Here is a 115,343-nt window from a genome sequence, read left to right on the forward strand (position 1 = left end):
CGGGCGCGCAAATCTTCGGTTACCTGATCGGTAATGGTGCGGCGGGTAAAACGCGGTGATGCGGTCATTTTGGCTCTTTTTATCTGTCCTGTGCGGTATCGGGCCCGGCTTCATATCCCCAAACGTCACCGCCCCCTTTTTCTAGTCATACCGATGCGTTGGTTTAGGCGCAATACAATTGCAATCATGCCGCTACGGTATCAGGGGTTTGCCAATAGAAACCGGCCCCGACCAAACGCCTATTTCACTATAAATCCATGTGCGTAAGGATCACGATCATCGATGAAAATCGTATTGTAGCCATGCTTGCGTGCCCAGCCTTCGATCCCGGGTACCACCGCGTCATAGTCGTCGACTTTTGTCTGTTCGACGACGGTGACACGGAACTGCGACCCGATAATGCTTTCATGGACCAGCTCATGCGCCGGATCCCACTGCCCCTTGCCGACCAATTGTGCCAGACGCGCAGAAGAGCCGGTTCCACAGGGTGAACGGTCAATCCCCTTGTCGCCATAAAACACCGCATTGCGATGGGTGCTGTCAGGCTGGGTCGGCTTGCCGGTCCACTGTATATGTGACAGGCCCTTGATATCGGGGTGAAGAGGATGAACGAACTCGGCAATCTCGTTCAGACGGCGACGAAGTTCCGGGCTGACACGCTGAAAATCACCCACCGTGTAATCGGCCATATCGCGAAAGTTTTCCTGCGGTTCGACAATCGCATAGAAATTCCCGCCATAGGCGACATCCACCCTGATCGGGCCGAAATCGGGACAGTCGACCTCGATATCGGTTTTGTAAAGGAAGGATGGCACATTGGTCAGTTTGACCAATTCCACGTAATCGCCAACCTGTTTATATTCGGCAATCACAAGACCGGCCGGTGTTTCAAGGCGCAGCACGCCCGGGGTCTTGGGCTTTACCAGACCTTCCTCGATCGCCATGGTGACAGTTCCGATCGTGCCATGACCACACATCGGCAGGCAGCCGGATGTTTCGATAAACAGGATGGCAACGTCACAATCGTCGCGCGTCGGTTCATAAAGGATCGAGCCCGACATGATGTCATGGCCGCGCGGCTCGAACATCAACCCGGTCCTGATCCAGTCATATTCCGCCAGAAAATGCGCCCGTTTTTCGAGCATGTTTGCACCTTCAAGCTTTGGTCCGCCGCCTGCAACCACACGCACCGGATTGCCGCAGGTATGTCCATCAATACAGAAGAAGCTGTGTTTTGCCATTTGGTGCGGCCTTATCCTTGGAAACGATCAATACGATACGGGGTCATGTTAATGGGGGCAGTCGCATCACTCACCAAATCGGCAATAAGCAGTCCGGTGGTGGCCGCCATGGTCAGGCCAAGATGACCGTGACCGAATGCGAAGAAGACATTTTCATGTTTGGGGCTTGCCGAAATCACCGGTTTGGAATCCGGCATCGAGGGACGGAAGCCCATCCATTCGGTGCCGCCTTCGGCGCTGAGCTTCGGAAGAACTTCTTTGCCTTTGGCAAAAAGAGCCTTGGCGCGATTATAATTGGGGGCGGCAACCAGCCCGCCAAGTTCAACGGCACCACCCACACGAATGCCCGTTTCCATCGGGGTCAGAACAAAGCTGTCATCAGCACAAATGACCATGCGCGACAGCCTGACACCATTATAGGGCACTGTTGTATTATAGCCGCGCTCGGTATCAAGAGGCACAGAGGAGCCAAGTCGTTTGGCCAGCGTTTTTGACCATGCGCCACAAGCAATGACAATCTTGTCGAAGGTAATCTGATCGCCTTGTACCGTTATCACGGCACTCGGTTTGCCGTCGCGGTAAACGAAATCGGTAACCTCGGCATTCTGGAACTTCCCTCCACGTTCCAGAAAATGCTTGTAAAAGCCGGTAACAATTCGGAACGGGTCAAGAACCCGACCCCAGTCCTCCTCCATCACGCCGCAGGCGAAGATTGGGGCAAGATCAGGCTCAATATCCATGACCTCGTCCTTGGTTAGGTCACGAATTTTGACACCATTACGACGGCGAAGATCAATTCCATATTCGGCATCGCGGCGTGTTTTCTCGCTGCGATAAACACCCATGGCACCTTCTTTTTTAAATACCGCATCGGAAAGACCTGTTTCTGCGATCACCGGATCGTAATCTTGCCAGGCCCGGTTAAGAATAGCGGCAAGTTCGCTCGCAATCTGCTCCACCCGGCTTTTCGAACTGGCAGCCAGAAAACGGATCAGCCAGGGCATCATTTTAGGCAAATAGGACCAGCGCACCGAAAGTGGCCCCAATGGGTCCATAAGCCAGCCGGGCACATTTGCCCAAACACCCGGCATGGCGATCGGCGCACATTCCGTAACCGCAATTCCGCCAGCGTTGCCAAAAGATGCTCCCATCCCCGGCTCCGCGCGATCGACAATCGTGACGTCATAGCCCTGCTTCAAAAGAGCCAAACCAACATTGACGCCAATGATCCCTGCACCAACGACAACAACATGCTGGCTTGCCTGCGCGGAAGATTGTGAAGCAGAAGAAGGTTTTGGCATATTCTGGAGCCCTGCCTTTTGGTGTGCGCTTTTATCTTTGTTTTTCGTCTGGTATCAGATGGCAGCAAACTCCCCTGCGAAAATCGGAGGAGAGTTCGCTGTTGCCATCAAATCAGACACAGATGCAATCACGCCTTGCGGCGTCGGATGCAATGAATGCGTTGATTGCAAACCGAATTAAAGTTTCGGGCGTGTATCGATGGCTTTCTGGATCGTTGCGCGGATACGCTCCATTTCCTCGCCAACCAGCGGCAGACGCGGAGCACGGACATGGGCCTTGCCCACGCCGGTCATTTCCTGTGCCAGTTTAATATACTGAACAAGCTTGGCATGAACATCCATGTGCAGGACCGGGGTAAACCAGCGATAGATTTCAAGAGCTTCCTTGTATTTTCCTTCGGAAAGCAGTTTCCAGAGTGCTACCGATTCCTGCGGGAAGGCGTCGGTAAAACCGGAAATCCAGCCAACAGCCCCCAGAACCTGGGTTTCCATGACAAGGTCATCCATGCCGCAGAACAGAACGAAACGATCACCACAGGCATTATAGATGTCGGTAATACGACGCGGATCGCCTGAGCTTTCCTTGATCGCGACCAGGTTTTTCACATCGGCAAGCTGGTTGAATTCTTCCGGCTTGATATCGATGCGATAGGCACCCGGGTTGTTATAGATCATGATCGGAAGCTTGGTCTTGGCTGCGACCGAACGGAAATGCTCGATATTTTCGCGCGGATCGGCGGTATAGATCATGCCCGGCAGAAGCATCAGGCCGTCAGCACCAAGTTCCTCGCATTTCTGAACATAGCGAATTGCAGCCTGGGTCGAGTTTTCAGCAACACCCGACAAAACCGGAATACGGCCATTGGTAACTTCAACAGCAAGCTTCAGCACCGCGATTTTTTCTTCCGGCTCAAGGGCTGCGTTCTCGCCAACCGATCCCAGCATGACGAGGCCGTCAACACCGGCCTTGATCAATGCTTCAATCTGGTGAGCGGTCATATCGTAATCGATTGAACCATCTTTATTCATCTGGGTGGCAACGGCAGGGAATACGCCAGTCCAGTTTACCTGCATGGAAAGTAACCTCCTGATTTGGTCGCATGCCCCATTATCGGGTCAGACCGTTTGATCACCAAAACCCGTATATTTACAGGCCCTGGCTGCATTAATGCATATTGTATACAAAAAATGAAATCTGATAGCAATGGAGAATTTCAGAAAATAAAAAGGTCCCGATATACGGGACCCTTCCTATAATTCGAAGCGGTTGTTCTTTTAGGGGCTTGGCATTAAACGAATACGCGTTCCGCGAATAATGCCGTTAGCCTAAGCAGATATAATATCAAGCGTTTTTCGAATGACCACGGCGTCACAAAGCTCCTGTTCGACCAAGATGCGTGCATTCCGCCCCAACGCCTCGCGCTTTGTATCATCTTCCATCAGGTCTTCAATCGCCTGCGCCAAAGCCCCAGCATCGCGCAGCGGAACCAGAAATCCTGTCTGGTTATGCTTGACGATTTCGCGGCAGCCGGGAACATCTGATGCCACCATCGCCAAACCACTGGCAGCCGCTTCCAGCAGAGATTTAGGCAAGCCTTCACGCCATGAAGGCAAAACAGCAAGATCAGACTGTCTAAGTAAATCGGCGATGTCGCTTCGTTTACCAAGCCATTCCAACAATCCATCCTGTTGCCATTTCACAAGACTTTCCATATCAGCGGAATCTGGATTTGCCGGGTCAATATCCCCGACCAAAAGCACACGGTAACTGAATCCCCTGTCTTTCAGTATACCTGCAGCTTCAACCAGTTCAGCCAGCCCCTTGGACCATAACATCCGGGCGACAAAGATTGCTGTTTTACGCTCATCATGTCTTCTCTCTGGCTTTCCCGGACAGAATTGTCTGATATCTACACCTGAGCCGCGCACAAGCGAGAGACGCTTCTGACTAAACCCAAGCCCGCGCATCAACTCAAAGTCATCGGAATTCTGGACAATGACATGGATCGACGGCCACCGGGCATATGCGCGCATCAACATCGAAACCACCGAGCGAACGAGGCGCGCCTTTGCTCCATTTGACACAAACATGAAACCAAGTCCGGTTACCATGTTTACCGAACGACGTACGCCGACCAATAGCCCTGCCAATGCAGACAAAACAACACATTGAATTGCGACATTTATGACAATATCCGGTCGTTCGCGCCGGATCAGACATGCGAGTGCTTTAATCGTCTTCAATGATTTTATTGGACTGAGTCCACCACGAGCAATCGGCACATCAACAACACGGAAGCCCTCGGCCCGGAGTTTCACCGCAGCTTCATTAGCATTACATGCGACGATCACCTCGTCACCCCTCACAAGTGCAGCACGCCCCAAACCGAGACGATGAGAAACAAAGGACCAATCCTCTCCACAAACGAACATCAATTTACGTCTGCGCTGCATTGTCACCGCTTTTTTCATGCTGCCGTTTCCGTGATTATGACATCGGCTTTGCTAAACGCCTGCCCAAGTTCCGTCAATGACGGATCGACCTGCACAAACCGATATGATTTAATTCCTGTATTATATTTCATCCATAACGTGCATCGGGACGGTATTATGACGGATATGCGGGCATTGTTGCGATTTCCCGGTGAAAGACGGATTGCTGTTACCGATTGTCCCGTTCCCGCCCTGTTGCCCGGCACCATCATGGTCCGTACCGAAATATCCGTCATCAGCACAGGCACCGAAAGACAGCAGGCAGACGAAACCAAAGCATCCCTTATACGCAAGGCATGGCAACGGCCGGATTTGGTAGCATTGACCATTGAAAAGTTTCGCCGTGACGGGGCATTGGCAACGATCAATGCTGTAAAGGGGCGGCTCGGCAGGCCGATGGCAACCGGATATGCCAGTTGCGGGATCGTTGTGGCGATGGCCAAGGATGTCACTGAATTTGATATCGGGCAGCGTGTTGCCTGTGCTGGTTTGGGCCATGCAAACCATGCCGAATACAATATTGTTCCGCGCAACCTGGCCTGCCCTGTCCCGGATGCAGTTAGCAGCGAAAAAGGCGCCTTTGCCACCCTTTACGCCATTGCCCTGCATGCCGTTCGGCAAGGCGAGCTTGTTATTGGGCATAGGGTTGCGGTGATCGGATGCGGTCTGATTGGCCAGTTGGTGACCCAAACGGCAATTGCGGCTGGTGCAATTGTAACCGCGATAGAACCTGCGCCGGAACGCCGGGAGATGGCGATGGCAGGCGGAGCCAGCAACTCGTATGCGGAAATCCGGAACGCGCCAGCAGATCAATTTGATGCTGTTTTGATTTGCACCAGCGGCAATGAAACCAGCACCATAATTGAAGCTGCGGCGCGACTTTGCCGGGATCGCGGCATCATTGTCTGTGTCGGAGACATCACCCCGAAGGCATCCCGGAACATTCTATATCGCAAGGAAATCACGATACGGCAGGTGCGATCCTATGGCCCGGGCCGATATGACCCGAACTACGAGCAATTAGGACAGGATTACCCTGTAGGCCACGTGCGCTGGACCGTGAAACGTAACATGCAAGCGGCCCTTGCCCTTCTTGAAAGCGGCAAACTGAACCCGACCCCGCTTGTTTCGCAACAGATTGATCTGGAAGATGCCGCCGACTTTCTTGGCTCCCCGCCAATGATGGCAACCGTCATCCGGTATCAGAATGTCGATAACCGCCCCAAAGCATATAAACCGGCAGCGCAGATCAATGCCGCCAGCAACAGCACAATCGGGATCGGATTGATCGGTGCCGGGAATTATATGGTCAGTACCTTGCTGCCGCGACTAAGACGACAAGAGAACATCACAATCAAGGCCGTCGTTTCGCAGTCCGGCCTCTCGGCCCTTGCGATTAGGCGTCAATTTCCCGATGCGACCGCACTCTCCGCTGCCGAAGACATTCTTGCGAGTCCGGATATCGACACGGTTTTCATTGCCACCCGCCATGACAGTCATGCCGACCTTGCCTGCAAGGCATTGAATGCAGGGAAACATGTCTGGCTGGAAAAACCGCTTTGCGTCAGCCGGGAACAGCTTGAAGCCCTGAGGAAAGTTGCGAAACAAAATAGCCCGCAAATCTTCATGGTCGGGCATAACAGGCGCTTCACCCCCATGGCGGCAATGCTGAAAAAGCATCTGCCAAAAGGTAAAATACAATTTCGCTATCAGGTTCGTTCTGCTCCTATCCCCACCGACCACTGGCTTAACCGACAGGGACAGGGCGGTCGAACAATCGGCGAAATCAGCCATTTCATCGATCTGATTTCAACACTTGCCGAAACTGAACTGCTCAGATTGCAATGCGACTGGATTGACCGCGAAGCCGGAGACAGCATTTGGCATCTGACCTTCGCCGACGGATCGCGCGGCGAAGTTTCCTATCTGCTTGCCGCCCGAAGGAATACGCCAAAGGAAGTTCTGGAAGTATCTGCACCGGGCTTTGCCGCAATCATGAACGATTGGCGAAAACTGGTGATAAATGGCACGACAATCCTGCGAAAACCACTATTCGCCAGCCCGGACAAGGGCCATGACGATGCCATTGCCGCCTTCCTCGATACAATTAAGTCAGGAATCCACGATCCTCGCATCCCCGGTATCGACGCAGAAATACATCTGATGGATCAGATCCTTGGTGCCGCGAGTGGTGATAATCAATACGGACCGGCGTAAAGCACAATAAGCGGCAGTGTGATCACACTAATCAGCGTTGTAATCAGGATCGTGGTCGAAGAACGGTCGATACAGACATTATAGCTGCCGGCAATGATTGCCACATTGGCTCCGGCGGGAAGGGCCGCAATCAGCACCACAATTGTCAGCCACAGCAGCTGCAGATCGAAAACAAAATGCGCAACCAGGAACACCAGAACAGGCTGCACGAACATTTTTGCAACCGTGCACAACATGCTTGCAGACATATTGCCGCGAACCGACTGACCATAAAGCCCGGCCCCGACCAGCAACAATGCAATCGTCGGGCCCGCGGTCCGGAAACGTTCCAACGTTCCATCAATCATTTCGGGCAATCGAAGATCAATCAGGGACGCCAGCACACCCAGAATAATCGCAACAATAATCGGATTACGCAGCACCCTAGCCACACTGCCAGCGACGTTTGGTAACCAATGCCCACCGCTGGAACGCGAACCTTCAACGATCATCACAGTCAATCCCAGCAAAGTCAGCGGATGGATCGACAGGATAATCAGAAGCGGCACAAGCCCTTCTTCACCGTATACAGCCTGAACCAGTGGGATGCCGAGCAACACAATATTGGAAAAAACCCCACCCATTGCGGTGATTGCCGCCTCGTCCGTTCTGGCCTTCAGCCATGCACGCGCAACCATAAACACCAGAACAAAGTTAAGCAGGGCTCCGGCATAATAACTGCCCCATAAACGTAAGTCGAAATGTGCGCTGATGTCGGATTGCGACAGGGTTTGAAACAGCATTGCCGGGATAAAGGCGCTCATCGCAAGGCGGGCAAGGAACGGGATACCCTCGCGGCTGATGACGCGAAACCGGGTCAAAAGATAACCGCACAGGATCGTCAAAAAAACAGGTCCGACTTTTCCAACGATCAGATCAAGCATCTTTTCCCCCAGCCGCCTGATGACGGCCCCAAAAGGTCGCGCCAGCAATCAATAGCAGCAGTTCCATGAAAGTACGGGGAACATCCCGCAAAAAGAAAGGATGGTACCGCACGGTACCGTCCCGATCTTACAAAGCAATTACGGCAATGACCAGCCTGTAAAACCGGCTGATGCAGCCCTGCCGGATCAACCCTGATCCGTCATCACCCGTTTGACCGCGTTTTTCCATCCCGCCAAAAGATGATTGCGACGCCCCCCTTCAAGTTCCGGTTTGAATTCCGCGTCCATGTGCCAGTTTTCGGCAATATGGCCGAGATCGCGATAGATACCCGCCTGCAACCCCGCAAGATAGGCCGCACCAAGCGCCGTCGTTTCCGTCACCACCGGGCGCTGAACCGGAATATCAAGAATGTCGGACAGATACTGGCACAGCCAGTCATTGGCGACCATACCACCGTCAACCCGAACGGCTTTGGGTGAAACACCGTCTGCGGCCATGGCTTCGAACAGATCAAAGGTCTGATAACAAACGCTTTCAAGTGCAGCACGGACGAATTCGCGCGGACCGGTATCGCGGGTCAGCCCGAAAATGGCACCGCGCGCATCCGGATCCCAATAAGGTGCGCCAAGTCCGGTAAAGGCCGGGACAAGATAAACCCCGTGATTGTCATCAAGCGATTTGGCCAACCCTTCGCTTTCGGCGGCCGACTTGATGATGCCAAGTCCGTCGCGTAACCACTGCACCGCCGCCCCGGCAACAAAGATCGCCCCTTCGATGGCATAACTGGTTTTGCCGTTCAAACGATAACCGACCGTGGTCAGCAAACGGTGCTGCGAGGTCACGGCCTCGTCCCCGGTATTGAGAATCACAAAGCAACCTGTGCCATAGGTACTTTTGATGTCGCCGGGTTCAAAGCAGCACTGACCAAATGCGGCAGCTTGCTGGTCGCCTGCCATACCAAGCACCGGGATTTCACGCCCAAACAGTTCCGCATCGACCATACCGAAATCGGCGGCACAATCCTTGACTTCCGGCAACATGGATTTGGGGACGCGGAATATCTCGCAAAGCCGTTCATCCCACGCATTGTCACGAATATTAAAAAGATTGGTCCGCGCCGCATTGGTCGCGTCGGTCGCATGCGACCTGCCCCCGGTCAAACGCCACAGCAGGAATGAATCGACTGTACCAAAGGCCAGATCGCCCTGTTCGGCGCGGGCCCGTGCACCGGTTACATGATCAAGTATCCACGCAACCTTCGTCGCCGAAAAATAAGGGTCGATCAAAAGCCCGCTTCGATTATTCACATCCGTTTCGAGTTCCAGATCGCGCCGTTTCAGATCATGGCAAAGTGCGGCGGTACGTCGATCCTGCCAGACGATGGCATTATAAACCGCCTTCCCGGTTTTACGATCCCAGACCACCGTGGTTTCACGCTGGTTGGTGATGCCAATCGCCGCGACATTGGCAGTATCGACCCGTGATAGGGCTTCGCGACAAACGGCGACAACTGTATCCCAAAGGTCTTCTGGATCATGTTCGACCCAGCCGCTGTTGGGGAAATGCTGTGGGAACTCCTGCTGCGCGACGGCCACAGATCTGCCATTGGCATCGAAAACGATGGCGCGTGAACTGGTGGTTCCCTGATCAATCGCCAGAATGTAGCGTGTATCGGTCATTTCTGTTTCCTCCCAAGCCGACAGTTGGTCTGCCGTACCCTCACAGCCCTTTGCGGCACCTGATTGTCACCGCGCATTCGGCTGGTTCAACTGATTTTGCGTTTCTATTTAGAAAAAAATCGCACCAAAAAACAATTCGTTTTCGAAAATTTTATCAGATTTTTTGCCAGCCCCCTATCCTGTTTGGCAACAGGTTCGCCAAAATGATATAGAAGACAATACCTTACCACACGCCAACCCGGTTTGAGCATTCATCAGGAAAAACGCAGCAATGATCATCGATCTGGTCTATGGCACCCGCCCCAACCTGATCAAGGCTGCGGCCCTTTATCTGGCATGGCAGGAAAAACGTGACGATCTGCCCTTTATCCTGCGCCTGATAGATACCGGCCAACATTGGGATCCGGCCCTTTCCGAAGGCTTGCGTCTTTCGCTTGGTTTGCCTGTCCCTGAAATCCGACTTGGAATCGGGCAACCGGGAAATAGCCGGCACACGCTTGTTCAGAATGCCGATGATGCTTATTGCCGGATGCTCGGCCAATCACCGGCACAAGGGACAATTGTCATTGGCGATGTTAACGGCTCTTTGGGTGTCGCCCGCGCGGCAAAAAGGAACTCCACTTACCTGATCCATCTGGAAGCCGGGTTGCGTGGCGGGTTTGATGCCGTTGCCGAAGAAGCCAACCGGACAGAAATTGACGGCCTTTCCGATATGCACTGGGCTCCGGATAAGGCCGCAGCCGACAACCTGCACAAAGAAGGCATTAAGGCAAAAGGCATCCACAATGTCGGTAATATCGTAATTGATGCGATGATTCGCTTCGGCGGATCAACAACGGCAATCTGGTCTTCATCGGCGCAAACGGGTCCGGTTCTGCTAACGCTGCATCGGGCGGAAAATATCGATAATCTTGTTCGGCTGTCTTCGATAATCGATGCCATTATCGACCTTGCCCACGAAACCCCGATCATCTGGCCACTTCACCCGCGTGCGCAAGGCGCCTTTGCACAAAGCGGCTTTGGGCGTCGCATCCGTGATGCCGGAAACATCAAGATCGTAGCGCCGATGCTCTATCCCGATTTTCTGGCGGCTCTTGTTGCCGCACGCTATGTGATAACAGATTCCGGCGGAATAATTGATGAATGCGCCTGGCTCGGCAAGGTGGGATGCATTTTGCGACCGACCACGGAACGCGCGACTGCACTTGAAGCGTCCGCGCTGGAACTTTGCGAACCGGCAGATCTGGTCCAAACCGCCACCAACCTTACGAACAGAACAGCTCCACTAGTTCCTTTCCGGCCTGCCGGTTGGGACGGCAAGACGGCTAACCGAATGCTTGATACGCTGGCTGCTCTTAACCGGTAAAGTTTTCCGAGAAATCGCGGCACGGGATTTGCAGCCTGCGATCCCATGATTTCGTTTTACCGGCATTATTTTCCCATGGAGGATCGGGATGGCGATATATGACACCCTGATGAGCATCAGCAACATCGCATCCAGTGCGAAAAGCACCTATGCGGCGGCAAAAACCATTGCCTCGAACAGTCAGCCCCTGCCCGAAGAGGACAAGGAAAAAAATGCCGACATCGCCTACATCAAGGAACACGGTTTCACGACCTATGTGAAGGAACTTGAAGAGCGCAAGATCGAAGAGATGCGCCGCAAGATCCTGCAATCGATGGGCCTTGATGAGGAAAGCCTAGCAAAGATGGGCGCAACCGAACGTCAGGCCATCGAAAAAACGATTGCTGATGCGATCGAGGAAAAGCTGAATGGTGCGACACTTGCCAACAAGCAGAACAATGGTGAAGAAACACCGTCAGAACGACGTGATCGCATGCAGGCCGAAATTGCCTTCAACCCAAATATGTTCGATGTTTTCACAGCCCTTCAGTCTGAACTTTCGGATGGCTCGGTCCAGTCGATCACAGCCGATGACGAGAAAAAGCAGGATAACGCAGCATAACGTTGCGATTTCATGCAGAAACAAAAGGCGCTGTCGAAGTGACAGCGCCTTTTTCGTTTCGGAAATCCGAAAATGCCTTAATCATCGATGCCTGCCATGCAGACATATTTGACTTCAAGGTAATCCTCGACCCCGTATTTCGAACCTTCGCGGCCGATGCCTGACTGCTTGTAGCCGCCAAACGGGGCAACTTCGGTCGCAATCACACCTGCATTGACGCCGACCAGACCGGTTTCAAGGCCTTCGGCAAGTTTCCAGATACGGCTGATGTCACGCGAATAGAAGTACGATGCCAGGCCGAACTCGGAATCGTTGGCCATTTCAAGCACTTCATCATCACTGTGGAAGCGAATCAGCGGTGCCATCGGACCGAAAGTTTCCTCGCGGAAGACCAGCATGTCGCGGTTGGCATCGGCAATCACGGTCGGTTCGAAGAAACTGCCGCCCTTTGCGTGGCGCTTGCCACCGGTCAAAACCCGACCGCCCTTGGAAAGCGCATCGGCAATCTGGTTTTCGACTTTCTCGACAGCCTTTTCCGTAATCAGCGGACCAAGAACAACGCCTTCTTCGGTGCCATCGCCCACTTTCATTGCCGATGCCTTCGCAGCGTATTTTTCGGCAAATTCGTCATAGACGGCGTCATGAACAAAGATACGGTTGGCACAAACACAGGTCTGGCCGCTATTGCGGTATTTCGAAGCAATCGCCCCTTCGACCGCAGCATCGACATCTGCGTCCTCGCAAACGATGAACGGCGCATTACCGCCAAGCTCAAGACTGATTTTCTTGACAGTGTCGGCGCACTGACGCATCAGCAAACGGCCAACTGCGGTCGAACCGGTAAAGGTCAGTTTGCGTACAATCGGGTTTTCGGTCATTTCGGCACCGATGGTTTTGGCGTTCCCGGTCACAATTGACAAAAGCCCCTTGGGCAAACCGGCGCGTTCGGCAAGGATCGCCATCGCAAGGGCAGAATACGGGGTTTCCATCGCTGGTTTGACAACCATCGCACAGCCAACGGCCAATGCCGGTGCGGCCTTGCGGGTGATCATCGCGGTCGGGAAGTTCCAGGGTGTGATCGCGGCACAAACCCCAACCGGTTCTTTCAAAACGACAACACGGCGCCCCGGTGCGAAGGTCGGAATGACGTCACCATAGATGCGCTTGCCTTCTTCGGCGAACCATTGCAGGAAGGACGAGGCATAAGCAATTTCACCGCGCGATTCTGCAAGCGGCTTACCCTGTTCGGCCGTCATCAGGCGCGCCAGATCTTCCTGATTTTCCATCATCAGGTCGTACCATTTCATCAGAATGGCCGACCGTTCCTTGGCCGTGCGTTTCTTCCACTGCTTTTGCGCCTTTTCGGCAACTTCAATCGCGTGGGCAACTGCATCACGACCCAGAACCGGCACCGTGCCAAGCACTTCGCCCGTCGCAGGATTGGTAACCTGTTCAGTTTTGCCGTCTGGGGCGTCAACCCATTCACCGCCGATATAAGCCTGCTGAGTGAACAAGGACGGGTCTTTTAGAGAAACCATGGGAATGCCTCCGGAATTTTGCTTTGGGATCGAAGCATGAAAGTCATGACCATCATCTAGTTCGATCCGTGGTGGTTGCCACATCTTCGCAAGGAAAAAGCCCATTTGGCAATCGCAAACACCTTGCGTGCAATGCTTTGCAACAAGATTGCGTCTGGTTTCTGATATGGCGCGTTTTTTCGCAGAACCAGCCGATAAACGGTTGTTTTCCCCATCCACCCCACTCGGCTAAGGCAAGTTTCGCATGATTTAAGGCCGCAATCTTATGCCTTGGGGGAACAGATGGCTGCATTCATTTTTTTCGGTTTCAAACGATTCTGGTCAATTTCCCGGAGCAAATCGGTTCGAGCTGATCATTCAGCCGGAAACAAAATAAATCTGTCAGCCACAAAGAACCCATATATTACAACCCATTATAACCCTGCATCCTTATTTCGTTATCGAAAATTAAAATTCTTCATAATTTTCGCTTGCAATTATTTTGGGTGGTTCGTAACGTTTTTGAAAGAACAGAATGACAGTTGAGAACATCTGTCACAAATCAGAGCAATCAGGGAGGAAGCGGTTGCTCAATTCAGAAACATACGACATTGCCATCATTGGCGGTGGCATCAATGGCGCAGGCATTGCGCGTGATGCATCCGGCCGTGGCCTCAAGGTCTTTCTTTGCGAAAAGAACGACCTTGCAAGTGCGACTTCATCGGCCAGCACAAAGCTGATCCATGGCGGGTTGCGTTATCTTGAGCATTACGAATTCCGCCTTGTGCGTGAGGCCCTGATCGAGCGCGAAGTGCTTTTGAACGCCGCCCCGCACATTATCTGGCCTCTTCGTTTCGTTCTGCCCCATGTCAAAGGATTGCGTCCGGCCTGGATGATCCGGCTGGGCCTGTTCCTGTATGATCACCTTGGCGGCCGTGAAAAACTTCCCGGTTCGGAAGGTATCCGCCTGAAGCAGCATGTCGCCGGTGCGCCGCTGATTGCCGGCATGGAAAAGGCTTTCGTCTATTCCGATTGTTGGGTGCAGGATGCCCGTCTTGTCGTCCTTAACGCGATGGATGCACGTAATCGCGGTGCAGACATCCGGGTCGGAACCGAATGTGTTGCCGCCAGACGCGAGGGCGATCTGTGGTCTGTCACCGTTCGGGACAATGCCGGCGAACACACAGTCAAAGCTAGGTCACTGGTCAATGCCGCCGGTCCTTGGTGTGCGGAAATCCTTGAAAAACGTGTCGAAGCCAAAAAGAAACAGGGCATTCGCATGGTTCAGGGCAGCCACATCGTGGTGCCAAAGCTGTTTGACCATGATTACTGCTATATTTTCCAGAATCCGGATGGCCGTATCGTTTTTGCCATCCCCTACGAACAGGATTTCACCCTGATCGGCACCACGGACCGCGATTATAAAGGCGATCCGTCAAAGGTTGCGATCAGCGCAGATGAAATCAGCTATCTGTGCGAACTCGCCAATACCTATTTCGCGCATAAAATCTCGCCAACCGATGTCGTCTGGTCCTATTCCGGCGTTCGTCCGCTTTACGGCGACGGCTCCGAAGATGCATCCCAGGTCACGCGCGACTATGTTCTTGAAATTGATAATGGCGACAAGGGTGCACCGCTTCTGAACATTTATGGCGGCAAAATCACCACCTATCGCAAGCTAGCTGAATCAGCGATGAGCAAACTTTCCCCCTATCTCGGGATTGCAGATGATCGCTGGACCGATAGCGTCGCCCTTCCGGGCGGCGACATGCCAAATGGCGATTTCGAAAGCTATCTTGCTGCAATGCAAAAGAAATTTCCGTGGATTCCGGCGGCTCAACTCTACCGCTACGTGCGAAACTACGGCACACTGACCCTCACCATCATTGGCGATGCATCAGACCTTTCCGGGCTGGGTACGCATCTTGGCGATGATATTTACGAATGCGAACTGCGCTATCTGGCGGATCAGGAATGGGCACGTACTGCCGATGACGTATTGTGGCGCCGATCCAAACTCGGCCTGCATCTGTCAAAGGATGCCCAGACCGCCATTGCGCAATGGTTTGCGACTGAAACCAAATCGAATAACGCCGTGAAAACGGGCGAAGGAACAAATGTGAAATGACCCTTACGCTTGAAAACATAACCAAGACCGTGGGAGGAGAAACCCACATCGACGACGTGTCGATGTCGCTGGAGCCGGGATCATTTAACGTCCTTCTCGGGCGGACCCTGGCGGGCAAAACGACGCTGATGCGCATTATGGCAGGTCTTGAACCACCAACCAGCGGGCGCATCCTCGTCAATGGCAACGATGTCACCGGCATGCCCGTTCAGAAACGCAACGTCGCGATGGTCTATCAGCAGTTCATCAATTATCCGTCGATGAGCGTCTATGACAATATCGCGTCCCCCTTGAAATTGCAGGGTGTCGACGCGGCTGAAGTCGAACGTCGCGTAAAATCCACCGCCGAACTGATGCATATCGAACATCTGCTTGATCGTCTGCCGCAGGAACTTTCGGGCGGTCAGCAACAGCGCACTGCGATGGCGCGCGCCATGGTCAAGGATTGCACCCTGCTTCTGCTTGACGAGCCGCTGGTCAACCTTGACTACAAACTGCGCGAAGAACTGCGTGAGGAAATCCCGAACCTTCTGGCGGAACGTGACACCATTGTCGTTTACGCCACCACCGAGCCGATGGAAGCCCTTTTGCTGGGTGGTAAATGTGCGGTGATGCATGAAGGCCGCGTCACCCAGTTTGGCCCGACCACGCAGGTTTATCACAATCCGGCCTTTGTCGAGACCGGCCTGATCTTTTCCGATCCGCCGATTAATCTCGTCAAGGCCGAGGTCCGTGATAGTGCTCTCTATCTGGCAAGCGGCCATCAGGTCCCGCTGAGCGGCCATCTTTCAGCCCTTACCGATGGACAATACACCATCGGGGTTCGCGCCAATCACCTGTCGGTCGATCAGACCAGTGCCGAATGCGTTGCGATGCAGGGCCAGGTTGAACTGGCTGAAATCACCGGCTCGGAAACCTTTGTCCATGTTCATTTCAACGACGTTTCCTGGGTGATTCAGGAAGAAGGTGTGCACAACCCGCGGCTTGGCGAGGCGGCCACCTTCTATGTCGACCCCAAACGTCTGTTTGCCTATGACGCCAATGATCGCCTTGTGGCGGCACCGCCTGTTGAAATTCAAAACGGCAAGGCCGCCTGAGGTTGGAGAACTAAAATGGCACGTATCGATCTTAAAAGCCTTGCGCATTCATACTTCCCCGAACCGAAAGGGGACGAGGATTACGCCCTTCGCCGCATGGAACATGTCTGGGAAGATGGCGGGGCTTATGCCCTTCTTGGCCCGTCGGGCTGCGGCAAGACGACTTTGCTTAACATCATTTCCGGCCTTCTGACCCCGTCCGAGGGACAGGTCCTGTTTGATGGCAAGGACGTCACCAAACTGGCCCCCGAAGAACGCAATATCGCGCAGGTTTTCCAATTCCCGGTCATTTACGACACCATGACCGTTTACGAAAACCTTGCCTTTCCGCTGCGTAACCGCGGTGTTGATCCCAAACGGGTTGATGAACGGGTGCGAGAAATTGCCGGAATGCTCGACCTGACCGGCAAGCTGAAACAAAAAGCGCGTGGTCTGGGTGCGGATGAAAAGCAGACGATCTCGCTTGGCCGCGGATTGGTCCGCGACGATGTTTCGGCAATCCTGTTTGACGAACCGCTAACCGTGATCGACCCGCATCTGAAATGGGTCCTGCGCCGCAAGCTCAAGGAAATTCACAACAAACTGCGCCCGACCATGGTCTATGTGACCCATGACCAGGTCGAAGCCCTGACATTTGCCGATAAGGTCGTTGTCATGTATGGCGGCAAGGTCGTGCAGCTTGGTACCCCGCAGGAACTGTTTGAAAATCCGGCCCATACCTTTGTCGGCTACTTCATCGGAAGCCCGGGCATGAATATCATGCCGTGTAATATCGATGCCGGTGCGGCCTGGATTGATGGCAAACGCATCGCACTTTCGGATCGCCACATGGAAGCCGTTTCCAAGGCATCCGGGCAGATTGAACTTGGCATCCGTCCCGAATTCCTGCGCATCGAAACCGACAGCGGTTCCGAAGGCGATAACGGGATCGAGGTCAATATCGTCAAGGTCGAAGACCTCGGCCAATACAAGATCGCAACCACCCGGTTCGGCTCGTCCGAAATGAAGGTCAAGGTCAGCGAAGATCAGCAGATCACCGGCCAAAGCGGCATCCTCCGGTTCGCACCGGAATGGACCAAGCTTTACGCCGACAGCCAGCTGGTCGCATGAGGGGGATGGGGAAATGAACAAGATTACCAACAATAAGGCATGGTTCCTCGTCCTGCCGGTCTTCTTTATCGTCGCAATCAGCGCAATCATTCCGCTGATGACGGTTGTGAACTATTCGGTGCAGGATATTTTCGATCCGCAAACCCGTTTCTTTGTCGGGGCGGACTGGTTCCGTCAGGTCCTTGAAGACAGCCGCCTGCATGATGCCCTGATCCGTCAGATCATCTATACCGGCAGCGTGCTGTTCATTGAAATTCCTCTGGGAATCGGCATAGCTTTAACGCTGCCACGCAAAGGTTGGGGCGTTTCGGCCTGCATGGTTCTTCTGGCTTTGCCGTTGCTTATTCCATGGAACGTGGTCGGCACCATCTGGCAGATTTTTGGTCGTGCCGATATCGGTCTTGGCGGTTATGCACTCAACATGATCGGCATGGACTATAATTACAGCCAGAACCCGATGGATGCCTGGGTGACCGTTCTTGTCATGGATGTGTGGCACTGGACTAGCCTGATTGTCCTTCTGTGCTATGCCGGTCTTCGTTCGATCCCGGATGCCTATTATCAGGCTGCCAAGATCGATGGTGCGTCGAACTGGGCCGTGTTCCGGTTTATCCAGCTTCCGAAAATGCAGTCGGTCCTCGTGATCGGTGTTCTGCTGCGCTTTATGGACAGCTTCATGATCTATACCGAGCCTTTCGTGCTTACGGGCGGCGGGCCAGGTACGGCTACCACATTCCTCAGCCAGTTTTTGGTCACGATTGCTGTGGGTCAGTTCGACCTTGGTCCGGCTGCGGCATTCTCGCTGATTTACTTCCTGATCATTCTATTGGTTTGCTGGGTTTTCTATACCGTCGTGATGAACGCCGGAAAGCGGGAGGAACAATAAAATGCGGTTCCAGAAACGTCATATCGCACTTCTTCTTTATATCGTGTTCCTGTTGCTGCCGATCTATTGGTTGTTCAACATGTCGATCAAGACCAATTCGGAAATCCTGGGCGCAATGACCCTGTTCCCGGATAATCCGACACTGGCGAACTATGCGACCATCCTGACCGATCCGGCATGGTATTCAGGCTATATCAACTCGATGATCTATGTCGGGATCAACGTTGTGATCTCGCTTCTGGTTGCCCTGCCCGCGGCATATGCTTTTTCCCGCTATAACTTCACGGGTGACAAGCATCTGTTCTTCTGGCTTCTGACCAACCGCATGGCACCGCCTGCCGTGTTCCTGCTGCCGTTTTTCCAGCTTTATTCAAGTGTCGGCCTGTTCGACACCCATATCGCTGTGGCGCTTGCACATTGCCTGTTCAACGTGCCGCTGGCGGTCTGGATCCTCGAAGGTTTCATGTCGGGTATTCCAAAGGAAATCGACGAAACCGCCTATATCGACGGTTATTCCTTCCCGCGCTTCTTCACCACGATATTCATTCCGCTGATCCGTTCGGGCATCGGTGTGACGGCCTTCTTCTGCTTCATGTTCAGCTGGGTTGAACTGTTGCTGGCACGCACCCTGACGTCGGTCGATGCCAAACCGATCGTGGCCACCATGACCCGTACCGTATCGGCGTCGGGGCTTGATTGGGGTGTTCTGGCGGCTGCGGGAGTTCTGACAATCGTGCCTGGCGCGTTGGTGATCTGGTTCGTTCGCAACTACATCGCCAAGGGCTTCGCGATGGGTCGTGTGTAATCGGAAAACAGGAAGGAATAAAACAATGACTTGGATGGCCTGGACCCCGATTACCGCCGTGTTCTTTTCCTGCATCATCCTGATGCTGATCGGAATGGGAATATGGCAGGCAGTCTCGCCGACTGTTCCACGCCGGGGCTTTTTACCCCTGACGACAACCCGCGGGGATCGCCTTTTCATCGGTTTGCTTGGTGCAGCCTATATCCATCTTGGCTTTATGGCATTTAGCGATGCCGCCATCTGGATCGCATCAATCGTTGCCCTTTTCTGGCTCATCATCGTGATGCGCTGGGGCTGAATAATCCGGAGCGGTGCCGTGTCCTGCAACGGTGCCGTTCCTGTCGTCATTCACCACGACGGGTACTGTCTTCCCCCATCGCTGGTGAACCGGATTTTTCCGGAAGTGCAATGGAAGACAACCAGGGAGGAACGACATGATCGTCAAAGCCAAAGGCTCCTCTGCCATTATTAAAGGCAGTGCAGTTGCGGTCGCACTCGGTCTTGCAGTCTTTGCCAATCCGGCAGCAGCAGACCAGTACACCGACGCGGCAAAAAAATGGATCGATAGCGAATTCCAGCCGTCGAGCCTTGATAAAGATGCCCAGATGGCCGAACTCGAATGGTTCATCAAGGCAGCCGAGCCGTTCCGCGGCATGGAAATCAACGTGGTGTCCGAAACCATCACCACGCACGAATATGAATCAAAGGTTCTGGCCAAAGCCTTCTCGGAAATCACCGGGATCAAGCTGACCCATGACCTGATCGGTGAAGGCGACGTGATCGAAAAACTGCAGACCCAAATGCAGTCCGGTCGTAATATTTATGACGCCTACATCAATGACTCCGACCTGATCGGCACGCATTCGCGTTACGATGCGGTCGTTCCGCTGACCGACTTCATGGCCGGCGAAGGCAAGGACGTTACCTCGCCGACACTCGACCTTGAAGACTTCATCGGCCTGTCCTTCACCACCGGTCCGGATGGCAAACTTTATCAGCTTCCCGACCAGCAGTTCGCGAACCTTTACTGGTTCCGTTATGACTGGTTCCAGCGTGAAGACCTGCAGAAGCAGTTCAAGGACAAATACGGCTATGACCTGGGTGTTCCGGTCAACTGGTCGGCCTACGAAGACATCGCCGAATTCTTCACCAATGACGTGAAAGAAATCGACGGTAAAAAAGTCTATGGTCACATGGACTACGGCAAAAAAGACCCGTCCCTGGGTTGGCGCTTCACTGACGCGTGGCTTTCGATGGCTGGCGCTGGTGACAAGGGCATCCCGAACGGTCTTCCGGTTGATGAATGGGGTATTCGCGTTGAAGGCTGCGCACCTGCAGGTTCCAGCGTCACCCGTGGTGGTGCGGCAAACGGCCCGGCGGCTGTTTACGCTCTGACCAAATACATCGACTGGCTCAAAGCCTATGCCCCGCCAGAAGCAGCCGGCATGACCTTTGGCGAAGCCGGCCCGGTTCCGGCACAGGGTCAGATCGCCCAGCAGATCTTCTGGTACACCGCCTTCACCGCCGACATGGCGAAAAAAGGCACCCCGGTTGTGAATGAAGATGGCACGCCGAAATGGCGTATGGCACCTTCGCCGCACGGCCCGTACTGGGAAGAAGGCATGAAGCTCGGCTATCAGGACGTGGGTTCCTGGACTCTCATGAAGTCCACCCCGCCGGAACGCCGTCAGGCAGCATGGCTGTACGCACAGTTCGTGACCTCGAAAACAACCTCGCTGAAAAAGACCCTGACCGGTCTGACCCCGATCCGTCAGTCTGACCTGGATACCCAGGCCATGAGTGACATCGCGCCGAACTGGGGCGGTCTGGTTGAATTCTATCGTTCCCCGGCCCGCGTCCAGTGGTCGCCGACCGGTACCAACGTTCCGGATTACCCGAAACTGGCTCAGCTCTGGTGGCAGAACGTTGCCGAAGCTGTAACCGGCGAACGGACCCCGCAGGAAGCCATGGATAACCTTGCAACGGCGATGGACCGCGTTCTGGAACGTCTTGAACGTGCAGGCATCGGTGGCGAATGCGCACCGAAACTGAACGAGGAACAGGATGCACAGTACTGGTTCGACCAGCCCGGTGCTCCGAAGCCGAAACTTGATAACGAAAAACCGCAGGGTGAGACCGTCAAATACGACGATCTGATCGCGGAATGGAGTGCGGCCCAGAAATAATCCTGGCCACACAACTGGGGGTGCCGGGGATGATCTATCATCCCCGGCCGTCCCGCCGATTTTTCCGACAGCTTATTTGTTCATACCGATTTCAAAGCACGATCCAGCTTTATGGATCGATAAAAAACCGGGACATCTGGCAAACCGGATGCAAGACCCCGTAAGGGGAATGTCTGGCTCATGGCGGGCAAGACAGGGAGGAAACAGTGAATACCGCGATTAAAAAACGTCGCGCTGGCCTTGGCATTCAAGGCCGGCTCATGGCTTCTTTTGCCCTGATTCTGGTACTGGCCGGTATTTCATCGGTGGTTTCCTGGATCTCGTTTGGCAACAGTCGGGCACTTGTCGCCGACATCACCACCGACAGCCTGCCTTCAATCATCCGGCAGATGGAACTTGCCATGGATGGTGTCGGACTGGCGGCTCAGGCACCGGTTCTGGCCACATCCCGCAATGCCGATGAACTGGCTGAAGCTGAGGCACGCCTTGATGCCCTGATCAGTGATGCCCGCACCCGCCTTGGCGAAATTGCCGTAACCAATCCGGAACCCCTGATGCTGCCCGTCGCCGCGGCGGATGCCGAAGCTGACGCAACTGCAGGTAACACCGAAATACCGGATCAGAATCCTGATCAAGCGGAGGAGCAGACCGGGGAGCCGACACAAACCGTTGCCGTCGATGCGATTGAAACCCTGACTGCACAGCTTGACGATATTGTTGCCCGCCGCAATACGCTTCATGAATTGACCATGCAGCGGCTTGAACTTGAAAGGCAGCGTGGTGAACTGACTCTTGATATGGTCTTTGCCTATAGCGACCTTTCGGAATTCATCAATCCGCTGGTCGAGGTTGTCGATATCGATGTATCGCGCGGCATATCGCGTATTGCCGGGGGCAATAGCGATGCAGCGGGCGAACTTGAAGAAACCATCAAATTTTCCCAGCTAATTTCGGAAATCCGCTCCAATGTGAACCTTGCATTCGGCATGCTGACCGCGGCCATCGCCGTGCCAGAAGGCGATGCCATGGACGAAGTCCGCAATCAGTGGAGCTGGGCGGAACTTCGCATTTCGGACGCACTGGAAAAACTACCTGATAACAATGATGGCACCCAGATCAAAAAACTGGCCGAGGCATTGATGGTTTATGGTGCTGGCAAAGACAGCGTTTTTGATCTGCGTGAAACCGAATGGGATAATCAGTACAAAACCGAGCAAACCCTTGAAGCGACCCTGACCAGCGCCGAAGCGCTGAGCGCATCCATCGAACAACTGGTCGATGCCAAACGTCTTGAGGTCGATAACAGTGCAGCGAATGCCCTGTCGCAGGTGGTTCGCGATCAGCAGGTGATTGCCCTGATCGGTATTGCGGTTCTGGTGATCTCGCTTCTGATCCTGATTTTCTATGTCCGGGGTAACCTGATCAAACGCCTGCTCCGCGTAATTGACGGCATGCGCCGTGTGGCGAATGGCGATCTTTCGACCGAGGTTCGCGATACCGGTCGCGATGAAATCGGTCGCATGGCCGAAATTCTCGGCCAGTTCCGCGAAACCAGCCTTGCCGCCCAGCGGGCCGAGGAAAATGTCGCCCGCGAACGCGAAATCGCCGAAACCGAACGTCGCCGCGCCATGCTGGAACTGGCCGACGCGTTCGAGGCATCGGTGATGCAGGTCGCAAAGGATGTGTCACGCGAAGCCGAAAACATCCAGACAACATCCAATCAGGTGCGTGAACAGGCAGAAATCGCATCTAGCAATGCCACCGGCGTTGCCGGTGCGTCCGAGGAAATATCGATCAATATGGCGTCCGTTTCCGAGGCGGCGCAATCGCTGTCCGAACGCGTGCGTGATACCGGCCTTCGTGCCCAGCAGTCGGTGAATGCCGCGACCAACGCAGTCGATGCTGCCCGTCAAACCAGCGACACCATGCACGAACTTGAAACCGGTGCCCAGGAAATCGGTGAAATCCTTAACCTTATTCAGGATATCGCCGCCCAAACGAACCTTTTGGCCCTGAATGCAACGATCGAGGCCGCCCGTGCAGGCGACGCGGGCAAAGGCTTTGCCGTCGTGGCACAAGAGGTCAAAAACCTTGCCAATCAGACCGGCACGGCAACCGACCGGATTGCCCAGCGCATCACCGGTATCCAGACAACAACCGGTGTCGCGGTACAGGCCATCGCCACCATCCGCGACAGCATCACCGGCATTCACGAAACGGTCGGCGAAATGTCGGCGGCCGTCGACGAACAGCAGGAATTTGTCGCCGAAATCGCCAGCAACGTCGAACAATCCGCCATCGCCGCCAGCGAAATGAATGCAACGATTGCACAGGTCAGCACCGCCGCAGGCGACAATCTGCAGGCCGTCGATGGCCTGCGTCAAGCAACAGATCGCCTGCGTCATCAATCGGACGACCTCGGGAAACGCGTGCGCGACTTCCTTGACTCCATCCGATCCGAGCAAACGGCAGCAACACGATAGCAAGGCAATGAAACCATCAATGAAGCCTCCCTCCCGTGAGCGCACCTATCCGGGGCCCGATAAGGATGCCCTTCCCCCGAACGTCACGGTCGGGTCCCGGAATTTTTTCGTCCAGTTTCATTAGCCAACAAAAAACGATACACAGGAAACAGCATGAAAAATTCGATCGCGCATATCCTGAAATTCTCGGCCATCACGGCAGGCGTCACACTGTGCCTGATGGCGACGGCAACTGCCGCTTCCCCGCTTGATGAAGGGGTGAATTCCTATCGTCACGGCAATTTCGAATCCTCGGCCAAAACCTTTGCGCCGCTTGCCGAACAAGGCAATGCCACCGCGCAATATCTGCTGTCCTGCCAGATGATCAACGGCATCGGTGTTCCAACCGATCAGTCAGCGGGCTGGGCCATGATGGAAGCAGCCGCCAGCAGTGCCCAACCGGATGCCAGCATGGTTCTTGCCCGCCGGTTGGAAGCAACGAATGGTGATAAGGGAAACATCAAGTCGCTTTACATGACCGCCGCCGAACAAAAACAGACACAGGCCATGCTGTGGCTTGCCCTTGATGCGATTGACCAAGGTGACAAGGCGTATGCAAAAGAACTCCTGACGGATGCCTGGAACGAAGGCGACCCGCGGGCGGCAACCCTGCTTGCCACCCGCTTTGCCGAAAACGACGAAGACCGCATCAGCTATCTTTCCGCCGCGGCTGAAAAAGGCGAGCTTCGCGCTGCCGCCTATCTTGCCGAAATATCGCGCGAAAAGGATGACCGCGTCGGGGCTGTCGGCTGGTGTGCAATCGCATCCGGCCTGCCCGGCCATGCCGCCAATGTCGATTGGAAAGAAATCGGCATGGCGGTCGAGCGGACCTGCACGAAATATGACGAGGACCTTAAACCTGCTGCACGCGCGCAAAACCGGGCCAATGTCGACCAGTTCCTGTCCGACTTCTTTGCCGATTACAAAGCATGGAAGCCTTGGCGTCCCTGTGCCGTTCGCTGATTATCGATCAGACAGATTGATCAGGCTTGCCAGAACAGCATCCATCGCATTCAGGTCGGTTGGTGTATTGATATTGATAAAGGGCGTACTCTGACCCGGTTCAACCGGGAAATCGACGACAACAGCACTGGCAACGTGCAAGGCCCCGCCAACACGGCGGTCATCTGCCGCCAATTGACGCATAATGATCTCGCCCGTATCACGATGCCAAACGGCTGAAAGATAATGATCACGCCCGGCATGACTGGTGAAAGCTGCTTTTTTTCCCGCATCTGTCGCAGCCTTGATCAATTGCAGGGCCATATCATCGGGCACAATCGGGCAGTCGACCGGGAACGAGACCAGCCAGTCGATATCATCGGGCAATGCCGACAATCCCCCCAGAATACCGCCCAACGGCCCATGCCCCGGTTCGGGTTTGTCCGGAATGACCGGCAAATTGAATGCTGCAAACAACGATGCGTCTTGGTTACTTGAAATTATCAGATGGTTGCATTGCCGGGCGGCTGCGCTGATCGCATGCGCAATCAATGGCTTACCTGCCAGTTCACGAAACGGTTTGTTCCCGCCCATACGTCGCCCGTCGCCCCCGGCCAAGATCAATCCGGCGACTTTCGGGTGATTGGATATGCTGTTTGCTTTGGCTGACATCGGCGGGATTACGTCCGTTTATTCTGATCAGGATGGCATGGCAGCATTGCCGACGGGGCATTTGCCGTGGGGGTATTTTGCCCCTATATCGGGGGCAAAGACAATGACAGCTTGGCTGTCACGCGATCGGACGACCGAATACGCCTGATGATGACGACCGGGGACGGCCCCTTTGAACCAAGAGGCCGTTATGGCTTGGATTGCATTGCTTTTGGCCGGAATTCTCGAAGTTTGCTGGGCTGCTGGCCTTAAATACTCCGATGGTTTTACCAGACCCGTTCCGACAATTTTCACCCTGATTACCATGGCCGGAAGCTTCTGGCTTCTGACCTTTGCCATGCGTAGCATTCCGCTTGGCACCGCTTACGCGATATGGACCGGGATCGGTGCGGTTGGCGCGGTGATATTTGGCATAATCGTCCTCGGCGAAGCCCTTAGCTTTGCAAGGATCATGTCCATCGGCCTGATCCTTGCAGGAATTATCGGGCTAAAGCTTTTCCAACCTGCCTGAATAAAAACGGGCGGCCCTCAAGCCGCCCGTTTTCCAAATCCCCTTGGGTACGGACTAAATCACACGCCCGCTGGAATTCCGCTGCGTTCCACCTTGCGCGGAGACGTGAGTTCCTTCCATTTCGACAGCGCCTTGTTAACCGCCGGATACGGTTCACGCGGGACGAACTCCCCATCACCGCATTTGCCAACGACAACGCCCTCCTCGGCGGCAATCCGGCCACGGCTGATGGTGTAGCGCGGTAGACCGGTGACTTCATGTCCTTCAAACACGTTGTAATCGATGGCAGACTGCTGATGTTTGGCAGTGATGGTTTTCGATGCCTTCGGATCCCAGACGACAAGGTCCGCATCAGCACCCACAAGGATTGCGCCCTTGCGCGGATAGACATTCAGGATTTTGGCAATATTGGTTGAAGTCACTGCCACGAATTCATTCATCGTCAGACGTCCGGTATTCACGCCATAGGTCCACAGCAACGGCATGCGGTCTTCAAGACCACCAGTCCCGTTTGGGATTTTGGTGAAATCACCAACGCCCATGCGTTTCTGCTTTGTTGTGAAGGCACAATGGTCGGTTGCGACGACCTGCAGGCTACCGGATGCCAGACCGTTCCACAGACCATCCTGATGCAGTTTGCTGCGGAAAGGCGGGGACATGACGCGGCGGGCCGCGTGATCCCAGTCCGCGTTCGCATATTCACTTTCATCCAGAATCAGATGCTGGATCAGCGGTTCGCCAAACACGCGTTTACCATTGGCTCGCGCGCGGCGAATGGCTTCGTGTGCCGGTTCACAGGACACATGCACGATATAAAGCGGCACATTCGCCATATCGGCAATCATGATCGCACGGTTGCACGCCTCGCCCTCGACATCGACAGGCCGGGAATAGGCGTGTGCCTCGGGCCCGTTATTGCCCGCATCAAGCAAACGTTGCTGAAGGGTCGCAACCACATCGCCGTTTTCGGCATGCACCAATGGCATCGCGCCAAGTTCCGAACAGCGCGAGAAAGATGCGAACATTTCGTCATCATCAACCATCAACGCGCCCTTATAGGCCATGAAATGCTTGAAAGTGTTGATACCCTTTTCCTCGACAACGATTTTCATCTCGTCAAAGACCTGCTCGCCCCACCAGGTGATTGCCATGTGGAACGAATAATCGCAAACCGCCTTGGTCGATTTGTTATCCCACGCCTGAAGCGCTTCAAGCAGCGACTGGTTGGGTGCCGGCAGGCAGAAATCGACAACCATCGTCGTACCACCGGCAACCGCCGCCTTGGTACCGCTTTCAAAATCGTCTTCGGAATAAGTACCCATAAAGGGCATTTCAAGATGGGTATGCGGGTCAATCCCGCCGGGCATGACATAGCAGCCGTCGGCATCAACAACCTTGTCCCCGGTCAGGTTCTGACCGATCGCGGCAATCTTGCCATCTTCAATCAGGATATCGGATTTGTATGTCAGATCGGCGGTAACGATTGTTCCGCCACGAATAACCATGGACATGGGTGGCTCCTTGTCTGTCAGTCTGTCGTAGGGTCCAGAAAGTTGCGGGAAAGACCCCGGCATCCCTGCCCGTTTTCAGTTTCGTCAGATGGTTTGTCCCCCGGCAGGTTTACGACACCTGCCGGGGGACGGATCGGATCATTACATTGATGCCTTGTCCGTAACCGCGTGGGTCCATGCGCCTTCCGGCTCTTTGGTAATCACCGGATCAGAACCGCCCGACAGAAGGCTATCAACCGTGCGCTGATAGGCCGCCTCGTCAAGCTTGCCATCGTCATCAAGCAGCTTGGCGATTTCCTGCATCATACGGATCTGGTGTTTTTCGGTCTGGGCACCGGTTGCATCGTTATCCAGAACGATCATCGCTGCGTCTTCCGGATTTTCCTTCGCCCACTGCCAGCCCTTCATGCTCGCAGCAACGAAGCGACCCATCTTGTCGACGAAAGCCTCGTCCTTCAGATTGTCTTCAAGAACATAAAGGCCGTCCTCAAGGGTCGCCACACCCTGATCTTCGTATTTGAAGACCTTAAGCTGATCTTCAGTGATACCGGCATCGATAACCTGCCAGTATTCGTTATAGGTCATGGTCGAAATGCAATCGGCCTGCTTTTGCAGCAGCGGATCAACGTTGAAGCCCTGCTTAAGAACCGTAACGCCTTTTTCGCCGCCATCGGTCGGAATGCCAAGCTTCGACATCCAGCTTAAGAAAGGATATTCGTTGCCAAAGAACCAGACGCCAAGCGTACGACCCGGGAAATCATCCGGGCTTTCAACACCGGTCTCCTTAAGGCAGGTGAGCATCATACCCGACTTGGCAAAGGGCTGCGCAATGTTGACCAATGCAACACCCTTTTCACGCGACGCCAGTGCGGATGGCATCCAGTCGACGATCACGTCCGCACCACCACCGGCAATAACCTGCGGCGGGGCAATATCCGGACCGCCCGGATTGATCGTGACGTCAAGATCGGCTTCTTCGTAAAAGCCCTTGTCAAGCGCCACATAGTAACCGGCGAACTGTGCCTGGGTTACCCATTTAAGCTGCAGGGTGACTTCGTCCGCCGCCATCGCCGAGAGCGATGTCAAACCGACACTTAACCCTAACGCAGTCGCAAATACTTTCTTCATTCGTCGATGTCTCCTCAGGTTATTGTCAAGTCCTCCCGACGGGCCGTCTTTTGATGCCTTTAATGGCGACGTACCCGAAATGACGGATGCCATGACGTCGCCTTTCTTTCGACGTAGGCCACGGCTCCGTAAAAGGCGGTCCCCGCCAGGGCCGCCAATGCAATTTCCGCCCAGACCATATCGACATTCATCCGCCCGACTTCGGTCGAGATACGGAAACCCATGCCAACGATCGGGGTACCGAAAAATTCGGCAACGATGGCGCCAATCAGTGCCAGCGTGGAATTGATTTTAAGTGCGTTAAAGACAAACGGCATCGCTGCTGGCAACCGCAACCGGAACAGGGTTGACCAGTAACCCGACGCATACGTTGCCATCAGGTCCTTCTCAAGCGCACCTGCCGCATTCAATCCAGTCACGGTATTCACCAGCATCGGGAAGAAGGTCATGATCACAATCACCGCCGCCTTCGATTGCCAGTCAAACCCGAACCACATCACCATGATCGGGGCCACACCGATGATCGGTAACGCCGACACCATATTGCCCAACGGCAAAAGACCCCGTTTAAGAAACGGCACCCGGTCGACCGCAATCGCAACGATAAAGGCACTGCCGCAGCCAATCACATAGCCGCTGATCACGGCCTTGATGAAAGTCTGATGGAAATCGGCAGCCAGAATGTCGGTCGAACTGATGAAACGAAGCCCGATGGCACTTGGCGCAGGCAATAAAACCTGCGGCACGCCAAAGCCAGCCACGATCACTTCCCAAAGGAACAGCAACCAGACGCCAAACGCGATCGGCACCAGAATATTGGCTGATTGCTGTTTCGCCATTTCAAGGCTGCGATAACGCGCAACCACATCAATCCCCCGCCAGACAAACGCCCAAAGCGACAGGATGAACAGCCAGAACCCGGTTCCTGCATGTCCGGCAACCGCTTGACCATAAAGCGCCCCAATCGCCTGCCAGCAGCCAAATACCGCAACCGCCAGGATGATTGCCGCATACTGAATGCGACCAACACCAAGCCAGGTAAAGGCAGCACCAGTGATCACACACAGCGCCATTGCAACGGCAATTCCGGGAATGTCGCTGACAAAGGCGATCTGTTTGCCGCTGTCGGGATCAATTCCGGTTAACGGAAAGATCAAAGCCAAAAGGGCGGCAATCGCAGCAACCAGACAGAATTTATCAAGTTTGATATTGGTCATCCGCGTACTCCCATTCTGGCAAGTACACGGCGTTCACACCATCCAACCATCACCACCATGATCGCGGCAACAAAGGCCGCGGTCAGCAATGCCGACCAAATCTGGATAGTTTGCCCGTAATACGACCCGGCCAGAAGACGCGCGCCCAACCCGGCCTGTGCCCCCGTCGGCAATTCACCGACAATTGCCCCCACCAGACTGATCGCAATCGCAACCTTCAGACTGGCAAACAGATAAGGCATCGCCGATGGCAGGCGAAGCGACCAGAAAGTCTGCCATTTCGATGCGTTATAGGTCCGCATCAGATCAAGCTGGATCACCTGCGGCGAACGCAGGCCCTTGACCATGCTGATCGTCACCGGGAAGAAACACAGATAAGTCGAAATGATCGCCTTTGGTACCAGTCCCTTAAGTCCAATCGCCCCGAGCACAACGACGATCATCGGGGCAATGGCAAGAATCGGAATGGTCTGGGATGAAATCACCCACGGCATCAGGCTTTTTTCAAGTGTCACCACATGAACGATCCCGACCGCCAGAAAAATGCCAAGTGCTGTACCGATCACAAACCCCAGCAGGGTCGATGAAAGCGTCACCCATGTGTGGTAAACCAGCGACCGTTTGGACGTGATCGAAGTCGCAAAAATGGTTTTATGCATTTCCTGCGCGACCTGATGGGGGGCAGGAAGGATCGGCCGTTCCTGTGCCAGCGTATCTTCGATCAAGCGCGTCGTTGTCCAGGTTTCGCCGGCGCGGTTGTAGCGATCAATCTGGGTCGGCGCGTTCATGAACACCGCCCCGACATACCAGATGACAAACAGCGCAATCAGAACCACCGTCACCGGGCCAGCCTGCCCGGACATCAAACGCGACCAAAGCGACGCACCACCCATCGCACCATTCATCGTTGCGGCATTACTCGTCATAGCTATGCCCTGCCCGCAGCCCTTCACGCACACGATGGGCTACTTCCAAGAATTCTGGTGTTTCGCGGATATCAAGACCGCGATCCTTCGGAAAATCGGTTTTGATCACATCAATGATCCGGCCCGGCCTTGGCGACATCACAACGATCTTGGTCGACAGGTAAACTGCCTCGGGGATCGAATGGGTGACAAAGGCAACCGTCTTGTTGGTCCGGGCCCATAGTTTCAGAAGCTGTTCATTCAAATGATCGCGGACAATTTCATCTAACGCCCCGAACGGCTCATCCATCAGAAGCAGATCGGCATCAAAGCTCAGCGCACGTGCTATCGATGCACGTTGCTGCATCCCGCCCGAAAGCTGCCACGGGAATTTCTTTTCAAACCCGTTCAGTTCGACAAGTTTTAGTGCCTCATGCCCCCGTTTGATCCGTTCTTCGCGGGGGATTTCCATAATTTCCAGCGGCAGGGTCACATTGCGTTCAATCGAACGCCATGGCAGCAATGCCGGGGCCTGAAACACATAGCCATAGGCACGGTTTTCACGCGCTTCCTGCGGCGAAACACCGTTGATCGAAATATCACCACCCGTGGCTTTCTCCAGATCGGCAATCACGCGTAAGAGCGTGGTTTTGCCACAGCCCGACGGGCCGATAAAGGAAACGAAATCACCACGTTCAATCGTCAGATCAACGTCGGACAGGGCATAGACCGGCCCGTCAGCGGTTTGAAAGGTCAACGACAGTTTTTGAATATCAACAACTGCGTCGGCGGATGCGGGCATTTGCGCCACATTATTGACGACTGCTTTTAACGTCATGGGGTATCCCCTGATCGAATGTCTCTCTAAAGCCTCCCTCAGGGTCGTTGCCCTGAACCTTGCCGACTTGTCTTTTGCCCGGTCATTTGGCGCCGGATTATAAAATGTCGGTCAAAGCAAAACGGCGAGCGGGGCACATGCTCCGTTCGCCGTTAAAATCTCAGTTGCCGTCGGTCAGGCGGGTATAAGTCGAAGGCCGACGGTCCCGGAAAAACTGCCATGTGTTCCGGACTTCACGCACCATGGACATATCCATGTCATGCACGATCAGTTCGTCCTGATCGCGCGATGCTTCCTTCTCGATCACGCCGCGCGGATTGACGAAATAGCTTTGGCCGTAAAACTCACCGATATCCCAAGGCATTTCGCGGCCAACACGATTGATTGCCCCGATATAACATCCGTTGGCAACCGCCGATGCAGGTTGTTCCAGCTTCCACAGATGTTCCGAAAGCCCGGCCACCGTTGCCGACGGATTGACGATATATTCAGCGCCATTAAGTGCCAGTGCACGCCAGCCTTCGGGGAAATGCCGGTCATAGCAGATATAGACGCCAAGCTTGCAATATTGGGTATCAAACACCGGCCAGTCCGAAACACCCGGTTTAAAGAAGAACTTTTCCCAGAAACCGGCAACCTGCGGGATATGGGTTTTGCGATACTTGCCAAGATAGGTCCCGTCGGCATCAATCACGGCGGCGGCGTTGTAATATACACCGGTAATTTCCTGCTCGTAGATCGGAACGACGATGACCATCTTGTGTTTCTTGGCCAGTTCACACATCAGTTGTGTGGTCGGACCGTTCGGGATTTCTTCGGCCGCGTCATACCATTTCCTATCTTGGCTGGGGCAGAAATAGGGCTGCGTAAACACTTCCTGAAAACACAAAACCTGCACGCCCTGCCGCCCTGCCTCTTCGATATAGGGCAGATGCGCGTCGATCATGGCCTGACGAATTTCGTCCGGCGACTGTTCGGTCGAACCTTTAAGGCTCATCTGAATCAGTCCGCCTCTCAGCATAGACATCCGACATACCTCCTTGATCTGATATGTGCCATGTGCCGGCTTTTGCCGATCTTGTGGCTTGGTCCGGTCTGCGCCCCCAATTCCCATGATGGGACGCAAACCGGAAAATCGTGAAACGTAACGTTTCCCAACAGCTTTCGCCTACCCTGCCCGCAATGGGACAGGGCTGAAATCAGTTCTTAGTCAATTTCCTTCAACACTTCGCGCAGCGTGCCAAACAGCTTATCGATATGAGATTTTTCAATAATCAGCGGCGGTGAAAGCGCAATGATATCGCCCGTGGTGCGGATCAGGATGCCCTTCTCGAACGCCTTGAGGAATGCACTAAAGGCCCGCTTGGTCGGGAAGCCTTCGATGCTTTCAAGTTCGATCGCACCGATCAGACCAAGATTACGGATATCCTTGACCTTCGGCAGATCAATCAGGCTGTGAACCGCATCTTCCCAATATTGGCCAAGTTCCTGCCCCTTGGTGTAAAGGCCTTCTTCCTCATAGGTTTCAAGCGTCGCGAGGCCCGCCGCACAGGCAACCGGGTTGCCCGAATAGGTGTAGCCATGGAACAGCTCGATCATGTTTTCCGGACCGGTCATGAACGTGTCATGGATGTCGTCAGTGGCGAAAACCGCTCCCATGGGGATCGTGCCGTTGGTAAGCCCCTTTGCCGTCGTTACCATGTCCGGCTGAACACCAAAATAATCCACCGCAAACGGAGCGCCAAGGCGACCGAAGCCGGTAATGACTTCATCAAAGATCAGAAGAATGCCATGCTTGGTGCATATCTCGCGCAGGCGTTCCAGATAGCCCTTTGGCGGGATCAGAACACCGGTCGACCCTGCGACCGGCTCAACAATAACGGCCGCGATGGTTGACGGATCATGCAGCGCGCAAATGCGTTCCAGATCATCGGCCAGAAACGCACCGTGTTCCGGCATGCCACGGGTAACACCGTTTTCATCAGGCAGATAGGTATGACGGATATGGTCAACCCCGCCCAGCATCTGCCCAAAGGTCTTTCGGTTGCCCGAAATACCACCGACCGAAATACCGCCGAAATTGACACCGTGATAGCCGCGCTCACGACCGATCAATCGGGTCCGCTGCCCGTCCCCTCGTGCCCGGTGATAGGCAATCGCGATCTTAAGTGCGGTTTCAACCGATTCAGATCCGGAATTGGTATAAAAAACATGGTTCAGATCGCCCGGCATAAGCTGCGCCAGACGGCTGGCAAGCTCGAACGCCTTGGGATGCCCCATCTGGAATGCCGGGGCATAATCCAGTTCGTCCATCTGTGCCTTGACCGCCTCGACGATCTTGGGGCGCTTGTGACCAGCGTTGCAGCACCAAAGCCCTGCAGTACCGTCCAGAATCTGGCGGTTGTCATCGGTCTGGTAATACATGCCTTCCGCGCTGACAAGCATGCGTGGGGCCTGCTTGAACTGGCGGTTCGCCGTAAACGGCATCCAGAATGCCGAAAGATCGTTCGGTCGGCTGATTTTCGTGGTGGCTGTCATAAAAAGGTCTCCCGTACCTTTCTTGTGCTTCCCTGACATCGTTTTGGCGGGCCAAATCAATGTCCGACTTTATTAAATAGCCAGACCGCCCCGACTGAGCGATATGTCGCACATAGGGCAGTTTGGACTACACCTGATAAGGGTGCAGAAAAAATCGTTAGCACGGGAATCTCCCATGCACTAGCGCTTTAAAGTCACCGGGAACTGGTTTCGAATTTTCGACTACCAAATGCCATTTCAGCGACCCTGATTTTTGTTTACGGCACCGAATTTCTGTTTATCTTTCACCGGTGTTGTTCAAAATTTTGGACATACCCGGTTGGTTCGGCGCGTATTTTAAGCTTGCTTTTTAGTATCTAAAGTAGAGATTATTTTAACCTGACCAAACGGTCAAGATAAATGACGCAATTTCGGGGAACGTCGATGACTGCAATCAAATCCGGACTGAACGGTGCACACAAGGCCGCCATTCGTCAGGAAAACGAAGAGCAAATTCTCGCCGCTGCCGAACTGGTTTTTGCCGATTACGGCTTCAAGGGAGCAACCACTGCGCGGATCGCCGAAATTGCCAATGTACCCAAGGCCAATGTGCATTACTATTTCAGCACCAAAGAAGCCCTTTATCGCCGTATCATGGAAGACATTTGCGATCATTGGCTTGAAGCAGCAATGACATTTGAAAATAGTTCCGACCCGGCCGAAATCCTGCGCGGCTATATTGAAGCCAAAATGGATTTGTCGCGTGCCCGCCCGCATGGTTCACGCGTCTGGGCGCATGAAATCATCCGTGGGGCAAAATTTTCATCCGATTACATTTCAACCACTGTCAAAAACTGGCTTGATAGCCGTGTAGTGGTGATCAATCGCTGGATCACCGAGGGGAAAATGGACAAGGTTGAGCCCTACTCGCTGATGTATATGATCTTTGCCACTACCCAGCATTACGCCGACTTTGCTCGCCAGATTGAAATCTTCAACAACGATCAACCGCTGTCGGATACCCAATTCGCAGAGGCCAAGGAAAATGTCGTGCGCATCATTCTAAAGGGTGTTGGCCTGTCTTAAAGGCAACCGGCGCAACAAAGCTGCCTGCCCGTCCCCACACTAACGAATAGTTGTAAAAGATACTCTGCTTCCAAATCTGAAATCGACAAACACTGATCGGTTTTCAGGGGGGCAAGCATGTATTTTCAACGCGTATTCTTATACGCGATCCGATTGGGCGTCATGCCTATGCTTGTCCTGCCTTGCATTGTCCTGTCCGCAATCATCAATCATGCCCATGCCGCATCTGATGCCTGCGAACAGATTGTTGTTGGCGGTGCCGCAGGATGGGAACCGATCTCTTACTTAGGCAGTAACGGCCACGCGCAAGGTATTTCGATTGATATCCTGCGTCGATACACACAGGAAAATAATATCAGCCTGAAAGTGCATCTTGAAGTCCCATGGAACCGGTCGATCCAGATGCTCGAAGCCGGTGAAATCGATGTGATGGCGGGAGCCTATTACACAGCCGAACGCGCGATGACTTTCATTTATTCACTTCCTTATGCATCCGATGATGTGATGGTCTTTCAGCATGTTGACCGACAATTTTCAGTTCACAGCATAGACAGCCTCATCGGTCACAGCGGTGCGCGCCCCCAAGGCGGAAGCTACGGCGATTTCATTGACCGGTTTGCCACTGATAGGCTCGACATGATTTATTCACCAACCGGCAACCGCATATTCGATATCCTGATGAACGGTCGGGTCGATTATGTATTGCTCGGGCGATATGACGGCATGGCCAATGTCGCGATTGACGGCATCGACCAACAGGTTATTGCCATTGAACCACCACTGGCCGTGAACGAAGTTCAATTCATGTTTTCGCGCAGCAGCCCGTGCGTGCGGCATGTCGCCCGGATCAACAGCTTGATCACTGAACTGAACGACAGCGGGCAGCTTTCCGAATGGGTTGCCTTTCACCTGCCCAAATCTAACAGCAACTGACAAAAAAAGACCGGCACAGAGGCCGGTCCAGTCTGGAGTATTCATGGGAGGTAGTTGATATCGGTCTAAACCGATTGTGTCATGACCGTCTCGTCGGCCTTGGCCAGAACGGCATGTAGCAAAACCTGCCCTCCCGCATCTGACCAGTGCTTGTGAACTTCCTCAATCTCGTTATGGGAAATACCATCGACACACGGGATAAAAATCATCGCGGTCGGGGTCACCTGCGCCAGATAGCAGGCATCATGCCCCGCACCCGACACAATCTCGCGCGCGGAATATCCACCGATTTCAACGGCATTGCGAACCGCGTCGACGCAGGTTTTGTCAAACGGAACCGGCTCGTAATAGAAAATCTGCTCAAACTCGGTTTTAAGGCCGATTTCGGATGCAATTTTATCAACACCATCGCGCAGAGCCTTGTCCATATCGGCCAGGACCGCGTCATCTGGATGGCGGAAATCAACGGTAAAGAACACCTCACCCGGGATAACATTGCGTGAGTTCGGATGGATTTGCATCATGCCAACCGTGGCACAGGCCAGTGGGGATCGATCCAGACCGATTCTGTTGACCAGATCAACCACCCGGGCCGCCCCCAGCAACGCATCCTTACGGGTTTTCATCGGGGTCGGTCCAGCATGTGCTTCGACACCGGTGAATTTGATTTCATACCAGCGTTGCCCCTGAGCATCGGTGACGATGCCGATATCCTTGCCTTCGTCTTCAAGGATCGGGCCCTGCTCGATATGTGCCTCGAAATAGGCCCCCATCGGATGGGCATCAATCGTGGCTTCGTCATCGCCAAGATAGCCGATACGCTTCAATTCCTCGCCCATCGTCTTGCCATCGACATCGGCCCGTGAATGACCGTATTCAAGGTCGAAAACCTTGGCAAACACGCCCGATGCGACCATCGCCGGGGCAAAGCGCGACCCTTCTTCGTTGGTCCAGCAAACGACTTCAAGAGGTGCTTCAGTTTCGTATTTGGCTTCGTTCAGAGCCCGGATTACTTCAAGCCCCGAAAGCACGCCATAAACACCATCATATTTGCCCCCTGTCGGCTGGCTGTCCAGATGGCTTCCCATCACCACCGGCGGCAGATCGGGATTGCGTCCTTCACGGCGCGCAAAGATATTGCCCATCTTGTCGATGCGGATCGTGCAACCCTCGGCCTTGCACCATTTGATGAACAAGTCTCGGCTCTCACGATCCAGATCGGTCAGCGCCAATCGGCAAACGCCATCCTTGGCGGTTTTGCCGATCTTTGCCATTTCCATCAGGCTGTCCCAAAGCCGGTCACCATTGATCGACAGATTGCGCACACTTGGTTGAACGGTCATTTAGATATCCTTTTGTCTGTCTTCCGGCTTGGGATTACTCGGCAGCCTGCCGCATCGGGTTAAGCGGATGTTCCGGCCAGGTCATGTAAGGCTTGTCAGTTTTGACCGGCTCCATGGTGATGCAATCAGGCACCGGACAAATGTGATAGCAAAGGTTGCAACCAACACATTCCTCGTCGATGACAACAAACTCACGGTGTCCGTCTTCCTTCACATTCATCGCAATCGCCTGATGTGATGTATCCTCGCACGCGATATGACAACGACCACATTCGATACAATTGTCGGGGTTGATCACCGCCTTGGTATCGAAATTCATGTTAAGCTCGTTCCAGTTCGCGACCTGCGGCACGGCCGCACGCGTGAACTGTTCGACACTGGTGTACCCCTTGTCATCCATCCACTGGCTCATGCCATCGATCAGATCATCGACAACGCGGAAACCATAAATCATTGCAGCCGTGCAGACCTGCACCGCGTTTGACCCCAACGCCATGAATTCAACGGCGTCTTTCCATGTGGTAATCCCACCGATGCCGGAAATATGCAGATCGCGGGTTTCCGGCGTGCGGGCAATTTCGGCCACCATGTTAAGGGCAATCGGCTTTACCGCCGATCCGCAATAACCGCCATGCGTACCCTTGCCATCAACCATCGGTTCGGGAACCATGCTGTCAAGATCGACCGAAATGATCGAGTTAACGGTGTTAATAAGCGACACGGCATCCGCCCCGCCTTTTAACGCGGCCTCTGCCGACCACAGGATATTGGTGATGTTTGGCGTCAGTTTGGTAAAGACCGGAATATCAACCGCATCCTTGACCCAGCGGGTGACCTGTTCGACCATTTCAGGCACCTGCCCGATCGCCGATCCCATGCCGCGTTCGCACATGCCGTGCGGGCAACCAAGGTTAAGCTCGATGCCATGCACACCACTTTCGGCAATCTGCTGTGCCAAATCCTTCCACGCCCGTTCTTCAATCGGGGCCATCATCGATCCGATGATCACATGGTCGGGATATTCTTTACGGCATTCACGGATTTCCTGAAGGTTGACCGAAAGCGGCCGGTCGGAAATCAGTTCGATATTGTTGATACCAAGCAAACGGCGGTTCTGATCATGATGGGCACCATAGCGCGACGATACGTTAACCACTGGCGGATCAATCCCCAGCGTCTTCCACACAACCCCGCCCCATCCGGCCTGAAATGCGCGAACAACGTTGTATTTCTTGTCGGTCGGCGGTGCGGAGGCCAGCCAGAACGGGTTGAGTGAATCAATCCCGGCAATTTTGCAGCTTAGATCAGCCATTTTCTTTCTCCCTTTCTGGCTTATGCGGTTTTAAGGAACGCATCGATGGCAATCGCGGCCTGTTTGCCGTCTTCAACCGACTGAACTGTCAGGTCCTCGCCACTTTTGATGCAATCCCCACCGGCAAAGATGCCAGAGGCGGTTGTCTGGTAATTTTCATCGACCACGATCTTGCCCCCGGCAATTTCCATTCCGGCAAGGTCATCTGTTTTGATTCTCTGCCCGATGGCCTTCAGTATCTGATCGGCGCGGATTTCAAACTTCTCGCCGGTACCGACAAGCTTGCCGTCCCGAAGTTCCGTTTTCTCGAACTCCATGCCGATGAGTTTACCATTTGCCTTGATCGCAATCGGCTTGGCCCAGTGGCGCACAATCACTCCATTGATCTTGGCCAATTCCTGTTCATATTCGGTCGCCGACATATGTTCGGCCCCACGGCGATAGACCAATGTGACTTCGTCGGCACCAAGGCGTTTGGCCTGAATGGCGGCATCAACTGCAGTGTTGCCACCACCAATCACGATCACATTATTGCCAACCGGCATATCGGATTTCGGTTCGGTCTGACGAAGCTGCTCGATAAAGGCAATCGCATCATCTACACCGTCAAATGCCTCGCCCGGCAGGCCAAGTTCGTTGGTCGCACCAAGCCCCACACCGACAAAAACGGCGTCATATCCGTCACGCAAAGCCCCAAGCGTAATGTCACGGCCAAGCGCCTTGCCATATTCGATCCGGATGCCGCCGATGCCCAAAAGGAATTCAACCTCGCGCTGGGCGAAATCATTGGTCATTTTGTAAGCCGCAAGACCATATTCATTCAACCCGCCCGGCTTCGCCTTGGCTTCGAACACCGTGACATCATGGCCCAGCATCGCCGCCCGATGTGCGCACGAAAGCCCCGCTGGACCAGCGCCGACCACAGCAATCTGCTTGCCAGTCGAAGGTGCACGTTTGAATGGATGGGGCAAATCAGCTCGCGCCATCAGATGATCAACCGCAAAACGTTGCAGGCTACCGATTTCGACGGCGACATCTTCGGACACATTACGCACACAGGCCTGTTCGCACAGCACTTCCGTCGGGCAGGCACGTGCACAGGTGCCACCCATGATGTTGGCCGACAGGATGGTTTTTGCCGCCCCGTCCGGGTTGCCGGTGCTGATTTTGCGGATAAAGCCCGGAATATCAATTGATGTCGGGCATGCTGTAACGCATGGCGCGTCATAGCAATACAGGCAGCGATTGCTTTCGGCCATGGCCTGCAAGGTGGAATAGGCCGGATGCAGATCGGAAAATCCGTCATCGGTATCATTATGGCCGATATGACCCGGGCCATGGATCGCACCTGATTTCGAAACTTGCTTGCCCTGCAAGATGGTCATGTTTTGTCTCCCTGCCAAAAAGGCGTCCTCTCCTGGCGTCAGCGAGAGACAAACAAGAATGGCATCCTCAAAAGACCAGTCGCGCAGGAAGCCGCAAAGGGCTTCGGATGGATTTATGGCGTATGTGGACGGGCGGGCCCGACCAACTCTGGATCTTCTATCAATGACATTCTTGGCGTATCCGTCCGGCTTACCGCCGAACTGTTTCCCAGTATTTGATCTGCCGCGCTTTTATGGGGTTCGGGTTATTCCCGGTTGATAGCACGTACAGATGCCTCTCTCTGACCAATACAGCATGTCCAATCCTGATCATTTGGTCAAGATTAAAAATGCAGGTTATTAAACTTGCAGTTTTATCCTGCATTTCTGTCGCTTTTGCGCTTTCGTCGCCAGAAAACCAGAAGGCTATAACGAATAGCTGTCCTTGACTGCTTCCATCACAACAAAGGTCGATGTGTGCGACACATATGGCAGTTCGGAAATCTTCTCGCCCAGCACACGGCGATAATCACCAATATCACGGCTGCGCACCTTGATCAGGTAGTCAAACGCCCCCGCGATCATGTGGCATTGCTCGATTTCAGGCACGTCCCGCACGGCCTTGTTGAATGCATTAAGCGCCTCGGTCTTGGTATCGGTCAGGATCACCTGAACAAACGCAATATGGCTGGCCCCCATTTTTTCCGGATGAAGGATCGCCCGATAACCAAGGATGTGTTCACTTTCTTCCAGCCGTCGCAGACGCAGGGCACAGGGTGTTTTCGATAGTCCGACGCGATGCGCCAGATCCGTAACCGTAATCCGGCCATTCACAGCAACTTCGCACAGAACCGCCAGATCAATCTTGTCCAAAACACCCATTTGGCACCTCTAATGCAATTAAATGTCCTATTAAAACTAAAATAATAAGTGAAATTACCCATCAATCAAATCAACTTTGGGAAAAACCACCTGTCATAAAGTCGTATCATTAACCAACGGCAGCAAACCGCTGGCCCGGGTCGCACAGACATCAACGACCAGTGGATGTCGGCAAGACCGGATCAAGTCCGGCGTAACGGGAGTGGAAAACCGACAACGAACAACTATCGCAAAAAGGGACTTCACCATGTCACAGACACCATCCGTGAAGCCGATCCTGATTGGCTATGACGGGACAGAGGCAGCAGACCGCGCGGTTCAATTTACCGCCAACCGGGCCGCCACCGAAGGATGCCCGGTACATGTCATCTATGTTCTGGAATGGTCGCCATACAGCTTTCTGTCGGCCCAGGAACTTGAAGAACGCCATCAACGCCGAACCGAAGAACTTTCCCGTGCCGAGGCCACCCTTGCCCCGGCACTTCGTGTTTTTACCGACCGCAATATCCCAATGACCTACGAGGTCAGATACGGCCATTCCGGCGAACTGATCTGCCAGATCGCCAAGGAAAAGAAAGCCACACAGATCGTCCTTGGCCGAAAGGGCGGCACAGCCCTTGGCGCGCGATTACTGGGCAGCCTTGCCCTGACACTGGTTCAGGCCAGTCCCGTGCCCGTTACCGTGGTGCCCTGAACACCACCGGGTTTGCAGTCAAAAACATAAAACAATCAAAATCGGAGAGTTCTCATGTCTTGCCAGTACAGAGTCCCGGCGTGGGCCGCGGGCATAACGGCGACTATTTTCCCCTTCATGGCGATGGCGCAGGAAGGGTCGCTTGACCAGCGCATCAACGAAACCGTTGCGCCGATCTCAAATGTCATTGCCGGTACAATTTTCTATTCCGTCCCCATCGCGGGGAATGATTTCCCGCTGATCGTCGGCTGGCTTGTAATTGCCGCCGCTATTTTCACGCTTTATTTCGGCTTCGTGCAATTCCGCAAATTCGGCCATGCGATTGCATTGGTGAAAGGTGATTATTCACATCCCGATGACGCGGGCGAAGTTTCGCATTTTCAGGCATTGGCAACAGCCCTGTCAGGTACCGTTGGCCTTGGCAATATTGCCGGTGTTGCCGTCGCGGTTTCCATCGGCGGACCGGGGGCGACATTCTGGATGATTCTTGCCGGTTTGATGGGCATGGCGTCGAAATTCACCGAATGCACATTAGGGGTCAAATATCGCAATGAATATCCCGATGGGCGCGTATCGGGCGGGCCTATGTATTACCTGTCCAAAGGATTGGCCGAAAAAGGCAAACCCGGATTGGGCAAGGCGCTCGCCATCCTCTTTTCGATCTGCTGCATCGGTGGTGCCGTTGGCGGCGGCAACATGTTTCAGGCCAATCAGGCCTTCCAGCAGGTCGTCAATGTTACCGGTGGTGAAAACAGCTTCCTTGCCGGAAGCGGCTGGCTATTCGGCCTGATCATGGCCGTCATCGTTGGCTCGGTCATCATTGGCGGCATCAAATCGATTGCCAAGGTCACCGAAAAAATCGTGCCTTTCATGGCGGTGATTTATGTAACCGCCGGGCTGGTTATTATCATCAGCAATATCGACATGGTCGGTCAGGCGTTTAGCGACATTTTCGTCGGGGCCTTTACCGGGGCCGGTGTGGCCGGTGGCGTTGTCGGGGCCTTGATCCAGGGCTTCAAACGTGCAGCCTTTTCCAACGAGGCCGGTATTGGTTCGGCTGCCATCGCCCATTCGGCAGTTCGCACCAAGGAACCGGTGACAGAAGGTTATGTCGCCCTGCTTGAACCGTTTATCGATACTGTTGTGATCTGCACCATGACCGCCCTTGTCATTACCATCAGCGGCGAACTCAATTCCGGCCTGACCGGTGTTGAACTGACATCGGCGGCATTTGCATCAGCCTTTACATGGTTTCCTCTGGTACTGGCACTTGCCGTGGTCCTGTTTGCCTTTTCAACCATGCTGTCATGGTCCTATTACGGCCTGAAAGCCTGGACCTATCTTGTGGGAGAAGGCAAAGGCAAGGAGATCATCTTCAAGCTGTTCTTCTGCCTGTGTGTCATTGTGGGTGCGAGCATGAGCCTCGGTCCCGTAATTGACTTCTCGGATTCCATGATCTTTGCCATGGCCATTCCGAACGTCATTGGCCTTTATCTGCTGATGTCGGTCGTACGCGGCGAAGTGAACCAATACTGGGCCAAAATCGACCGCGGCGAAATCCGCAAAGTCGACAAATCTGCTGCTGCCGAAGCAGAAGCCTGACCCACGATCAAACCAAAAGCCCCCTGCCTTTTGCGCAGGGGGCTTGATTTGGCCTATTCCATAACTTCCATATGCCCGTCACGAGACGGCGCCTTGCGCTTTGGCCCCTGCATCAAAAGCAGCAAGGGCACCACTGCAATCACGATCCACATCATCGCCTGAAAATCATTCAGATAGGCAACCGTATTGGCCTGTGCGGTCACAACCTGATTAAGGGTGACTGCACCGGTCGCACTCTGCCAGTCCCAAGTTTCGGGCAGCCACGGGCTTTGCAACGCCATCCGGAATGGCGTCAGGGTCGCAGCGAGGCTTGCATGCATTACCTGCGTATTCTGCGTCAGCATCGTGGTCATCACTGAAATGCCGATGCTTGATCCTATATTGCGCATCAGGCTGAACATCGCCGTACCTTCGGTACGATAATGCAGATCAAGGGTGGCAAAGGTAATCGTGCTGAGCGGCACGAAAATAAACCCAAGCCCGACCCCCTGAATGGTCCCGGTGCGGATGATCGTGAATTCGCTGACCTCGGTCGTAAAGCCCATCATCTGGTAAAGTGACAAGGCTGTCATGAACAGGCCAAACAGGATCAGAAGCCGGATATCGATTTTGCCGATCAACCGCCCGACAAGCATCATGGCGATCATCGTGCCAACCCCGCGCGGCGCAAGCAGCATCCCTGCCGTCACCACCGGATATCCCATCAGATTTTGCAAGAACGGCGGCAATAATGCCAATGTCGCAAGCAACACCACACCGACGATAAAGATAAAGAACAACCCGATAACAAAGTTCCGGTCCGCAAACAGCCCCGGCTCCAGAAACGGATTTCTGGCCGTAAACATATGCACGATGAACATATAAAGGCACACCGCCGCCAAGGCCGTTTCAATCAGGATTTCCGACGACGAAAACCAGTTCTGGCTTTCCCCGCGATCAAGCATCATCTGCAACGCGCCAATCGAAAGGCTCAGCAACGCAAAACCGAACCAGTCAAATGAAAGCCCCTTTCGTTTATCGGTTTCGGGCACAAAGGCCATGATCCCGCCAAGGGCCAAAAGACCAACGGGCAGATTGATGTAAAACACCCAGCGCCAATTGTAATACTCGGTCAAATACCCACCCAGTGTCGGTCCAAGGATCGGGCCTAGCATCACACCCATGCCCCACATCGCCATGGCCGAGCCATGCTTTTCCTTGGGGTATGTATCAAGCAAAACTGCCTGCGACAGCGGAACCAACCCGGCACCAAATGCACCTTGCAACAAGCGAAACACAACCATTTCCGGCAGGGAAACAGCCGCCCCGCACAACATGGAGGCAATGGTAAAACCGGTGACAGACACCAGAAACAGCTTCTTGCGACCAAACCGTGACGCCAGAAAGCCCGTCGGGGGCGTCATAATAGCGGCGGCAACGATATAGGATGTCAGCACCCAGGAAATCTGATCCTGTGTGGCGGCCATACTACCCTGCATATGCGGCAGGGCAACGTTTGCAATAGTGGTATCAAGTGCCTGCATGATCGTCGCAAGCATGATCGAAACGGTGGTCAGACCGCGTTCAAGCGGCGTGGTCTCGCTGGCCGCCGTGGCGGCTGCATTCATTGCACGGCCCCTTGGGTACCAGCTTCGGCCTGATTGATCCCGATCCAGCCAAGTGCGACGGCGGCAAAGGCCGGCAGTTCGCGTTTGTGATGGGTATCCACCTCGACCTCGGTGCTCATGCCAGCCCGCAATTCAGGACCGCCATTTTCTATGTCAACGGCGATCCGCACCGGGACCCGTTGCACGACCTTCACCCAGTTGCCCGTCGCATTCTGGGCTGGAATCACCGAAAATTCTGCACCGGTAGCCGGGGCAACCGAATGAACCACACCGTGCCAGACCTTGCCCGGATAGGCATCGACCGAAATCTCGGCTTCCTGTCCCGGTTCAAGATAAGTCAGATCAACTTCCTTGAAATTGGCATCAATCCAGACGGCATCGCTCGAAACAAGGCTCGCCATCGCCTGCCCTGCCTTGGCATAGGCACCTTCTTCGGGTTTGTTGCTGATCACACCGCGGAACGGGGCGGTAATTTCGGTATGGGCAAGATCAAGTTCGGCCTGATCAAGCGCGTATTTGGCCTGCTGATATTGCGGCAAATCCGTAATCGGTGTGTCGTAATTTCCGCCGAGCTTCGCCAATGTGGTTTTCATCGCCCGTTGATCAAGGACGATGCGCTGCTTTGCTGCCAAAAGCGCATTTTGGGCTTCATCGAAGGATGCCTGCGACGCGACATTGCTTTTGCGCAATGCCGCCTGCCGGTCATATTTCTTTTTGGCAAAATCCAGATTGATCTTCGCCAGTTCAAGACTGCCCTGAAGCTCTTCATAGCTTTGCTTCAGCGCCTCGATCTCCTGCGCAGTGGCGGCAAGGTTGGCATGTGCACGTTCAACTGCAATCTGATAGGGGCGCGGATCAATGCGAAACAAGACGTCTCCCTTTTCCACCCGCTGGTTTTCATGGATCAGGATTTCGCTGATCGGTCCGTCAATCTGCGGACTGATCGCAACCATATCGGCATGGATATAGGCGTTTTCCGTGCCGACAAACCGCCCGCCGGAATAATACCAGTATGCCCCGCCGACAATCACCGCAAGTGGTCCGGCCAGAAGCAATACGGGACGCAACCAGTGTTTCTTGCGTTTGGCAACATTGTGTCCGTTACCGGCAGATGCGCCAGCATTTTCATTTTTCTCGGTCATGATACAGGGCCTTGCTTCAGTCTTTTGACTTTTTCGTTTTGGCAGGGGCGCTTTCGGGCGTTTTCTGTGGCGGTTCGGCCGCCATCAGGTTTTCATGCATCTTTCCAAGAACGGAAATCAGCATTTCCTGCATTTCCGGCGTGATACCGATCATCGCCTCTTCGCGGGCAGATGCCGCAACAACCATGATCCGTTCCAGCAACTCGGTTGCCTTTGCGGTTACATAAAGCTGCACCGCACGACGATCATCGGGGTCCGGACGGCGTTCAACCAGCCCTTCCTCAACCAGCTTGTCGATCAGACGCGCCGTCGTGATGGGCTGGATTTCGAGCATTTCTGCCAAGGCGACCTGCCGGATGCCTTCCTTGCGCGCGACATAGGCCATGGCCTGCATCTGCGCCTGCGTCAGGCCGAAATCACCAGCATGACGCATGAAATTACGCCGCATCAGGCGGGTCACGTCCTTCATCAGGAAGCCGATATTCTGTTTTGGATCGCTAAAAGACGCCAATGGGTGCCTCTGCCAAAGTAGATTGGTTGATATATAGTAAGTAATATATATTAAATTCACAAATGACCACAAGTCATATAATTTCACATCCCTTATGCAAGCCATTCATGGCTGCCGGCCATCGGGTCTGCTTTGCAATTACTGTGAAATGTGCGATTTTGATCGGCAAGCGTTGTGCGATTGTGATATGACACGCGCAAATTCACCGCCGGATCATTGAATTCCGACGGACAGAGAGATTCCCGTACCCAAAAGAAAAGACCCGCAAGTGATGAGTAATCAATCGCGTCGTTCCGAATTGCTGATGCCCGCTGGCTCGCTCGAAAAACTGAAAGTCGCCGTCCTTTATGGGGCTGACGCGGTTTATATGGGCACGCCGGACCTGTCGCTTCGGGTCAAAAGCCAGATGTCGCTTGAAGATGTGGTCGAAGGGATCGAATTTGCCCATGAACATGGCGTTCGCGTTTATCTGACGCTGAACCTGTTCTCGCATAACAAGGATATCGACAAGCTACCGGAATATGTCGACACCGTGCGCAAGGTCCGCCCGGACGGGCTGATCGTTGCCGATCCCGGTGTTTTCATGTTTGTCCGTGAACATGCCCCGGAACTTGACCTGCATGTTTCGACACAGGCCAATGTCTGTTCGTGGCAGTCGGTCAAATTCTGGCAAAGCATCGGCGCCAAACTGGTCGTTCTGGGACGCGAGGTTTCCTACGAGGAACTGACCGAAATCCGCGCCAAATGCCAGGACATCAAGATCGAGGCCTTCGTGCATGGCTCGATGTGCATGACCTATTCCGGGCGCTGCCTGTTGTCGAACTTCATGGCCGAACGCGGCGCCAATCAGGGGGCATGTGCCAATTCGTGCCGCTGGAAATACAAAGTCCACATGAAGCTCAAGGACGGCACGATCAAGGAACTCAAACTGACCGAGGAAAACCTCGAAATGTTTGACTTCTTCCTTGAAGAAGACATGCGCCCGGGCGAGCTGATGGAAATTCAGGAAGACGAACGTGGTTCCTACATCCTGAATTCGCGCGATCTTTGCATCATGCCGAAGCTTGAAGATTACCTGAAAATAGGTGTCGACAGCCTCAAGGTCGAAGGCCGCGGCAAAAGCCCCTATTACGCAGGGTTGGTGGCACGTGCCTATCGCATGGCAATTGATGACTGGTACAAGGACCCGGAAAACTGGTCTGCCGAAGAATATATGAAGGAACTGGCGACCATCCCGAACCGTGGCTATACGCTGGCGTTCCATGATGGCCGTCTGACCAATTATGCACATGGCTATGACAGCAATACCAATGTGTCCGATTGGGAATTTGCCGGGATGATCGAGGAAGTCGAAGACGATGCCTTCATTATGTCGGTCAAAAACCGCATGCTGCCCGGTGACGTCATTGAAATCGTCCCACCGCGTTCACGCCAGACCATTTTCATCCGCATGTATGAATTCATTGATGCTGCCACCGGTAAGGTCGGCGAAGCGGTTCATGCCAACACCCATCCGCGCATCCGTCTTCCATTCTCCCTGTTTGAACAGGAAGATCCGGAATTCCTGAAGCGTGAAATCCTGCCGATGACCATCGTGCGCAAGGAAAAGGCCCTGTCCGAAGACGAATGGCAACGCCTGAAACTTGATCAGGAAGGCCACAAGATCGAGATGGGCAAAGGCAATGAAGAACGCTATGACGCCAAACGCGAAGCGCTTCAGACCGCCCTTGATGACCGCCAGAAAGAACGGTCTTTCCGCACACCTCGCGTCGGCACCAAAGGATGCTGCGGCCGTGGCTGTAACGGCTGCCTGATCTTCTGGCACGATGAAAGCTACGCCAAAGCCCGCGAAATCCTTGCCAAACGCAAACAGGGGGAAATGCTGGAAAAAGACGGCAAGACGATTGCCGCTGAATAGGCATTCACAAAGCCCGGATACAGAAACGGCAGCCCAATGTGGCTGCCGTTTTCTTTTGGGCTACTTGATGGCCTTTTCGGCCTGTTGCTCCAGCTTGTCGATCCGGCGTAGTCCGAACCAGCCAAGCCCGAGAAACACAATCAGCAGGATCGGACTAAGCAGCGTCAGATTGCGTTCCAGCAGTTCCGACATCCCCTCGCCCAAGATATATCCAAGTGCAAAGAACGACCCGATCCAAATCAGGATCGATGCGATACTCAGCGGCAGAAACCGCATGAACGACATCGAGCTCATTCCGACCGGAAACACACTGATAGAGCGGATGGTGTTGGGATAGCGACAGAGCATGATATAGGCGACGCCATAATGCTCAAACAGGCGCATGGTCTTGCCCAGCCACTTCGCAAATGACTCTGGCAGCTTTCTGACAATCGCATCGCCATATTTTCGTCCCAGCCAGAACCTCACCATGTCCCCGACAAATGCGCCGGAAATCATCGCGATCATGGATGGCCCGATCAGAAGACTTTCGGACACGACAAAGATGCCGACAAAAACCGGCAGGATGCTGGCCTTGCTCACGCAATAGGTAAAGATCAGGCTATAGACCAGTTGCTGGTGATCCTGAATCCAAAGATTGATTGTTTCAAACACGTCCGCACTCACCTGCCTGTCCGAAAGATAAAAAGTGTTCTAGATCAGGCTGGCCCCATAAGCGAGTGTGCCGCTTCACACCCTGAATATTATTACGCCATCTCAAACCGGATCGGTTGCGCCCCCTCCCAAAGCGTCATCTTGCCGAGCTTTTCAAGGTCATCAAAATTGCTGGTGATCGTGATGAAATGGTTGCCAGCAAGCTGGCCGACTTTCGATGCGAAATGAACACCGCCATAGGCCAACAGGATTTCGGTTTCGCTGATACCGCCGGGATACAGGATGATCTGGCCCGGTGCCGGGAAACTGGTGTGGTTTTCATAACCAACGCCGAACTGATAATCGCCAAGCGGCATCCATACACCCTCGCCGCTCCAGCGGACATGCACCGCCTTGCTTTCAAACGGCATGCGATCCATGAATGCCTTGCAGGTTTGCGGCGCCTTGTCGACTTCAAGCACACCATCAAAGGTGAACGGGCCTGCGGTGATTTTAATCTTGGTCATCATAAATCCATTCAAACAAACATCATGATCCAGCCCCACGCAAACGCAAGGCTGATCAGGGTAACCGGGATGCCGACCCGGGCATAATCGCCAAAGCCGATGGTAATACCGGCGGCACGGGCCTGTTCGATCGCAATGATATTGGCGACCGAACCGACAATTAAAAAGTTGCCCGACAATGTGCTGAAAACTGCAAGTCCGTGCAACAGTTCCGGCGTCCATTCCGGGCCAAGAGACAGCAACATCATTACCAGCGGCACATTGCCAATCGTGTTACTTCCCACAAGCGAAAGGGTGGCCAGCACCGCCGGGTTATCAATCCGAAGCCCTGAAAGCGCATCGCGGAAAAAGTTAGCAATCGCATCATCCCCGGCCATTGCCCCGGAAACAATGAACAACCCACAAAACAGGGCCAGCAAATGCCAGTCGACCCGCCCCAGCACCTGATCAGTACCAAGCCTTCGGCTAAGCAACAGCACAGCCACAATCAGCAATGACCAAAGGGCGCGGTCTTCGACAAAGATAAAGATCGCAATTACCGCAATTGTCGCTGTCACTGCTTTGATCAGCATCGGGCGGTCAAGCTTGATCGGGCCGCCTTCGTCCAGTGCCGAGCCATCTGGCACCGGATCAAACGCGGCCCGCGTCATCGGACCATAGGCGATCACGCCATAGACAATCAAAAGTCCAATCAGGGCAGGCACACCGCACGCAAGAAGGAAGGCTGTGAAATCAAGTTGCCCGAATTCGGCAATCATAAGGTTCTGCGGATTACCAATCAGGGTCGCGGCCGATCCGGCATTGGCTGCACATGCAACGGCAATCACATAGGGACGCGGATCAAGACGGCGCGCCATCACGCCCTGTATCAGGATCGGCGTCACCGCCCAGACGACAACATCGTTGGTCATCACCGCCGACAGGCCGCCGCAAATTGCAATTACCCCCGCCAGAAGCCCGCGCGGGGTCAAATCAAGATGGGTGATCCGGTTGCCGATCCAGTCAAAGAAACCGCTGGCAGCATATTGCGATGACAACACCATCAATGTCAGCAAAACCGAAAGTGTCGCGAAATCGACCGATGCGAGTGCCGCGTCCCCGTCAACCGCCCCGCTTAGCAGCAGCACAAGCGCCCCGATCAGCGCAATCCCCGTGCGATTGATCGCAAGCCCCGGCCAACGCCCCAGCGCCATGCCGATATAGACCCCGCCAAATACGGCAACAACCAGCCAATCCAATCCGTGCCATCCTGTTTAAATTCGGCGCACAATAGCCGCCTGTTATTTATCGCTACTCTGGTAATCGGACGCGGTCAATCTCATCTCGGGCACCCTGCGGGATATGCACAAATTGCAATGCCCCATGTTGAAATCCGATAAATCACGTTCTTGCCAATCCAAAAACCGGCCATTCGCGCCATTTTGTGCGAAGCAACATGAATTGTTCGACGTTTCTGCGGTTGTCTCATGACAAAACGCCATAAAATTTCACTTGCACGCGAGGTTCAACAGGCGTACATCGCGACTTGCCCAAAGTCGCACGTGCCTGTGGTGGTCCTGCTAGATGGAACCCGTAGGACTTACTTAAAGCAACGACGGTGTAGGGCTTTTTTGGTCTCAGGTGGTTGTCCAAATACCACCGACACTGAAGAGGCACACCATCATTGCCCTACGTGCGGACGGGAAACTCCCATCCATAGCGAGGCAAAAAGTTTCGCAAGTTCCGGTAGGCACCGGAGCTTATCAGCCTGTCGGTAGTCCGCGTTACTGCGCCTCCACCGCGCCTAAACGCATCAGGTACCGCAAGCTGCCATATCGTGGAATGGGAGAACGCCCCAATGGCAACGCAGCGTATTATCGATTTTCTCGCCCAGAACCGACCGGAAGGTCCGTGCCTGGTTGTCGACCTTGACGTAGTTCAGCGCAACTACGAAACCTTCACCCGTGCCCTGCCGGATTCCCGTGTTTTCTATGCGGTCAAGGCAAACCCGGCACCGGAAGTGCTCAGCCTGCTTGCCGATCTTGGCAGCAACTTCGACACTGCATCCGTGCCTGAAATCGAAATGGCGATGGCCGCAGGTGCAAGCCCGGAGCGTATTTCGTTTGGCAACACCATCAAAAAGGAACGCGACATTGCGCGTGCCTATGCGCTGGGTGTTCGCCTGTTCGCCGTTGATTGCGTAGAAGAAGTCGAAAAGATTGCCCGTGTCGCCCCGGCTTCGCGTGTATTCTGCCGCATCCTGACCGATGGCGAAGGTGCCGAATGGCCGCTGTCGCGCAAATTCGGTTGCGCGCCGAGCATGGCACTTGAAGTTCTTCAGCATGCCCATCACATGGGTCTGGACGCATACGGCGTTTCCTTCCATGTCGGATCGCAGCAATGCAATCTTGATGCCTGGAACACAGCCCTTGCAGAAGCCTCGTCGATTTTCCGCACCCTTGCCGAAAAGGGCATTGTCCTTCGCATGGTCAATATGGGTGGCGGTTTCCCGACCCGTTATCTGCGCGACGTTCCGGCAACCGAAGCATACGGTGCCGCAATCATCGACGCGCTTCACACACATTTCGGCAACCACATGCCCGAAACCATCATCGAACCGGGCCGTGGCATGGTTGGTGATGCCGGTGTGATCAAAGCCGAAGTCGTTCTGATTTCGCGTAAACATGCCGATGATCCGGTACGTTGGGTTTACCTCGATATCGGTAAATTCGGCGGCCTTGCCGAAACCATGGACGAAGCAATCCGTTATCCGATCACCACGATCCATGACGGCGGCGATGTTGCACCGTGCGTTCTTGCCGGTCCGACATGTGATTCGGCCGACGTGCTTTACGAAAAGAAACCCTATGATCTGCCGATTGCGCTGACCATCGGTGACGAGGTTCTGATCGAAGCAACCGGTGCCTATACCACCACTTATGCCTCGGTGGCGTTCAACGGTTTCGCACCGCTGACCGCCTATGTGATCTAGGGATCGCATCGATGATCGTAATTGATCGCGAAAACAGCCTTTCGCACGTCGAACGTGAAAAGCTGCTTGATCGCGTCATGGGTCCGGCGCGCTTTCAGAAATCGTCTGAATTGCTGCGCCGTGGCCGCCTTCCGGCTGACGGTCTGGCGTTTGTCGCCCACGACGGCAAACACATGATCGGTACGGTTCGGTTGTGGAATGTCAAAGCCGGTGACAGCGGGTCTTCGCTGTTGCTGGGGCCGCTTGCGGTTGAAAAGGCCTATAGCGGCTCGGGCGTTGGTGCGGGTTTGATGTATGCGGCACTGAATGCCGCACAGTCAACCGGGCACAAGTCGGTTCTGCTGGTCGGCGATCCGGATTATTACGCGCGCTTCGGCTTCCATGCGGCCCCTGCCAACGGGCTTTTGATGCCCGGCCATTTTGATCGCCACCGGTTCCTTGGCATCAATCTTGGCAATGGTGATGCCCTTTCGGGTTCCACGGGCATCCTTCGGGCAACCGGCCAGATGACACATTGAGTTGGCACATTGATTAAACGACCGTGATCTGATGAAAAAAGCCCCGCAGCAAGTACTGCGGGGCTTTTCTGTTAGGGACTTTCGGCAATCAGCTCGTGCAGTTGTTACGCGACAGCCAGCCGATAAAGATGCCGTTATGTTCAAGCCGCTGGTGGCTGAAGCATTCCCCGCCGGGATAGGCCCCACTTGCCGGGGTGAAACGTACATTGCCCTCCCCGGGCAGGCGGTTGGTGTTGGCCTCGACCAGTTCGGTATGAACTTCGCCAAGTCCGTCGGTCGGCGCGAGACAGTCATAGCGCCCGCCATTGCTGTTGATCGTGCGAACACCGACCATGCCATGGTTCAACGGCCAGGCTTTCAGAACCGATGTCAGATCGCCGCTTGACACCGCAAGGCAGGAATTGATTGCGGGCATCAGTTCGTTGATGAAGCGGGTCCATTCCGGATTTTCCGGTTTTTCAAGCTCCGTGATATCGACGACCGGGAAATCGCCGGGGGCAAGTGCAAGCCCGGTAATTTCGGCAGAAACCGCACATTTGGTAGAACCACTCGGCCCGGTCCAGACCGCTTCCTGCCCTTTGCCACGAATTGAATACATCTCGTTGGCATATTCATACCCGGAACCGGTCCGCTTGATGTTCAGGAGAAGCGGCTCACGGCCAAGAAATTCAATAACCGCCTCGCCCTTGCGCCCCTCGAAAGTAGCATAGAACCGGCTTTTATCCTCGCAGACAAAAGTCTGGCGCCCGGTAACCGGTGCCATTGCAGCTTCACCAAGGGCGGCCTCGATCCGGCTTAATGCGACCTTGCTTTGCGCCATCGCCCCGCTGACTTCATGCTCGTCCGGGGTGCCAGGTACGCCATTGACGGTTTTCGATCCCCCGGCAAAGCGGCCCATGGCAAAATCAAGATTAAGCGTAAAGTTCAGCGCATCACGGTCACTTGCTCCGCCAAAATTTGTGCGATTGGCGTCTTCAACAAATCGCAGAAGCTTGCCATTGCGATAATAGAATTTGACATCCGACTTGCCATAATCCCCAAGATCACGATGTTCCTCCACATAGACAGGCTGCCCATCGGTAGTAACATAGGCCTTGAATGTCGCCTTGCTGTCCCCGGCACTATAACTGCCCGGGATCATCCGGAGATCAGGCAGGCGTGCCTCGATCGCGGCAACATCGCGTTCAACATCCGAACTGCCGCCATTGCGCGCGGCGGCCGCCGATCCCGGCCCGGCGCGTTTGACCATCACTTCGACATCATCGGGCGCATCATTGGTCAGCACGGGATATGCCTGATCATTGCGAAACAGAAGATCGCCATTCTTGGTTACAATCTTTGCCTCGATCACGTAACGATGGCGTGGATCAATCTGTTTGGCGTCATAAGGCAGGATAAACACCATTGGCGGATTGGTCGCCGGATGGGTTATGGATGCAATTTCGGTCGACGGCGCGTCAGCCTTTGATACGTCAAGAAGTCGCACGACAAGATTTGCACTGTTTGGTGCCAGGGCAATTCTTTCGCGGAAAACGACGGTGCCGGTTACCCGGTCCTGATTGGATTGCAGTCCGGCACAGCCCGTGACCAGGACCAGAAGCCCGATCATCAATACCGACTGCAACCTTCCCCAAATCCATGAAGAGAGTTTCATTCTGGCCTCAGTTTGCTCAAGTTATTATTGGGTGTAGTCCCCCGTTCGCAATCGTGACCGCAAACAACAAGAAAACCAAGGCCAAAAATCGGCAAAATTACTGATTAAAGTTATGTTATTTCATCAAGGCAACGGCAGGCTGCAAAACGGCCTGCAGCCCCTCAACTCGATACCCGCCTAACCGGCGAACCGGGTACAGCCCTGCCCCGCCACATCGGTTTCAATCGACAGCAACGCGCCTTCAAGCTCGTTACCATTACCGGTAAGCCCGACGGATGCCGACGTGATATAAAGTGTTTTAAGGTCCGGCCCGCCAAACACACAACTCGTCGGCTGCGTCACCGGAAGTTCGACGATACGATCGACCGAGCCATCAGGCGCAAACCGGATCAAACAACTCCCGCCCCAGCGCGCATTCCAGATATAGCCATCCTCATCCATCGCCGATCCGTCCATGTTGCCCCGCTCATGCGGGCCAAAGAACGGCTTGGGGTTGGACGGCGTGCCGGTTGCCATGTCGTAATCATAAACATCCAGTGTGTTCCTGATCGTATCGCCAAAGAACATCTTTGTACCATCAGAAGACCACAGCAACGTGTTCGAAATCCCGATATCGGCAACAAAGCGTTTGATGTCGCCGTCCGGTGCGACACGGTTCAACGTTCCTGTCGATACCGTCACCGGCAGGTCTTCGCCATTCGGACCGATATTGTTTTGCATGGTCCCGTGCCAGAATCGTCCTGCCGGATCAACCCGCGCCTCGTTTGACCGATTGCCGGGATGATCGGCATCCGGGGCAACAAACGGCGTCGTCTGCCCGCTTTCGGCATCCAGAAATGCCAAACCGTCGGCCAGTGCCACTAAAAGTCCGCCGCCTGTGCGGGGCACAATCGCCGATACCGGCTGATCAAACGTCCAGCTTCGCGAACCGCCATCACGCGGGCGCAATGCGAATGCAGTTTTACCAACAATATCCACCCAGTAAAGAACGCCATCCCCGGCATCCCAATGCGGTCCCTCGCCCAGCGTACAGCGCAAATTCGGTAGGACCGTTTTGACTTTGGACATGATATCTCCCTGATATTTTGGCGGGTTTCCCCCGTTTTGACCCTTCCCTTTAATGCAGACCGGACGACCGTTCGACCGCGATCCGGTGCAGGGAAACCATTATGTCTATTGCTATCGCGAAAGGCCAAATCTGAAAAGTCATTTTGTATGATGATTTACTTTTGCCACAAAATGCAATCGCAACTCGGTTGCATTTTTATCAGGTTATTGATAGGCATTCTCATATTCATGCAGCCTGCTTTGCCGGATGCGATCCGCGATTTTGCAACGGCACCGAATTCTTGCGAGTTTCCGCCCAATGTTCGATCTGAAAAATGTCTCCTTCCAAAGCGAAGGCAAGAACCCGAAAACGCTGCTGGGCGATATTTCGGTGTCCTTCCCAACCGGCGAATTCAGCGCGATTGTCGGACATAACGGATCGGGTAAAAGCACGCTTTTGAAATTGCTGGCGCGGAAAAACAAACCTGCATCCGGCCAGATCACACTTGATACCCAAATCCTTGATACGCACAGCACGCGTGATTTCGCCCGCAAGGTCGCCTACCTACCGCAAAGCCCGATTGTGCCTGCCCATCTCAGCGTGCGCGAACTGGTCTCCTTTGGCCGCTACCCTTGGCGCGGGGCCTTTGGCCGCTATCGGTCGGACGATCACGAAAAAATCGAACGCGCCATGGAAATGACCCACGTTACCGATTTTGCCGACCGCTTTGTCGCAAGCCTTTCGGGCGGGGAACGCCAACGCGTCTGGCTTGCCATGCTGCTTGCCCAGGATGCACCGGTTCTGCTGCTTGATGAACCGACATCTGCCCTTGATGTCGGACATCAACGCGACATCTTGCAACTTGTCGCCAATCTTAAATCAGCAATCGGTCTGACCGTGATTGCGGTTCTGCATGATATCGACATGGTGGGGCGCTTTGCTGATCATATCCTCGCCCTTCGTGGCGGTCGCACCTGCTGGCAGGGAACAGCGGGCGATTTCATGCAGGCCGATACGCTTCGCGATATTTTCCAAACCGAAATCGGGGTGATCCGCCTGCCGGAATCCGCTCATTATGTCAGCTACATAGCTTAGGGTCCTGACCATGCGAAACCGCCTGATCGCTTCAATCGCCTGTTCCTGCGTGATTGCTACCGGCATCCTTGCCCCGACCATCGCCCCGTCAATCGCGCTGGCTGAAACCTATACCCACGAAATGGGAACGGTGAATTTTGCGACCCCACCGAACCGGATTGCCGTATCGAACTGGTCACTGACCGAAACGGTTTTGGCCCTTGGCATTGCCCCGGTCGCCATACCCGAGGCTGACGGATATCGCGAATGGGTGGTCGAACCGGCATTGCCCGCCAAGTTTGTCGATCTTGGCACCCGCATGGCCCCGAATTTTGAAGCCCTGCGCGACAGCCGCCCCGAAGTCATCCTGATAAGCAGCGACGTCGCCATGGCCTATGACAAACTTTCGGCCTTCGCGCCGACCATGGTCTATTCGATCTATAACACCGACCAGCCTGCTCTCGACAGGGCCGAAGACCTGATGCGCAATGTCGGCCAACTGACTGGGCGCAGTGACAAAGCCGAAGAAATCATCGCATCTGCCAATCAACGTATTGCTACCGCCGCCGATCGCATCCGCAAGGCGGTTGGCGACGATGCGAAATTCGCGGTCGTGCGCATCCTCGACGATGCCCATTTCCGCATTCACGGTACCACATCGCTTTTCGGATCGACGCTGGCGCGGATGGGTTTTGCCAATACCTGGACCGGCCCGGTCAATGGCTGGGGGTTCAGCAACGGCGAAATTGGTGACCTGGCCAAACTTGGCCCGGCCCACTTCGCCTATATCGAACCGACACCCGCGGCGGTTAAAACCAAACTGTTTGGCTCCCCGGTCTGGAAAGCATTACCTTTCAACCGGCAAAATACCGTTTATGAAGTCCCGACAAGCTGGACATTCGGTGGAATTTTGTCGGCAGTACGTTTTGCCGAACAGCTTGCCGACGCCATCACCGACGCACACGGATCGTAAATCGATATGACCAGATACCTGTTTCTTTGCCTGTCCGTGATCGCCGGTTTGACCGCACCTCTTGCACCCAAAATGGCAATCGCCGAACCTGTCACGATTGAGCATGAACGCGGCACACTGACCCTTGACGCACCGGCAAAACGCGTTGCGGTAACGAACTGGGCCACGACCGAAACGGTCATTGCTCTTGGGCTTGATCCGGTCGCGATTGCCGATCCCGATGACTATCTCGATTGGGTTGCCAAACCTGACCTTCCCGAAAACTTCACCGACATCGGCCAGCGCGCGGCCCCCAATATCGAAGCCCTGCGCGATGCCAAGCCCGACCTGATCGTGATCAGCAAGGATCTTGAAATGGCATATGACAATTTCAATGCCATCGCCCCAACCATTGTTCTGTCGATCTATAACAACAACCTCGATGCCCTGCCCGAAGCCCGTAAACTTTTCGATACACTCGCCAAAGCCACCGGGCGCGAGGTAGAAGCCGCCGCATGGCTTGCCGATGCCGATGACAAATTCGCCGAATATGGTGCTCGCATCCGGGCTGCCATGCCACCGGGCCGCGCCCTTGCAATCACCCAGTTCGTATCCGAAAGCCATATCGGGCTTTATGGCAAATCGTCCCTGCCCGGCACCGTCCTGGCGAAAATGGATCTACCACTGGCCTATCAGGGTCCGGTCAACAATTGGGGCTTTGCCAAGGGGGGCGTCGAAATCCTTGGCCCGCGTGCACAGGATACGCTGGTGTACCTGAACCCGGTACCCGATGTGATCCGCGAAAAGGTCTGGGCATCGCCGGTGTGGAAAATCCTTGATTTCGTTCGCAACGACCGGGTTTACGAACTGCCTGTCGTCTGGGCATATGGCGGCATGCCATCCGCCCTGCGCTTTGCCCGGCTTCTTGCCGAAAGCATGGAAAGTGGCCCGGTTAAATGAGCGGCGAAACGAGTCGTGACATGAGCCGGTTTTTCTATCGCGGCCCGGCGCTCCTATGCCTTGCACTTGCAATCTGTTCGGTTGCCATCCTGATCAATGATCTTTGGCCGTTCCTTCAAAAGGGGGCCGGGATGAATGTGCTGTTTCATCCCGACGAAACTGATTTCGATCAGATCCTGTTTCATTTCAGCACCCTGCCTCGGATCACAATGGCCTTTATCTGTGGTGCCGGTTTGGCCCTCGCCGGGGCAGCGATCCAGACGGTATTGCGTAATCCGCTCGCATCTCCGACGACCCTTGGTGTCGGTGCAGGTGTTGAATTTGCCCTGACGGTTTTCCTGCTTCTGGCCCCGGCGGCACTCGCCCAGTTCAAAGAAGCCGCGGCCCTTGCCGGTGGCATGATCGCCCTTGGCGCGGTTTACCTGATTGCATCGCGGCGCGCCAATGCGACGCTTTGGCTGATACTGGCCGGGATGATCATCAATCTGATGCTGCAATCGGGTACGCAGATTTTTCTGCTGTTTAACGAACAGTATCTGCAATCGGTATTCATGTGGGGGGCGGGTGACCTCGCGCAAAACGGCTGGGACTCAACGCAGTTTGTTTTGCCCCGCCTGCTGGTCGGTGTTGCTGTTGTTCTGCTTCTCTCGCGCCCGCTTGATCTTCTTGCCCTTGGCGACGACACCGCAAGCTCACTTGGTGCTCGCGTCACCATCTTGCGGCTGTTGATCCTGGGCTTTGCCGTTTTCATTACTGCATCGGTCATTTCGACTGCCGGGTTGATCGGTTTTATCGGTCTGGCCGTCCCTGCCGCCCTGCGTATTGCCGGTCTGACACGTTCGCGCGATCTGATGATCTATTCGCTGTTGACCGGCGGCTTTGCACTATTGTGTATCGACTTTATTGTCCGGCAGATGAACGGGCTTGATGGCGACATCGTTCCAACTGGTGCAGCCACTGCCTTGATCGGCGCACCATTTATTATACTGATCCTGCGCAAGGCCCGGATCATGCCTGGCCAACAAAGCGAGGACCATCATCCAGATCAGCACATTGTGTCGAAAAATCTGCTGAGCCTCCTGCTGGTATTAGGGCTGGTTACAGGCTTGGGCTTATCCTTGTTTGTGTCGTTTAACGGTCATGATTTCGTATTTCTGACTGGTGGTGAAAGCTTCCATGACATCGTCCTCCAGCGTTCCGAACGGACCTTTGCCGCGATCATTTGCGGCGCGGCTCTCGCGGTTTCAGGCACGTTAATTCAGCGCGTCGGGCGCAACCCATTGGCCAGCCCGGAAATCACCGGCGTCAGTTCTGCCACCGCACTCGCCATGATCATCGCCCTTGTTTTCTTTGGCTTCGGACAACGTGCCGAACTGATGTTTGTCGGTGCTGCCGGCGGGATCATTTCGCTGATCGTCCTGCTACTGCTATGCCGGAAATTCACCCACGCCCCGCATTACCTGTTGCTAAACGGCCTGGCCTTAACTGCCATTTTGGGCGCGATTGTTCGCATTGCGCTGACCCGCAGTGGCACGCAAACATCAATGCTGATTTCGTGGCTGGCGGGCACAACCTATTTCACCCGCATGGACGAAGTCCTGATCGTCGCGGGGGTCACCGCAGCCTTGCTGGTTGTGGTGATTGCGGTGCGCCGCCCGCTTGAGCTGGCGTCATTTGGCAATGATCAGGCCACCTCGCTTGGCCTTGGCATTTCAGGTTTCCAGTTCTTCATCATGCTGCTTGCCGCCATCCTTGCCGCCAGTGCAACGCTGCTTGTCGGACCACTCAGCTTCGTCGGGCTGATGGCCCCGCATCTCGCACGGATTGCCGGTTACCGGCTTGCGGGGGGGCATTTGCTGGGCGCAGTTCTGATCGGGGCGAATGTGATGATGGTTGCCGAATGGATGGCCAGAAATATGCTCTATCCCCAGCAATTACCAACCGGCCTGATCGCCGCCCTGATCGGAACGGCGTATTTCCTGTTTCTGGCAATCCGCAAACGCTAGATCTTCGGCCAGTTCTTCGCCAGTGCATAGGCCTCGTCAAAGCTATGCGCATGTTTAAGGGGAAAGGGCAGCATTCTTGCAAAGTTGCTGTTCTCGACCTCTTCGACATGGTCATGTTCGTGATCCGGCTCCACCTGTATCAGTCCCTTGGCGAAGCACGGCAACCGGTCTCGGTTCTGCCTGAACCAAAGCGCCGCCTGTTTGCGGGTTTCGTGATCCTGCTCGACATGCCCGGTAAAAAGCATGATCAATATCACCGGTTCCGTTCGGGCCGATAGTGCGTAAAGAGCCCTGATATAGCTCTCCCCATCGGCAGCACTTTGCGCATCAACCATCTCGAACAGTATAATATCATCCGTCAACGAGCTTGATCTGAACATCAATTTCCTCATGCCGAAAGTAACTGGTCATTATCTCATAGACGAAATGCAGCAGCGTTTTTTCACCAAAAACAACAAAGGGCCGCTTATGCGGCCCTTTATATGCGTAACAAAAATCAAGGATCAGTCTTCGAAGTGGCCTTTGGCGGCAAAACCACCGCCCTGATAGATCACAGCCGGATCATGGCGATCCTCAGCCGGGAAGGCTGCCTCGATTTCTTCGCGGAAGATATCGGAACTGTCCTGCGGCTGCCAGCCGATCAGGTCGGCATGGTCGTTGCTCCACCATTTCGTGCGGTTGTTCGACACACCATACATCACTAGATGGCCAGTCATCGGCGCATCAAATACCGCCTTCATGAGGGAAATAAAATCGCGCGGGCTCATCCATGTCGACAGCATCCGGCGATCTCGCGGCTTTTCAAAGCACGACCCGATGCGAAGTGAGACGGTTTCAACATCGAACTTGTCGTAGTAATAGCTTGCCAATGCCTCGCCATAACATTTGGTGACACCATAAAGGCTGTCGGGGCGTAGTTCGGATTTGTCATCAAGCTTGGTCGTGCGCTTGTGGAACCCGATGGCGTGGTTCGAGCTGGCAAACAGGATGCGCGGCTTGCCATTTTTGCGCGCACCTTCATACAGGTTATAGGTGCCAAGAAAATTGGCCTGCAGCAGGTCATCAAATGCGGCCTCAATCGAAATTCCGCCCAGATGAATGATCCCGTCGCAATCCTTGGTCAGTTCATGCACAGCCGCTCGATCCGAAAGATCGCACGGCACGACTTCCTCGCCAAGACCGGCCGGGTCCATCGGTGCGATATCCGAAAGGCGTAGGACATCGGCATAGCCTTTAAGCCCCTCGCGCAGGATTTTTCCAAGGTTGCCGGCAGCACCGGTAATCAGCAAACGTTTCATCGTCTTCCTCTTTGAAGTCATCTTGGTCCGCAATCAGCCCCCACCGAACACAAGGTTCGGTAGCGTCAGGGAGATCGCCGGTACATAGGTTGTCAGCATAAGCGCCGTCAGGATCGCCAGATAGAATGGCCAGATCGTCATTACGGCCTTCTCGATCTTCACCCCGCCAATCGCGCAACCGACAAACAGGCAGGAGCCGACCGGTGGCGTACAAAGGCCAAGCCCCAAATTCATCATCAGCACCATACCGAACTGGATCGGGTCCATGCCGAATTGGGTCGCCAGTGGCAGGAAGATCGGCGTACAGATCAGGATCAATGCGGCCATATCCATGATCATGCCGGCAATCAGCAGCATGACATTGATCAATAGCAAAACCATGATCGGGTTATCGGTGACGGATGTAATCGCATGCGCCAATGCATCGGGTACCTGATAAAACGCCAGCATATAGCCATAGGCCGATGCACACCCGACCAGCAGCATGACAAGGGCCGTTGTCTTCGCCGATTGCTTGACCGCCGCAACAAAACCGGCCCAGTTCAGTTCTCGATAGACAAGCCCGGTAATGATCAACGCATAGGCCACACCGATGGCTCCGGATTCCGTCACTGTGAACACACCGCTCAACACACCGCCGACGATAATCACGGCTGTGAAAAAGCCCGGAATGGCGCGAATGGCCGTAACCCCGACAACCCGCCATCCCGGAAACGGTACAGCCGGATAGCCATGCTTGATCGCCACAAGCCATGTCGCAAGGCCAAGCAGCAGGCACATGATGATGCCCGGCACCAGTCCCGCCATGAACAGCTTGGAAATCGAAATCCCGCCACCGGCCGCAACCGCATAGAGGATCATGTTATGGCTGGGCGGGATCATGATACCCGCGATCGACGAGGTCACCGTAACGTTGACCGCATAATCGGCACGGTAGCCTTCCTTTTTCATCACCGGGATCAGGATCGAGCCAAGTGCAGAGGTATCGGCTACGGCCGATCCGGAAATGCCACCAAACAGCATCGATGAAAACACGTTCACAATGCCAAGTCCGCCGCGGCGGCTGCCGACCAGTGCGGTTGCAAACTGCACCAGCCGGTTGGCAATCCCGCCATGAAGCATCAGTTCACCGGCAAAGATAAAGAACGGAATGGCCAGAAGCGAAAAGGCACTGATGCCCGAACCAATACGCTGAAACGCGATCAGGGTTGGCAGACCTTCAAAGAAAAAGGTCGCAAGGGCCGCAATACCAAGTGCAAGGGCAACGGGCATGCCAATGACAATACCAACGGCAAACAGGCCCAAAAGAATGGTCATGCCCATTTATTCAGTGTCCTTATCAAGCAATTCGTCGCTGTAAAACCGGCTATGCGCGATGGTTTTCCAACCGGTGATGATTTTAAGGATATGCACGAGGCTGTAAAATACGATGCCCCCGCCACAAACCAGCATCGGAATGGACCGCAATCCGTCGGGAACATGGATGATCGGCATGCTTTTGGCCCAGTTGAAAACAACCAGATCGTAGGCGCCGACCAACATGTAAAAACCGAATACCACCATGGTCGCATAACTGATCAAAGCCAATACAGCCGCGGCCTTGGGCGGTAATGCATCGCGGAAAAATGATACCGAAAGATGGCTGTTGTCACGGATACAGGCTGCAGCAACCGGAAAAGTAATCAGAACAATCAGGATCAGGGAAATCTGTTCGACCCAGGTCGGGGTTTCGTTAAGGACATAACGCCCGAAAACCAGCCAGGCAAAACTGGGGATCAACGCTATCAGCGCAATTCCGCCGATCAGATTAAGGATTTTGGCTAGTCCGCCACCCAAACGGTCAAGCATCCCGGTGAGTTGTGAAAGCATTCGCACGCCGCCAGAAATGGATTAACAAAAAGACCGGATACAAGCGTAAAGAAGGGCGGCGAAAATGTCGCCGCCCTTCTATGGCTTGATCAATTATTTCTGGGCGTCCTGGATCGCCTTGACCAGATCGGCCAGATCCGGATTGGCTTTGATGAAGTTGTCATATACAGGCTGCATCGCATCCTGGAACGCTGCCTTGTCGGCGACTTCGTTCACTTCGATACCGGCTGCAACAACTTTCTCTTTGGACTTTTCTGCACGTTCTGCCCAGGCAGCGCGCTGAACCTTGACCGACTCATCTGCGGCTTCCTGAAGGATTTTCTTCTCGTCATCTGACAGGCCATCATAAAGCGCCTTGTTCACGCACAGGCATTCCGGAAGGATCAGATGCTGGGTCACCGAATAGTATTTGGCAGCTTCGAAATGGCCGGAGCTGTCATAGGACGGATAGTTGTTTTCCGCGCCATCAATAACACCGGTTTTCAGCGACTGATAAACTTCGCCATACGGCATCGGGGTTGCGTTGCCGCCAAGGGCTGCAACCATCTGCACATACAAATCGTTGCTCATCACGCGGAATTTAAGACCTTTGAGATCTTCGGGCGTGTTGATCGGATGCTTGGTATTATAGAAGGAACGCGCACCGGAATCGTACCAGCCAAGAGCCTGAAGACCTGCTTCGGCAAGGCCGTCTGCGATCTGCTGACCTGCCGGACCGTCCATGACTTCATGCATGGCATCGACGTTTTTGAAGATGAAAGGCAGCGAAACAACGTTTGCTTCAGGCGCAACTTCACCGAGCGGGCCGAGGTTGAAAACAGCCCAGTCCAGACCGCCAAGGCGAACCTGCTGAATGGCATCGGGCTGATCGCCCAGAACGCCGCCGTGATAAACCTTGGCTTCAAGGTCGCCACCGGATTTTTCATTGATCAGACGGGCAAATTCTTCCATCCCGGTCGAAACCGGATAGTCTGCCGGATGGATGTTCCAGCCGCGCCATTCGCGTGCTTGCGCACCGGCGACAAAGGCGATCGACATTGCCGCTGCGGCAAGTGTCAGTGTGGTGGTCTTCATTAACTTGTTCATTGATATTCCTCCCGTGACTTTATGTCATTCAACGTTAAAGTCTTGTTTTCCCTGATGGGACCAGTTGTTGTCAGAAAATCTTACATCTTGTCACTTGTAACAACAAGTAATGGTTTTTCTGACAGCCGAATTTTGCGCGCCATTTGCTTTTGCGGCGTCACAGAGGTAATCCCGGCAGAAGCCACCTGCCGGGGTCGCCAAGCTTAGGCAGCCTTAAGTGCGTCCTCGCCGAACGCCTTACGGATAACGTCAGCCAGCATGTCATGTTCTTCACCGCTCAGATCGGTAAGCGGGCTGCGAACCGGGCCGGTATCACGGCCAATAACGCGCATCCCTGCCTTGACGATCGACACGGCATAACCCGTGCCGCGATCACGCACCGCAAGATACGGATAGAAGAAATCGGTCAGGATGCGGTTCATCGTAGCATCGTCGTCAGTTGTCAGCGCGTCATAGAATTCCAGCGCCTGCTTGGGCAGGAAGTTGAAGATCGCCGACGAATAGGTGGTCGCACCCGCCGCCTTGTATGCCTTGGCAAAAACTTCGGCTGTCGGCATCCCACCGATATAGGAAAGACGATCCCCCATCGTGACACAAACGCGCGTTACCAGTTCGATATCGCCGTGCCCATCCTTGAAGCCGACCAGGTTGGGACACTCGTCACACAATTTCGAAAGCGTTTCGGCAGACAGGATCGAGTTGTCGCGGTTGTAAACAATCACACCGATACTCACTGCATTACAAACCGCCTTGACGCGCTCATACAGGCCTTCCTGCTTGGCACCAACCAGATACTGCGGCAGCAGAAGCAGACCATCCGCACCGGCCTTTTCACATTCGCGCGCCAGTTCGACGGCCATTGCCGTACCATAACCGCAACCGGCAATGATCGGGGTATCACCGGCAACTTCCTTGGCAACGCGGACGGTCTGAACGACTTCCGCCGGGGTCAGCGAGAAAAATTCGCCTGTGCCACCCGCCGCAAACAGCGCAGCTGCCGGATACTGGGCCAGCCAGCCAACATGTGTACGGTAGGTATCCATATCCAGCGAACCATCCGCCTTGAACGGCGTAACCGGGAAAGAAAGAAGCCCGGCACCAATAGCCGTTTTCAGATCCTGATAATGCATAAATCGTCCTTCAACTCATAAATCGGCGACATAACCTATGATGATTCTATAAATTCATCATATCATTTTGTCAATCATATTACTCACAAACTTTAGTCTAGCGAGAAAACAGCGATTTACCGGGAATTTGGCCCATACCACCCCTTCAACCGAATCATCATATCAACGGGATTGACACTGCAAATCCATGACTCTCGACAATTGATATGATGACTTTATACTTTCATGCCGCTACGCTGCTGAAAACATCGCAAAAACAGAAGGATGCGCGCGGAAAATGACCGACATCACCAAGGCAAGCCGGATTCTGGCCGATGCGTTTAAGCAAAACATTCTGATAGATCCCCTGCCCGCAGACGCGAGTCCGGTCGACTTCGATACTGCCTACGACATACAGCAAGCCACTCTTGCCCTGACTGGCGCGAAGCAAACCGGATGGAAGCTTTCGGTCGCGACACGCGCTGCACAGGCTGGGCTTGGGATTGAAGGGCCGCTGGTCGGGCCGTTGCTGGATGGCCGGATCATCGAAAACGGGGCGACCATCACCACAAATGATGTTCATTTCCCAAATATCGAGGCCGAGATTGCCGTGGTCATGGCCAGCACGCCCGATGGCAACGCCACCATTGATAAGGTACTGGACCACATCAAAAGCGTGCATCTGGCAATCGAAATCGCGGACCGCAGATATCGTGAAAGACAGGGACCGGTTGCAACACTGGCCGATCTGAACTCGACAGGTTATCTGGTGCTAGGCCCGGAAATCACCAACTGGCGAGACATGGCGTTTCTGAATGTCCCGGTCGAAACAAGATCGGATGACAAAATCCTCGCCCAGAACAGCGATCCCGCCGCATGGCCTGATCCGTTTGGCGGATTGGCTTATCTCGCCGGTTTCCTTGCCAAACGCGGCACACATTTAAAGGCGGGTGACGTCATCACCACCGGGGCCTGTGCGGTACCGACCCTGACCAGCCATGGCCGGATCGAGGCAATCTTTGATGGCATCGGCACAGCACATGCAACCATCAAAACCGGATAAGGCATCCGGAAAACCAAAAGAAAAAGGGCCGTGCAGAACAAACTGCACGGCCCTTTTGATTCAGGTCTTATACCTTATCCGCCTTCGCGGAACCGGTTGACCGGCACCCCCGCGACATCGACACGCAGCATGACAAGTTTGCCCGCATCGGGGAATTCGTCACGCTTTTCCGCCGGGTAGTTTTCCATATGGCTGGTGACATAAAGCGTTTTCATATCCGCCCCGCCAAAGCACGGCATGGTGGGATTTGGCATCGGCATATCAATAGATAGCAACAATGTGCCATCAGGGCCAAAACGGTTCAGTTTGCCCGCCGAAACACCCGCACTCCAATAGCAGCCTTCCATGTCAACCGCCGCACCATCCGGACGCCCGACCGTGTCATCAAGATCAAGGAAACGCTGGCAATTGCCAATCGCGCCGGTTTTGGCATCAAAGTTCCAGCGATTGACCCACGGCCCGCGAGAATCCGAGTGATACATGACCCGTCCATCGGGCGACCAAGCCAGACCGTTGGAAATCTTGATCCCGCCAGCCTTGTGTTCGACCTGCCCTTTACCGGTCACACGATAAAGCGATGCTACCGGTTGCTTGTCGATGTTTTGATCCATGGTACCGACCCAGAACGCGCCGTCCGGGCCGATCTTGCCGTCATTGGTGCGGCTCATGTCATTGTCGCTGTCGACAGCCGCCAGTTTTTCGCGCTTACCGGTTTTCGGATCAAACAGGACAATGTCACTTTTCAGTGCCACAACCAGACGCCCCTGATCGGTCAGACCGAAACAGCCGACTTCGCTCTCGAATGACCAACTGTGGCGCTGCCCGGTTTCGATATCAAGTGCATGGATTTTCTGACCAATGATATCAGCCCAGTAAAGGCGGCTGTTATCTCCGTCCCAGTTCGGGCATTCGCCCAGTTCAAACCGTTCTTCCAGCAGAATGCGGGGTTGCTGTACGGCTGAAATATCACCTGACATGATCCGTTCCTGTATTCTTCCCGACGCAATTCGTCATATGACTTGTGTGCAGGCGCACGGGGGCACTTGTCAACAAATTTGCGTGGAAACTTTACAGGATGTTCTGTGCGTGATAGCCGCGACTTTACATATCACGCGCATGGTCGGTTACCCGCTGACGGGCCTGATGAAGGTGATAACGCATCAGCAATTCCGCGCTCTCGCCGTCCTGCCCGCGGATCGCATCATAAATCTGGCGATGTTCCAAAAGAACCTTTTTCACCCGGTCAGCTGATCCGGTACGGGTGATGTTAAGCGCGACATTCATGGTTTTGGCAATCACGCCATGCAGCGACGTCAGCATGGTGACAAAAATATCATTTCCGCTGGCGCGCGCGATTGACATATGAAATTCAAAATCTGCCTGATCAGCGATGTCACCGGCTGCAATGCCTTGTTCAAGCATTTTAAGCGCCCGTTCGATATCGCGATGATGGCGCAGCGTGGCACGTTCCGCCGCCATGCGTGCGGTTGCGGCTTCGATCGCGATACGGGCCTCAAAACAGCGCAGCAACCCCGCCACATCATTGATACCGCCAAACTCGATCAACCCTTGTGGCGGACGTTTCTTGACAAAAGACCCAACCCCCTGTCGGGCATAAACCAACCCGTCAGACTGCAATTTACGCAGCGCTTCACGTACCACGGGCCGTGACACACCAAAAGACGCACATATTTCATTTTCAGATGGCAGCTTTGCCCCTTCAGACAGATTGCCAGATACAATCTGTTCCAGAATTTGCCCATAAAGCTGATCCGCAAGCTTTTCACGCTTCTGTATTTTAAGCTGCAAGCCGGTCATTTCCCCAATCCCCATCAACTTGTCATCTTGTCATTCTTACTTGTAAGTTTTATCGGCAAATTCTGAAGGGGTAAAGGGGAAGCAATCAGTCGACCAGTGAATAATCCCGCCTGCCGACCGGTTCCTCGTGATCATCGACAAGGCCATTATCCGATCCGGTCAAAAGGCCTGGTGTCAGGGTCATGACGCCAGAAAGCGTATCGTTATAGCCAAGCACCCTGACATCGCCGAATTCCTTGAATTCCGGGCGGTTATGGACGTTTGGTACATGTGACACCGGCTCGACACAGAATGTCTGACCGTTTTCCGGGATATAGAATTGCAGATTCGACAAAGTGTCACTGGCTTCCAGAAGCAGGCTTAACTGCCGGTCTGCCCAGACCATTTCCGCCTGTTTGTTCCAGCCGATATAATGAACATCAAGCCCCTTGTGATGGCGGATCATCTTGCCATCGGCAAAGTCACGCCCAAGATCAATCACGGTGCGCGTGGTCGGCAATTTTCCCTCATCCGTGCTAAAACAGTCGGTCGCAACAAACTGCACCCATACGCTTTCACCGCCGGGGAACCATGGATGCAACCCGATCCCATAAGGCATCGGTCCCTTTCCCAGATGACGCACGCCGATTTCGATTGAAATGGTATCGTTTGCAACTTTGATCTGTTGCCAGGCGACATAGCAGAAACCCGTCTGCGGATCGTCATGTTTGTGATTGAAGCGGATGGTATCAACTGTCGGGCGTTCTATATCCCAGACACTGGAAATTCCAAATCCGTGAATTGCATGCGGATCCGGTGCCCGGTTGGCCGGAACATTGATGGTTTTGCCGTCGAATTCGAACTGGGCGTAACCCAGCCGGTTGGCAAACGGCACCATCGGAAAACATCCCAGATGCGACGGATTACCTGATGTCAGGGCATAGTCGTCAACCGGGCGCAAAAGGTTAATCACCCCGTTGCCGTCGGGACGTACCCAGTCAATTCTTGAAATGGCGCCACCACGGGGCACAATCCCGACCTTGAAAGGGCCGCTGTTCCAGCGATATTCAGCTTCGGCCGTTTTGGCCATTATCGTCGCCTCGTCACTATATCAAAATCATATGATGACTTTCCGTCACCAACATCGTAGGACTATTTCAGGATGTTAAGTTTGTCATTATTAACATCTGGTTCCGATCATAGCGGATTTGCAGAGCAAGAAAATGAGCAACAACGCCGCGCGAAATGCACCACGCAAAGTTTCCCTGACCGAAAAGGTCATCGCAAGCCTGCGACACGAAATTGAAAGCGGCATGCGCACCCCCGGCAGCAAACTGCCGACCGAGCCCGTGCTGACCGAACAATTCGGCGTCAGCCGCACGGTCGTGCGCGAGGCCATCGCAGCCCTAAAGGCCGACGGTTTGCTTGAACCGCGCCAGGGAGCCGGTGTGTTTGTGCTCGCCCCCAGCCCACGCAAACTGGGTAGCGCAATCTTTGCTGTCGATTCCGCGCAGATTTCCGATGTTCTGGAAATTCTTGAACTGCGCATGGCGGTCGAGATCGAGGCCGCAGGTCTTGCCTGTGCGCGAAGTTCGGCGGCACAGCAGGCGAAAATCTACGAAGCCCTGCAGGAAATGACCGACCAGTTCGAACGCGGCAATCCGACCGAAAAGGCCGATTTCGAGTTCCACCGTGCCATTGCAGATGCGACAAACAATCGGCGCTATGTCGAGTTCCTTGAACATCTGGGCGATAAAACCATCCCGCGCGCGCAATTGCGCCGCCGCCCTCCAGAGGTCGAAGACCAGAAAAACTACATGCAGAAAATTCTGGCCGAACATCATCGCATCTTTGATGCAATTGCCGCGCGCGATGCCGAAACCGCCCGCACGGCAATGCGCGAACATCTCAGCCAAAGTCAGGCCCGGTATCAAAGCCTGCTGCGTCAACGCTAGATAAAATCAGCCCTGACTAATCAGGGCTGCGATATCACGCATGCCGTCAAAAACCACGTCAGCCCCGGCTTCGTAAAGCCGGGCTGCGGCAATTTTGCGATCTTCCACATAGTGCCCGCCACCGACATAACCAATACAGGTCATGCCTGCGGCCACCGCGGCCTTGACCCCGGCGACGGAATCCTCAATCACCACCGCCTGTTCCGGGCGAAAGCCCATTTTATCGGCGGCATATAAAAACAGATCAGGTGCTGGTTTGCCGTTCTTGACGAAATCCGCACTATAGATGTCGGTACCAAACCAGTGACCAAGGCCGGTAACCGCCATCGTACGTTCAAGGCGCTGCACTGAACTGCTTGATGAAATGCAAAACGCGATATTGCGGTGGCTTAATGCAGTCAAGACATCCTCAATGTCGTCTGTTTTCTGCAATTCGACGTCATAGCGGGCAAACAGCCGTTCATAAAAGAACGGTTTGAATTCTGCGGTGATATCCCGTCCGGTTTCGATACGGATATGTTCAATTGGTGCCGCACTTGATCGCCCGGTAAAACGGGCGGCCACTTCGGCAAGATCAAGCGGTGCACCATAATGATCAAGCACATCGACAAGCGTCGCGAGCGAAATAGGTTCACTGTCGACCAGAACGCCGTCACAATCGAAAAGAACGACATCCTTGCCGATCATGATCGGAGCCGACGCCGGGTTAGGGGCGTTATCTTGGACATTTCCGGGGGCCATGTTGAACCTGGCTTCATTGGGTTTGATCACAAAAGCCTATACAATCGCGAATGTCATCGTCAATCAAAATGAACATTTGACCAATCGATGCACTTTTGCTCAATTACGTACGGCACTAATTTATCGCGGTGACCAACACGCGCGAAGAATGCATAAAACCGGGATCGGGTTTGCCTATGAAATACAGGGTTCCCGCCAGCCGGCCCCGCGGGAGGAATACCATATGAGCCTTACAGACAAAGTCATTATCGGTGTGGATGTTGGCACCGGGAGTGCGCGCGCAGGCGTGTTTAGCCAAGATGGAAAACTGCTCGGCAGTGCCGCCCATGCGATTGCCATGAACAGACCAAAGCCCGATTTTGTCGAACAGGACTCGGAAAATATCTGGCAATCGGTTTGCCAATCGGTCCGTGATGCGCTGGCAAAATCAAACATCGCAGCCAATCAGGTCGCAGCCATCGGGTTTGACGCCACCTGTTCGCTCGTGATCCGCGATGCCAATAACCGTCCGCTTGGTGTCACCCCAGGCGGCGGCGATAACTGGGATGTTATTGTCTGGATGGACCACCGCGCGGTCCGCGAGGCCGAAGAATGCACAAAAACCGGCGCAAAGGTTCTTGAATATATCGGCGGCACCATGTCACCCGAAATGGAATTGCCCAAACTGATGTGGTTAAAACGCCACCACCGTCAGAACTGGGACAAAATGGGTGCAGCTTACGACCTTGCCGATTTCCTGTCTTTCCGCGCAACCGGCAGCAACAAGCGGTCCTGCTGCACGATAACCTGCAAATGGACCTATCTGGCCCATCAGGATGATTCGTGGGATCGCGCATTTCTTGATCAGATCGGCCTTGATGATTTCCCCCGCAAAGCCAGAATTGACCGCAAGGCATTGGGTGTTGGCGATCTGATCGCCAATTTGTCCGAACAGAGTGCGGCCGAACTTGGCCTGACCACCGATTGCGTCGTGGGCGCAGGCTTGATTGATGCCCATGCCGGGGCCCTTGGCACACTTGGCGAATATCTGGATGGCAATCTGGATGAGCGGTTCGCCATGATTGCCGGCACCTCGACCTGCCATATGGCGCTGTCATCCGAACCGCGCTTCATCAAGGGCGTATGGGGCCCCTATTTCGGGGCGATTGCGCCGGGTCTTTGGCTTAACGAGGGCGGCCAGTCGGCAACCGGTGCATTGCTTGATCACATTGTTGCCATGCATCCTTTTTCGCATGCTATGGGTCGCGATGCTCACAAGCTTGCCGGCGAAAAACTTTTGCACCGGATGATGGAAACACCCGATCTTGCGCCGCGCCTGCATGTTCTGCCCGATTTTCATGGCAACCGATCACCACTCGCCGATTCAGAAGCGCTTGGCGTGATTTCCGGCCTCAACCTTGATCAAAGCGAGGAAAGCTTCCTTGACCTTTACTGGGCAACCGCCTGCGCCATTGCCTATGGCACACGCCATATCATTGATGCGCTGAATGCAACGGGCTATGAGATCAAACATATCCATCTAAGCGGCGGACACACTGCAAGCCCGGTTCTGGTCAAACTTTATGCCGACGTCACCGGCTGCAATGTCGTGATGTCCGATTGTGCCGAACCGGTCCTGCTGGGCTCCGCCATGCTGGGTGCTGCGGCCCTTCATCCCGAAGGCGGTCTTGCACTTGCGTCGCGCCGGATGGCTGGCAAGGAAACCATCCACGCGCCGGACCAAAGCGCAAAGGACGCCCACGACAGGCGCTATGCCATTTTCCACAAGCTTCATGCCCACCGACAGGAACTTGATGCCATGGCAGCAGGCTGATCCATCAAAAGAGCCCCGCAATATTCACTGCGGGGCTTTTCATTTTGCTTACAAGCCTCATCAGGCCTGAACGGTTTTCTGACGCTGGCTTCCAAGCCCTTCGACGCCAAGCTCCATGACATCGCCCGGCTTCAGGAAACGCTGCGGCGTCATGCCCATACCGACACCGGGCGGGGTCCCCGTTGTGATGATGTCGCCCGGCTGCAAGGTCATGAATTTCGACAGATAGCTGATCAGATGGGCAACGCCATAAACCATGGTTGCGGTGCTGCCATTCTGGACGCGTTCGCCGTTCAGTTCCAGCCACAGGCGCAGGTTCTGCGGATCGGCAATCTCGTCACGTGTTACAAGCCACGGGCCAATCGGGCCAAAGGTATCATGGCTTTTGCCTTTCACCCACTGCCCGGCATGTTCAAGCTGAAATGCGCGTTCGGACACATCATTGACCACACAGTAACCTGCCACATGATCAAGCGCCTCTGCCTCGGTCACATATTTGGCTTCCTTGCCGATCACGATGCCCAGTTCGACTTCCCAGTCGGATTTTTGCGAACCGCGTGGAATTTCCACATCGTCATTCGGGCCGCAAACCGCCGACGTTGCCTTGAAAAAGATGATCGGCTCAGGCGGCACCTGCATGCCTGCTTCCGCCGCGTGATCGGAATAGTTCAGACCAATGCAGATAAACTTGCCCGGTTTAGCAACACAGGCACCGATCCGCGGGTTGCCTGAGACGACCGGAAGGCCTGCCGAATTAAGGGTGGCAATTTTGGCAAAGGTGGCATCGGAAATGGTGTCTGGATTGAAATCCTCGATCACCGCCGACAAATCTCGGATTACACCGCCCTGATCCAGTAATCCGGGTTTTTCCGCACCAACAGCGCCGAAACGCAGCAGTTTCATTTTGTTTCCTCCCATGATCGGTCTATTTGCATTCCTCATACAAATAATTTGACATGCGGTCCAGCAACGATCCGCAACCCCAAAACAAAAGGGCCGCATATTTGCGGCCCTTTCTGGTATCTTTTATAAGGTCAGGCAAGGTTGGCGCTGAAAAACTCGGCCGTTCTTGAATTGGCGGTTTCAGCATCCTTCTCGTCGTAATGCGCCCCTCCCTTACGCGCAAAGGCGTGATCACGACCTGGATAGAAATGCAGCTCTGTCAACGGATGATCATCAAGCGCGTCCTTGATAACCGCCTGCGCATCGGCTGGGATATACTCATCATTCCCGGCAAGGTGAATGATCACCGGCTGTTTGATCTTTCCGGCCTCGCCGACATAATTGTTCATCCCACCGCCGTAATAGACCGCAAATGCATCGCCATCGGTGCGCGTCGCCGACAGGAAGGTCAAAAGCCCGCCAAGGCAGAAACCGACAACCCCGGCTTTGCCATTTGCACCATCAAGCTTGCGCGCTGCCTGAAGGGTTGCGGCGATATCTTCGACGCCCTTATCGACATTAAATGCCTGATAATAGCCAAATGCCTGTTTCCATTCTTCTTCGGTCTTGTCGGTGATTTCGATCCCTGGCTCGATCCGCCAGAACAGATCGGGACAAACCGCAATATATCCCTGCTTGGCATAGTCATCGGCAATGCCCCGCATCACGGCGTTAACACCAAAAATTTCCTGAATAACCACCACCACCGGTGCCGGTAACTTGGCAGGCATGGCGACATAGGCATCGAAATTTCCGTCTGGCGTCGTTACGGTCAGCTTGCTGGTCATGATGGTCCTCCTTGTCGATATCCGATTTTTCCGGCGACGCCGGTTGTTTCCCTGTTGAGGTATTGGATCGTACCGGTTTCGCAAGGGGTTAAATGGAAGCAATCTGTTTATTCGTCATCAACGCGCAAGGTAAATGGCAGGGTAATCAGAACGTCCAGCCCACCGCCATCCCGGTTGCGAATGGAAATTTCCCCGCCATGTGCCTTGATCGCGCGCCGTGCAATTGACAAACCCAGTCCGAAACCGGCTCCGTTTATTCCCGGTTCCCCGCGAATGAATGGCTCAAACATATTTTCAAGCTGTTCAGCAGGAATGCCTGGCCCCTGATCGGATATGGTGATGCAGAAAACATTGCGACTGGCATCTGCTTCGGCAGAAATCCGGACAAGTTGACCTTCGCGTGAATGACGAAGGGCATTACGCACTATATTCTCAAAGGCCCGCCGCAGAAGTTCGGCGTTGCCGACCACCACCGGTACTTCACCGTGCCAGTTGCGTTTAATAGCAAGGTTTGTCTGGACCTTGATCCCGGTCGCCTCGGCCTCAAACCGGGCATCACCAACAACACGACCCAGCAGATGGTCAATATCAAGCCATGTCTGGTTCTGGCTGGCGCCGCTTTCCGCACGCGACAGGGTCAGAAGTTCACCAACCAGTTCATCCAGACGAATGGTTTCCTTTTCAATCCGGTCAAGTGATCCTTCGATCCGTTCCGGTTTCTGGCGCGCTAGCCCAACAGCCAATTGCATCCGCGCCAGCGGGGACCGCAGTTCATGCGATACGTCGTTCAATAGGCGGTCGCGTGCCTCGATCAATTGTTGCAATCGCACGGCCATCACATCGAAATCACGCGCCAGATCAGCAATCTCGTCACGTCTACGGCCGATCTTTTCGCCCAGTCGCCATGTCAGATCCCCGGTCGACAGTCGCTCGAACCCTTCCTGAAGCTGGCGGATCGGTCGGGTTAGATACCAGGCAAGCACGCCGCTAAACACAAGCCCTCCCAGCACGCCCGCAATTACCAACGGGGTCGGCACATTGAACCGCCCCCGCTCCGGGATAGACGCAACAATATCGGTCACATCAAACTTCAAATGCACAAGCAACCCGACCGGGCTAACCGCATCACGTGACAGAAACCCGTTTTCGCGGATCTCCTCGAACCGGACGGGGGGGAATGTTTCAGGTACGGAACCGCGCACGGAGCTGTCGGTGTGGTTTGCATCCGGCTCGATACTTAGTCGGACACGTTCATTGTCGGGCCAGTGTGCAATCGCCTTCTCAAGCGCACCAATACCTTCGGCCTCGATAATACTTGCAGCAGTATCGATATAACCGCGTGCCGTTTCCTGCAGATATCCGACATGATAGGGTTTGGGTGGGTCACCATATAACGTAAAAAGAAGCCACACGCCCTGCCAGATCCCCATGAAGGTCAAAGCAAACCCGATCAGGATTTTCCAGAATAACCGTCCTCTCATATGTCCTGCCTCAGACGATAGCCAAAGCCGCGCACAGTTTCGATCAGGCCAACATCGTTACTGACAGATTGAAGCTTCTGTCGAAGGTTGCTCATATGGACATCAATCGAACGATCATAAACCTCGCGCGGGCGGCCCAGCACCTTTATCGAAAGCTCGTTTTTTGACATTGCCCGTTCTCTGGCACGCATCAGAACTTCCAGAAGATTGAATTCCGATACCGTCAGTTCCATGTCTTGACCATCAAACTGCGCCACCCGGCGTGCGGTATTAAGCCGCAATTTGCCAAGAACGATTTCGTCGCCATTGTCCGGCCCGCCTGCATCTCGGCGGCTTTCGCCAACCGGTTCGGCCCGGCGCAGAACCGCGCGAATGCGCGCCACCAGTTCGCGTGGATAGTATGGTTTGGGTATGTAATCATCCGCCCCCAGTTCCAGCCCGACAACACGATCGACATCGTCGCCCTTGGCGGTCAGCATGATGACCGGCACCCGGCTTTTGGCGCGCAATTCGCGCAGCACCTCAATCCCGCCGATGCCAGGCATCATGATGTCAAGCAACACCACTGCAAACCCGCCCTCCAGCGCCATACGCAGGCCATCCTTGCCGTTATAGGCGTTGGCGATCTCGAACCCCTCACCTTCAAGATACTCGCCCAGCATCGTGCCGAGCTCGACATCATCATCAACAAGCAGAATTCTGGTCACGGTTTCCGGGTCTTTCAAATGCGGGTTAATTCCTGTTCATGATGACATTCTAGCGCTTAAAACGCCTGACGAAAGGCACGGATGGCGAACTTTACACATTCCTTACAGATCATTTTCATCCTCCTCACCCCGTTCTGACAAAGGGGTTGCTATGTCTGGGATGCCCGATGGCTCAATTGCCTTTCGCCGTCGGGTGCGTTTCATCCAAGGACATGAAAGCCCGATGAAGAAATCATCCAGAACCGCACGTAACCTTGTCATCGCCGTGATCATCATCTTGGCAGCAGGATGGATGGCACAGGCCTATCTGTTCCCATCCGAAGCCAAAACCGGTTATGTCACCACCAAACCCCGTATCGGCAACCTTGCCGATACGGTTCTGGCAAGTGGCACCATCACCGCCTCTAAACTGGTCAGTGTCGGCGCGCAGGTGTCCGGGCAGATCAAGGCACTGCATGTCGATCTCGGTGATGAAATCAAGGAAGGCGATCTGATTGCCGAAATCGATCCATCAACACAGCAGAATGATTTGCGCGATACCGAGGCCGCCCTTGCCAATATCAAGGCACAGCTTGCCGCCAAGCAGGCCGAACTGAAACAAGCGGAACTTGATTATGCACGGCAGAAAAAGATGCGTGCGCTTGATGCCTCGCCACAGGAAGATTTCGAAAGTGCCGAGGCAACCCTTAATGTGACCAAGGCTGAAATCGCAGCGCTCAACGCGCAAATCGATCAAGCAAAAATCGCCGTTGATACCGCCGAGATTGATCTGGGATATACCAAAATCCTAGCCCCCATGGATGGTACGGTTGTTGCCCTGCCAGTCAAGGAAGGGCAGACCGTGAACGCCGCCCAATCCACGCCGACCATCATAAAACTTGCACAGCTCGACACCATGACGGTCGAGGCCGAAATATCCGAGGCCGACGTCATCCGCGTTCGTGAAGGCCAAGCGGTCAGCTTCACCATTCTGGGCGATCCCGACACGCGCTATGAAAGCACCCTTCGCGCCATCGAACCCGCCCCGACCGGAATCGAGGATGACGACGACAATACCGATGACGAAGCCGTTTATTACAATGGTCTGTTTGACATCGCCAATCCGGATCACCGCCTGCGCGTCTGGATGACAGCCGAAGTCACCATCACACTAAACGAAGTTGAAAATGCGTTGATCATTCCGTCCGCCGCGCTGAGTGGTCCGGACAAGGACGGGTTATATACCGTTAAGGTTCTTAACGACAAAGGTGACCCGATTGAAAAGCCGGTCACGGTCGGCATGAACACCAATATCAACGCCCAGATCATCAGTGGCATTTCCGAAAATGACGACATTGTTATCGGCGCGACCAGCGGTGTGGTCGCCACCAGCCAATCCATACGTCGTGGCCCAGGGGGGATGTTCTGATCATGAACCAGATAGGGAGCAACACTCACAAAACCCCGCTGATCGAAATCCGAGATCTGTGGCGGCACTACCCAGCGGGCGAGGATCGCATTGCCGTGCTAAAGGGCGTCAACCTGACGATTGAACGCGGCGAAATGGTTGCGATCATTGGCGCTTCCGGGTCGGGTAAATCGACCCTGATGAATATTCTGGGCTGTCTTGACCGACCGACCGGCGGGGAATACCGGGTTAATGGCCGCCTGACAGGCAATCTGGAACCCGATGAACTGGCCGCCCTTCGGCGCGAATATTTCGGCTTTATCTTTCAACGCTATCATCTGCTGTCGGATTTAAGCGCGCTTGGCAATGTCGAAGTCCCGTCGATCTATGCCGGGTTTGATGCCGAAACACGGCGTGACCGGGCAATGGATATCTTGACCCGTGTCGGGCTTGGCGACCGCATTCATCACCGCCCCAGCCAGCTTTCCGGCGGGCAGCAGCAACGTGTCAGTATTGCGCGCGCCCTGATGAATGGCGGCGACGTCATTCTGGCCGATGAACCAACCGGTGCACTCGATAGCCAAAGCGGTGCACAGACGCTTGAACTGCTGCGCAACCTGCATCGCGATGGCCATACGGTCATTCTGGTCACCCATGATCATGATGTTGCCGCCCATGCCGAACGCATCATTGAAATCCGTGACGGCGAAATCATCCGTGATGAACGCCAGACGCAGGCCTTCATACAATCCGGTCCCCGTAAAAAGGTCGAAAACCATACCCATCGGTCATCACGCATTCGGGCCGAAATCGACCGGTTTACCGAAGCATTCAAAATGGCGCTGGTGGCGATGAATGCTCACCGGTTGCGGACCTTTCTGACGATGCTGGGCATCATTATCGGGATCGCATCGGTGGTGTCGGTCGTAGCCCTTGGCCAAGGATCGCAGGATCGCATCCTTGCCGATATCAGTTCAATCGCGACCAATACGATTGATGTCAATCGCGGCAAGGATTTTGGTGATCGCGATGCCAGTCAGATCAGGACATTGACTGCGGCCGATGCAGATGTGCTGTCGACCCAGTACTATGTCGACAGCGTCACCCCCCGTGTTTCAAGCACCGTCACCCTGCGGTATGGCAATATTGAAGTGGATGCCACTGTCGCCGGTGTCGGTACCGATTATTATCGGGTGCGCGGCTATGAAATGGCCGATGGCATCTGGTTTAACAGCCTTGCCGTCGACAAACGCAGCCAGGATGCGGTCATTGACGACAATACGCGCGAAAAGCTGTTTCCCAATGGCGAAGACCCGCTGGGGCAGGTGATTTTCCTTGGCACTGTCCCGGTACGCATCATTGGTGTCACCGCGCCAAAGGACAGCACATTTGGCAATAATGACAGCCTGAACATCTGGGTTCCCTACACCACCGCACTGACCCGAATTCTCGGCCAGAATTACCTAAGCAGCATCACCGTCCGTATTGATGACGCAGTCCAAACCGCATTGGCGCAACAGAACATCGAAACCCTTCTGACCCAACGGCACGGGGTGAAAGACTTTTTCACGATCAATACCGACACCATCCGTGAAACCATCGAAAAGACCACCAGCACCATGACGCTTCTGATTTCGTCGATTGCTGTGATTTCCCTGATTGTTGGTGGCATTGGCGTGATGAATATCATGCTGGTGTCGGTTACCGAACGCACCGGTGAAATCGGGGTACGGATGGCGGTCGGCGCACGTCAAAGCGACATTCTTCGACAATTCCTGATCGAGGCGGTTCTGGTCTGTATCCTTGGCGGGGCGCTTGGCGTTCTGACAGCCCTTGGCATCGGGGTTCTGTTCGATGCGATGGGAAGCTCGTTTTCAATGGTCTATTCGACAACCTCGATTGTCGCGGCTTTTGCCTGCGCCACATTGATCGGAATTTCATTCGGCTTTCTGCCTGCCCGCAATGCCGCCCGGCTTGATCCGGTCGACGCCCTGTCGCGCGATTGACGGAGAATACAAAAATGATCACACGGATTTTAAAAACCGGGACCATCCTGTCGATGATTGCACTCGCAGGATGCAGCAGCCTGACCGAAACCCGATATTCCCGTCCGGATATTGCGGCGGAAAACAGCTGGAACGGATCTGCCACCACATCGGACAACAGCCGCGCATCCGACATCGCCGCCACGCAAGACTGGTGGCAAAATTTCGGCGATGACCAGCTTGACGCACTTATCGCCCGAGCACTTGAACGCAATAACGATCTCGCTGCCGCCACCATCAAGGTTCGCAAGGCACAACTGACTGCGGGCCTCGCCGAAGATGACCTGTATCCAGATTTTTCCGGTGGTGCGGATGCGTCGGTTTCGCGCGATCTGGACGAGGATAACGGCAGCACGCGAAGCTTTGGCACCAATGCCGGAATCAGTTACGAACTCGATCTTTGGGGCAAGCTTGGCCATGATTACGACGCCGCCCGCTGGGAAGCACTGGCGACCCTTGAAGATCGTGAAAGCACGGCATTATCGCTGATCGGCACCACCGCCACCCTTTATTGGCAGGCTGTCTATTATCAGCAGCGACTAGATATTGCACAGGCCAGCATCGATTATGCTCAGCAAACCCTTGATCTGGTGGATGTTCAGTATGCGTCCGGTTCGACATCATCGCTGGAACTGTTCGAAGCCCGCCAGAACCTTGAAAGCCAGTTGGCCGATTATACCCAGATCGAACAAAGTCTGACTGAAACCAAAAACGCCCTATCGATCCTGTTTGACCGCCCACCGGGCGATATTGCAATCCCGCGCGCAACATTGCCATCAGATGCCCTGCCCGATGTGGCCGCTGGATTACCATCCGAATTGCTGTCGCGCCGGCCCGATGTTCGGGCGGCGGAATTGCGCCTGAAGGAAAGCGTTTCGGATTTGAATTCGGTCAAAACCAGCTTGCTGCCAACCCTGACCCTGACAGGCGATCTGGGCACCAGCAGCGATCAGTTGCGCAACCTTTTGCAAAATCCAATCGGCACGCTGGGCGCAAGCCTTGCCCTGCCGTTCCTGAACTGGAACGAGGGGCAGCTCAACATCAAGGTATCCGAGGCCGAATATGAACAAGCCGTCGCCGAATTCCGTCAGACAGCCTACGAAGCTATGAGCGACGTTGAAAACGCTCTTTCGGCCCGCACACAGTATGATCGTCGTGCCGCCCGGCTTGAAGCCGCGCTTGACGCCGCACGCAATGCCGAACGGATTTATGAAACCCGTTTCCGATCAGGGGCAGTCGCCATGCAGGATTGGCTGGACGCACAGGAAACCAGACGCACGGCCGAAGAATCCGTTCTGGCCAACCAGCTTGATCGCATTACCAATCTGATCACGCTCTATCAGGCACTGGGCGGCGACGCCACCCCGGCCAATGCCCAAACCAGCCCGGCACCGGATACCTCAGCCGCCTGATACCAACCACCAGACAGGGAAACGATGATGCGTTTTGAAAATCTTTCGCACCATATAGGTCATGTCCTGGTCCTTTTCGGGGCAGGATTATGCGCAACCGCAATCCTGCTTGGCGAAAGCCGGGCGGCACAGGATCGCAAGTATGACACTGGATTTGATCGTCAGGCGAGTATCAGTTTCGCCACGGATTGACCGCACGGCGGTCCACCACACCGGGCACAATCCCGCGTGCCGCGTTCGATACATGATCCATCACGTTACTGGCCGCGATATCGTATTGACGGGCGACCATGCGTTTTTGCCGTTCGGCAAATAACGGTGCACGATCCGCCAGATCAATAGGGCTTCCGGCGGTTTCGGTCCCGGCAAGGAACGCGTCACGATCAAGCCAATCAAGCATATTTTTCGTCAGATCAAGGCGCAGCACATCGCCATCGCGCAAATGACCGATACCACCGCCAGAAAATGCTTCCGGGACCATATGACCAATACAGGCCCCCTTGGTCACGCCCGAATAACGGCCATCGGTAATCAGCATACTGGATGCTTCAAGGATGCGATGATGGCGAAGGTTCTGGGACGGCGAAAACATTTCCGGCATGCCATAGGCTTCCGGCCCCTGCCCGCCAATGACAAAGGCAAAGGACAAATGCCCCTGTGCCAGCATGTCCTTGGGCGCATCCATATCAACCCGGTTGCCCCCATTGCGGCGGACCACGGCAGCAATCAGGTCTTCGTCCACACCATCGGTTTCAATCAAACGCGTCACCAGATCGGGCGACGCAAAATCGGCGTTGCAGACATGCTCGTTTTCGTAATAGCGCACGATGAAAACGTGATTGTCGAAATGTTCGATCAGATGGTCGCTCATACCCGATGTCTTGACCGCACAATTTTCAAAGAAACTGCCGGTCAGAACATCAACACCGGACCGCTTGCGCACCGGTGTTGCCCGAATAACCGACTTATCGCCCAGCGACAGATCAACGGGTTTTTCAAGATCGGCAATCCGTTCGCCCCATGTTTTGCCAAGCACGGTTGGCGCATCCAAATCCATCGCCACACCTAGATCGGCAAGCACCCGATAAATGCTTTCCATGCCGCGGTTTTTGCCTTCGGCCATTTGCTGCGCCAGAACAAAGGTATCGCGGTTTTCGGTCAGACTATGGGCGAAGATTTCCGGCACCGGCGTTTTAAGACGCACATCCTGATAATCATCAATCGTCACATCAAACCCGGCATAGCGCATCATGAAGGGCAAATGCAGCAGCATGTTGCTGCTTGAACCCGTGGCATTATGAATGCGGACGAAATTGGCAAAGTTGCGTTTCAACAGATTGCTGATCGCATATTCGGCTTTGTTAAAGACACCAAACAGCGCATCAATCCCGGCCGCCACTGCCGCATAGGGCGGCACATCGGTCAGCAACTCCAGTTCCGGCGGCGTCAGGCCAAAGGCTGCCAGCATCGTCCGCGATGAATTGCCCGTACCGTTAAAGGCGCAAATTCCCCCCTTGGAATCACAGGTCGCCCCGGCAAGCTCATCAAGAACCCGGCGTTCCATCTTGCCATCGATAATGCCCAGCAACCGCGCCCGGTCCAGCAACCCGGCAAAGGCTTCATCCGATGTGCATTGCAGGATATAGCGCATGTTTTCACGAATATCGCCGCCGAGGTCATCATGCCCGGCACGATCCGCGTCATCAGCAATTTTATCAAGCAACCGACGGGTGCCGTCGGGAATTTCCCCGCCCTTCAGCACGTGGGACGGGGCAAATACCGCCCAAACCGGGGCCTGATCGCCGCGATATTTCCGCGCCTGATCGGCCGCCGCCAAACCGGCCACAACGGCGGCGGGTGATTTGTCGCACCCGGCAATCACATAGGCCGCATGATAACTGTGACCTTCAAAGGTAATGTTCACGGCGGCCGCCGTATGGTTGCGTGACGCAAGCGAATAACTTTGGCCGATATTGTTTTGCGCCGTGCCATCGCAGATTACCGGTACATGAAACAGGAACGGCACCCCGCCCATTTCCCAGATACGAATAGCCGCCATCAAGGCCTGTGGCCGATCCAGCAAATGCGCAGGATGATCCGGTGCGCCGCCGATAATCGCAATGCGTGGCCGGTTTTCCACCAGCCGCCCGACAACATCGCGGATTTCGGGCACCGCAAATTTCCGATCGCTGGCAACAACCGGGTTTTCATTCACCGCATCACGCAAAAGACGGACAACCGTAATCGGCTGATTGGCCAACCCCTGAATACAGTCGCGATAGGGATTGGCTTTTTCATCAATGGTGATGGCATTGGGGATGGATCGGGATTGGGGCATGATCGTCTCTGACTGCGGGATATCGGGGCTGCGGAATACTGGCGATTATGGCGTAACGTTACTTCGTTCTGAGCAGACTATCAGACAAGTCCGCCGTCGACGATAAAGCTTTGTGACGAACATGCCGATGACACGTCAGATGCGAGGAAAAGCACCATCTGCGCAACATCATCCCCGACAAGTCGACGCTTGATGCATTGTTCGGACTGAATGCGCTCTTCATCTTCCGGGCTGATCCAAAGGTCAAGCTGTCGCTGGGTAATGATACAGCCCGGAATGACCGTATTGACCCGGATACCATCCGCACCCCAATCACGCGCCAGTGCGCGCGTCATGCCAACCACACCGGCTTTGGCCGTTTCATAACCGACCAGATCGGGCAGCCCCATCAAATAACTTACCGAACTGAAATTAATGATGCTGCCCCGGCCCTTCTCAGCCATGCCCTTTGCCACGGCACGCGAACAGAAAAACTGGTGTGACAGATTGACATCAAGCTTGTCACGCCATTCATCCGGCCCGGTTTCTTCGGGGCTGTGGCGATCATCACGCGCGGCATTATTGACCAGAACATCAATCACGCCGATTTTCGATGCCATTTCGGTAACGGCCTTGGGAATCCGGGCCTGATCGCGCAGATCAAGTGACATGTAATGCGGACGCACATCCAGATCGCGTTCGATTTCGGCACACAGTTTTGCCGCAGCATCATCATCGATATCAAAAAAACCGACCCGCGCCCCCTGCACACAAAAAGCCCGGACGATAGACGCCCCGATGCCCGATGCGCCACCGGTTACAAGAACCGATTTGCCGTCTATGTCGTGATAACTCGCTGTCATGACGTTCCCTGACTTGTTTTCATCTTTTATTTTTCACTATCAAATTAAATGCTGCGCTGCATCAACTCAAATCCACATGGAATCAACTAAACATGCGGTTTAATGATGGATTTGAGCCTGAAAAGCGAGATTTTTAATTTGTTCATTAAAAAAAATTTGACAGGACGGATCGAAGGCGTCAACATTTTTTCGACAACAAAAATAAATGTCACTGCAAGACACATATCATTCAGGGAAGAAACAGATGAAAAAACTCCTCTCCTCGGTCGCACTGGCCGGTGCCGTGCTGTTTTCCGCCAATGCCTTTGCTGACGATCTGATCGTTGGCGTCAGCTGGTCGAACTTCCAGGAAGAACGCTGGAAAACCGACGAAGCCGCCATTGTGAAGGCACTGGAAGCAGCCGGCGCAGAATATATCAGCGCAGATGCCCAAAGCTCTCCGTCCAAACAGCTTTCCGATATCGAAAGCCTGATTTCGCGTGGCGCAGATGCCCTTATCGTTCTGGCACAGGATTCCTCATCCATTGGTGCTGCAGTCACACAGGCGATCAATGAAGGCATTCCGGTGGTTGGCTACGACCGCCTGATCGAAGACCCGAACGCCTATTACATTACGTTCAACAACAAGGAAGTCGGCCGTCTTCAGGCCGAAGCCGTGTTTGCCGAACAGCCGAAAGGCAATTACGTCTTCATCAAAGGCGCACCGACCGACCCGAACGCCAATATCCTGCATGAAGGCCAGCTTGAAATCCTTCAGGCCGCTATCGATAGCGGCGACATCAAAGTCGTCGGCGAAGCTTATACCGATAGCTGGCAGCCCGCCATCGCCCAGCGCAACATGGAACAGTTCCTGACCGCTGCCGATAACAAGGTTGATGCCGTTGTCGCCTCGAACGATGGCACTGCTGGCGGCGTGGTTGCCGCCCTCTCGGCACAGGGCATGCAGGGCATCCCGGTTTCCGGTCAGGATGGTGATCACGCCGCACTTAACCGTGTTGCTCTTGGCACCCAGACGGTTTCGGTCTGGAAAGATGCCCGCCTTCTGGGACAGCGCGCAGCCGAAATCGCGGTTGAGCTGGCAAAAGGTGCAAAACTTGGCGATGTCGAAGGCACTCAGGACTGGAACAGCCCGAACGGCGTCACCATGAAATCCTACTTCCTTGATCCGGTGGCGATAACCCAGAACAAGCTTGATCTTGTGATTGATGCAGGCTGGGTATCGAAAGACGTCGTCTGCAAAGGGGTTGAAAGCGGCAAGGTCGCTGCCTGTAACTAGGCAGGTTTCCTCCCTCCGACCTTGTTAAACCCCGGGGCCGGCCGCACCCTTTCGACCGACCCCGCTGCCTGACGAGCATTTTACATGACAAGACTACTTGCCAAGATGGAAGTCGACCGCCGCCTTGTGGGGCTCGCCGTTGTGCTTCTGGTTATCTGGATCGGCTTTGATATTGCCTCTGGCGGCCGCTTCATCACCCCGCGAAACATCTTTAACCTGTCGGTCCAGACCGCCTCTGTTGCCGTGATGGCCTGCGGGATGGTCCTGATTATCGTCACCCGCCATATCGATCTTTCGGTCGGTGCGATGCTGGGTGTCCTGGCGATGATCATGGGCGTGGTGCAAACCGACTTCCTGCCGCAATTTCTTGAATACAATCATCCGATGACCTGGATCATTACCCTGCTTGTCGGTTTGGTCGTCGGGGCTGCAATTGGTGGCGTTCAGGGGCTTGCCGTTGGCTATCTTGGCGTTCCGGCCTTTATCGTAACCCTGGGCGGGCTCCTGGTCTGGCGCGGGGCGGCATGGTGGGTCACACAGGGGCGTACCGTTGCTCCTCTCGATCATAATTTCATGCTGCTTGGCGGCGGGATCGAAGGCACGATTGGCGCCACATGGAGCTGGATCGTGGCCGCGATTGCGATTGTCGCGATCATCTATGCCGCGATCATGGAACGCCGCCGCAGGCTTTCCTTCCAGTTCCCGGTCAAACCGATCTGGGCGGAATATACCAATACACTGATCAAGGCCGGGCTGGTTCTGGTGGCGATCATCACGCTAAATGCCTATCACCTGCCCGAACGCGCCGCCGAACGTATTCTTGAGGATCGCGGCATTCCGGTAACGGCGGAAAACCTTGTGATTTCGCACGGCATTCCGATCCCGCTTCTGATTGTGGCACTGGTCGCCATCGTGCTGACCATCGTTGCCAAACGCACCCGGTTCGGGCGCTATGTCTTTGCCATGGGCGGCAACCCGCAGGCAGCCGAACTGGCCGGGATCAATGTCAAACGCATGACGGTTGCGGTCTTTGCCCTGATGGGTGTCCTGTGCGCGATCAGTGCGGCGATTTCATCGGCACGCCTGCAATCGGCGGGCAACGATCTTGGCACGCTTGACGAATTGCGCGTGATTGCTGCGGTTGTGATTGGCGGCACGTCGCTGGCGGGCGGTGTTGGCACCATTTACGGTGCGCTGATTGGCGCCCTAGTGATGCAAAGCCTGCAAAGCGGTATGGCGCTTCTAGGCGTTGATACATCGCTGCAAAGCATCGTCATCGGCCTTGTGCTTGTCCTTGCCGTGTTCAGCGACAAATATTTCCACCGTCGCTATAGCGACCCGACCAGCTAGGAGCATAGGGATATGAACGATATCAAAACCGGTCAAAACCCGCTGGTCGAAATGCGCGACATTCATATCAGCTTTGGCGGGGTCAAGGCGGTCGACGGGGTTTCCATCGATCTTTATCCCGGCGAAGTGGTTGGCGTGCTTGGCCATAATGGTGCAGGCAAATCAACCCTGATCAAGGTGCTTTCGGGCGCATATAAGGCCGATACAGGCCAGATCATCGTCGATGGTCGTGAAGCCAAAATTGAAAATGCGCGCGATGCCCGTGACAACAATATCGAAACCATCTATCAGAACCTGGCCCTTGCCGATAATCTTGACGCCGCTCAGAACCTGTTTCTGGGTCGCGAAATCGTCGACAAGCTCGGCTTTCTGGATGACGCAGCGATGGAACACAAGGCGCGCGAAGTCCTGCATCGCCTGAACCCGAATTTCCATAAATTCACATCACCGGTTTCGGCCCTTTCGGGCGGGCAACGCCAATCGGTCGCAATTGCGCGCGCGCTTTTGTTCGAAGCCCGCGTCCTGATCATGGATGAACCCTGCGCGGCACTTGGCGTGCATGAAACCCGCATGGTCGGCGAACTGATTGCCCAGCTTAAACGTGACGGGCTCGGTATTTTGTTGATCAGTCACGATCTTCATGATGTGTTTGATTTGTCTGATCGTTTGCATGTTATGAAGAACGGCAAGCTGGTCGGCACCGTCCCGACCAAGGATGTCACCCATGACGATGTTCTGGGCATGATCATTCTGGGTAAAATGCCCGAACATCTTATGCATCTGGCCGGGCCGGGTGCCACCAACGCCCCGAACAAAGAGGCTCCCGAATGACTATCGACTTTCCGAATACCGCCCGCGATATTCTGCCCGACGATCATGGCAATGCCATCTTGGTTGGTCGCGTCTGGGATCCACGTGTTTCCGGCCCGACCCCGGTCGTTGTCGATCAGGGAAACCTTCGCGATATCAGCAAACTGGCCCCGACGATCAGCCAGCTTCTCGAACGCGAGGACTTGGTGTCCCAGCTTCGTAACCCGTCGGGTTTCCCGCTGGTCGGCACCCTGGATGACATTGTTGCCGCATCCAGGCCCGGTGCAGGATCGCAAACCTTGCATCTGCTCAGCCCCAATGACCTTCAGGCGATCAAGGCCAGCGGTGTCACCTTTGTCGCAAGCCTTCTGGAACGCGTGATCGAAGAACAGGCGCGCGGCGACGCCAGCAAGGCCGACCTGATCCGCACCGAAATCACCGGCATCATCGGCGATGACCTGTCACAGATCGAACCGGGATCGAAAAAGGCCGCGGACATCAAGGAAGTCCTGATCGGCAAAGGTGCATGGTCGCAATATCTTGAAGTCGGCATTGGTCCGGATGCGGAAATCTTCACCAAATCCCCGCCGATGTCAGCCGTGGGTCATGGCGCACATGTTGGCCTGCATCCGATTTCAAACTGGAACAACCCGGAACCCGAAGTTGTTCTCGCCGTCAGCTCAAAGGGCAAAATCGTCGGTGCGACCCTTGGCAACGATGTCAACCTGCGCGACGTCGAAGGCCGCTCAGCATTGCTTCTGGGCAAGGCAAAGGACAATAACGGCTCCTGCGCCATCGGACCGTTCATCCGCATTTTTGATGGTAATTTCACGCTTGAAACCGTCAAGCAGGCCGATCTTAAAATGGCGGTCGACGGACAGGATGGCTATCACCTTGATGCTGGCTCCTCCATGAGCCAGATCAGCCGGTCACCCGAAAGCCTCGCCGCACAGGCATGCGGCAAACATCATCAATATCCGGATGGCTTCATGCTGTTTCTGGGCACGATGTTTGCGCCCACCGATGATCGTGGCGGCAAGGGCAAGGGCTTTACCCATGAAATGGGCGACCTTGTCACCATTTCGACCCCTTGCCTTGGCACACTTTGCAATCAGGTCGACCGGTCAGACGCAATTGCGCCCTGGACCTTTGGCATCACGGCATTGATGACCAATCTGGCCGCGCGCGGATTGCTTTAACCCGGTGCATCACCAGCTTGCCAAAGCGGTAAAAAACATGCCCTTATCCGGAACCGGGTTTTCTCCCGGTTCCGGTCCCGCCTTGCAGAATAACAGGCCCCGCCCATGAGCCGCCGAACCGATCACGATACTCCGCGCCAACCGTCCCAGATTGCCATTCTGCGCTTTCTGCGTATCCATGGCCCGGCCGCACGGATCGATATTGGTAATGCCACCGGTTTAAGCCCGGCAACCGTCACCTCGCTGACCGCTGATCTGATTGCGCAGGGGCTGGTCAAGGAAACCCAGGGCACACCAAACGGCACAAATGGCAATGGCGGCCAAAGTGCTACACGTGGCCGCCCCAAGGTTCTGCTTGATCTTGTTCCCTCTGCGGCCAGTGTGATTGGTGTCAAACTGACCATCAATCTTGTTGAAATCGCGTTGGGCAATTTCAAGGGCGAGATTGAACGCAGCATCCAGCACAGCATCAATACCCGCGATCTTGATGAAACATCGCTGGTGACGACACTTTGCGATCTGATTGATCATTTCATTACCGATAACCGCGATATCGCGCCAAACCCGCCCATCGGGATCGGCATCGCCATACAGGGTGTCGCCGACAGCAACAGCGGCGAAATTATCTGGTCACCAGCCCTTCGCAATCGTCACATCGCGATTACCAAACCGTTACGCGAACGCTTTGGCGGGATTGTCCAGATGTCAAACGATGCCAACTGTATTGCGACCGCAATTACCCAGAATAACGATCTTGGCGGCAATGGCGATTTTGCCGTGATCATGCTGGGCTATGGTGTCGGTATGGGGCTTGTCCTGAACGGGGCGGTCTATAACGGGCATTTTGGTGCAGCCGCCGAATTTGGGCATATGAAATACCAACCCGACGGGCCGCTTTGCAATTGCGGGCGACGCGGCTGTATTGAAGCCTATATCGGGGATTACGCCATTTTGCGTGATGCCAGCGGCCTTATTGACCTGCCCGATCCCAACAGTCTGCATCCCAGTGAAAAACAGATGATGGATCTGGTCAGACGGGCACGTGACGGCCACGACGACCTTGCCGATCTATTCCGCCACGCCGGAAAGGTACTGGGATATGGCATTGCCAATCTGATCGCCCTTCTGGGACCTGAACGCATCCTGATTACCGGTTCCGGCGCACGCGCCTATGATTTGATGGAACCCGAAATCGAACGCGGCCTTCGCGAGGCACAGGTGCCGGAACTGCGCAACGGACCAAAGATCATCCACCTGCCCTGGGATAAGGATCTGGCGTTGCAGGGCGCAATCGGCCAAAGCCTTTTGCGCCATGACGAAAGCATGTTCGCCAATCCACCGGCAAACTGACCGGATCACTTGGCTAGACCCGAAATGCAAAAAGCCGCCCGAAACAGGGCGGCTTTACGCAGTATTCAGCAAAGCATAACGGGATCAGCGACCCGTTTTTTTGCGCCATGCCTCATAATTGGCTTTGGTTTCGTCCTTGGTCGCCGGATAAAGGCCGATGATCGGCTTACCTGCCAGGACTTCTTCAAAAACGAAGTCCTCGAAGCTTTCCATGCCTGCGCATTCCTCAGCCAGCTCGTCGGCAAGATGGGCCGGAATGACAACAACGCCATCCTTATCCCCAACCAGAACATCCCCCGGGAAAACCGGCGCATCGCCACACCCGATCGGGACGTTAAGGTCATAAGCCTCGTGCAGGGTCAGGTTGGTCGGCGCCGACGGGCGGTTGTGATAGGCATGGATATCAAGTTTACCAATGCCTTCGGCATCACGGAAACCACCATCGGTGACGATACCGACAACGCCGCGCTTCATCAGGCGGGTCACGAGGATCGATCCGGCAGACGCCGCACGCGCGTCCTTGCGGCTATCCATCACCAGAACATGACCGGCCGGGCATTGTTCGACCGCAATACGTTGCGGATGGTTTGGATCGCGGAAAACCTCGATCGGGTTGCGGTCTTCGCGGGCCGGGATATAACGCAGGGTATAGGCCTGCCCGACCATATTCTCGCCTTTTGGCGCAACCGGGCCGACATCCTGAATAAACTGATTGCGCAGGCCACGTTTGAAAAGGGCCGTGCAAAGCGAGGCCGTGCTGACTTTCTTAAGCTTCTCGCGCGTTGCGTCGCCAAGGACATAATCGCTCATTATATGAACTCCGTAGGTGCGCCGGGGCGCGATCACCCCGGCAAATCAATAAAATGCGATCAGGCCAGATCAGCCGGCAGGACATCGGTGGGGATGTTCTGATAGCAAACCGGACGCAGGAAGCGACGGATCGACATGGTGCCAACCGATGTCGCCCCGAAATTCGTCGATGCCGGGTATGGTCCGCCATGCACCATGGTGTCGGAAACCTCGACCCCGGTCGGGAAACCATTGGCCAGAATACGCCCCGCCTTGCGTTCCAAAATCGGCAGCAACGAACGCGCATCCGCCGCATCCCCGCCATCCATATGGATCGTGCAGGTCAGCTGACCTTCAAGCGCCCTGGCAATCGCCTGCATTTCGGCAATGTTCTTCACCCGGACAACAAGCCCAAGCGGGCCAAACACTTCCTCGCCCAGCACATGATTGGCCAGCCAGTTTTCACCAGTGGTTTCAAACAGATACGGCGTCGCATTGCGAAGATCACATGACGTGGTCAGGACTTCCTTCACACCCGATGTCGCGGCAATGCGTTTCGCACCGCTGCGATAGGCATCGGCTATGCCATCGGTCAGCATGGTCTGGGCTGCCACGTCGCCTAGGCCCGCCCTGGCGGTTTCGACAAACGCATCGGCATCCGGCCCGTCAAGGACAACCGCAATCCCCGGATTGGTGCAGAACTGCCCTGCCCCCATGGTCAGCGATCCGACCCAGCCCTTGGCGAGTTCTTCGGTGCGCGCGCTCATGGCCTTGGGCAGCAGGAACATCGGGTTGACCGAGCCCAACTCGCCAAAGAACGGGATCGGCTCCGGACGCTGCGCGCACAGATCGAACAACGCACGACCACCGCCCAGCGACCCAGTAAAGCCGACCGCCTTGATCAGCGGATGCTGCACAAGGCTCTGGCCGACATCGCGCTTGCCACCCTGAATAAGGCTGAACACACCGGGATGAATGCCACATGCCTTGACCGCAACATCAATCGCCTGTGCGACAATCTCACCGGTTCCCGGATGGGCCGAATGGCCCTTGACCACGACCGGGCAGCCAGCCGCAAGGGCGGCGGCGGTATCACCACCAGCGACCGAGAATGCCAGTGGGAAGTTGGACGCACCGAACACCGCCACCGGGCCAATCGGGCGCTGCATCAAACGCAGGTCCGGGCGCGGCAGGGGTGCGCGATCCGGAAGCGCTTCGTCATGACGGCGGTCAAGATAATCACCGGCAAGGATATGGCTGGCAAACAGGCGAAGCTGGCCGACGGTACGACCAAGCTCGCCATTCAGACGTGCCTCCGGAAGGCCGGTTTCCTGGGTGCCGATTTCGGTGATTTCCGCACCGCGGGCATCGATCTCGTCGGCAATTTTATTGAGGAACTTCGCGCGTTCTTCACGTGTGGAATAGCCATAGGACCAGAATGCTTCCTCGGCGGCCTTGGCGGCCTGATCGACCATGGCCGGGGTGCCGACCGGGAAAGTATTGGCCGGACCATGGGCCGGTTCGGACTGGAAGGTCTGCTCGCCTGCGACCCATTCGCCGGCAATCAGGTGTTTTCCTGTCAGTTTATAGGACATTGGTGCCTCCTTTGCGCTGGGATATCCCGGCGCTTATTTCACAAGTCTGTTTTCGCGCATGAAACCGACAAGCTTGTCATGCTGCGCAGGCGTCAGTGGCCAGGCTGATGGCGGACGCGTCGGACCGCAATCATTGCCCAGAAGCTGCAACGCGGATTTAACTCCGGTCACATTGGTACCATTCATTTCCTCGGCCCGGACATCTTCAAATGCCCGCATTTCCGAAATCAGTTTGCGGGCGGTTTCGTAATCGCCGCCTTCAAGGGCCGCATGGATCGCCATCGAACGTTCCGGCCACACATTGATCAGACCCGACGTAAAGCCACGCGCGCCCACCGCATAGAAAGTCGGCGCCCACACTTCGGCCAAACCACCAACCCATACGATATCGGGATCGCAGGCTGAAATCGCCTCGGCCAGCTTCATCGGATTTGGCGTCGCCCATTTGACACCGGCAACACCTTCAACAGCGCATAGATCGGCAATCGCCTTGGTGCCAATCGTATCGTTGCGAAGATACAGCATCATCGGCAAACCATCCGATGCATCGGCAATGCGTTTAAGATAGTCGACAACACCACGCGGCGCGACAAAGGGATCTGGTGGCTGATGGATCATAAGCGCTTCGGCACCGGCCTCTGCCGATGCCTTTGCCAGTGCAACCGCATCACGAATGCCGCGACCAACCCCGGCCAGCATCGGCGCACGACCGTCAAGCATTTCGGCAACCGATCTGGTCATGGTAATGGCCTCGTCCGTGGTCAGGGCATAAAATTCGCCGGTATTGCCGTTTACGACCGGGAAATGAACCCCCGCAGTCAGCGCACGGTCAATAATCGGCGAAAGCTTTTTCGGCGCAACATCGCCATTTTCATCATAAGGCGTCACAAGAATGCCGGAAATACCGGACAGCACGCCACGCAAATCGGCTTTGGAAAGTGCCATTGGTCAAAGTCCCTGAATTCTGTTGGCGATGGCGCGATGGGCGCACCACCTGTCTGTCATCAGTCGATCATCACCGGATCAGAAGATATCCGGCTCGCCCGCGGTTTTGCCGAAATCGGGCGATAGGAAGTCGAAATCGCAACCTTCGTTTGCCTGGGTGACGTGCTTGCCAAACATCCAGCCATAACCGCGCTGATAGCGATCCTCGGGCTTTTGCCATGCCGCACGACGACGTTCGAGTTCGCCTTCATCCACCAGCATGTCCAGACGACGGTTATCAAGATCAAGATTGACGATATCGCCCGTTTTCAAAAGTGCCAGCGGCCCACCGATATAGCTTTCAGGTGCAACATGAAGCACACAGGCCCCATAAGACGTGCCCGACATACGGGCATCCGAAATACGCAGCATGTCACGATGCCCCTGCTTGATCAGCGCCTTGGGAATTGGCAGCATCCCCCACTCGGGGAAACCTGGCCCGCCAAGCGGCCCGGCATTGCGCAGAACCATCACATGGTCGGGCGTGATATCAAGATTTTCATCATCAACCGCTTTTTTCATTTCCGGATAGCTGTCAAACACCAAGGCAGGACCCTGATGATTGCGGAACCGTTCATCACAGGCAGCCGGTTTGATCACCGCCCCGTCCGGGCACAGATTGCCACGCAGAACCGCAAGTGATCCTTCGTGATAGACCGGGTTGGACAGCGGACGAATGACATCGTCATTATAGACAGTCGCACCCTCAAGCGTTTCGCCGAGAGTCTTGCCGGTAACGGTCGTAACGCTTGTATCAAGCTTGTCGCCAAGCTCCGCCATAAGCGCGCGCAAACCACCAGCATAGAAGAAATCTTCCATCAGGTAATCGCCCTTGCCTGACGGGCGGATATTGGCAATCAGCGGCGTGGTGCGGCCAAGTGCGTCAAGGTCATCAAGATCAAGCTTGATGCTGGCCCGGCGCGCCATCGCCAGAAGATGCACCACCGCATTGGTCGAACAGCCGGTTGCCATGGCAACAACAGCAGAGTTACGAACCGATGCCGGGGTAACGATTTTTTCGGGCGTCAGATCTTCCCAGACCATATCAACGATGCGGCGGCCACACTGGGTCGACATGCGGATATGACCGGCATCCGGTGCCGGGATCGACGATGCGCCGGGAAGGCAAAGCCCCATGGCTTCGGCAATCGCGGTCATGGTCGATGCGGTGCCCATGGTCATGCAGTGACCATAGGAACGTGCAATGCCGCCTTCGACACCCACCCATTCCTCGTCACTGATGTTACCCGCACGGCGTTCATCCCAGTATTTCCAGGCATCCGACCCGGAACCAAGGATTTTACCGGCATAGTTGCCGCGCAGCATCGGCCCGGCCGGAAGATAGATCATCGGCACACCGGCTGAAATCGCCCCCATGACAAGACCCGGCGTCGTTTTATCGCAACCGCCCATTAGAACCACACCATCCAGCGGGTGGGAGCGGATCATTTCTTCCGTTTCCATCGCCAGCAGGTTGCGATACAGCATCGAGGTCGGCTTGGTGAAAGATTCATCAACCGAAATCGCCGGAAGTTCGACCGGGAAACCACCCGCCTGATGCACGCCCTTTTTGACATCACCGGAACGTTCACGGAAATGCGCGTGACACGGGTTAAGTTCCGACCAGGTATTCAGAATTCCGATGACCGGACGACCGGTCCAGTCTTCCGGATCAAGGCCCATCTGCATCAGGCGCGAACGATGCCCGAACGAACGCAAGTCGTCGGGCGCAAACCAGCGCGCGCTTCTGAGATCTTCGGCAGATTTTTTTTGCTTTTCGGACATGGCGTTCCTCCCGTGTATCCACCCTGTCGGTTGACTATGCACATGCAGAACCGACAGGACAATGCGATTTCGTTTATGATTCAATGTATGCGCATACACAATACCGTTGTCAAGTTATCTTACATGTATTTTACCAGATGAAGCTTAGAGAAAAAGACCAAAGATTCCGGGATTGACAGAAGTTAAATCGACTTGTATGAAATTATGTATGCGCTTTCATATCTCCTGAAAATTTACAGGTGACAATAACAAGAACAAGCAAAGTGCTGCCCTCGGGAACCACCCCGACCGGGCTGTTACGGGCAAGGAGCCCACGATCAGGAACGTGTCATTCGGGAGGAAACAATGACCGGACTTTTCAAAACCCTAGCAACCGCAGCCGGTTTGGCTGCCATGGTTGCAACACCGATTCTCGCCAGCGCATCGGAACTGCCAGGCAATGTCCGCATGGTAATCGGTTCCAAATCGACCGGTGGCGACACCTATCAGAACAGCGCGATCATCGCCGAAGCGCTCTCCAAAAAACTCGATATCAATGTCAAGGTTGATGCGGTCGGCGCCAGCGAAGCTTTCAAGGCGCTGGAACGTGACAGTCGCGGCACCACGATCATGATTTTCCATGATCAATCCTATCTTGCGCATCTGTATGGCGTTCGCGGTTACGACGACATCTTTGAAAACTTCAAGGTCGGCCCGACCGTCGCAATCAACCCGGGCAATGCGTATCTCGTTGCTAAAAATTCGCCGCTGCAATCCATGGAAGACGTGATTGCCGCTGCCGCCGCCGGACAGCGTGTCCGCGTTGCCATTCAGGCCGGTGGTGTTTCGGAAATCGGTTTCTCGGCACTTAAGAACGCCGTGAAAATCCAGCATCCGGGTGCCGAGGAAAACATCGTTCCGGTCAATACCGGTTCCCAGGCCGATAAAAACCAGCTGCTGTTTGATGGTCAGGCTGACGTGATCAATGGCTCGGTCCAGGCCAACGAACAGTTCACCCAGCTTCCGGAAGACGACCAGAAAGCCATGCGCTTCATCTGGCTAACCGCCCGCGAAGAAACCATCGCACAGGCAAACCCGGAAGGCATGGGAGACACGACGCGTGACGAACTTCTTGCATTCACCACCCCGAATGTCAGCGTCACAATGGACGGCGAAAAGGATTTCACCTTCGACAAGGAATTCTTCCTGCTGTTCAACAAGGACATGGATCCGGAACAGATTGCCACGATCGACAAGGCTCTGACCGAAATCTTTGCTGCGGGCGAGATTCAGGAAACCCAAAAGGCATCCTTCTTTATCCCGAACTTCAAACCGTCGGCAGAAGCCACGGAATATCTGAAGGCAAAGCGTGAAGATTACCGTCACATCATCGACGCAATCGCCACGAACTAAGACCATCATCCGGCCCGGACATTGTTTCGGGCCGGTTTCGCCTGCCCTGCCCGGCCAGAAACACCGAACCTAATCGGAATTTCGCATTTTGCCGCAGCTGTCCCAACATGGATGGAAAGACAGGCGAAATAAGGAGGCGTCCCATGTCCCAAGACTCCCTGCTTGGTGTGTCGATCAATTTCGATACATCACACACCGTTTTCCCGACCATCATTGCCGTCATCCTAGGCATCCTTTTTGTTGCCATCCTTGTGACGCGCGGCAAGACCATGCTGGTCGCGGTTGGCAATGGCCCTTGGTGGCCTGTTGGCATAGACCATATGCGGTTTTTCGGAACGATTGCCGGAACCGTCGTCTATTTTCTGGCGATGCCTGCGGTTGGTGATCTGTTTCCCAATACCGGCCTTGGATTTTACCTGTGCTCGATCCCGTATCTGTTTGGCATGAGCGTGCTGTATCTGCATGAACGTGGGCGCAAACAGCTTTTGATCGCGGGACTGAATGCGATCATCGCGCCGAGCCTTGTCTGGTACATCCTGTCCGAACTTTTCAATATCTCGCTGCCATAGGTCCTGAACCAAGGCGCGGATTGACCCAAGAGATTTATCATGGATCTTCTTTCCATCCTGACACCGCTGTTCTTTACGCTTGTTGCCGTTGGCACGGTGATCGGCATCATCTTTGGCGCGATCCCCGGCATGACAGCGACCATGGCGGTTGCAGTCTGTTTGCCGCTGACCTATTCACTTGGGCTTGAAAACGGCCTGGCACTTTTGCTTGGCCTTTATGTCGGGGGAATTTCCGGCGGGCTTGTCCCGGCGATCCTGCTCAATATCCCTGGTACACCTTCATCGATCACGACTACGCTTGACGGTTATCCGATGACGATGGCCGGCGAAGGTGAAAATGCGCTCAAGATCGGCATCATCTCGTCGGTCATTGGCGGCCTGATCAGCCTCGCCGCACTTTATTTGTTTGCGCCGGCATTGGCTGATTTCGCGATCAAGTTTTCCTATATCGAAAAATTCCTGATCATCTTCTTCGCCCTTACCGTCATGGCAGCACTGAGCAGCAGCCTTCTGGTCGGCATCTTCAGCGGCGTTCTGGGCATTTTCATCAGCCTGATCGGGGCCTATGACATTTCGCGTGGCGGCAACGGTGAATTGCGTCTCGTCCCGGAATTTCTTGAATATTACCTTGAAAGCGGCTTTTCACTTTTGCCGGTTCTGATCGGCCTGTTCGGTCTGGCAACCATCCTGATCGAAGCCGAAAACGGCATGCCCGAAGGACAGGGACTTTCGGGTGTGAAAATCGCCAAGGGCAAACCGTTCAGATTGTCGGTTTTCAAGGGCCAAATCGTCAACCTGATCCGGTCTTCGGGGATTGGTACGTTTGTCGGTATTCTGCCCGGTGTCGGCGGCAGTGCGGCTTCGATCCTGGCATACAGTCAGGAAAAGAACTTTTCACGCCATCCCGAACGTTTTGGCAAGGGTGAACCGGCCGGTGTGATTGCATCGGAAAGCGCCAATAACGGCCTGACCGGCGGGGCACTGGTGCCGTTGCTGTCACTTGGTATTCCGGGCGATTCAACCACCGCCATCCTGATCGGGGCCTTCACCCTGCAGGGCATTCAGGTCGGCCCGCTGTTTATCGGCAACAATCCGGTGACGTGGGATGCAATGATCATCGCCATGCTGGCGGCCAACCTTGTCATGTTCCTCGTAATGATCTTTGCCATCCGCCATATCGCCAAGGTGGTATCGGTTCCGAAAAACATCCTGTTTCCAATCATCCTGATGATGTGCGTGGTAGGGGCCTATACGATCAATTACGGGGTGATGTTCGATGTCTGGACGCTACTGATCTTTGGGCTGTTTGGTTATCTGGCACACAAGATCAGCCTTGAAATCGCACCCTTTATCATCGGCTTCATTCTTGGTCCGTCAGCAGAAATCTATTTCGTCAAAAGCCTTGAGTCTTTTGGCACATTGTCGATCTTCTTTACCAAAAGCTGGATCGCGGTTCTGCTTTGGGTACTGATTGCCCTGTCGATCGGCTTTTCGATCATGGTATCGCGCAAAACCAAAAAAATGCGCTAACCACCAGCACAGCCGTCTGTCGCCTGTGGTGACGGACGGCTGGCTTGCCCCCGATGAATGCCTTATGTAATGTTTGAATTCGGGGCTCACCCGATCCGATATCCGGAATGATCCGTAACGGATTGACCTGTCACGAGAAACCGATTTGCTTAATATACCGAAACATAATGACGTCCTGAAAAATGGCGATCTGAAATCCGGCACGGTCACCATGGAAACTGTGGGACGGCTGGCCGGTGTTTCGCAGGTGACGGTTTCACGTGCCCTGAATGATCCCAAAAAGGTCTCGGCAAACACGCTTAAACGCATTCAGGATGCGATTGAGCTGACCGGCTATGTTCCCAACATGGTGGCCGGTGCCCTGGCATCGAAACGCAGTCAGTTGATCGCGGCCCTTGTGCCATCGATTACCAATGTCATCTATTCCGACCTGATGCAGAATTTCATCGATGTCATTCGCGGGTCGGGCTACCACGTTCTTATGGCCGAAACCGGCTTTTCACAGGAAGAAGAACAGGCTGTTCTAACAACGATGCTCAGCCGCCGCCCCGATGGTATTCTTCTGACCGGTATCCACCATTCAGCAGGCTGCAAACGCATGTTGCTGGGGGCTGGCATCCCGGTCATCGAAGTGTGGGATACAACGGAATCCCCGATTGATGTCTGTATCGGCTTTTCCCATATCCGGGCTGGCGAAGAGATGGCGCAATTCGCGTTTGAACGCGGCTATCGCAATGCCATCGCTGTATCGGCGGGCGATGAACGCGCCCTCCGCCGCAAGGACGCATTCTGCACCCGTTTCGGAAAACTGACCGGCACAACACCGGGTGCTGTCTGTTTTGAAAGCGGTGCAACCATCGAACGTGGCCGCAACGGACTGGCACGCGCAATTGACGGTGGTTTTCGTAATGGTCTGGTGATGTGCAGTTCGGATCTTCTGGCGCATGGGGTTCTGATCGAGGCACAGTCACGCGGCATATCCGTCCCCGGCGATATTGCCGTAATGGGCTTTGGCAATCAGGATTTTTCGGCCTTCACCCTTCCGGCCCTGACCACGGTCGATATCGATCGCAAACATCTGGGCGCACAGGCCGCCAACGCCCTTGTCGCCCGGATCGGCAATCAGGAATTACCAAGCAGAAGCATTGATGTCGGTTTCCAGATCATTCCGCGCGCCTCGGCCTGATCCCGTCTAACTGATCCGGCGCACCGATCGGGTTCAGGCAAAACGCCGGAACAACCCACGCCGTTCGCGGCAAATCATCGTCAATCCTGCCTGCCGCGCCAGATTGACCGCGGTTAATGTTGGCCCCGAAAGGGTTACAAGCCCGCCCACCCCGCATTGCACGGTTTTGGTGACGATTTCATAAGAACAGCGGCTGGTCATCAGGATAAACCCACCCGTTTTATCAAGGCCTTCACGGGCCACTGCCCCCAAAACCTTGTCCAGTGCATTATGCCGTCCGATATCCTCGCGAACGATGCGAATGACACCGGTCGCATCAACAAAGGCACTGGCATGCAAAAGCCCACCACCTTCGCGGTTGCGTGTCTGATGATCGGGAAGAGCATCAATCGCGCACAAAACAACATCCTGCGACATATTACCCGGCACGACGGTGCCGATCTTGTCCATCGCAACCGCATCAAGCGATTGCACTCCGCAGAGCCCGCATCCTGAACGCCCTTCAAGGGTGCGTTGACGGACTTCAAGCCGGTCAAGGATGTCTTCATCCAGATCGGCCTCAATCACATATCCCTGCAGGGTTTTGCGCACATCGCGCAAACTTATCTGCCCGACATGATCCGCAATGCCTTCGGACAGGGCAAAACCGATCATGAAATCTTCAAGATCGTGGGGTGATACCATCATCACGGCATGAGATTTACCGTTGAATGTCAGGGCAGCCGGAATTTCTGGCTGCAGAATAATCGGCGCATCATCACCGCCATCGCCGCGCACAACGGCACGCGCCGGGTCATGGTCACGACCATCAATGATGCGGTTTGCTGATGTCATTTCTGCTGTCACGCTGGTTGCTTGACCTTGCGGATCGATGGTGCGGCTTCGATCACCAGCGGGTGAAAGCCCTCATGACCGCTTTCAATCATGTCAAAAAGCTGCTTGCGCATCCGTGGTTCCCAGAAATCGCTGATATGCCCTGCCACACCAGCCACGCCTTCGGCATGGGGTTTGGATTTGAAAAAAGTCGCGATCTGATTGGCCATATAGACGAGTTTGTCAGGTGCCATTGGCGTTTAAACTCCCGCCAGAATTCTTGATTTACGGACGAAAACGCCCGGTTTCATGATGATATCCTATCATGAAGCCGGGCAATGTTTCGCACCTATTCGGCCGCATCAACACGCGGAAGTATCCGGCGCGCCTGTTCGGCCTGCTTGTCATATTCCACCTGCCATTCGGTCGGCCCGTTGCTGGGCGTAACCTGAACGGCGGTAACCTTGTATTCCGGGCAGTTGGTTGCCCAGTCGGTATAATCGGTGGTGATCACGTTGGCCTGCGTGCCCGGATGGTGGAAGGTCGTATAAACCACACCGGGGGCAACACGGTCCGTGATCGTCGCACGCAGCGACGTTTCACCCGACCGCGATGCCAGACGGATCCAGTCCCCTTCGCGAATGCCCCGCTGTTCGGCATCATGGGGATGGATTTCAAGCAGGTCTTCCTTATGCCATGCGCTGTTGGCCGTCCGGCGGGTCTGTGCCCCGACATTGTATTGCGAAAGAATACGCCCCGTCGTCAGCAACAGCGGGAAGCGCGGCCCGGTACGTTCATCGGTTGCGACATATTCGGTCACAACAAACTTGCCCTTGCCGCGTACGAAGCCGTCAATATGCATGACCGGAGTGCCCAACGGGGCCTTCTCGTTACACGGCCACTGTATAGAACCCTCGCGTTCCAGAAGGTCATAACTGACCCCGGCGAAGCTTGGTGTGGTGCGTGCGATTTCATCCATCACCTGCGACGGATGGGTATAGTTCCAATCAAGTCCCATCGCACGGGCAAGGTTCTGCGTGACTTCCCAGTCGGCAAAGCCGTTTTTCGGGCTCATCACCTTGCGCACACGGTTAATGCGGCGTTCGGCGTTGGTAAATGTCCCGTCCTTTTCAAGGAAGGTCGAACCGGGCAGGAAGACATGCGCATGGTTCGCCGTTTCATTCAGGAACAGGTCATGGACCACAACGCATTCCATCGCGGCAAGACCGGCGGCAACATGTTTGGTATCCGGGTCCGACTGCAGGATGTCTTCACCCTGAATATAGATACCCTTGAATGTGCCTTCGACGGCAGCATCAAGCATGTTCGGAATGCGAAGACCCGGTTCGTCATCCAGTTTGACGCCCCAGATTTTTTCAAACACATCACGCGTCGCATCATCGGCAATATGACGATAGCCCGGCAGTTCGTGCGGGAACGATCCCATATCGCACGAACCCTGCACATTATTCTGCCCGCGAAGCGGGTTAACCCCCACGCCCGGACGCCCGATATTGCCCGTCGCCATCGCAAGGTTGGCAATCGCCATCACGGTGGTCGACCCCTGGCTGTGCTCGGTCACGCCAAGTCCGTAATAAATAGCGCCATTGCCGCCTCGGGCAAAAATACGCGCTGCCTTCCGAAGGGTTTCTGCTGGAACACCGGACTGGCGTTCGACTTCTTCCGGGCTGTTTTGCGGATCGGATACAAACGCTGCCCAATCCTGGAACTCGTCCCAATCGCACCGTTCGCGAATGAACGCCTCGTCAAACAGGCCTTCGGTCACGATCACATGTGCAAGCGATGTCAGAACCGCAACATTGGTGCCCGGACGCAATGCCAGATGAGCTGCGGCCTTGATATGCGGCGTGCGCACCAGATCAATACGACGCGGGTCGATCACGATCAGCTCCGCCCCCTGACGCAACCGCTTTTTGAGGCGCGATGCAAAAACAGGGTGCCCGTCCGTCGGGTTGGCCCCGATCAGGATCACGACATCTGTGTGCTCGACACTGTCAAAATCCTGCGTCCCGGCCGATGTCCCGAATGTGGTCTTAAGGCCATAACCGGTGGGCGAATGACAGACACGTGCACAGGTATCAACGTTGTTATTGCCAAACCCGGCACGGATCAGCTTCTGCACAAGGAAGGTTTCCTCGTTCGTGCAGCGCGATGACGTGATCCCGCCAATCGCGGCCTTGCCGTATTTTTCCTGAATGGAACGGAATTTATCGGCGGTGTAACGAAGGGCTTCTTCCCAACTGACTTCGCGCCACGGATCGGATGTGTTTTCCCGGATCATCGGGTTGAGGATACGGTCCTTGTGGCTGGCATAGCCATAGGCAAACCGTCCCTTGACGCATGAATGCCCGCGATTGGCCTTGCCATCCTTGTACGGCACCATGCGCACCAGTTCATCACCACGCATTTCCGCCTTGAACGAACAGCCAACCCCGCAATAGGCACATGTGGTCACGACCGAATGTTCCGGCTGACCGATTTCGATTACCGATTTTTCCTGAAGCGTCGCCGTCGGGCAGGCCTGAACACAGGCACCGCACGACACGCATTCTGAATCCAGGAAGTTTTCATGCATGCCCGGCGACACCCGGCTTTCAAACCCGCGTCCCTCAATCGTCAGGGCAAAGGTTCCCTGCACTTCCTCGCACGCCCGCACGCAACGTGAACAGACGATACATTTCGACGGGTCATAGGTGAAATACGGGTTGCTCTCGTCTTTGGCCATGTAGCGCGGGTTTTCCTCGCCATTCTGGCGGGTCTTGACGTGGTTGCCCCCATCATAACCATAACGGACATCGCGCAAGCCAACCGCACCGGCCATGTCCTGCAATTCGCAATCGCCATTCGCCGCACAGGTCAGGCAATCCAGCGGGTGATCGGAAATATAAAGTTCCATAACACCTTTGCGGATTTTCTTGAGCCGTTCGGTCTGGGTATGGACCACCATGCCATCCGCCACCGGGGTCGTGCAGGATGACGGGGTGCCGTTGCGACCTTCGATTTCGACCAGACACAGGCGGCACGAACCAAACGCATCGACCATGTCAGTCGCGCACAGTTTCGGTACCTGAATGCCCGCCTCCATCGAGGCCCGCATGATCGACGTGCCTTCGGGCACGGTCACATCAAATCCGTCAACATTGATCGTCACGGTCTTTTCGGATTTGGCGGCGGGGGTTCCGTAGTCGACTTCTTTTACCAAGGACATCGTTCTCACTCCGCGGCTATATCAAGCGCATGGGGCTTGAAATCATCAGGGAAATGGGTCAGTGCGCTCATCACCGGATAGGGGGTAAACCCGCCCAGCGCGCATAGCGACCCGAACTTCATCGTTTCACACAGATCGGTCAGAAGTTCCTTCTGCATTTCGGGATCTTCACCGCGTGCGATCTTGTCGACAACTTCGGTGCCACGTGTTGACCCGATGCGGCATGGTGTGCATTTGCCACATGATTCAATCGCACAGAATTCCATGGCAAAACGGGCCTGTTTCATCATGTCGACACTGTCGTCAAACACGACGACACCGGCATGACCGATCAGACCATCCGCCTTGGCGAATGCCTCGTAATCAAATGGTGTGTCAAATAGTTCGCGCGGGAAATACGCGCCCAGCGGACCACCGACCTGAACCGCCTTGACCGGGCGGCCGCTTGCCGTGCCACCGCCGATCTGATCAACGATTTCACCAAGTGTCAGGCCAAACGCCGTTTCATAAAGGCCGCCATGTTTGACATTGCCCGCGATCTGGATCGGAATGGTCCCGCGCGACCGGCCCATGCCGAAATCACGGTAATATTCCGCACCCTTTTCAAGGATCACCGGCACCGAGCACAACGAGATAACGTTGTTAACAACCGTCGGCCGCCCCATAAAGCCCTCAAGGGCCGGAAGGGGTGGCTTGGCGCGGACAACGCCCCGCTTGCCTTCCATACTGTTCAAAAGCGAGGTTTCCTCGCCACACACATAGGCACCCGCCCCCATGCGGACTTCCATGTCGAACGCGTAATCCGATCCCAGAACCTTGGGCCCCAGCAGTTTGTTTGCTCGTGCGACTTCTATCGCTTCGTTCATGATGCGGATCGCATCGGGATATTCTGACCGGGTATAGACATATCCCTTGGTCGCCCCGGTCGCGAGACCGGCAATGATCATCCCTTCGATCAGGACAAACGGCTCGCCCTCCATGATCATGCGATCAGCAAACGTGCCGCTGTCGCCTTCGTCGGCGTTACAGACGATGTATTTCTGATCACCGGGCGCCTGACGCACGGTATTCCATTTGATACCCGTCGGGAAACCGGCACCACCGCGACCGCGAAGGCCTGAATCCGTAACCGCCTTGACGATATCCTCGGACGTCATCCCAAGGGCATTTTCAAGCCCCTTGAGCCCGTCATTGGCACGGTAATCGTCAAGCGACACCGGATCGATGATCCCGCACCGCTGGAAGGTCAGGCGCGTCTGCGCCTTCAGGAACGGGATATCCTGCGTGTGGCCAAGGAAACGTTTATGATCGCCACCGTTCAGGAAACCGGCATCAAACAGGCTGTCCACATCCTCGACCGCGACCGGACCATAAGCCAGACGCCCGCGCGATGCTTCGACCTCGACCATCGGCTCCAGCCAGTACATGCCAAACGAACCGTTACGCACGATCTGGACATCTTCACCGCGTTTGATCGCTTCGGCGGCAATGGCCTTTGCCACGTCATCCGCACCAAGGGCAACCGAACCGGAATCAAGCGGGATGTAAATCTTGACTGTCATGATCCCACCTCGCTCAGGATGCGATCAAGACGATCCTTGTTTACCCGGCCGACAACCTTGCCATCAACCATGGCCGCCGGTGCACAGGCACAAAGCCCAAGGCAGAAGACCGGCTCCAGCGTCACATTCTTGTCGCTGGTCGTTTCCGACCAGTCGACTTTCAGTTTGCGCCGCGCATGGTCACCGACATCATCGGCCCCCATCGCCTGACAGGCTTCAGCACGGCAGATTTTGATCACATGTTTGCCCGGCTTTTCTTCCCGGAAGTCATGATAGAAACTGGCAACCCCGTGGACTTCTGCCCGGCTAAGGTTCAGTTTTTTGGCAATGGTCTGAAGCGCGCCTTCGGGAATAAAGCCGAATTCTTCCTGCACCTCATGCAGGATCGGCAAAAGCGGGCCTTCAAGTCCGGACAGCCCATCACAGATGGTGCCGACGCGGATGGATATTTCCTCGGTCGTCTCGGTTAAAGACATGCAAGCCTCTCTCACTTAGCAGTCTATTGAATTATTTGTTATTCCAGCCAGTGTCGGTGATTGCCGCCGCCGGTTCAATAAAGGCATCCCGTTACGCGATAGCGAAAACCTATCAAGCCGCTATCAGGCCAGTTCAAGTTCCGAAATCTGTTTGGCCTCTTTCAGCAATGCGGACACAACCGGTGTCGCCGGCTCGCGCTTCGCCGCAATCATGCCCACAAGATGCGATGCATCGGGATCGACAATCGGGATCGATTTGACCCGATCACGCATGCTGAATTCCTTGACCATCTTGACCGGCATAATGCTGGCCCAGTTCCCCGTATGAACGTGGGTAAACAGGGCAATCATCGAATCACTTTCAAGTGTCGGGCTGACGCGCGCGCCTGCCTCGGTCAGGTGCTGATTGATAATCCGCCGGTTCTGCATATCGGGTGTCAGCAAACATAACGGAAACTCTGCCGCCTCCCGCCAAGTGATGCTTTCGCGGTCCCCGATATCATCGAAATTCGACGTCACAAGGTGATAGCGTTCATAATAAAGCGGGATCGATGTCACCCGGCCAAGCGGTTCATTATCCAGATAGGTAATGCCGACATCGATTTGAAGGTTATCAAGCAATGCCTGTATTTCAGTCGATGTCCGCGACAATACCGCAAAAGTCACATCCGGATGCTTTTCGCGAAACGGGGTCGTCAATTCATGCACCATCGAAAGTGCGGTCGGAATAACTGCGATCTGCACCTGTCCGGTCAAACCGAACCGCATGGCGCGCATTTCATCGCGCATCGACCGCGAACTGCCGACAATATGGCGCGCCCATTCCAGAACCCGTTCACCTTCGGGCGTTAACCCCTGATACCGTGAGCCGCGCCGCACAAGCACCACCCCCAAATGATCTTCAAGCTGGCGCAGGGCACTGGAAAGGGTTGGCTGTGTCACGCCGCATTCCTCGGCGGCGTGACCAAAATGCTGCTCGCGGGCAAGCACCATAAACATTTCGAGTTTGTCGATCATGGCGTATCCGGCGCCTTTCGGAGTTACCCCCATATGGTGGCGCACTTTATGTGATTGGTGGACACCATTTACGGGGCGGATGTCCTGATCGCAGGATAACCCGAAAGGCCATAAAAACCGAGGGGTTAATCCTGCAACAGGACCGGACATGACATTGATGCACTTTCATGTCCAGACGGGTCTGGGGACAGACAGACATACCCGAACCCTTTGGCGCCGGTCGGGGTCAAGCCGACCGGCTCCGGGGTTTGGTACTACGCTTCAGACGTTGCCTCGCGGCCTGACGGTGTCGGCTTTGCAGGCTCGGCCGTGGTTTCCATGTAATGCTTGTCATGGATCGGCTTGACCAGTGCGTTGGCAATCAGGCCAATCACCAGCAGGGCCGCCATGGCATACATGGTGGTGTTATAAAGGCTCGGCGTCGGATCAACCGTCCCGGCAGGGGCGATTTCCATCAGACGGCCAATGGTAACGGTTTTGGCAGCAATCAGCTGATCAAGCTGATCCATACCGGCACCGAACTTTGCCTGAAACGCTGCCGGATCAATCTTGGCCGCCAGTTCCTTGACCGAGTTCCCGACCGAGGTCTGACGCAACTGGGTGATGGCAACCGGCCCCAGCACGCCTGCAACACTCCATGCGGTCAGAAGACGGCCATGGATGCCACCGACATATTTGGTACCGAAAACATCAGCAAGATAGGCCGGAATGGTCGCAAAACCACCGCCATACATGGTGAAGATGATCATGGTTGCGCCATAGAACATCACAAGCCACGTCACGACCGGGTTCACACTGACCTGTCCCGCAGCATACGGGATCGACAGATAAAGGATGATGCCAAGAATGAAGAAGCAGTAATAGGTGTTCTTCCGCCCGATATAGTCCGAGGTCGATGCCCAGAAGAAGCGGCCGCACATGTTAAAGACCGAAATCATGAAGACATAGGTCGCAGCAAAACCGGAATTGACAATCAGCGGCAGCGTGCTGCCAAAGATTTCCGTCATCATGGTTTTGGCAACACCAATCACCCCGATACCCGCCGTCACGTTAAAGCACAGAACGATCCACAGCATGTAGAATTGCGGGGTTTTAAGTGCCTGATCGATATGGACGTTTTTCTGGGTGATCATCCGCTTGGAGGCTTCTTCGCCCGTTGGCGGTGTCCAGCCTGCCGGCAGCCAGCCTTCACGCGGGACACGATACGAGAATGCCGCAATGATCATGACAATGAAATAAGCCACACCAAGCGTGATGAAGGTTGCCGATGCACCAGTATTACCGGTCCCCGCAACATAAACACCTTCCTCGATCGGAACCGGCGCCGATGCCACCTGGGCTGCACCTGCAATCACGACTTCGACCATCTGGCCACCGACTTCGGCCATGCGTTTGCCGCCTTCGGTCACCAGGTTAACAGCACTTTCCGGGCCAAGATATTCCGGCACCTTGTAGAAGAATGAAAGCAAACCTTCCTTGATCGGTGTCGCGATCATCGCCCCGCCGCCAAAGCCCATGATGGCCATACCGGTTGCCATACCGCGCCGGTCCGGGAACCAGCGGATCAGCGTTGAAACCGGCGATACATAGCCAAGACCAAGACCGGCCCCGCCAATCACACCGTAACCAAGATAAACCAGCCAAAGCTGATGGCTGGCAATGCCAAGACCACCAATGATGAAGCCCCCGCCCCAGCAGCAGGCAGCAACAACGCCAACCATACGCGGGCCGACTTCTTCAAGCCACTTGCCACCGAATGCCGCCGCAAGACCAAGGCAGACAATCGCAACCGAGAAAATCCAGACGACAGATTGCAGCCCCCAATCACCGGAACTTGCGGCAACAACACCGAATTCCTTGACCAAAGGCGGGTTGAAAATCGACCAGGCATAGACCGAGCCGATGCAAAGATGGATGGCAATGGATGCTGGCGGGACTTTCCAGCGGTTGAAATCGTCCCCTGCAACGATATGTTCTTTTTTAAGGCGATCAAACATTTGTGTTTTTCCTCCCGGTATTATGTTCATCCGGTGGCCCCATCCCCCCAATTTCGGATGAATGCTGCATGGCCATATCGGTAAGACCCGGAAAACACAGCGTCGCAATTGCTATGCCATTCAGTCTGTTGCCTGATTTTCTGGAAGTTTTGGAAAGACAATCATAATATTGCGGCGCACGCGCATGGACAAAATGTCCAACAAATTTTTACCGTGCAATGCACCATCCGGACAAAATGTCCAATCCCTGACGGGATAATCAGTCCGCCTCGGGCAACCAGATGGTGAATAACGTGCCTTTGCCTGGTTCGCTTTCAACCGTCATAGTCCCGCCCTGTCGGTCAATCAGAGTTTTACTGATCGACAACCCCAACCCCGTACCTTCACGGCGCTTGGTCGTGTAGAACGGATCGAAAATACGGCCCAGTATTTCGGGCGACATGCCCGTACCCGTATCGCGGATCGAAATGCGAATGCCGGGTTTTCCTTTCTGGTCAAAATCCTCGTCAATCAGGGTTAACGTACCACTGTCGGGCATCGCATGCAGCGCATTGACCATCAGATTGACCAGCACCTGCTGCAATTCCGTCCGGTTCATCAGGATAAGCCGCGTGGCCAGACTTTCACGTGATACCTCTATATCGGCCTTGTTCAACAAGTGCTGCACCAGTGGCAGGCAATCACCAATCACCTCGCCCGGTGAATGGCGCTCGACAAACCCGGCATATTCTTCGGGTTTGGCAAATTGAAGAAGCTTGGTGACAATCAGATTGATGCGGCTGACCTGTTCATCAATCAAACGGAATTCCGTTTCCGCCAGCCGCACATTTTCACCCAGCAGATCCCGCACCACATCAAGGTTCCCCTGAAGCACAGCGACCGGATTGTTGATCTCATGCGCGACGCCAGCCGTGATTTCGCCAATTGCCGCCAGTTTTTCGGACATGATCAATTGCTTGGTCGTGGCTTCAAGCTGGCGGTTGGCTTCGCGAAGTTCGCTGGTACGCGCATCGACACGCGCATTCAGTTCCTCGTTCCAGGCGCGCAAACGTTTGTCACGTTCCTGCACCTGATCAAGCAAATCATCAAGATGTTCCGCCACCAGCGATATTTCATCCTGCACCTGATCGATATTGGTCCGAGCGCCAAAGTCGCCGCTTTCTACCCGGGCAATCGTCTGGGTCATGCGTTCAAGCGGCTTGAAAATGCCGCGCGCCCAACGCAGAAAGATCGGAACGCTCAGCGTCGCGACGAACAGAAACGCCGCAATGATAATCAGCAGGCTTTCATATTTCGTCTGGGCAAACGGCGCTTCAAGGAACCCGACATACAGCATCCCGACCCGCTTGCCAAAACTGTCGGTAATCGGCTCATAGGCTGAAATATACCAGTCATTGACGACAAATGCGCTATCGAGCCACACCTTGCCGTCTTCCAGAACATTCTGGCGCACCGCCGCCGATACCCGTGTGCCAAGCGCGCGCCGCCCTTCAAACAGCCGCACATTGGTGCTGATCCGCACATCGTCGAGAAACAGGGTCGCCGTGCCCTGGCTGCCTTCAGGAAGACTGCCTTTGCGGTAAACCAGATCATTGATCGTATCGATAAAGACAAGGTTCTGGTTCAACAATATGCCGCCAACCAGTGCGCCGTCTATCCCCTCTGCGCCCTCCATCGGCAGGGATACATGGCTTGCCGAATGCACCACCATGCCGCGCGTTTCCGCATCGCGCGTGGTGGGCACCGCGTTGGGTGTCGGCACCAGATCAAGCCTTGCACGCGCCGCCAGACCGGGCGAAATCGCCGCCAGATCGGCATTCTCGAATATATCTACCCCGGTCAAGGACGCCCCCGAAAGGGCGGTTGAAATCACCGGCCAGTCTGCATCAAGCCGCGGGTTGGCCTGCCTCGGTGCCGCCCCTGAAACAAGCCCCTGCCGATTGGCGATATACAGGAAATCAAGGCCAAGCTCGGCCTGCTTTGTGGCCAACAGATCATCAATCCGCGCCCGATCCCCCGATGCCAGCACATCACGAAACGTCACTGACTGGCCAAGCGCCTCAATCTGCTCGCCGGTGGTTTCCAGAATATGGGTAAAATATTGATGGGCAATCGTCAGGTCACCATTGACCTTCGATGTCAAAAGCGCGTCAAACTTGCTGTTCCAGCGCACCATCATCACGCCAAGAAGCAATGGCAAAATGACCAGTGTCGGCAATAACGCAATCGCCAGCAGTTTGAATCGCACGGACCGGGTGCGTTTGGTACGGCGGCTCCGCCACGGCATCAATCGGCCCAATCGGCAAATTTGCGGTCAATCGTCTTGCGCGAAATGCCCAGACGCCGCGCGGCTTCATTGCGATTGCCGCCGGTCTTGTGCACCATCGCCATGATGTGACGCCGTTCCATTTCCTCCAGCGTCTCGTCCTGATCGGTATGGCCATCCATCCCAGCCTGCTCGTCGCGGAATTCTGCCGGGAACCGCCCAAGGATCAGGGTGCGTTCCACAAGGTTGCGCAATTCGCGCACATTGCCAGGCCAGTCATATCGCGTCAATCCGGCACGCACCGCCCCATCCATCGCGACTTGCGGCACCCCAAGCTGCTTGGACAGCTTGCTCATAAAGAGGCTGGCGAGTTCAAGCACGTCATCCCCGCGCTCGCGCAGGGGCGGCATCGCGATATGCATGACATTGATCCGGTAAAACAGATCGGCACGGAAACGGCCCGCTTCGACCTCTGCCTCAAGATCGGCATTGGTGGCAAAAACAAACCGCAGATCGACCGGTGCCTCGCGCTCCGATCCCACGGGGCGGATACGGCGGCTTTCAATCGCGCGCAAAAGCTTGCTTTGCGTCGCCAGCGACAATTCCCCGACCTCGTCGAGAAACAGGGTACCACCCTGCGCATGCATGAAAAGCCCGTCGCGCGTGGTTTGCGCCCCGGTGAAGGCCCCTTTCAGGTGCCCGAACAATTCGGCCTCTATCATCTCGGACGGAATGGCGGCACAATTGATCGGCACGAACGGCTTTTCGGCCCGGTCAGATAACGCATGTAATGACCGAGCGGTAACCTCCTTGCCCGTGCCGCTTTCGCCAGAAATCAGGATTGATGTCGGAAGGGGGGCCACCCGTGCAATGGTTTCGCGGATTTCCTGGATTTGCGCAGAATAGCCAATCAGCTTGTCGCGCAACAGAACGTGATCGGATGTTGCGCGCAATTCATGGCGCAAAACATGGTTTTCACGCCGCAACCGCATCCGGTCAAGGCAGCGCGCCACCGCATTCAAAATCTGGTTGGATCGAAACGGTTTAAGGACAAAATCAACCGCACCAGCCCGCAATGCCTTGATCGCGGTATCCAGATCGGCATAGGCAGTCATCAGGATGGCATCGGAAAAAAAGCCGATCTCGCGCTGCTCGGTCAACCACTCAACCCCGGACTTGCCCGGCATGATGTTATCAAGGATCACGACGTCGAAATGATGCTGATCCAGAAGCTTGGTCGCTTCTTCGCAATCGGCGGCTTCTTCCACCCGCTTGGCGCGCGGCCCCAATGTACGGACAAGGAAATTGCGCATGCCCGGTTCGTCATCGACGATCAGGATCGATGCCTTTTCCAGCCACGGCCCGAATTCCGGCCCCGGCTTGCCATCCGGTTGCGATGCAGGTGATGGTGCAACCAGATCCGGCGCCCCCATTGCAATCGATCTCATTGATATTCCTCCGCCAATCATCCCGGTCATTTTGTTTTTATTTTTTCGAAGATTAGATCAGCAGAAGATGAAAAGCAAAATATGTGATTGCGGCAAATATCCCTGCTCATACGCTCGGTTGTAATCGACGGCCTATCAAAGTTGAAGGCTCTGCTCTCAGGACGTGGAGCATCCGTAGTCAATTTCCGTAACGGATTTTGTTCTCCGACAAACGGTTTTACATGGCGGAGCATCGCGGCATGCCAGAGAACCATACTGCAGGGCTTGATAACCCCATACCTGAACGGAATCGCTCACAAAAAACGGCTTAAAACGTGGCAGTTAACTTCGTGTCCGGCTCAGGACGAGCATAGTGGATGCGTCTTTTCTTAGTCGGCCCGATCATTTTCCGCAGCTTTGCTGAAACAATCATCCCGATGAGAACAAAGGAAAGATCCCCCCAAGTTCCGGAACATGCGTTTCTCTTTAGCCTTTCACATGTCGCAGTTGTGAATCCTACTCATAAAATCTCTCGAAATAATTCCTTTGTATAGGTACAATTCAATAATCGACCTGCTATAGACAGAAATCCAAATCGAATTGGAACGCAATTCCGCAGAAACAAGCGGAAATTCAACAATTAGAATCAAAGAGATCGACTGGTTGGGGTCACTATACAGGCGGTAGCAAGCGGGTTATAAACCGCGTAGCTGCGTCATGGACAAGACCTAATTTGGGGGCGACCAGAGTGCTTGCGCATAGCAGAAGCCACGTGCTTCTCAGGGATTTAATGGCGATTGGCGATATTGCGGTGCTGCTGCTTGCGGCATTGTTTGCGTCGTGGTTGCGTTTTGATGCAATCCTGCCGCCTGATCACCTTCTGCTTCCGGTATTTGCAACGCCACTTTTTTATCTGGCAGCAATGATGGTTTTGGGCGGTTATTATACGCTTGACCCGCAAACGCTTCAGATGGGGCTTTTGCGTGTACTTGGTGCATTGGCAATTTCTTTTTCCCT

At 54.8% G+C, this 115,343-nt stretch carries 98 protein-coding genes (2 of these 98 only partly in view); 41 read left to right on the plus strand and 57 right to left on the minus strand.

Translation table 11 applies throughout. The annotated features are described in order from the left end of the window. The 5 genes from R1T41_RS00900 to R1T41_RS00920 all read right to left on the minus strand — a co-directional run. Positions 1 to 68, minus strand: the 5' portion of a protein-coding gene (locus tag R1T41_RS00900; RefSeq protein WP_317339288.1) for a GntR family transcriptional regulator. It extends 619 nt beyond the left edge of the window; 68 of the gene's 687 nt are visible here — the first part of the coding sequence; the start codon lies at positions 66 to 68; its stop codon lies off the left edge, out of view. Positions 69 to 239: 171 nt separating this feature from the next. Beyond that, complete coding sequence (locus tag R1T41_RS00905) at positions 240 to 1,241, minus strand: 4-hydroxyproline epimerase (RefSeq protein WP_317339290.1); 1,002 nt, start codon at positions 1,239 to 1,241, stop codon at positions 240 to 242. An 11-nt stretch (positions 1,242 to 1,252) separates the two neighbouring features. Then, on the minus strand, positions 1,253 to 2,542 hold the full coding sequence (locus R1T41_RS00910) for an FAD-binding oxidoreductase (RefSeq protein ID WP_317339293.1): 1,290 nt from the start codon (positions 2,540 to 2,542) through the stop codon (positions 1,253 to 1,255). Positions 2,543 to 2,719: 177 nt separating this feature from the next. Next, on the minus strand, positions 2,720 to 3,616 hold the full coding sequence (locus R1T41_RS00915; RefSeq protein WP_317339295.1) for a dihydrodipicolinate synthase family protein: 897 nt from the start codon (positions 3,614 to 3,616) through the stop codon (positions 2,720 to 2,722). Between the two features lie 252 nt (positions 3,617 to 3,868). Beyond that, positions 3,869 to 5,014, minus strand: a complete 1,146-nt coding sequence (locus R1T41_RS00920) for a glycosyltransferase family 4 protein (protein ID WP_317339297.1) — start codon at positions 5,012 to 5,014, stop codon at positions 3,869 to 3,871. 138 nt (positions 5,015 to 5,152) lie between these two features. On the opposite strand from R1T41_RS00920, the gene R1T41_RS00925 reads away from it, so the two are divergent. Further along, positions 5,153 to 7,252, plus strand: a complete 2,100-nt coding sequence (locus R1T41_RS00925; RefSeq protein WP_317339300.1) for a bi-domain-containing oxidoreductase — start codon at positions 5,153 to 5,155, stop codon at positions 7,250 to 7,252. Here the strand turns inward: R1T41_RS00925 and R1T41_RS00930 are convergent. Continuing rightward, positions 7,234 to 8,175, minus strand: coding sequence for an AEC family transporter (locus R1T41_RS00930; RefSeq protein WP_317339302.1), 942 nt, complete (start codon positions 8,173 to 8,175; stop codon positions 7,234 to 7,236). The genes R1T41_RS00925 and R1T41_RS00930 overlap by 19 nt on opposite strands. 186 nt (positions 8,176 to 8,361) lie before the next feature. Next, positions 8,362 to 9,855 (minus strand): glycerol kinase GlpK, encoded by a 1,494-nt coding sequence (gene glpK / locus R1T41_RS00935; RefSeq protein ID WP_317339304.1) that lies wholly within the window; start codon positions 9,853 to 9,855, stop codon positions 8,362 to 8,364. Positions 9,856 to 10,126: 271 nt separating this feature from the next. Here glpK and R1T41_RS00940 point away from each other — a divergent pair, with 271 nt between their 5' ends. Beyond that, complete coding sequence (locus R1T41_RS00940) at positions 10,127 to 11,221, plus strand: UDP-N-acetyl glucosamine 2-epimerase (protein ID WP_317339306.1); 1,095 nt, start codon at positions 10,127 to 10,129, stop codon at positions 11,219 to 11,221. An 88-nt stretch (positions 11,222 to 11,309) separates the two neighbouring features. Then, on the plus strand, positions 11,310 to 11,822 hold the full coding sequence (locus R1T41_RS00945; protein ID WP_062950875.1) for a hypothetical protein: 513 nt from the start codon (positions 11,310 to 11,312) through the stop codon (positions 11,820 to 11,822). Positions 11,823 to 11,899: 77 nt separating this feature from the next. Here R1T41_RS00945 and R1T41_RS00950 read toward each other — a convergent pair whose 3' ends face one another. Further along, positions 11,900 to 13,360 carry an NAD-dependent succinate-semialdehyde dehydrogenase gene (locus R1T41_RS00950; protein WP_317339310.1) on the minus strand — a complete coding sequence of 487 codons (1,461 nt, stop codon included), beginning with the start codon at positions 13,358 to 13,360 and terminating at the stop codon, positions 11,900 to 11,902. Positions 13,361 to 13,925: 565 nt separating this feature from the next. Here R1T41_RS00950 and glpD point away from each other — a divergent pair. From glpD to R1T41_RS00995, 9 genes are all read left to right on the plus strand, one after another. Further along, positions 13,926 to 15,467 carry a glycerol-3-phosphate dehydrogenase gene (gene glpD / locus R1T41_RS00955; RefSeq protein WP_317339312.1) on the plus strand — a complete coding sequence of 514 codons (1,542 nt, stop codon included), beginning with the start codon at positions 13,926 to 13,928 and terminating at the stop codon, positions 15,465 to 15,467. Then, the gene (locus R1T41_RS00960) at positions 15,464 to 16,564 is read left to right on the plus strand and encodes an ABC transporter ATP-binding protein (RefSeq protein ID WP_317339313.1); all 1,101 of its coding nucleotides are present in this window, start codon (positions 15,464 to 15,466) and stop codon (positions 16,562 to 16,564) included. Before glpD ends, R1T41_RS00960 begins: the two co-directional genes overlap by 4 nt. A gap of 15 nt (positions 16,565 to 16,579) precedes the next feature. Beyond that, positions 16,580 to 17,674 (plus strand): ABC transporter ATP-binding protein, encoded by a 1,095-nt coding sequence (locus R1T41_RS00965; protein WP_062950867.1) that lies wholly within the window; start codon positions 16,580 to 16,582, stop codon positions 17,672 to 17,674. 13 nt (positions 17,675 to 17,687) lie between these two features. Next, positions 17,688 to 18,560 carry a carbohydrate ABC transporter permease gene (locus R1T41_RS00970; protein WP_062950865.1) on the plus strand — a complete coding sequence of 291 codons (873 nt, stop codon included), beginning with the start codon at positions 17,688 to 17,690 and terminating at the stop codon, positions 18,558 to 18,560. 1 nt (position 18,561) lies between these two features. Next, positions 18,562 to 19,365 (plus strand): carbohydrate ABC transporter permease, encoded by an 804-nt coding sequence (locus R1T41_RS00975; protein ID WP_007091527.1) that lies wholly within the window; start codon positions 18,562 to 18,564, stop codon positions 19,363 to 19,365. Between the two features lie 25 nt (positions 19,366 to 19,390). Then, on the plus strand, positions 19,391 to 19,663 hold the full coding sequence (locus R1T41_RS00980; RefSeq protein WP_062950857.1) for a DUF2160 domain-containing protein: 273 nt from the start codon (positions 19,391 to 19,393) through the stop codon (positions 19,661 to 19,663). 136 nt (positions 19,664 to 19,799) lie between these two features. Then, complete coding sequence (locus R1T41_RS00985) at positions 19,800 to 21,551, plus strand: ABC transporter substrate-binding protein (RefSeq protein WP_097053690.1); 1,752 nt, start codon at positions 19,800 to 19,802, stop codon at positions 21,549 to 21,551. Positions 21,552 to 21,811: 260 nt separating this feature from the next. Continuing rightward, on the plus strand, positions 21,812 to 24,034 hold the full coding sequence (locus R1T41_RS00990) for a methyl-accepting chemotaxis protein (protein ID WP_317339319.1): 2,223 nt from the start codon (positions 21,812 to 21,814) through the stop codon (positions 24,032 to 24,034). 153 nt (positions 24,035 to 24,187) lie between these two features. Further along, the gene (locus R1T41_RS00995; protein WP_317339321.1) at positions 24,188 to 25,036 is read left to right on the plus strand and encodes a sel1 repeat family protein; all 849 of its coding nucleotides are present in this window, start codon (positions 24,188 to 24,190) and stop codon (positions 25,034 to 25,036) included. On the opposite strand, the gene mobA is transcribed toward R1T41_RS00995, so the two are convergent. Beyond that, complete coding sequence (mobA, locus tag R1T41_RS01000; protein ID WP_317339323.1) at positions 25,037 to 25,687, minus strand: molybdenum cofactor guanylyltransferase MobA; 651 nt, start codon at positions 25,685 to 25,687, stop codon at positions 25,037 to 25,039. 190 nt (positions 25,688 to 25,877) lie between these two features. Here mobA and sugE point away from each other — a divergent pair, with 190 nt between their 5' ends. Beyond that, positions 25,878 to 26,198, plus strand: a complete 321-nt coding sequence (gene sugE, locus R1T41_RS01005; RefSeq protein WP_062950849.1) for a quaternary ammonium compound efflux SMR transporter SugE — start codon at positions 25,878 to 25,880, stop codon at positions 26,196 to 26,198. Positions 26,199 to 26,257: 59 nt separating this feature from the next. Here sugE and hydA read toward each other — a convergent pair whose 3' ends face one another. The 7 genes from hydA to R1T41_RS01040 all read right to left on the minus strand — a co-directional run bounded on the left by hydA (position 26,258) and on the right by R1T41_RS01040 (position 34,335). Continuing rightward, entirely contained in the window at positions 26,258 to 27,709 is a 1,452-nt protein-coding gene (gene hydA / locus R1T41_RS01010; RefSeq protein WP_317339326.1) for a dihydropyrimidinase, read from the minus strand. A 141-nt stretch (positions 27,710 to 27,850) separates the two neighbouring features. After that, positions 27,851 to 28,837 carry an ABC transporter substrate-binding protein gene (locus tag R1T41_RS01015; protein WP_062950845.1) on the minus strand — a complete coding sequence of 329 codons (987 nt, stop codon included), beginning with the start codon at positions 28,835 to 28,837 and terminating at the stop codon, positions 27,851 to 27,853. Positions 28,838 to 28,896: 59 nt separating this feature from the next. After that, complete coding sequence (locus R1T41_RS01020; protein WP_247795383.1) at positions 28,897 to 30,054, minus strand: ABC transporter permease; 1,158 nt, start codon at positions 30,052 to 30,054, stop codon at positions 28,897 to 28,899. After that, positions 30,051 to 30,980: an ABC transporter permease gene (locus R1T41_RS01025; protein WP_317339331.1), complete on the minus strand. Its 930-nt coding sequence runs from the start codon at positions 30,978 to 30,980 to the stop codon at positions 30,051 to 30,053. Before R1T41_RS01025 ends, R1T41_RS01020 begins: the two co-directional genes overlap by 4 nt. Further along, positions 30,970 to 31,761 carry an ABC transporter ATP-binding protein gene (locus R1T41_RS01030; protein ID WP_062950904.1) on the minus strand — a complete coding sequence of 264 codons (792 nt, stop codon included), beginning with the start codon at positions 31,759 to 31,761 and terminating at the stop codon, positions 30,970 to 30,972. The genes R1T41_RS01025 and R1T41_RS01030 overlap by 11 nt, the downstream gene beginning before the upstream one ends. A gap of 196 nt (positions 31,762 to 31,957) precedes the next feature. After that, complete coding sequence (locus R1T41_RS01035) at positions 31,958 to 32,824, minus strand: nitrilase-related carbon-nitrogen hydrolase (RefSeq protein ID WP_062950836.1); 867 nt, start codon at positions 32,822 to 32,824, stop codon at positions 31,958 to 31,960. A 179-nt stretch (positions 32,825 to 33,003) separates the two neighbouring features. Continuing rightward, a complete protein-coding gene (locus tag R1T41_RS01040; protein WP_317339333.1) occupies positions 33,004 to 34,335 on the minus strand; it encodes an aspartate aminotransferase family protein in 1,332 nt (443 codons plus the stop codon). 423 nt (positions 34,336 to 34,758) lie between these two features. Here R1T41_RS01040 and R1T41_RS01045 point away from each other — a divergent pair, with 423 nt between their 5' ends. Together R1T41_RS01045 and R1T41_RS01050 are read left to right on the plus strand one after the other, a co-directional pair. Then, complete coding sequence (locus tag R1T41_RS01045; protein WP_062958548.1) at positions 34,759 to 35,400, plus strand: TetR/AcrR family transcriptional regulator; 642 nt, start codon at positions 34,759 to 34,761, stop codon at positions 35,398 to 35,400. A 162-nt stretch (positions 35,401 to 35,562) separates the two neighbouring features. After that, positions 35,563 to 36,333 (plus strand): substrate-binding periplasmic protein, encoded by a 771-nt coding sequence (locus tag R1T41_RS01050; protein WP_317339336.1) that lies wholly within the window; start codon positions 35,563 to 35,565, stop codon positions 36,331 to 36,333. Positions 36,334 to 36,398: 65 nt separating this feature from the next. On the opposite strand, the gene R1T41_RS01055 is transcribed toward R1T41_RS01050, so the two are convergent. The 4 genes from R1T41_RS01055 to R1T41_RS01070 all read right to left on the minus strand — a co-directional run bounded on the left by R1T41_RS01055 (position 36,399) and on the right by R1T41_RS01070 (position 41,234). Then, complete coding sequence (locus R1T41_RS01055) at positions 36,399 to 37,676, minus strand: Zn-dependent hydrolase (protein WP_317339338.1); 1,278 nt, start codon at positions 37,674 to 37,676, stop codon at positions 36,399 to 36,401. Between the two features lie 34 nt (positions 37,677 to 37,710). After that, entirely contained in the window at positions 37,711 to 38,988 is a 1,278-nt protein-coding gene (preA, locus tag R1T41_RS01060) for an NAD-dependent dihydropyrimidine dehydrogenase subunit PreA (RefSeq protein WP_114122803.1), read from the minus strand. Between the two features lie 20 nt (positions 38,989 to 39,008). After that, positions 39,009 to 40,373 (minus strand): NAD(P)-dependent oxidoreductase, encoded by a 1,365-nt coding sequence (locus R1T41_RS01065; protein WP_317339340.1) that lies wholly within the window; start codon positions 40,371 to 40,373, stop codon positions 39,009 to 39,011. A gap of 405 nt (positions 40,374 to 40,778) precedes the next feature. Next, the gene (locus tag R1T41_RS01070; RefSeq protein WP_317339341.1) at positions 40,779 to 41,234 is read right to left on the minus strand and encodes an Lrp/AsnC ligand binding domain-containing protein; all 456 of its coding nucleotides are present in this window, start codon (positions 41,232 to 41,234) and stop codon (positions 40,779 to 40,781) included. Positions 41,235 to 41,481: 247 nt separating this feature from the next. Here R1T41_RS01070 and R1T41_RS01075 point away from each other — a divergent pair, with 247 nt between their 5' ends. Both R1T41_RS01075 and R1T41_RS01080 read left to right on the plus strand, forming a co-directional pair. Then, positions 41,482 to 41,928: a universal stress protein gene (locus tag R1T41_RS01075; protein WP_317339342.1), complete on the plus strand. Its 447-nt coding sequence runs from the start codon at positions 41,482 to 41,484 to the stop codon at positions 41,926 to 41,928. Positions 41,929 to 41,982: 54 nt separating this feature from the next. Continuing rightward, positions 41,983 to 43,530 (plus strand): alanine/glycine:cation symporter family protein, encoded by a 1,548-nt coding sequence (locus R1T41_RS01080; protein ID WP_317339343.1) that lies wholly within the window; start codon positions 41,983 to 41,985, stop codon positions 43,528 to 43,530. Positions 43,531 to 43,583: 53 nt separating this feature from the next. Here the strand turns inward: R1T41_RS01080 and R1T41_RS01085 are convergent, their stop codons facing one another. Genes R1T41_RS01085 through R1T41_RS01095 form a run of 3 tightly spaced genes read right to left on the minus strand, consistent with a single transcriptional unit; the run spans position 43,584 to position 46,790 of the window. Further along, positions 43,584 to 45,137, minus strand: a complete 1,554-nt coding sequence (locus R1T41_RS01085; RefSeq protein ID WP_317339344.1) for a DHA2 family efflux MFS transporter permease subunit — start codon at positions 45,135 to 45,137, stop codon at positions 43,584 to 43,586. Then, a complete protein-coding gene (locus R1T41_RS01090) occupies positions 45,134 to 46,279 on the minus strand; it encodes an HlyD family secretion protein (protein ID WP_317339345.1) in 1,146 nt (381 codons plus the stop codon). Before R1T41_RS01090 ends, R1T41_RS01085 begins: the two co-directional genes overlap by 4 nt. 16 nt (positions 46,280 to 46,295) lie before the next feature. After that, the gene (locus R1T41_RS01095; protein ID WP_317339346.1) at positions 46,296 to 46,790 is read right to left on the minus strand and encodes a MarR family transcriptional regulator; all 495 of its coding nucleotides are present in this window, start codon (positions 46,788 to 46,790) and stop codon (positions 46,296 to 46,298) included. Positions 46,791 to 47,061: 271 nt separating this feature from the next. Here R1T41_RS01095 and R1T41_RS01100 point away from each other — a divergent pair, with 271 nt between their 5' ends. Beyond that, positions 47,062 to 48,708 carry a U32 family peptidase gene (locus R1T41_RS01100; protein WP_317339348.1) on the plus strand — a complete coding sequence of 549 codons (1,647 nt, stop codon included), beginning with the start codon at positions 47,062 to 47,064 and terminating at the stop codon, positions 48,706 to 48,708. A 60-nt stretch (positions 48,709 to 48,768) separates the two neighbouring features. Here the strand turns inward: R1T41_RS01100 and R1T41_RS01105 are convergent, their stop codons facing one another. The 3 genes from R1T41_RS01105 to R1T41_RS01115 all read right to left on the minus strand — a co-directional run bounded on the left by R1T41_RS01105 (position 48,769) and on the right by R1T41_RS01115 (position 51,106). Continuing rightward, on the minus strand, positions 48,769 to 49,374 hold the full coding sequence (locus R1T41_RS01105; RefSeq protein ID WP_317339349.1) for a DedA family protein: 606 nt from the start codon (positions 49,372 to 49,374) through the stop codon (positions 48,769 to 48,771). 80 nt (positions 49,375 to 49,454) lie between these two features. After that, positions 49,455 to 49,871, minus strand: coding sequence for a DUF3830 family protein (locus R1T41_RS01110; protein ID WP_317339351.1), 417 nt, complete (start codon positions 49,869 to 49,871; stop codon positions 49,455 to 49,457). A gap of 8 nt (positions 49,872 to 49,879) precedes the next feature. Further along, positions 49,880 to 51,106: an SLC13 family permease gene (locus tag R1T41_RS01115; RefSeq protein WP_317339352.1), complete on the minus strand. Its 1,227-nt coding sequence runs from the start codon at positions 51,104 to 51,106 to the stop codon at positions 49,880 to 49,882. A 599-nt stretch (positions 51,107 to 51,705) separates the two neighbouring features. Between R1T41_RS01115 and R1T41_RS01120 the strand changes: the two genes are divergently transcribed. Both R1T41_RS01120 and R1T41_RS01125 read left to right on the plus strand, forming a co-directional pair. Continuing rightward, positions 51,706 to 52,839: a type III PLP-dependent enzyme gene (locus tag R1T41_RS01120; RefSeq protein WP_062950811.1), complete on the plus strand. Its 1,134-nt coding sequence runs from the start codon at positions 51,706 to 51,708 to the stop codon at positions 52,837 to 52,839. A gap of 11 nt (positions 52,840 to 52,850) precedes the next feature. Continuing rightward, complete coding sequence (locus R1T41_RS01125) at positions 52,851 to 53,357, plus strand: GNAT family N-acetyltransferase (protein WP_114109979.1); 507 nt, start codon at positions 52,851 to 52,853, stop codon at positions 53,355 to 53,357. A gap of 88 nt (positions 53,358 to 53,445) precedes the next feature. On the opposite strand, the gene R1T41_RS01130 is transcribed toward R1T41_RS01125, so the two are convergent. Then, positions 53,446 to 55,011, minus strand: a complete 1,566-nt coding sequence (locus tag R1T41_RS01130; RefSeq protein ID WP_317339354.1) for a YbaY family lipoprotein — start codon at positions 55,009 to 55,011, stop codon at positions 53,446 to 53,448. Between the two features lie 177 nt (positions 55,012 to 55,188). Continuing rightward, a complete protein-coding gene (locus tag R1T41_RS01135) occupies positions 55,189 to 56,079 on the minus strand; it encodes an SMP-30/gluconolactonase/LRE family protein (protein WP_062958534.1) in 891 nt (296 codons plus the stop codon). 298 nt (positions 56,080 to 56,377) lie between these two features. Here R1T41_RS01135 and R1T41_RS01140 point away from each other — a divergent pair, with 298 nt between their 5' ends. Genes R1T41_RS01140 through fhuB form a run of 4 tightly spaced genes read left to right on the plus strand, consistent with a single transcriptional unit; the run spans position 56,378 to position 61,051 of the window. Further along, positions 56,378 to 57,154, plus strand: a complete 777-nt coding sequence (locus tag R1T41_RS01140; protein WP_317339357.1) for an ABC transporter ATP-binding protein — start codon at positions 56,378 to 56,380, stop codon at positions 57,152 to 57,154. Between the two features lie 10 nt (positions 57,155 to 57,164). Then, complete coding sequence (locus R1T41_RS01145) at positions 57,165 to 58,106, plus strand: iron-siderophore ABC transporter substrate-binding protein (RefSeq protein ID WP_317339359.1); 942 nt, start codon at positions 57,165 to 57,167, stop codon at positions 58,104 to 58,106. Positions 58,107 to 58,112: 6 nt separating this feature from the next. After that, on the plus strand, positions 58,113 to 59,045 hold the full coding sequence (locus R1T41_RS01150) for an iron-siderophore ABC transporter substrate-binding protein (RefSeq protein WP_317339361.1): 933 nt from the start codon (positions 58,113 to 58,115) through the stop codon (positions 59,043 to 59,045). Beyond that, entirely contained in the window at positions 59,042 to 61,051 is a 2,010-nt protein-coding gene (gene fhuB / locus R1T41_RS01155; RefSeq protein ID WP_317339363.1) for a Fe(3+)-hydroxamate ABC transporter permease FhuB, read from the plus strand. Before R1T41_RS01150 ends, fhuB begins: the two co-directional genes overlap by 4 nt. Here the strand turns inward: fhuB and R1T41_RS01160 are convergent. From R1T41_RS01160 to kdgD, 6 genes are all read right to left on the minus strand, one after another. Further along, entirely contained in the window at positions 61,048 to 61,413 is a 366-nt protein-coding gene (locus tag R1T41_RS01160) for a hypothetical protein (protein WP_317339365.1), read from the minus strand. The two genes, fhuB and R1T41_RS01160, sit on opposite strands and share 4 nt — an antisense overlap. Before the next feature lie 141 nt (positions 61,414 to 61,554). After that, positions 61,555 to 62,349 (minus strand): NAD-dependent epimerase/dehydratase family protein, encoded by a 795-nt coding sequence (locus tag R1T41_RS01165; protein ID WP_317339367.1) that lies wholly within the window; start codon positions 62,347 to 62,349, stop codon positions 61,555 to 61,557. Between the two features lie 33 nt (positions 62,350 to 62,382). Continuing rightward, on the minus strand, positions 62,383 to 63,672 hold the full coding sequence (locus R1T41_RS01170; protein ID WP_247795372.1) for a TRAP transporter large permease: 1,290 nt from the start codon (positions 63,670 to 63,672) through the stop codon (positions 62,383 to 62,385). Continuing rightward, complete coding sequence (locus tag R1T41_RS01175) at positions 63,673 to 64,218, minus strand: TRAP transporter small permease (RefSeq protein ID WP_317339368.1); 546 nt, start codon at positions 64,216 to 64,218, stop codon at positions 63,673 to 63,675. It abuts the gene before it with no gap. A 93-nt stretch (positions 64,219 to 64,311) separates the two neighbouring features. Next, complete coding sequence (locus tag R1T41_RS01180; protein ID WP_317339370.1) at positions 64,312 to 65,304, minus strand: TRAP transporter substrate-binding protein; 993 nt, start codon at positions 65,302 to 65,304, stop codon at positions 64,312 to 64,314. 203 nt (positions 65,305 to 65,507) lie between these two features. Next, positions 65,508 to 66,434: a 5-dehydro-4-deoxyglucarate dehydratase gene (gene kdgD / locus R1T41_RS01185; RefSeq protein ID WP_317339372.1), complete on the minus strand. Its 927-nt coding sequence runs from the start codon at positions 66,432 to 66,434 to the stop codon at positions 65,508 to 65,510. A 277-nt stretch (positions 66,435 to 66,711) separates the two neighbouring features. On the opposite strand from kdgD, the gene R1T41_RS01190 reads away from it, so the two are divergent. Continuing rightward, positions 66,712 to 67,476 carry a 2-keto-4-pentenoate hydratase gene (locus R1T41_RS01190; RefSeq protein ID WP_317339373.1) on the plus strand — a complete coding sequence of 255 codons (765 nt, stop codon included), beginning with the start codon at positions 66,712 to 66,714 and terminating at the stop codon, positions 67,474 to 67,476. A 74-nt stretch (positions 67,477 to 67,550) separates the two neighbouring features. Here R1T41_RS01190 and R1T41_RS01195 read toward each other — a convergent pair whose 3' ends face one another. From R1T41_RS01195 to R1T41_RS01205, 3 genes are all read right to left on the minus strand, one after another. Beyond that, the gene (locus tag R1T41_RS01195) at positions 67,551 to 68,453 is read right to left on the minus strand and encodes an SMP-30/gluconolactonase/LRE family protein (protein WP_317339374.1); all 903 of its coding nucleotides are present in this window, start codon (positions 68,451 to 68,453) and stop codon (positions 67,551 to 67,553) included. A 124-nt stretch (positions 68,454 to 68,577) separates the two neighbouring features. Continuing rightward, the gene (locus tag R1T41_RS01200) at positions 68,578 to 69,294 is read right to left on the minus strand and encodes a FadR/GntR family transcriptional regulator (protein WP_082824712.1); all 717 of its coding nucleotides are present in this window, start codon (positions 69,292 to 69,294) and stop codon (positions 68,578 to 68,580) included. Positions 69,295 to 69,379: 85 nt separating this feature from the next. After that, entirely contained in the window at positions 69,380 to 70,363 is a 984-nt protein-coding gene (locus R1T41_RS01205) for an aldose 1-epimerase (RefSeq protein WP_317339375.1), read from the minus strand. 133 nt (positions 70,364 to 70,496) lie between these two features. Here R1T41_RS01205 and R1T41_RS01210 point away from each other — a divergent pair, with 133 nt between their 5' ends. Beyond that, a complete protein-coding gene (locus tag R1T41_RS01210; RefSeq protein WP_062950776.1) occupies positions 70,497 to 71,228 on the plus strand; it encodes a FadR/GntR family transcriptional regulator in 732 nt (243 codons plus the stop codon). A gap of 6 nt (positions 71,229 to 71,234) precedes the next feature. On the opposite strand, the gene R1T41_RS01215 is transcribed toward R1T41_RS01210, so the two are convergent. Beyond that, positions 71,235 to 71,915, minus strand: a complete 681-nt coding sequence (locus R1T41_RS01215; protein ID WP_317339376.1) for an HAD family phosphatase — start codon at positions 71,913 to 71,915, stop codon at positions 71,235 to 71,237. A 277-nt stretch (positions 71,916 to 72,192) separates the two neighbouring features. Here R1T41_RS01215 and R1T41_RS01220 point away from each other — a divergent pair, with 277 nt between their 5' ends. Further along, positions 72,193 to 73,782 (plus strand): FGGY-family carbohydrate kinase, encoded by a 1,590-nt coding sequence (locus R1T41_RS01220; RefSeq protein ID WP_317339377.1) that lies wholly within the window; start codon positions 72,193 to 72,195, stop codon positions 73,780 to 73,782. A gap of 60 nt (positions 73,783 to 73,842) precedes the next feature. On the opposite strand, the gene R1T41_RS01225 is transcribed toward R1T41_RS01220, so the two are convergent. The 4 genes from R1T41_RS01225 to R1T41_RS01240 form a co-directional block, all read right to left on the minus strand. Beyond that, positions 73,843 to 74,685 (minus strand): fumarylacetoacetate hydrolase family protein, encoded by an 843-nt coding sequence (locus R1T41_RS01225; protein WP_317339379.1) that lies wholly within the window; start codon positions 74,683 to 74,685, stop codon positions 73,843 to 73,845. Between the two features lie 131 nt (positions 74,686 to 74,816). Next, positions 74,817 to 75,512: a dienelactone hydrolase family protein gene (locus R1T41_RS01230; RefSeq protein ID WP_062958519.1), complete on the minus strand. Its 696-nt coding sequence runs from the start codon at positions 75,510 to 75,512 to the stop codon at positions 74,817 to 74,819. A gap of 107 nt (positions 75,513 to 75,619) precedes the next feature. Beyond that, positions 75,620 to 76,993 (minus strand): ATP-binding protein, encoded by a 1,374-nt coding sequence (locus R1T41_RS01235; protein ID WP_317339381.1) that lies wholly within the window; start codon positions 76,991 to 76,993, stop codon positions 75,620 to 75,622. Next, positions 76,990 to 77,700, minus strand: coding sequence for a response regulator transcription factor (locus R1T41_RS01240; protein ID WP_317339382.1), 711 nt, complete (start codon positions 77,698 to 77,700; stop codon positions 76,990 to 76,992). Before R1T41_RS01240 ends, R1T41_RS01235 begins: the two co-directional genes overlap by 4 nt. Before the next feature lie 223 nt (positions 77,701 to 77,923). Here R1T41_RS01240 and R1T41_RS01245 point away from each other — a divergent pair, with 223 nt between their 5' ends. Genes R1T41_RS01245 through R1T41_RS01260 form a run of 4 tightly spaced genes read left to right on the plus strand, consistent with a single transcriptional unit; the run spans position 77,924 to position 82,736 of the window. Beyond that, on the plus strand, positions 77,924 to 79,108 hold the full coding sequence (locus tag R1T41_RS01245; protein WP_317339383.1) for an efflux RND transporter periplasmic adaptor subunit: 1,185 nt from the start codon (positions 77,924 to 77,926) through the stop codon (positions 79,106 to 79,108). A gap of 2 nt (positions 79,109 to 79,110) precedes the next feature. After that, complete coding sequence (locus R1T41_RS01250; RefSeq protein WP_317339385.1) at positions 79,111 to 81,093, plus strand: MacB family efflux pump subunit; 1,983 nt, start codon at positions 79,111 to 79,113, stop codon at positions 81,091 to 81,093. Between the two features lie 14 nt (positions 81,094 to 81,107). Further along, positions 81,108 to 82,544: an efflux transporter outer membrane subunit gene (locus R1T41_RS01255; protein ID WP_062950762.1), complete on the plus strand. Its 1,437-nt coding sequence runs from the start codon at positions 81,108 to 81,110 to the stop codon at positions 82,542 to 82,544. Between the two features lie 24 nt (positions 82,545 to 82,568). Beyond that, on the plus strand, positions 82,569 to 82,736 hold the full coding sequence (locus R1T41_RS01260; protein WP_156486464.1) for a hypothetical protein: 168 nt from the start codon (positions 82,569 to 82,571) through the stop codon (positions 82,734 to 82,736). On the opposite strand, the gene R1T41_RS01265 is transcribed toward R1T41_RS01260, so the two are convergent. Continuing rightward, positions 82,717 to 84,882 carry a dihydroxy-acid dehydratase gene (locus R1T41_RS01265; protein ID WP_317339388.1) on the minus strand — a complete coding sequence of 722 codons (2,166 nt, stop codon included), beginning with the start codon at positions 84,880 to 84,882 and terminating at the stop codon, positions 82,717 to 82,719. The two genes, R1T41_RS01260 and R1T41_RS01265, sit on opposite strands and share 20 nt — an antisense overlap. 80 nt (positions 84,883 to 84,962) lie before the next feature. Next, positions 84,963 to 85,724, minus strand: a complete 762-nt coding sequence (locus R1T41_RS01270; RefSeq protein ID WP_317339390.1) for an SDR family oxidoreductase — start codon at positions 85,722 to 85,724, stop codon at positions 84,963 to 84,965. Positions 85,725 to 85,968: 244 nt separating this feature from the next. Between R1T41_RS01270 and xylF the strand changes: the two genes are divergently transcribed. From xylF to R1T41_RS01295, 5 genes are all read left to right on the plus strand, one after another. Further along, positions 85,969 to 87,000 carry a D-xylose ABC transporter substrate-binding protein gene (xylF, locus tag R1T41_RS01275; protein ID WP_097053727.1) on the plus strand — a complete coding sequence of 344 codons (1,032 nt, stop codon included), beginning with the start codon at positions 85,969 to 85,971 and terminating at the stop codon, positions 86,998 to 87,000. Positions 87,001 to 87,084: 84 nt separating this feature from the next. Next, positions 87,085 to 88,350 (plus strand): sugar ABC transporter permease, encoded by a 1,266-nt coding sequence (locus R1T41_RS01280; RefSeq protein ID WP_247795212.1) that lies wholly within the window; start codon positions 87,085 to 87,087, stop codon positions 88,348 to 88,350. Between the two features lie 12 nt (positions 88,351 to 88,362). Further along, the gene (locus tag R1T41_RS01285) at positions 88,363 to 89,181 is read left to right on the plus strand and encodes an ATP-binding cassette domain-containing protein (RefSeq protein WP_317339393.1); all 819 of its coding nucleotides are present in this window, start codon (positions 88,363 to 88,365) and stop codon (positions 89,179 to 89,181) included. Next, positions 89,178 to 90,359: a fumarylacetoacetate hydrolase family protein gene (locus R1T41_RS01290; RefSeq protein ID WP_297013879.1), complete on the plus strand. Its 1,182-nt coding sequence runs from the start codon at positions 89,178 to 89,180 to the stop codon at positions 90,357 to 90,359. The genes R1T41_RS01285 and R1T41_RS01290 overlap by 4 nt, the downstream gene beginning before the upstream one ends. Before the next feature lie 105 nt (positions 90,360 to 90,464). Continuing rightward, on the plus strand, positions 90,465 to 91,709 hold the full coding sequence (locus R1T41_RS01295; RefSeq protein ID WP_317339396.1) for an ROK family transcriptional regulator: 1,245 nt from the start codon (positions 90,465 to 90,467) through the stop codon (positions 91,707 to 91,709). Between the two features lie 84 nt (positions 91,710 to 91,793). Here the strand turns inward: R1T41_RS01295 and R1T41_RS01300 are convergent, their stop codons facing one another. From R1T41_RS01300 to araD, 4 genes are all read right to left on the minus strand, one after another. Next, positions 91,794 to 92,519, minus strand: a complete 726-nt coding sequence (locus tag R1T41_RS01300; RefSeq protein ID WP_317339398.1) for a ribonuclease activity regulator RraA — start codon at positions 92,517 to 92,519, stop codon at positions 91,794 to 91,796. A 59-nt stretch (positions 92,520 to 92,578) separates the two neighbouring features. Then, entirely contained in the window at positions 92,579 to 94,093 is a 1,515-nt protein-coding gene (locus R1T41_RS01305) for an aldehyde dehydrogenase (NADP(+)) (protein ID WP_317339400.1), read from the minus strand. A 33-nt stretch (positions 94,094 to 94,126) separates the two neighbouring features. Beyond that, a complete protein-coding gene (locus R1T41_RS01310; protein ID WP_317339401.1) occupies positions 94,127 to 95,038 on the minus strand; it encodes a dihydrodipicolinate synthase family protein in 912 nt (303 codons plus the stop codon). A 78-nt stretch (positions 95,039 to 95,116) separates the two neighbouring features. After that, positions 95,117 to 96,862, minus strand: coding sequence for an L-arabinonate dehydratase (araD, locus tag R1T41_RS01315; RefSeq protein ID WP_317339402.1), 1,746 nt, complete (start codon positions 96,860 to 96,862; stop codon positions 95,117 to 95,119). 345 nt (positions 96,863 to 97,207) lie between these two features. Between araD and R1T41_RS01320 the strand changes: the two genes are divergently transcribed. The 4 genes from R1T41_RS01320 (at position 97,208) to R1T41_RS01335 (ending at position 101,539) form a co-directional block, all read left to right on the plus strand. Then, the gene (locus R1T41_RS01320; RefSeq protein WP_062953575.1) at positions 97,208 to 98,254 is read left to right on the plus strand and encodes a hypothetical protein; all 1,047 of its coding nucleotides are present in this window, start codon (positions 97,208 to 97,210) and stop codon (positions 98,252 to 98,254) included. A 143-nt stretch (positions 98,255 to 98,397) separates the two neighbouring features. After that, positions 98,398 to 98,823, plus strand: a complete 426-nt coding sequence (locus tag R1T41_RS01325; RefSeq protein ID WP_317339406.1) for a tripartite tricarboxylate transporter TctB family protein — start codon at positions 98,398 to 98,400, stop codon at positions 98,821 to 98,823. Between the two features lie 39 nt (positions 98,824 to 98,862). After that, entirely contained in the window at positions 98,863 to 100,353 is a 1,491-nt protein-coding gene (locus tag R1T41_RS01330) for a tripartite tricarboxylate transporter permease (protein ID WP_317339408.1), read from the plus strand. Between the two features lie 145 nt (positions 100,354 to 100,498). Then, positions 100,499 to 101,539, plus strand: a complete 1,041-nt coding sequence (locus R1T41_RS01335) for a LacI family DNA-binding transcriptional regulator (RefSeq protein WP_317339410.1) — start codon at positions 100,499 to 100,501, stop codon at positions 101,537 to 101,539. A gap of 33 nt (positions 101,540 to 101,572) precedes the next feature. Here the strand turns inward: R1T41_RS01335 and fdhD are convergent, their stop codons facing one another. The 9 genes from fdhD to R1T41_RS01380 form a co-directional block, all read right to left on the minus strand. Then, complete coding sequence (fdhD, locus tag R1T41_RS01340; RefSeq protein ID WP_317339412.1) at positions 101,573 to 102,373, minus strand: formate dehydrogenase accessory sulfurtransferase FdhD; 801 nt, start codon at positions 102,371 to 102,373, stop codon at positions 101,573 to 101,575. 8 nt (positions 102,374 to 102,381) lie between these two features. Further along, entirely contained in the window at positions 102,382 to 102,606 is a 225-nt protein-coding gene (locus tag R1T41_RS01345; protein ID WP_062953571.1) for a formate dehydrogenase subunit delta, read from the minus strand. A gap of 95 nt (positions 102,607 to 102,701) precedes the next feature. Then, on the minus strand, positions 102,702 to 105,581 hold the full coding sequence (fdhF, locus tag R1T41_RS01350) for a formate dehydrogenase subunit alpha (protein WP_297208039.1): 2,880 nt from the start codon (positions 105,579 to 105,581) through the stop codon (positions 102,702 to 102,704). 5 nt (positions 105,582 to 105,586) lie between these two features. After that, positions 105,587 to 107,143, minus strand: a complete 1,557-nt coding sequence (locus R1T41_RS01355) for an NADH-quinone oxidoreductase subunit NuoF (protein ID WP_317339417.1) — start codon at positions 107,141 to 107,143, stop codon at positions 105,587 to 105,589. Beyond that, positions 107,140 to 107,619, minus strand: a complete 480-nt coding sequence (locus tag R1T41_RS01360; RefSeq protein WP_114109948.1) for a formate dehydrogenase subunit gamma — start codon at positions 107,617 to 107,619, stop codon at positions 107,140 to 107,142. The genes R1T41_RS01355 and R1T41_RS01360 overlap by 4 nt, the downstream gene beginning before the upstream one ends. Positions 107,620 to 107,742: 123 nt before the next feature. Then, entirely contained in the window at positions 107,743 to 108,636 is an 894-nt protein-coding gene (locus R1T41_RS01365; protein ID WP_062953567.1) for a LysR family transcriptional regulator, read from the minus strand. Between the two features lie 254 nt (positions 108,637 to 108,890). After that, complete coding sequence (locus R1T41_RS01370; RefSeq protein ID WP_209222694.1) at positions 108,891 to 110,633, minus strand: OFA family MFS transporter; 1,743 nt, start codon at positions 110,631 to 110,633, stop codon at positions 108,891 to 108,893. Positions 110,634 to 110,892: 259 nt separating this feature from the next. After that, positions 110,893 to 112,920 carry a cache domain-containing protein gene (locus R1T41_RS01375; RefSeq protein ID WP_317339422.1) on the minus strand — a complete coding sequence of 676 codons (2,028 nt, stop codon included), beginning with the start codon at positions 112,918 to 112,920 and terminating at the stop codon, positions 110,893 to 110,895. After that, positions 112,920 to 114,347, minus strand: coding sequence for a sigma-54 dependent transcriptional regulator (locus tag R1T41_RS01380; protein ID WP_317339424.1), 1,428 nt, complete (start codon positions 114,345 to 114,347; stop codon positions 112,920 to 112,922). Before R1T41_RS01380 ends, R1T41_RS01375 begins: the two co-directional genes overlap by 1 nt. A 769-nt stretch (positions 114,348 to 115,116) precedes the next feature. On the opposite strand from R1T41_RS01380, the gene R1T41_RS01385 reads away from it, so the two are divergent. Next, positions 115,117 to 115,343, plus strand: the 5' end (the start) of a protein-coding gene (locus tag R1T41_RS01385) for an exopolysaccharide biosynthesis polyprenyl glycosylphosphotransferase (RefSeq protein WP_317339426.1). It continues 1,147 nt past the right edge of the window; 227 of the gene's 1,374 nt are visible here — the first part of the coding sequence; it begins with the start codon at positions 115,117 to 115,119; the stop codon falls past the right edge of the window.

The sequence above is a fragment of the Thalassospira lucentensis genome (genome assembly GCF_032921865.1).
GTDB lineage: Bacteria > Pseudomonadota > Alphaproteobacteria > Rhodospirillales > Thalassospiraceae > Thalassospira > Thalassospira lucentensis_A.

Bases quoted from the DNA above. Each gene is read 5' to 3' on its own strand.
- R1T41_RS00905 (WP_317339290.1), bottom strand. From the start codon at position 1,241: ATGGCAAAACACAGCTTCTTCTGTATTGATGGACATACCTGCGGCAAT.
- R1T41_RS00910 (WP_317339293.1), bottom strand. From the start codon at position 2,542: ATGCCAAAACCTTCTTCTGCTTCACAATCTTCCGCGCAGGCAAGCCAG.
- R1T41_RS00915 (WP_317339295.1), bottom strand. From the start codon at position 3,616: ATGCAGGTAAACTGGACTGGCGTATTCCCTGCCGTTGCCACCCAGATG.
- R1T41_RS00920 (WP_317339297.1), bottom strand. From the start codon at position 5,014: ATGAAAAAAGCGGTGACAATGCAGCGCAGACGTAAATTGATGTTCGTT.
- R1T41_RS00925 (WP_317339300.1), top strand. From the start codon at position 5,153: ATGACGGATATGCGGGCATTGTTGCGATTTCCCGGTGAAAGACGGATT.
- R1T41_RS00930 (WP_317339302.1), bottom strand. From the start codon at position 8,175: ATGCTTGATCTGATCGTTGGAAAAGTCGGACCTGTTTTTTTGACGATC.
- glpK (WP_317339304.1), bottom strand. From the start codon at position 9,855: ATGACCGATACACGCTACATTCTGGCGATTGATCAGGGAACCACCAGT.
- R1T41_RS00940 (WP_317339306.1), top strand. From the start codon at position 10,127: ATGATCATCGATCTGGTCTATGGCACCCGCCCCAACCTGATCAAGGCT.
- R1T41_RS00945 (WP_062950875.1), top strand. From the start codon at position 11,310: ATGGCGATATATGACACCCTGATGAGCATCAGCAACATCGCATCCAGT.
- R1T41_RS00950 (WP_317339310.1), bottom strand. From the start codon at position 13,360: ATGGTTTCTCTAAAAGACCCGTCCTTGTTCACTCAGCAGGCTTATATC.
- R1T41_RS00960 (WP_317339313.1), top strand. From the start codon at position 15,464: ATGACCCTTACGCTTGAAAACATAACCAAGACCGTGGGAGGAGAAACC.
- R1T41_RS00965 (WP_062950867.1), top strand. From the start codon at position 16,580: ATGGCACGTATCGATCTTAAAAGCCTTGCGCATTCATACTTCCCCGAA.
- R1T41_RS00970 (WP_062950865.1), top strand. From the start codon at position 17,688: ATGAACAAGATTACCAACAATAAGGCATGGTTCCTCGTCCTGCCGGTC.
- R1T41_RS00975 (WP_007091527.1), top strand. From the start codon at position 18,562: ATGCGGTTCCAGAAACGTCATATCGCACTTCTTCTTTATATCGTGTTC.
- R1T41_RS00980 (WP_062950857.1), top strand. From the start codon at position 19,391: ATGACTTGGATGGCCTGGACCCCGATTACCGCCGTGTTCTTTTCCTGC.
- R1T41_RS00985 (WP_097053690.1), top strand. From the start codon at position 19,800: ATGATCGTCAAAGCCAAAGGCTCCTCTGCCATTATTAAAGGCAGTGCA.
- R1T41_RS00990 (WP_317339319.1), top strand. From the start codon at position 21,812: ATGGCTTCTTTTGCCCTGATTCTGGTACTGGCCGGTATTTCATCGGTG.
- R1T41_RS00995 (WP_317339321.1), top strand. From the start codon at position 24,188: ATGAAAAATTCGATCGCGCATATCCTGAAATTCTCGGCCATCACGGCA.
- mobA (WP_317339323.1), bottom strand. From the start codon at position 25,687: ATGTCAGCCAAAGCAAACAGCATATCCAATCACCCGAAAGTCGCCGGA.
- sugE (WP_062950849.1), top strand. From the start codon at position 25,878: ATGGCTTGGATTGCATTGCTTTTGGCCGGAATTCTCGAAGTTTGCTGG.
- hydA (WP_317339326.1), bottom strand. From the start codon at position 27,709: ATGTCCATGGTTATTCGTGGCGGAACAATCGTTACCGCCGATCTGACA.
- R1T41_RS01015 (WP_062950845.1), bottom strand. From the start codon at position 28,837: ATGAAGAAAGTATTTGCGACTGCGTTAGGGTTAAGTGTCGGTTTGACA.
- R1T41_RS01020 (WP_247795383.1), bottom strand. From the start codon at position 30,054: ATGACCAATATCAAACTTGATAAATTCTGTCTGGTTGCTGCGATTGCC.
- R1T41_RS01025 (WP_317339331.1), bottom strand. From the start codon at position 30,980: ATGACGAGTAATGCCGCAACGATGAATGGTGCGATGGGTGGTGCGTCG.
- R1T41_RS01030 (WP_062950904.1), bottom strand. From the start codon at position 31,761: ATGCCCGCATCCGCCGACGCAGTTGTTGATATTCAAAAACTGTCGTTG.
- R1T41_RS01035 (WP_062950836.1), bottom strand. From the start codon at position 32,824: ATGTCTATGCTGAGAGGCGGACTGATTCAGATGAGCCTTAAAGGTTCG.
- R1T41_RS01040 (WP_317339333.1), bottom strand. From the start codon at position 34,335: ATGACAGCCACCACGAAAATCAGCCGACCGAACGATCTTTCGGCATTC.
- R1T41_RS01045 (WP_062958548.1), top strand. From the start codon at position 34,759: ATGACTGCAATCAAATCCGGACTGAACGGTGCACACAAGGCCGCCATT.
- R1T41_RS01050 (WP_317339336.1), top strand. From the start codon at position 35,563: ATGCCTATGCTTGTCCTGCCTTGCATTGTCCTGTCCGCAATCATCAAT.
- R1T41_RS01055 (WP_317339338.1), bottom strand. From the start codon at position 37,676: ATGACCGTTCAACCAAGTGTGCGCAATCTGTCGATCAATGGTGACCGG.
- preA (WP_114122803.1), bottom strand. From the start codon at position 38,988: ATGGCTGATCTAAGCTGCAAAATTGCCGGGATTGATTCACTCAACCCG.
- R1T41_RS01065 (WP_317339340.1), bottom strand. From the start codon at position 40,373: ATGACCATCTTGCAGGGCAAGCAAGTTTCGAAATCAGGTGCGATCCAT.
- R1T41_RS01070 (WP_317339341.1), bottom strand. From the start codon at position 41,234: ATGGGTGTTTTGGACAAGATTGATCTGGCGGTTCTGTGCGAAGTTGCT.
- R1T41_RS01075 (WP_317339342.1), top strand. From the start codon at position 41,482: ATGTCACAGACACCATCCGTGAAGCCGATCCTGATTGGCTATGACGGG.
- R1T41_RS01080 (WP_317339343.1), top strand. From the start codon at position 41,983: ATGTCTTGCCAGTACAGAGTCCCGGCGTGGGCCGCGGGCATAACGGCG.
- R1T41_RS01085 (WP_317339344.1), bottom strand. From the start codon at position 45,137: ATGAATGCAGCCGCCACGGCGGCCAGCGAGACCACGCCGCTTGAACGC.
- R1T41_RS01090 (WP_317339345.1), bottom strand. From the start codon at position 46,279: ATGACCGAGAAAAATGAAAATGCTGGCGCATCTGCCGGTAACGGACAC.
- R1T41_RS01100 (WP_317339348.1), top strand. From the start codon at position 47,062: ATGAGTAATCAATCGCGTCGTTCCGAATTGCTGATGCCCGCTGGCTCG.
- R1T41_RS01110 (WP_317339351.1), bottom strand. From the start codon at position 49,871: ATGATGACCAAGATTAAAATCACCGCAGGCCCGTTCACCTTTGATGGT.
- R1T41_RS01120 (WP_062950811.1), top strand. From the start codon at position 51,706: ATGGCAACGCAGCGTATTATCGATTTTCTCGCCCAGAACCGACCGGAA.
- R1T41_RS01125 (WP_114109979.1), top strand. From the start codon at position 52,851: ATGATCGTAATTGATCGCGAAAACAGCCTTTCGCACGTCGAACGTGAA.
- R1T41_RS01130 (WP_317339354.1), bottom strand. From the start codon at position 55,011: ATGAAACTCTCTTCATGGATTTGGGGAAGGTTGCAGTCGGTATTGATG.
- R1T41_RS01135 (WP_062958534.1), bottom strand. From the start codon at position 56,079: ATGTCCAAAGTCAAAACGGTCCTACCGAATTTGCGCTGTACGCTGGGC.
- R1T41_RS01140 (WP_317339357.1), top strand. From the start codon at position 56,378: ATGTTCGATCTGAAAAATGTCTCCTTCCAAAGCGAAGGCAAGAACCCG.
- R1T41_RS01145 (WP_317339359.1), top strand. From the start codon at position 57,165: ATGCGAAACCGCCTGATCGCTTCAATCGCCTGTTCCTGCGTGATTGCT.
- R1T41_RS01150 (WP_317339361.1), top strand. From the start codon at position 58,113: ATGACCAGATACCTGTTTCTTTGCCTGTCCGTGATCGCCGGTTTGACC.
- fhuB (WP_317339363.1), top strand. From the start codon at position 59,042: ATGAGCGGCGAAACGAGTCGTGACATGAGCCGGTTTTTCTATCGCGGC.
- R1T41_RS01165 (WP_317339367.1), bottom strand. From the start codon at position 62,349: ATGAAACGTTTGCTGATTACCGGTGCTGCCGGCAACCTTGGAAAAATC.
- R1T41_RS01170 (WP_247795372.1), bottom strand. From the start codon at position 63,672: ATGGGCATGACCATTCTTTTGGGCCTGTTTGCCGTTGGTATTGTCATT.
- R1T41_RS01175 (WP_317339368.1), bottom strand. From the start codon at position 64,218: ATGCTTTCACAACTCACCGGGATGCTTGACCGTTTGGGTGGCGGACTA.
- R1T41_RS01180 (WP_317339370.1), bottom strand. From the start codon at position 65,304: ATGAACAAGTTAATGAAGACCACCACACTGACACTTGCCGCAGCGGCA.
- kdgD (WP_317339372.1), bottom strand. From the start codon at position 66,434: ATGCATTATCAGGATCTGAAAACGGCTATTGGTGCCGGGCTTCTTTCT.
- R1T41_RS01190 (WP_317339373.1), top strand. From the start codon at position 66,712: ATGACCGACATCACCAAGGCAAGCCGGATTCTGGCCGATGCGTTTAAG.
- R1T41_RS01195 (WP_317339374.1), bottom strand. From the start codon at position 68,453: ATGTCAGGTGATATTTCAGCCGTACAGCAACCCCGCATTCTGCTGGAA.
- R1T41_RS01200 (WP_082824712.1), bottom strand. From the start codon at position 69,294: ATGACCGGCTTGCAGCTTAAAATACAGAAGCGTGAAAAGCTTGCGGAT.
- R1T41_RS01205 (WP_317339375.1), bottom strand. From the start codon at position 70,363: ATGGCCAAAACGGCCGAAGCTGAATATCGCTGGAACAGCGGCCCTTTC.
- R1T41_RS01210 (WP_062950776.1), top strand. From the start codon at position 70,497: ATGAGCAACAACGCCGCGCGAAATGCACCACGCAAAGTTTCCCTGACC.
- R1T41_RS01215 (WP_317339376.1), bottom strand. From the start codon at position 71,915: ATGATCGGCAAGGATGTCGTTCTTTTCGATTGTGACGGCGTTCTGGTC.
- R1T41_RS01220 (WP_317339377.1), top strand. From the start codon at position 72,193: ATGAGCCTTACAGACAAAGTCATTATCGGTGTGGATGTTGGCACCGGG.
- R1T41_RS01225 (WP_317339379.1), bottom strand. From the start codon at position 74,685: ATGAAACTGCTGCGTTTCGGCGCTGTTGGTGCGGAAAAACCCGGATTA.
- R1T41_RS01230 (WP_062958519.1), bottom strand. From the start codon at position 75,512: ATGACCAGCAAGCTGACCGTAACGACGCCAGACGGAAATTTCGATGCC.
- R1T41_RS01235 (WP_317339381.1), bottom strand. From the start codon at position 76,993: ATGAGAGGACGGTTATTCTGGAAAATCCTGATCGGGTTTGCTTTGACC.
- R1T41_RS01245 (WP_317339383.1), top strand. From the start codon at position 77,924: ATGAAGAAATCATCCAGAACCGCACGTAACCTTGTCATCGCCGTGATC.
- R1T41_RS01250 (WP_317339385.1), top strand. From the start codon at position 79,111: ATGAACCAGATAGGGAGCAACACTCACAAAACCCCGCTGATCGAAATC.
- R1T41_RS01255 (WP_062950762.1), top strand. From the start codon at position 81,108: ATGATCACACGGATTTTAAAAACCGGGACCATCCTGTCGATGATTGCA.
- R1T41_RS01260 (WP_156486464.1), top strand. From the start codon at position 82,569: ATGATGCGTTTTGAAAATCTTTCGCACCATATAGGTCATGTCCTGGTC.
- R1T41_RS01265 (WP_317339388.1), bottom strand. From the start codon at position 84,882: ATGCCCCAATCCCGATCCATCCCCAATGCCATCACCATTGATGAAAAA.
- R1T41_RS01270 (WP_317339390.1), bottom strand. From the start codon at position 85,724: ATGACAGCGAGTTATCACGACATAGACGGCAAATCGGTTCTTGTAACC.
- xylF (WP_097053727.1), top strand. From the start codon at position 85,969: ATGAAAAAACTCCTCTCCTCGGTCGCACTGGCCGGTGCCGTGCTGTTT.
- R1T41_RS01280 (WP_247795212.1), top strand. From the start codon at position 87,085: ATGACAAGACTACTTGCCAAGATGGAAGTCGACCGCCGCCTTGTGGGG.
- R1T41_RS01285 (WP_317339393.1), top strand. From the start codon at position 88,363: ATGAACGATATCAAAACCGGTCAAAACCCGCTGGTCGAAATGCGCGAC.
- R1T41_RS01290 (WP_297013879.1), top strand. From the start codon at position 89,178: ATGACTATCGACTTTCCGAATACCGCCCGCGATATTCTGCCCGACGAT.
- R1T41_RS01295 (WP_317339396.1), top strand. From the start codon at position 90,465: ATGAGCCGCCGAACCGATCACGATACTCCGCGCCAACCGTCCCAGATT.
- R1T41_RS01300 (WP_317339398.1), bottom strand. From the start codon at position 92,519: ATGAGCGATTATGTCCTTGGCGACGCAACGCGCGAGAAGCTTAAGAAA.
- R1T41_RS01305 (WP_317339400.1), bottom strand. From the start codon at position 94,093: ATGTCCTATAAACTGACAGGAAAACACCTGATTGCCGGCGAATGGGTC.
- R1T41_RS01310 (WP_317339401.1), bottom strand. From the start codon at position 95,038: ATGGCACTTTCCAAAGCCGATTTGCGTGGCGTGCTGTCCGGTATTTCC.
- araD (WP_317339402.1), bottom strand. From the start codon at position 96,862: ATGTCCGAAAAGCAAAAAAAATCTGCCGAAGATCTCAGAAGCGCGCGC.
- R1T41_RS01320 (WP_062953575.1), top strand. From the start codon at position 97,208: ATGACCGGACTTTTCAAAACCCTAGCAACCGCAGCCGGTTTGGCTGCC.
- R1T41_RS01325 (WP_317339406.1), top strand. From the start codon at position 98,398: ATGTCCCAAGACTCCCTGCTTGGTGTGTCGATCAATTTCGATACATCA.
- R1T41_RS01330 (WP_317339408.1), top strand. From the start codon at position 98,863: ATGGATCTTCTTTCCATCCTGACACCGCTGTTCTTTACGCTTGTTGCC.
- fdhD (WP_317339412.1), bottom strand. From the start codon at position 102,373: ATGACATCAGCAAACCGCATCATTGATGGTCGTGACCATGACCCGGCG.
- R1T41_RS01345 (WP_062953571.1), bottom strand. From the start codon at position 102,606: ATGGCACCTGACAAACTCGTCTATATGGCCAATCAGATCGCGACTTTT.
- fdhF (WP_297208039.1), bottom strand. From the start codon at position 105,581: ATGTCCTTGGTAAAAGAAGTCGACTACGGAACCCCCGCCGCCAAATCC.
- R1T41_RS01355 (WP_317339417.1), bottom strand. From the start codon at position 107,143: ATGACAGTCAAGATTTACATCCCGCTTGATTCCGGTTCGGTTGCCCTT.
- R1T41_RS01360 (WP_114109948.1), bottom strand. From the start codon at position 107,619: ATGTCTTTAACCGAGACGACCGAGGAAATATCCATCCGCGTCGGCACC.
- R1T41_RS01365 (WP_062953567.1), bottom strand. From the start codon at position 108,636: ATGATCGACAAACTCGAAATGTTTATGGTGCTTGCCCGCGAGCAGCAT.
- R1T41_RS01370 (WP_209222694.1), bottom strand. From the start codon at position 110,633: ATGTTTGATCGCCTTAAAAAAGAACATATCGTTGCAGGGGACGATTTC.
- R1T41_RS01375 (WP_317339422.1), bottom strand. From the start codon at position 112,920: ATGCCGTGGCGGAGCCGCCGTACCAAACGCACCCGGTCCGTGCGATTC.
- R1T41_RS01380 (WP_317339424.1), bottom strand. From the start codon at position 114,347: ATGAGATCGATTGCAATGGGGGCGCCGGATCTGGTTGCACCATCACCT.